The organism is Novosphingobium malaysiense (assembly GCF_000802225.1).
In the GTDB taxonomy this organism is placed as follows: Bacteria; Pseudomonadota; Alphaproteobacteria; order Sphingomonadales; family Sphingomonadaceae; genus Novosphingobium; species Novosphingobium malaysiense.
Window position 1 is genome coordinate 286,742 of sequence record NZ_JTDI01000001.1, and the last position, 114,181, is coordinate 400,922.

Annotated in this window: 105 protein-coding genes, 3 tRNA genes and 1 pseudogene (2 of these 109 cut by a window edge); 50 read left to right on the forward strand and 59 right to left on the reverse strand. The window is 63.2% G+C overall.

Annotated elements, in window-relative coordinates:
* Positions 1-480, reverse strand: the 5' portion of a protein-coding gene (gene clpP, locus LK12_RS01185) for an ATP-dependent Clp endopeptidase proteolytic subunit ClpP (protein ID WP_039278341.1). 189 nt of this gene lie to the left of the window's left edge; 480 of the gene's 669 nt are visible here — the first part of the coding sequence; its start codon is at positions 478-480; the stop codon falls past the left edge of the window.
* A gap of 219 nt (positions 481-699) precedes the next feature.
* Between clpP and LK12_RS01190 the strand changes: the two genes are divergently transcribed.
* Positions 700-2,184, forward strand: coding sequence for an amidase (locus LK12_RS01190; protein WP_039278345.1), 1,485 nt, complete (start codon positions 700-702; stop codon positions 2,182-2,184).
* 78 nt (positions 2,185-2,262) lie between these two features.
* Positions 2,263-3,768, forward strand: a complete 1,506-nt coding sequence (locus LK12_RS01195) for a hypothetical protein (RefSeq protein ID WP_039278348.1) — start codon at positions 2,263-2,265, stop codon at positions 3,766-3,768.
* A 71-nt stretch (positions 3,769-3,839) separates the two neighbouring features.
* On the opposite strand, the gene tig is transcribed toward LK12_RS01195, so the two are convergent.
* Together tig and LK12_RS01205 are read right to left on the reverse strand one after the other, a co-directional pair.
* Positions 3,840-5,510 carry a trigger factor gene (tig, locus tag LK12_RS01200; RefSeq protein WP_039278351.1) on the reverse strand — a complete coding sequence of 557 codons (1,671 nt, stop codon included), beginning with the start codon at positions 5,508-5,510 and terminating at the stop codon, positions 3,840-3,842.
* A 75-nt stretch (positions 5,511-5,585) separates the two neighbouring features.
* Positions 5,586-5,670, reverse strand: a tRNA-Leu gene (locus tag LK12_RS01205).
* 150 nt (positions 5,671-5,820) lie between these two features.
* On the opposite strand from LK12_RS01205, the gene LK12_RS24830 reads away from it, so the two are divergent.
* Positions 5,821-5,982 carry a hypothetical protein gene (locus tag LK12_RS24830; RefSeq protein WP_197063427.1) on the forward strand — a complete coding sequence of 54 codons (162 nt, stop codon included), beginning with the start codon at positions 5,821-5,823 and terminating at the stop codon, positions 5,980-5,982.
* Between the two features lie 94 nt (positions 5,983-6,076).
* Here LK12_RS24830 and sppA read toward each other — a convergent pair whose 3' ends face one another.
* Positions 6,077-7,963, reverse strand: a complete 1,887-nt coding sequence (gene sppA, locus LK12_RS01210; RefSeq protein ID WP_039278354.1) for a signal peptide peptidase SppA — start codon at positions 7,961-7,963, stop codon at positions 6,077-6,079.
* Between the two features lie 110 nt (positions 7,964-8,073).
* Between sppA and LK12_RS01215 the strand changes: the two genes are divergently transcribed.
* On the forward strand, positions 8,074-9,054 hold the full coding sequence (locus tag LK12_RS01215) for an aspartate carbamoyltransferase catalytic subunit (protein ID WP_039278356.1): 981 nt from the start codon (positions 8,074-8,076) through the stop codon (positions 9,052-9,054).
* Positions 9,051-10,307, forward strand: a complete 1,257-nt coding sequence (locus LK12_RS01220) for a dihydroorotase (RefSeq protein ID WP_039278358.1) — start codon at positions 9,051-9,053, stop codon at positions 10,305-10,307. The genes LK12_RS01215 and LK12_RS01220 overlap by 4 nt, the downstream gene beginning before the upstream one ends.
* An 81-nt stretch (positions 10,308-10,388) precedes the next feature.
* On the opposite strand, the gene LK12_RS01225 is transcribed toward LK12_RS01220, so the two are convergent.
* From LK12_RS01225 to LK12_RS01235, 3 genes are read right to left on the reverse strand one after another with little or no spacing between them, the layout of a single operon-like run.
* On the reverse strand, positions 10,389-11,738 hold the full coding sequence (locus LK12_RS01225) for an SPOR domain-containing protein (RefSeq protein ID WP_039278362.1): 1,350 nt from the start codon (positions 11,736-11,738) through the stop codon (positions 10,389-10,391).
* Positions 11,739-11,777: 39 nt separating this feature from the next.
* Positions 11,778-12,419: a hypothetical protein gene (locus tag LK12_RS01230; protein WP_052223065.1), complete on the reverse strand. Its 642-nt coding sequence runs from the start codon at positions 12,417-12,419 to the stop codon at positions 11,778-11,780.
* A gap of 13 nt (positions 12,420-12,432) precedes the next feature.
* Positions 12,433-13,155 carry a ParA family protein gene (locus LK12_RS01235; RefSeq protein ID WP_039278366.1) on the reverse strand — a complete coding sequence of 241 codons (723 nt, stop codon included), beginning with the start codon at positions 13,153-13,155 and terminating at the stop codon, positions 12,433-12,435.
* 273 nt (positions 13,156-13,428) lie between these two features.
* On the opposite strand from LK12_RS01235, the gene LK12_RS01240 reads away from it, so the two are divergent.
* The 4 genes from LK12_RS01240 to bfr all read left to right on the forward strand — a co-directional run bounded on the left by LK12_RS01240 (position 13,429) and on the right by bfr (position 16,612).
* On the forward strand, positions 13,429-14,541 hold the full coding sequence (locus LK12_RS01240; protein WP_052223066.1) for an SPOR domain-containing protein: 1,113 nt from the start codon (positions 13,429-13,431) through the stop codon (positions 14,539-14,541).
* 14 nt (positions 14,542-14,555) lie between these two features.
* Positions 14,556-15,812 (forward strand): DUF418 domain-containing protein, encoded by a 1,257-nt coding sequence (locus LK12_RS01245; protein WP_052223067.1) that lies wholly within the window; start codon positions 14,556-14,558, stop codon positions 15,810-15,812.
* 68 nt (positions 15,813-15,880) lie between these two features.
* On the forward strand, positions 15,881-16,075 hold the full coding sequence (locus LK12_RS01250) for a (2Fe-2S)-binding protein (RefSeq protein WP_039278367.1): 195 nt from the start codon (positions 15,881-15,883) through the stop codon (positions 16,073-16,075).
* Positions 16,076-16,132: 57 nt separating this feature from the next.
* Entirely contained in the window at positions 16,133-16,612 is a 480-nt protein-coding gene (bfr, locus tag LK12_RS01255) for a bacterioferritin (protein ID WP_039278370.1), read from the forward strand.
* Between the two features lie 91 nt (positions 16,613-16,703).
* On the opposite strand, the gene LK12_RS01260 is transcribed toward bfr, so the two are convergent.
* The gene (locus LK12_RS01260; protein WP_039280026.1) at positions 16,704-18,800 is read right to left on the reverse strand and encodes an alpha/beta hydrolase family protein; all 2,097 of its coding nucleotides are present in this window, start codon (positions 18,798-18,800) and stop codon (positions 16,704-16,706) included.
* Positions 18,801-18,975: 175 nt separating this feature from the next.
* Between LK12_RS01260 and LK12_RS01265 the strand changes: the two genes are divergently transcribed.
* Positions 18,976-20,103: an AI-2E family transporter gene (locus LK12_RS01265; protein ID WP_039278373.1), complete on the forward strand. Its 1,128-nt coding sequence runs from the start codon at positions 18,976-18,978 to the stop codon at positions 20,101-20,103.
* 57 nt (positions 20,104-20,160) lie between these two features.
* On the opposite strand, the gene LK12_RS01270 is transcribed toward LK12_RS01265, so the two are convergent.
* Positions 20,161-20,907 (reverse strand): MBL fold metallo-hydrolase, encoded by a 747-nt coding sequence (locus LK12_RS01270; RefSeq protein ID WP_039278376.1) that lies wholly within the window; start codon positions 20,905-20,907, stop codon positions 20,161-20,163.
* A gap of 195 nt (positions 20,908-21,102) precedes the next feature.
* Here LK12_RS01270 and LK12_RS01275 point away from each other — a divergent pair, with 195 nt between their 5' ends.
* Positions 21,103-21,315 carry a hypothetical protein gene (locus tag LK12_RS01275; protein WP_039278380.1) on the forward strand — a complete coding sequence of 71 codons (213 nt, stop codon included), beginning with the start codon at positions 21,103-21,105 and terminating at the stop codon, positions 21,313-21,315.
* Positions 21,316-21,373: 58 nt separating this feature from the next.
* Here LK12_RS01275 and LK12_RS01280 read toward each other — a convergent pair whose 3' ends face one another.
* Together LK12_RS01280 and der are read right to left on the reverse strand one after the other, a co-directional pair.
* The gene (locus tag LK12_RS01280) at positions 21,374-22,000 is read right to left on the reverse strand and encodes a hypothetical protein (RefSeq protein WP_052223068.1); all 627 of its coding nucleotides are present in this window, start codon (positions 21,998-22,000) and stop codon (positions 21,374-21,376) included.
* A 150-nt stretch (positions 22,001-22,150) separates the two neighbouring features.
* On the reverse strand, positions 22,151-23,527 hold the full coding sequence (gene der / locus LK12_RS01285; protein WP_039278381.1) for a ribosome biogenesis GTPase Der: 1,377 nt from the start codon (positions 23,525-23,527) through the stop codon (positions 22,151-22,153).
* A gap of 124 nt (positions 23,528-23,651) precedes the next feature.
* Between der and LK12_RS01290 the strand changes: the two genes are divergently transcribed.
* Positions 23,652-24,296 (forward strand): CHAP domain-containing protein, encoded by a 645-nt coding sequence (locus LK12_RS01290; RefSeq protein ID WP_039278383.1) that lies wholly within the window; start codon positions 23,652-23,654, stop codon positions 24,294-24,296.
* 54 nt (positions 24,297-24,350) lie between these two features.
* Here the strand turns inward: LK12_RS01290 and LK12_RS01295 are convergent, their stop codons facing one another.
* Positions 24,351-24,665 (reverse strand): DUF3297 family protein, encoded by a 315-nt coding sequence (locus LK12_RS01295; RefSeq protein WP_039278386.1) that lies wholly within the window; start codon positions 24,663-24,665, stop codon positions 24,351-24,353.
* A 94-nt stretch (positions 24,666-24,759) separates the two neighbouring features.
* On the opposite strand from LK12_RS01295, the gene LK12_RS01300 reads away from it, so the two are divergent.
* Positions 24,760-24,834 (forward strand) — tRNA-Val (locus LK12_RS01300).
* 150 nt (positions 24,835-24,984) lie between these two features.
* On the opposite strand, the gene LK12_RS24835 is transcribed toward LK12_RS01300, so the two are convergent.
* The 5 genes from LK12_RS24835 to LK12_RS01325 form a co-directional block, all read right to left on the reverse strand.
* A complete protein-coding gene (locus tag LK12_RS24835; RefSeq protein ID WP_197063428.1) occupies positions 24,985-25,125 on the reverse strand; it encodes a hypothetical protein in 141 nt (46 codons plus the stop codon).
* A 63-nt stretch (positions 25,126-25,188) separates the two neighbouring features.
* Positions 25,189-25,425, reverse strand: a complete 237-nt coding sequence (locus LK12_RS01305) for a hypothetical protein (protein ID WP_039278388.1) — start codon at positions 25,423-25,425, stop codon at positions 25,189-25,191.
* A 42-nt stretch (positions 25,426-25,467) separates the two neighbouring features.
* Entirely contained in the window at positions 25,468-26,265 is a 798-nt protein-coding gene (locus LK12_RS23635) for an META domain-containing protein (RefSeq protein ID WP_052223069.1), read from the reverse strand.
* 198 nt (positions 26,266-26,463) lie between these two features.
* On the reverse strand, positions 26,464-27,117 hold the full coding sequence (locus tag LK12_RS23640; protein ID WP_052223070.1) for a hypothetical protein: 654 nt from the start codon (positions 27,115-27,117) through the stop codon (positions 26,464-26,466).
* 97 nt (positions 27,118-27,214) lie between these two features.
* Positions 27,215-28,000 carry a hypothetical protein gene (locus tag LK12_RS01325; RefSeq protein WP_039278391.1) on the reverse strand — a complete coding sequence of 262 codons (786 nt, stop codon included), beginning with the start codon at positions 27,998-28,000 and terminating at the stop codon, positions 27,215-27,217.
* Between the two features lie 201 nt (positions 28,001-28,201).
* On the opposite strand from LK12_RS01325, the gene LK12_RS01330 reads away from it, so the two are divergent.
* Entirely contained in the window at positions 28,202-29,641 is a 1,440-nt protein-coding gene (locus tag LK12_RS01330) for a helix-turn-helix transcriptional regulator (RefSeq protein WP_197063429.1), read from the forward strand.
* A 262-nt stretch (positions 29,642-29,903) separates the two neighbouring features.
* On the opposite strand, the gene LK12_RS01335 is transcribed toward LK12_RS01330, so the two are convergent.
* The 4 genes from LK12_RS01335 to LK12_RS23645 form a co-directional block, all read right to left on the reverse strand.
* On the reverse strand, positions 29,904-30,731 hold the full coding sequence (locus LK12_RS01335) for an SDR family NAD(P)-dependent oxidoreductase (RefSeq protein ID WP_039278396.1): 828 nt from the start codon (positions 30,729-30,731) through the stop codon (positions 29,904-29,906).
* Positions 30,732-30,765: 34 nt separating this feature from the next.
* Positions 30,766-31,260, reverse strand: a complete 495-nt coding sequence (locus LK12_RS01340) for a VOC family protein (protein WP_039278399.1) — start codon at positions 31,258-31,260, stop codon at positions 30,766-30,768.
* The gene (locus LK12_RS01345; protein ID WP_039278401.1) at positions 31,257-32,630 is read right to left on the reverse strand and encodes an aromatic ring-hydroxylating oxygenase subunit alpha; all 1,374 of its coding nucleotides are present in this window, start codon (positions 32,628-32,630) and stop codon (positions 31,257-31,259) included. The genes LK12_RS01340 and LK12_RS01345 overlap by 4 nt, the downstream gene beginning before the upstream one ends.
* 127 nt (positions 32,631-32,757) lie before the next feature.
* Complete coding sequence (locus LK12_RS23645; RefSeq protein ID WP_052223071.1) at positions 32,758-33,468, reverse strand: TetR/AcrR family transcriptional regulator; 711 nt, start codon at positions 33,466-33,468, stop codon at positions 32,758-32,760.
* 116 nt (positions 33,469-33,584) lie between these two features.
* Between LK12_RS23645 and LK12_RS01355 the strand changes: the two genes are divergently transcribed.
* The 4 genes from LK12_RS01355 (at position 33,585) to LK12_RS23650 (ending at position 38,853) form a co-directional block, all read left to right on the forward strand.
* Positions 33,585-34,460 carry an SMP-30/gluconolactonase/LRE family protein gene (locus tag LK12_RS01355; RefSeq protein ID WP_082010287.1) on the forward strand — a complete coding sequence of 292 codons (876 nt, stop codon included), beginning with the start codon at positions 33,585-33,587 and terminating at the stop codon, positions 34,458-34,460.
* Between the two features lie 654 nt (positions 34,461-35,114).
* A complete protein-coding gene (locus LK12_RS01360) occupies positions 35,115-36,959 on the forward strand; it encodes a DUF3604 domain-containing protein (RefSeq protein ID WP_231568174.1) in 1,845 nt (614 codons plus the stop codon).
* Positions 36,956-37,828 (forward strand): peptidyl-prolyl cis-trans isomerase, encoded by an 873-nt coding sequence (locus LK12_RS01365; RefSeq protein ID WP_039278405.1) that lies wholly within the window; start codon positions 36,956-36,958, stop codon positions 37,826-37,828. Before LK12_RS01360 ends, LK12_RS01365 begins: the two co-directional genes overlap by 4 nt.
* Entirely contained in the window at positions 37,825-38,853 is a 1,029-nt protein-coding gene (locus tag LK12_RS23650) for a HupE/UreJ family protein (protein WP_052223072.1), read from the forward strand. Before LK12_RS01365 ends, LK12_RS23650 begins: the two co-directional genes overlap by 4 nt.
* Before the next feature lie 18 nt (positions 38,854-38,871).
* Here the strand turns inward: LK12_RS23650 and LK12_RS23655 are convergent, their stop codons facing one another.
* The 7 genes from LK12_RS23655 to LK12_RS01400 form a co-directional block, all read right to left on the reverse strand.
* Entirely contained in the window at positions 38,872-39,513 is a 642-nt protein-coding gene (locus LK12_RS23655; protein ID WP_052223073.1) for a TetR/AcrR family transcriptional regulator, read from the reverse strand.
* A gap of 89 nt (positions 39,514-39,602) precedes the next feature.
* Positions 39,603-39,938 carry a DMT family transporter gene (locus tag LK12_RS01380; protein WP_039278408.1) on the reverse strand — a complete coding sequence of 112 codons (336 nt, stop codon included), beginning with the start codon at positions 39,936-39,938 and terminating at the stop codon, positions 39,603-39,605.
* 7 nt (positions 39,939-39,945) lie between these two features.
* Positions 39,946-40,707 carry an SDR family NAD(P)-dependent oxidoreductase gene (locus tag LK12_RS01385; protein WP_039278410.1) on the reverse strand — a complete coding sequence of 254 codons (762 nt, stop codon included), beginning with the start codon at positions 40,705-40,707 and terminating at the stop codon, positions 39,946-39,948.
* 125 nt (positions 40,708-40,832) lie between these two features.
* Positions 40,833-43,304 (reverse strand): TonB-dependent receptor, encoded by a 2,472-nt coding sequence (locus LK12_RS01390; RefSeq protein WP_039278412.1) that lies wholly within the window; start codon positions 43,302-43,304, stop codon positions 40,833-40,835.
* 120 nt (positions 43,305-43,424) lie between these two features.
* Positions 43,425-44,111 carry a TetR/AcrR family transcriptional regulator gene (locus LK12_RS01395; protein ID WP_039278414.1) on the reverse strand — a complete coding sequence of 229 codons (687 nt, stop codon included), beginning with the start codon at positions 44,109-44,111 and terminating at the stop codon, positions 43,425-43,427.
* 556 nt (positions 44,112-44,667) lie between these two features.
* Positions 44,668-44,817, reverse strand: a complete 150-nt coding sequence (locus LK12_RS24490; RefSeq protein ID WP_197063431.1) for a hypothetical protein — start codon at positions 44,815-44,817, stop codon at positions 44,668-44,670.
* Positions 44,818-44,841: 24 nt separating this feature from the next.
* Positions 44,842-45,642 carry an enoyl-CoA hydratase-related protein gene (locus LK12_RS01400; RefSeq protein WP_039280046.1) on the reverse strand — a complete coding sequence of 267 codons (801 nt, stop codon included), beginning with the start codon at positions 45,640-45,642 and terminating at the stop codon, positions 44,842-44,844.
* Between the two features lie 202 nt (positions 45,643-45,844).
* Here LK12_RS01400 and LK12_RS01405 point away from each other — a divergent pair, with 202 nt between their 5' ends.
* From LK12_RS01405 to LK12_RS01415, 3 genes are all read left to right on the forward strand, one after another.
* On the forward strand, positions 45,845-47,254 hold the full coding sequence (locus LK12_RS01405; protein ID WP_039278416.1) for a cytochrome P450: 1,410 nt from the start codon (positions 45,845-45,847) through the stop codon (positions 47,252-47,254).
* 5 nt (positions 47,255-47,259) lie between these two features.
* Positions 47,260-47,793: a MarR family winged helix-turn-helix transcriptional regulator gene (locus tag LK12_RS23660; protein WP_052223074.1), complete on the forward strand. Its 534-nt coding sequence runs from the start codon at positions 47,260-47,262 to the stop codon at positions 47,791-47,793.
* Between the two features lie 142 nt (positions 47,794-47,935).
* Positions 47,936-48,127 carry a YgaP family membrane protein gene (locus LK12_RS01415; RefSeq protein ID WP_039278420.1) on the forward strand — a complete coding sequence of 64 codons (192 nt, stop codon included), beginning with the start codon at positions 47,936-47,938 and terminating at the stop codon, positions 48,125-48,127.
* Positions 48,128-48,131: 4 nt separating this feature from the next.
* Here LK12_RS01415 and LK12_RS23665 read toward each other — a convergent pair whose 3' ends face one another.
* Positions 48,132-48,941, reverse strand: a complete 810-nt coding sequence (locus tag LK12_RS23665; RefSeq protein WP_052223075.1) for a CmcJ/NvfI family oxidoreductase — start codon at positions 48,939-48,941, stop codon at positions 48,132-48,134.
* A 106-nt stretch (positions 48,942-49,047) separates the two neighbouring features.
* Between LK12_RS23665 and serS the strand changes: the two genes are divergently transcribed.
* From serS to LK12_RS01440, 4 genes are all read left to right on the forward strand, one after another.
* Complete coding sequence (serS, locus tag LK12_RS01425) at positions 49,048-50,328, forward strand: serine--tRNA ligase (protein ID WP_039278423.1); 1,281 nt, start codon at positions 49,048-49,050, stop codon at positions 50,326-50,328.
* A 118-nt stretch (positions 50,329-50,446) separates the two neighbouring features.
* Positions 50,447-51,211 carry a 5'/3'-nucleotidase SurE gene (surE, locus tag LK12_RS01430; RefSeq protein ID WP_039278425.1) on the forward strand — a complete coding sequence of 255 codons (765 nt, stop codon included), beginning with the start codon at positions 50,447-50,449 and terminating at the stop codon, positions 51,209-51,211.
* The gene (locus LK12_RS01435) at positions 51,208-52,647 is read left to right on the forward strand and encodes a LysM peptidoglycan-binding domain-containing protein (RefSeq protein WP_082010289.1); all 1,440 of its coding nucleotides are present in this window, start codon (positions 51,208-51,210) and stop codon (positions 52,645-52,647) included. Before surE ends, LK12_RS01435 begins: the two co-directional genes overlap by 4 nt.
* Positions 52,648-52,657: 10 nt before the next feature.
* Positions 52,658-53,692, forward strand: a complete 1,035-nt coding sequence (locus LK12_RS01440; protein ID WP_039278426.1) for a potassium channel family protein — start codon at positions 52,658-52,660, stop codon at positions 53,690-53,692.
* Here the strand turns inward: LK12_RS01440 and LK12_RS01445 are convergent.
* A complete protein-coding gene (locus LK12_RS01445) occupies positions 53,684-54,076 on the reverse strand; it encodes a DUF1761 domain-containing protein (protein ID WP_039278428.1) in 393 nt (130 codons plus the stop codon). The genes LK12_RS01440 and LK12_RS01445 overlap by 9 nt on opposite strands.
* 169 nt (positions 54,077-54,245) lie before the next feature.
* Here LK12_RS01445 and rimO point away from each other — a divergent pair, with 169 nt between their 5' ends.
* The 4 genes from rimO (at position 54,246) to LK12_RS01465 (ending at position 58,832) form a co-directional block, all read left to right on the forward strand.
* Complete coding sequence (gene rimO, locus LK12_RS01450) at positions 54,246-55,628, forward strand: 30S ribosomal protein S12 methylthiotransferase RimO (protein WP_039278430.1); 1,383 nt, start codon at positions 54,246-54,248, stop codon at positions 55,626-55,628.
* A gap of 380 nt (positions 55,629-56,008) precedes the next feature.
* Entirely contained in the window at positions 56,009-57,511 is a 1,503-nt protein-coding gene (locus LK12_RS01455) for a flavin-containing monooxygenase (protein WP_039280057.1), read from the forward strand.
* Positions 57,512-57,520: 9 nt separating this feature from the next.
* Positions 57,521-58,282, forward strand: coding sequence for a competence/damage-inducible protein A (locus tag LK12_RS01460; protein WP_039278432.1), 762 nt, complete (start codon positions 57,521-57,523; stop codon positions 58,280-58,282).
* A 22-nt stretch (positions 58,283-58,304) separates the two neighbouring features.
* Positions 58,305-58,832: a hypothetical protein gene (locus LK12_RS01465; RefSeq protein ID WP_052223166.1), complete on the forward strand. Its 528-nt coding sequence runs from the start codon at positions 58,305-58,307 to the stop codon at positions 58,830-58,832.
* A 23-nt stretch (positions 58,833-58,855) separates the two neighbouring features.
* Here LK12_RS01465 and LK12_RS01470 read toward each other — a convergent pair whose 3' ends face one another.
* Both LK12_RS01470 and LK12_RS01475 read right to left on the reverse strand, forming a co-directional pair.
* Positions 58,856-59,704: a TauD/TfdA dioxygenase family protein gene (locus tag LK12_RS01470; protein WP_039278435.1), complete on the reverse strand. Its 849-nt coding sequence runs from the start codon at positions 59,702-59,704 to the stop codon at positions 58,856-58,858.
* A gap of 213 nt (positions 59,705-59,917) precedes the next feature.
* Positions 59,918-60,250, reverse strand: a complete 333-nt coding sequence (locus LK12_RS01475; RefSeq protein WP_052223076.1) for a UrcA family protein — start codon at positions 60,248-60,250, stop codon at positions 59,918-59,920.
* 397 nt (positions 60,251-60,647) lie between these two features.
* Between LK12_RS01475 and LK12_RS01480 the strand changes: the two genes are divergently transcribed.
* Positions 60,648-62,840: a winged helix-turn-helix domain-containing protein gene (locus tag LK12_RS01480; RefSeq protein ID WP_156135348.1), complete on the forward strand. Its 2,193-nt coding sequence runs from the start codon at positions 60,648-60,650 to the stop codon at positions 62,838-62,840.
* An 81-nt stretch (positions 62,841-62,921) separates the two neighbouring features.
* Here LK12_RS01480 and LK12_RS01485 read toward each other — a convergent pair whose 3' ends face one another.
* The 8 genes from LK12_RS01485 to LK12_RS01520 all read right to left on the reverse strand — a co-directional run bounded on the left by LK12_RS01485 (position 62,922) and on the right by LK12_RS01520 (position 70,450).
* A complete protein-coding gene (locus tag LK12_RS01485) occupies positions 62,922-65,000 on the reverse strand; it encodes a TonB-dependent receptor (protein WP_039278440.1) in 2,079 nt (692 codons plus the stop codon).
* Between the two features lie 250 nt (positions 65,001-65,250).
* Positions 65,251-65,952: a 50S ribosomal protein L1 gene (rplA, locus tag LK12_RS01490; RefSeq protein ID WP_039278443.1), complete on the reverse strand. Its 702-nt coding sequence runs from the start codon at positions 65,950-65,952 to the stop codon at positions 65,251-65,253.
* A gap of 4 nt (positions 65,953-65,956) precedes the next feature.
* On the reverse strand, positions 65,957-66,388 hold the full coding sequence (gene rplK, locus LK12_RS01495) for a 50S ribosomal protein L11 (RefSeq protein ID WP_039278447.1): 432 nt from the start codon (positions 66,386-66,388) through the stop codon (positions 65,957-65,959).
* A 196-nt stretch (positions 66,389-66,584) separates the two neighbouring features.
* Positions 66,585-67,670, reverse strand: a complete 1,086-nt coding sequence (locus LK12_RS01500; protein WP_052223077.1) for an acyltransferase family protein — start codon at positions 67,668-67,670, stop codon at positions 66,585-66,587.
* An 86-nt stretch (positions 67,671-67,756) separates the two neighbouring features.
* On the reverse strand, positions 67,757-68,293 hold the full coding sequence (nusG, locus tag LK12_RS01505) for a transcription termination/antitermination protein NusG (RefSeq protein WP_039278450.1): 537 nt from the start codon (positions 68,291-68,293) through the stop codon (positions 67,757-67,759).
* A gap of 31 nt (positions 68,294-68,324) precedes the next feature.
* On the reverse strand, positions 68,325-68,519 hold the full coding sequence (gene secE, locus LK12_RS01510; protein WP_039278453.1) for a preprotein translocase subunit SecE: 195 nt from the start codon (positions 68,517-68,519) through the stop codon (positions 68,325-68,327).
* 132 nt (positions 68,520-68,651) lie between these two features.
* Entirely contained in the window at positions 68,652-70,193 is a 1,542-nt protein-coding gene (locus LK12_RS01515; protein ID WP_039278455.1) for a hypothetical protein, read from the reverse strand.
* Positions 70,194-70,374: 181 nt separating this feature from the next.
* Positions 70,375-70,450: transfer RNA gene (locus tag LK12_RS01520), tRNA-Trp, on the reverse strand.
* Positions 70,451-70,584: 134 nt separating this feature from the next.
* Here LK12_RS01520 and aat point away from each other — a divergent pair.
* Positions 70,585-71,154, forward strand: a pseudogene (gene aat / locus LK12_RS25060) (leucyl/phenylalanyl-tRNA--protein transferase); the annotation flags it as partial.
* Positions 71,155-71,198: 44 nt separating this feature from the next.
* Here the strand turns inward: aat and LK12_RS01525 are convergent.
* Both LK12_RS01525 and LK12_RS01530 read right to left on the reverse strand, forming a co-directional pair.
* Entirely contained in the window at positions 71,199-71,798 is a 600-nt protein-coding gene (locus LK12_RS01525) for a DUF2155 domain-containing protein (protein WP_052223167.1), read from the reverse strand.
* 11 nt (positions 71,799-71,809) lie between these two features.
* Positions 71,810-72,211 (reverse strand): NADH:ubiquinone oxidoreductase subunit NDUFA12, encoded by a 402-nt coding sequence (locus tag LK12_RS01530; protein WP_039278460.1) that lies wholly within the window; start codon positions 72,209-72,211, stop codon positions 71,810-71,812.
* A 107-nt stretch (positions 72,212-72,318) separates the two neighbouring features.
* Between LK12_RS01530 and LK12_RS01535 the strand changes: the two genes are divergently transcribed.
* Positions 72,319-73,764 (forward strand): MFS transporter, encoded by a 1,446-nt coding sequence (locus LK12_RS01535; protein WP_039278462.1) that lies wholly within the window; start codon positions 72,319-72,321, stop codon positions 73,762-73,764.
* A gap of 6 nt (positions 73,765-73,770) precedes the next feature.
* Here the strand turns inward: LK12_RS01535 and LK12_RS01540 are convergent, their stop codons facing one another.
* Complete coding sequence (locus LK12_RS01540; protein ID WP_052223078.1) at positions 73,771-74,259, reverse strand: DUF192 domain-containing protein; 489 nt, start codon at positions 74,257-74,259, stop codon at positions 73,771-73,773.
* A complete protein-coding gene (locus tag LK12_RS01545) occupies positions 74,260-74,805 on the reverse strand; it encodes a regulatory protein RecX (RefSeq protein WP_039278466.1) in 546 nt (181 codons plus the stop codon). It lies immediately after the preceding gene.
* 148 nt (positions 74,806-74,953) lie between these two features.
* Between LK12_RS01545 and LK12_RS01550 the strand changes: the two genes are divergently transcribed.
* From LK12_RS01550 to LK12_RS24500, 3 genes are all read left to right on the forward strand, one after another.
* Positions 74,954-76,714, forward strand: a complete 1,761-nt coding sequence (locus LK12_RS01550) for a fatty acyl-AMP ligase (RefSeq protein WP_039278468.1) — start codon at positions 74,954-74,956, stop codon at positions 76,712-76,714.
* 176 nt (positions 76,715-76,890) lie between these two features.
* Positions 76,891-77,202 carry a hypothetical protein gene (locus tag LK12_RS24495; RefSeq protein WP_197063433.1) on the forward strand — a complete coding sequence of 104 codons (312 nt, stop codon included), beginning with the start codon at positions 76,891-76,893 and terminating at the stop codon, positions 77,200-77,202.
* Positions 77,192-77,368 carry a hypothetical protein gene (locus LK12_RS24500; protein WP_156135350.1) on the forward strand — a complete coding sequence of 59 codons (177 nt, stop codon included), beginning with the start codon at positions 77,192-77,194 and terminating at the stop codon, positions 77,366-77,368. The genes LK12_RS24495 and LK12_RS24500 overlap by 11 nt, the downstream gene beginning before the upstream one ends.
* A gap of 87 nt (positions 77,369-77,455) precedes the next feature.
* On the opposite strand, the gene LK12_RS01555 is transcribed toward LK12_RS24500, so the two are convergent.
* The 9 genes from LK12_RS01555 to LK12_RS01585 form a co-directional block, all read right to left on the reverse strand.
* Positions 77,456-79,063 (reverse strand): FAD-dependent oxidoreductase, encoded by a 1,608-nt coding sequence (locus LK12_RS01555; RefSeq protein WP_039278470.1) that lies wholly within the window; start codon positions 79,061-79,063, stop codon positions 77,456-77,458.
* Complete coding sequence (asnB, locus tag LK12_RS01560; protein WP_039278472.1) at positions 79,053-80,972, reverse strand: asparagine synthase (glutamine-hydrolyzing); 1,920 nt, start codon at positions 80,970-80,972, stop codon at positions 79,053-79,055. The genes LK12_RS01555 and asnB overlap by 11 nt, the downstream gene beginning before the upstream one ends.
* Before the next feature lie 56 nt (positions 80,973-81,028).
* Positions 81,029-81,514, reverse strand: a complete 486-nt coding sequence (locus LK12_RS25065; protein WP_231568178.1) for an MFS transporter — start codon at positions 81,512-81,514, stop codon at positions 81,029-81,031.
* Positions 81,515-81,521: 7 nt separating this feature from the next.
* Positions 81,522-81,647 (reverse strand): hypothetical protein, encoded by a 126-nt coding sequence (locus LK12_RS25260; protein WP_269430628.1) that lies wholly within the window; start codon positions 81,645-81,647, stop codon positions 81,522-81,524.
* A 6-nt stretch (positions 81,648-81,653) separates the two neighbouring features.
* Complete coding sequence (locus tag LK12_RS25070) at positions 81,654-81,998, reverse strand: MFS transporter (RefSeq protein ID WP_231568179.1); 345 nt, start codon at positions 81,996-81,998, stop codon at positions 81,654-81,656.
* Positions 81,999-82,091: 93 nt separating this feature from the next.
* Positions 82,092-82,532: a DUF2721 domain-containing protein gene (locus LK12_RS01570; protein ID WP_039278474.1), complete on the reverse strand. Its 441-nt coding sequence runs from the start codon at positions 82,530-82,532 to the stop codon at positions 82,092-82,094.
* A 23-nt stretch (positions 82,533-82,555) separates the two neighbouring features.
* Complete coding sequence (locus tag LK12_RS01575) at positions 82,556-83,371, reverse strand: class I mannose-6-phosphate isomerase (protein ID WP_156135397.1); 816 nt, start codon at positions 83,369-83,371, stop codon at positions 82,556-82,558.
* 10 nt (positions 83,372-83,381) lie between these two features.
* Positions 83,382-84,425, reverse strand: a complete 1,044-nt coding sequence (locus LK12_RS01580) for a mannose-1-phosphate guanylyltransferase (RefSeq protein WP_039278478.1) — start codon at positions 84,423-84,425, stop codon at positions 83,382-83,384.
* Between the two features lie 147 nt (positions 84,426-84,572).
* The gene (locus LK12_RS01585; RefSeq protein ID WP_039278480.1) at positions 84,573-85,307 is read right to left on the reverse strand and encodes a TonB family protein; all 735 of its coding nucleotides are present in this window, start codon (positions 85,305-85,307) and stop codon (positions 84,573-84,575) included.
* A 122-nt stretch (positions 85,308-85,429) separates the two neighbouring features.
* Between LK12_RS01585 and LK12_RS01590 the strand changes: the two genes are divergently transcribed.
* Together LK12_RS01590 and LK12_RS01595 are read left to right on the forward strand one after the other, a co-directional pair.
* Positions 85,430-86,146, forward strand: a complete 717-nt coding sequence (locus LK12_RS01590) for a dienelactone hydrolase family protein (RefSeq protein ID WP_039278483.1) — start codon at positions 85,430-85,432, stop codon at positions 86,144-86,146.
* Positions 86,147-86,505: 359 nt separating this feature from the next.
* Complete coding sequence (locus tag LK12_RS01595) at positions 86,506-89,007, forward strand: TonB-dependent receptor (RefSeq protein WP_231568181.1); 2,502 nt, start codon at positions 86,506-86,508, stop codon at positions 89,005-89,007.
* Positions 89,008-89,113: 106 nt separating this feature from the next.
* On the opposite strand, the gene LK12_RS01600 is transcribed toward LK12_RS01595, so the two are convergent.
* Positions 89,114-90,184 (reverse strand): aminoglycoside phosphotransferase family protein, encoded by a 1,071-nt coding sequence (locus LK12_RS01600; RefSeq protein WP_039278490.1) that lies wholly within the window; start codon positions 90,182-90,184, stop codon positions 89,114-89,116.
* A gap of 193 nt (positions 90,185-90,377) precedes the next feature.
* On the opposite strand from LK12_RS01600, the gene LK12_RS01605 reads away from it, so the two are divergent.
* From LK12_RS01605 to LK12_RS01635, 7 genes are all read left to right on the forward strand, one after another.
* Complete coding sequence (locus LK12_RS01605) at positions 90,378-91,592, forward strand: CaiB/BaiF CoA transferase family protein (protein ID WP_039278493.1); 1,215 nt, start codon at positions 90,378-90,380, stop codon at positions 91,590-91,592.
* Positions 91,592-92,020: a Zn-ribbon domain-containing OB-fold protein gene (locus LK12_RS01610; protein WP_039278497.1), complete on the forward strand. Its 429-nt coding sequence runs from the start codon at positions 91,592-91,594 to the stop codon at positions 92,018-92,020. Before LK12_RS01605 ends, LK12_RS01610 begins: the two co-directional genes overlap by 1 nt.
* The gene (locus tag LK12_RS01615; RefSeq protein WP_039278500.1) at positions 92,017-93,201 is read left to right on the forward strand and encodes a thiolase family protein; all 1,185 of its coding nucleotides are present in this window, start codon (positions 92,017-92,019) and stop codon (positions 93,199-93,201) included. The genes LK12_RS01610 and LK12_RS01615 overlap by 4 nt, the downstream gene beginning before the upstream one ends.
* A gap of 114 nt (positions 93,202-93,315) precedes the next feature.
* Positions 93,316-94,515, forward strand: coding sequence for an amidohydrolase family protein (locus LK12_RS01620; RefSeq protein WP_039278502.1), 1,200 nt, complete (start codon positions 93,316-93,318; stop codon positions 94,513-94,515).
* 49 nt (positions 94,516-94,564) lie between these two features.
* The gene (locus tag LK12_RS01625; RefSeq protein WP_197063434.1) at positions 94,565-96,139 is read left to right on the forward strand and encodes an MFS transporter; all 1,575 of its coding nucleotides are present in this window, start codon (positions 94,565-94,567) and stop codon (positions 96,137-96,139) included.
* A gap of 14 nt (positions 96,140-96,153) precedes the next feature.
* Positions 96,154-97,446 (forward strand): cytochrome P450, encoded by a 1,293-nt coding sequence (locus tag LK12_RS01630; protein WP_039278505.1) that lies wholly within the window; start codon positions 96,154-96,156, stop codon positions 97,444-97,446.
* A 126-nt stretch (positions 97,447-97,572) separates the two neighbouring features.
* On the forward strand, positions 97,573-98,112 hold the full coding sequence (locus LK12_RS01635) for a CDP-alcohol phosphatidyltransferase family protein (RefSeq protein ID WP_039278508.1): 540 nt from the start codon (positions 97,573-97,575) through the stop codon (positions 98,110-98,112).
* 15 nt (positions 98,113-98,127) lie between these two features.
* Here LK12_RS01635 and LK12_RS01640 read toward each other — a convergent pair whose 3' ends face one another.
* Together LK12_RS01640 and LK12_RS01645 are read right to left on the reverse strand one after the other, a co-directional pair.
* Positions 98,128-99,168 carry a phosphotransferase family protein gene (locus tag LK12_RS01640; RefSeq protein WP_231568247.1) on the reverse strand — a complete coding sequence of 347 codons (1,041 nt, stop codon included), beginning with the start codon at positions 99,166-99,168 and terminating at the stop codon, positions 98,128-98,130.
* A gap of 148 nt (positions 99,169-99,316) precedes the next feature.
* Complete coding sequence (locus tag LK12_RS01645; RefSeq protein ID WP_039278513.1) at positions 99,317-100,162, reverse strand: IclR family transcriptional regulator; 846 nt, start codon at positions 100,160-100,162, stop codon at positions 99,317-99,319.
* A gap of 270 nt (positions 100,163-100,432) precedes the next feature.
* On the opposite strand from LK12_RS01645, the gene LK12_RS01650 reads away from it, so the two are divergent.
* Complete coding sequence (locus tag LK12_RS01650) at positions 100,433-102,631, forward strand: putative bifunctional diguanylate cyclase/phosphodiesterase (protein ID WP_231568183.1); 2,199 nt, start codon at positions 100,433-100,435, stop codon at positions 102,629-102,631.
* Positions 102,632-102,669: 38 nt separating this feature from the next.
* On the opposite strand, the gene LK12_RS01655 is transcribed toward LK12_RS01650, so the two are convergent.
* Together LK12_RS01655 and LK12_RS01660 are read right to left on the reverse strand one after the other, a co-directional pair.
* On the reverse strand, positions 102,670-104,229 hold the full coding sequence (locus LK12_RS01655; RefSeq protein ID WP_039278515.1) for a class I adenylate-forming enzyme family protein: 1,560 nt from the start codon (positions 104,227-104,229) through the stop codon (positions 102,670-102,672).
* Positions 104,230-104,416: 187 nt separating this feature from the next.
* Complete coding sequence (locus LK12_RS01660; RefSeq protein WP_039278518.1) at positions 104,417-105,814, reverse strand: helix-turn-helix domain-containing protein; 1,398 nt, start codon at positions 105,812-105,814, stop codon at positions 104,417-104,419.
* Positions 105,815-105,964: 150 nt separating this feature from the next.
* On the opposite strand from LK12_RS01660, the gene LK12_RS01665 reads away from it, so the two are divergent.
* From LK12_RS01665 to LK12_RS01675, 4 genes are all read left to right on the forward strand, one after another.
* On the forward strand, positions 105,965-107,557 hold the full coding sequence (locus LK12_RS01665; RefSeq protein WP_039278521.1) for an isocitrate lyase: 1,593 nt from the start codon (positions 105,965-105,967) through the stop codon (positions 107,555-107,557).
* 116 nt (positions 107,558-107,673) lie between these two features.
* Entirely contained in the window at positions 107,674-107,844 is a 171-nt protein-coding gene (locus tag LK12_RS24840; RefSeq protein ID WP_197063435.1) for a hypothetical protein, read from the forward strand.
* A gap of 180 nt (positions 107,845-108,024) precedes the next feature.
* Positions 108,025-110,529, forward strand: a complete 2,505-nt coding sequence (locus LK12_RS01670; RefSeq protein WP_082010294.1) for a putative bifunctional diguanylate cyclase/phosphodiesterase — start codon at positions 108,025-108,027, stop codon at positions 110,527-110,529.
* A 147-nt stretch (positions 110,530-110,676) separates the two neighbouring features.
* Positions 110,677-112,692: a putative bifunctional diguanylate cyclase/phosphodiesterase gene (locus LK12_RS01675; protein WP_231568185.1), complete on the forward strand. Its 2,016-nt coding sequence runs from the start codon at positions 110,677-110,679 to the stop codon at positions 112,690-112,692.
* 7 nt (positions 112,693-112,699) lie between these two features.
* Here the strand turns inward: LK12_RS01675 and LK12_RS01680 are convergent, their stop codons facing one another.
* Positions 112,700-113,530: a TauD/TfdA dioxygenase family protein gene (locus LK12_RS01680; protein WP_039278525.1), complete on the reverse strand. Its 831-nt coding sequence runs from the start codon at positions 113,528-113,530 to the stop codon at positions 112,700-112,702.
* Positions 113,531-113,627: 97 nt separating this feature from the next.
* On the opposite strand from LK12_RS01680, the gene LK12_RS01685 reads away from it, so the two are divergent.
* Positions 113,628-114,181, forward strand: partial view of a 1-phosphofructokinase family hexose kinase gene (locus tag LK12_RS01685; protein ID WP_039278527.1) — the 5' portion only. It continues 376 nt past the right edge of the window; only the first 554 of its 930 coding nucleotides appear in the window; it begins with the start codon at positions 113,628-113,630; its stop codon lies off the right edge, out of view.

Here is a 114,181-nt window from a genome sequence, read left to right on the forward strand (position 1 = left end):
CGCCTGGATTTCGATGTCGGACGCCATGCCCTGGGCACCGCCCGAAGGCTGGTGGACCATGATCCGCGCATTGGGCAGCGCAATGCGCATTCCGGGCTCGCCGGCGGCCAGCAGGAAGCTGCCCATCGAGGCCGCCTGGCCGATGCACACGGTCGAAACGCGCGGCTTGATGTACTGCATGGTGTCGTGGATCGCCATGCCCGACGTGACCACGCCGCCCGGCGAGTTGATGTACATCGAAATGTCCTTCGACGGATTTTCCGATTCGAGGAACAGCAGCTGGGCCACGATCAGCGAGGCCATGTGGTCTTCAACCTGGCCGGTGACGAACACGATGCGCTCGCGCAGCAGGCGCGAGTAGATGTCGAAGCTGCGTTCGCCGCGGCTGGTCTGCTCGACAACCATCGGCACAAGGGCGCCAGTCACGGGATCGGTGGTAAACTTTCCTTGGGCGCCCGAAGCGCCAAACAGGTCGAGCATGGGAGTCCTCTTCTGAATTGGACCGCCTATGTCGCGCGCCAAACCGCGATGTTCAAGGGCATTAACCGTTCAATCGGTGTAGCGTTTGCGACAATCGATATGATGCGCGTCCCAAATCGCGCCGAATCACCGCCTGCCGCCGGTTTTTCACCAGTTGCAGATGATCGCGCGAGCGCGCACTTTCCCGCATCGGTACAGGCAAGGGGGTAATGGGCGTCTATGGGATTTCCGCGATTCAAACTGGTTGGCCTGGCATCGGCTCTGCTGGCGCTGCTCCCGGGGCCGCTCGCGACGGCACAGGAGAGTCCGGAAACATACCTCGCACGTATCGCGGCCATCGACGACTCCGGACCGCAGCTGGATGCGGTTATCGCGACCGCTCCCCAGGACGCGATCGCGGCGGCGCAAAGGCAAGCGGGTTCGAGCGCTCCGCTGGCCGGCCATGTCGTCCTCATAAAGGACAACATCGAGACACGCGACATGCCGACCACCGCCGGCAGCCTTGCGCTCAAGGACAACGCGGCCGGGCGTGACGCGCCTTTGGTCGCCCGGCTGCGCAAGGCCGGCGCGATAATTCTCGGCAAGACCAATCTCTCCGAATGGGCGAACTTCCGGGGAGACCACTCCTCCAGCGGCTGGAGCGGCGTGGGCGGGCAGACGCGCAATCCCTATGCTACGGACCGCAGCCCGTGCGGTTCCTCGGCCGGCAGCGGCGCGGCCGTCGCCGCCGGACTGGCCTGGGCGGCGGTGGGCACCGAGACGGACGGTTCGATCACCTGCCCGGCCTCGGTCAATGGCGTGGTCGGCTTCAAGCCCACCGTCGGCCTCGTCAGCCGCACCCACATCATTCCCATCAGCGCCAGCCAGGACACGGCGGGACCGATGGCCACCAGCGTCGCCGATGCCGCGCTGCTGCTCAATGCCATGGCCGGCAGCGACCCTGCCGATACGGCCACGGCGGAGGCGGACAAGCACGTCGTCGACTTTACGCGAGGTCTTGTGGACGCAAACCTTAAGGGCGTGCGCATCGGCGTGTTACGCAAACAGGCGGGCAAGCTGCCCGGCGTCCTCTCGCTGTTCGACCGGGCCATTGCCGACATGAAGCGCGCCGGCGCAGAAATCGTCGAAATCGACTACGAACCCGACGATGCCATGGGCCGCGACGAATACACGGTGCTGCTCTACGAGTTTCGCGAGGGCATCGACGCCTACCTTGCCGGCTTGCCCGGCGATCCGCCTATCCGCGACCTTGCCGGCCTGATCGCCTTCGACGAGGCCCACGCGGCCGAAGAACTGCGCTGGTACGGGCAGGAAACCTTCAAGGAAGCGCTGGAAGCGACCGACGCCGAGGCATACGAAAAGGCTCGCGAAAATTCGCGCAGGCTCGCGGGGGCCGAAGGAATCGACAAGCTGATGCGCGACCACCGCGTGGATGTTCTGATCGCACCGACCGCGGGGCCAGCCTGGCCCATCGACCTCGTCAACGGCGACCACTTCATGGACGTCGGCGCCGGGTCGCTGGCGGCCATCGCCGGCTACCCGCACCTGAGCGTGCCGATGGGGCAGGTAGAGCGCCTGCCGGTCGGGCTGTCGTTCATGGCAGGCCAATGGCAGGACGCACGGGTACTGCGCATCGGGGCAGCCTACGAACGAGCACGCAGCGCCCCCCTGCCGCCCCCGTCATTTCGCGACTGGCACGAGTAGCCGATCGCAAATCGGCTGCTTCACCAAATCTTTTCCTCGCAAGGCTAAGGCGGCCGCTTGACCGATCGGGAGCTTAGAATGGCCAGCCAGGACGATGCCGCTCGCACCGCGCCGCGCGCGGCTGTCGTCGTGGCGGCGCTGCTGGCGCTGGCCATCGCACTGGTCTGGACCTCGCTCACGCGGGGGCCCTGGTACGACGAGTTCTACACCCAGTACGTCACGCGGCCTGACATCGGCTGGCTGGATGCGCTCAGGACAAGCTGGCTGGCAGACAACCACCCGCCGGTCTTCTACATGCTGATGCGTGCCACGGCATGGGCCGGCGACATCGAGCATCACCGGCTGGTCAACATCGCCGTCGCAGCCGTGACGGCGGCAGGCGGCTGGATCGTCGCTCGCGGCGAGCCGCGCCTTCGCGGCGCGGCCGCCTTGCTGGTGCTGCTGCTGGCGAGCAACGAATGGACGCTCCACGCGGGCAGCGAACTGCGTTCCTACTTCATCTCGCTGTGCGCCGGTGCCCTGCTCTCGCTTGCGCTGGCGAGCGTCTGGATGGCGCCGGCACAGTGCGGGCGCGGGCGTCGGATCGTCTATGCCGTCACGGTCTTCGTGGCCTTCAACACCCACATCATAACTACGCTGTTTTCAGGATTGCTGCTGGCACCGTTCCTCGCCACGGCCCTGCTATGCCGGGACAGCGCGCGCCTGCGCGCACTGCTTCCCCCGCCCTTCGCGGCGGGGCTGGTGTTTCTGGCGGTGACCGCCTTCCAGCTCCCCTACTGGACGCGCAACACGCAGGTCTTCTGGATCGAAGGCGGCCTGGAGGCAGCCTGGCATGCCGTACGCTACCTTTCGCTGCGGACCGTGGAAGCCAACCTGCCGATCCTGCTCGGCAGTGCCGCTGGCGGCTTCCTTCTGATCCGCGATGCCATACGCGGCCGCGCTTTTCCCGACCTACTCAGCATCTGCCTGCTGACCGGGAGCGGCATCGTTCTCGGGCTGGCGGTGCTCGTCGGAATTCACCTCGTCCGACCGATCCTGATCGAGAAGTACCTCGTGGTCATGGGCGGCGCGCTGGCCTTCGTCATGGCCGCCGCCTGCGCCCGGATCCTGGCCGCCGTGCCGCGACGAGTCGAGGTGCTGCTGCTGATCGCCGCGCTCCTATGGACAGGATTTGCGCTCGCCCGGAATGCCCAGACGATCGCGGCTCGCAACAGCTGGCTTGGGACCGGGCGGCTGATCGCCCGCACGGTTGCCGCATGCCCCGAAACGACAGTCCACACCGATGCCTTCTGGAATGCGGACGTGATGGCCATGTCTCCGGCCGACAACCGCCGCGTGCCGCCCTGGGCCTATCGCCGCGTAGCGCAGCGGCTCGGCTTCCGCATCGCGCCCGCCGCCTCCCGCGAACTTTCGCAGACCTGCCCGAACCTGTTCTGGGCCGAGCACCAGACCCAGCGCCGCTTCGATGCCGATGCCATCACTCGGCATCTGCGGGAGAGTGGGTTTCCAGTCTCCTCGGTCACGCTCTACCGCGTCGGCGCGGGCTGGGTCGCGAGCGACCGCCCCTTGCCGGAGACGCCCTGACACCCGGAATCAGAAAGACCCGGAGCGTTCGACGCCCCGGGCCCTTGCTGTAGGACCGTATCCGGTAAGGATCAGTCTTCGGTCTTGGCAGCTGCCTTCTTGGCCGGAGCCTTCTTCGCAGCAGGCTTCTTGGCGGCGGGCTTGGCTTCGCCCTCGGCGGCCTCGGCCTTCTTAGCGGGAGCCTTCTTCGCCGGAGCCTTCTTGGCAGCAGGCTTCTTCGCAGCCGGCTTCTCCTCGGCAGCGTCATCAGCCGCTTCGGCCTTCTTGGCGGGAGCCTTCTTCGCCGGCGCCTTCTTGGCGGCGGGCTTCTTTTCTGCCTCACCATCCTCGGCCTTGTCGGCGGCAGCCTTCTTGGCCGGGGCCTTCTTAGCGGCGGGCTTCTTCGCTGCCGGTTTCTTGGCCTCGGTGGTCTCGCCGTCGGTGTCGGCCTCGATCGCGGCCTGCAGCTCGTCGCGGGTCACTTCGCGCTCGGTAACGTCGGCCTTCTCGATAAGGAAGTCGACGACCTTGTCCTCATAAAGCGGTGCGCGCAGCTGGGCGGCCATCATCGGATCGTTGGCGACGTATTCCATGAAGCGCTGACGGTCTTCCGGGCGGTACTGCTGCGCCGCCTGCGAAACCAGCATCGACATTTCCTGCTGGCTCACTTCCACGCCGTTGGCCTGGCCGATTTCCGAAAGCAGCAGGCCCAGACGCACGCGGCGCTCGGCGATCTTGCGGTAATCGTCCTTCTCGGCCTCGATTTCCTTCAGCGCGGCCTCGGGATCTTCCTCGTGACCAGCTTCATGGGTGAGCTGCTGCCAGATCTGCGAGAATTCAGCCTCGACCATCGTCGGCGGCACGTCGAAGTCGTGGCCGGCGGCAAGCTGGTCGAGCAGCGAGCGCTTCATGGCGGTGCGGGTCATGCCGGCAGTTTCCTGCTCGAGCTGGCCCTTGAGCAGGTCGCGGAGCTGTTCAAGGCCCTCGAGGCCCAGTTCCTTGGCGAAGTCGTCGTCGATCTTCGATTCCGCCGGCGCCTTGATCTCGTGGACGACGATGTCGAAGGTGACTTCCTTGCCCTTGAGATTGTCGGCAGGATAATCCTCGGGGAAGGTCACGGTAATGGTGCGCTCGTCACCGGCCTTCATGCCGACGAGTTGCTCCTCGAAGCCCGGGATCAGACGGCCCGAACCGATCACGATCGGCTGCTTCTCGGCCTTGCCGCCTTCGAATTCTTCGCCGTCGAGCTTGCCGGTGAAGTCGCAGATCACCTGGTCGCCGTCTTCAGCAGCGCCGTCCTTGGTTTCGAAACGCTGCTGCTGCGAGGCGATGCGCTCCAGAGCTTCCTGGATCTGATCTTCCGCCACCGGAACGGTCAGCTTTTCGAGCTTGAGGCCATCGGTCGAGGGGGCCTCGATCACGGGAAGCACTTCCAGGCTGACGGTCAGTTCGGCGTCCTTGCCTTCCTCGTAGCCTTCGCCCAGCGAGACGTCCGGATTCATCGCCGGGCGCAGCGCGTTATCGGCGACCAGCTTGTCCATCGCTTCGCGGATCGTGGTGTTCAGCGCTTCCTGGTGGATCGCGGCGCCGTGCATCTTCTTGACGAGATTGGCAGGCACCTTGCCGGGGCGGAAACCGGGCATGCGCACCTGCGGAGCAATCTTCTTGATTTCGCCCTCGACGCGCTCGGTGATGGTCTGGGCGGGGATGGTCACCGTGTAGGCGCGCTTCAGGCCCTCGTTGGTGGTTTCGACGATCTGCATTTCGATGCCTTCCTGTGCAATTCTCGGGGCCTTTTCGGCCGATTTTCTTGGCTCCCCCTCCCACAGGCGGCGGACTGGTGCGGGCGAAGGGACTCGAACCCCCACATCTTTCGATACTGGTACCTAAAACCAGCGCGTCTACCAGTTCCGCCACGCCCGCATGGAAGAAGCCTGAAACTCAAGGGACGGGCCCTTAGATTGTCACGCGGAAAAGGGCAAGCGCCGCGACGGTTGACACGCCTTCATGCCCCCTTGCGGGACGGATGGATCGGGCCCACGTAGGACCAAACGCTTTGCAGGAAAGACTAACATGGCAACCCAGCCCGATGACAACCCCGGCGGAACGCCAGCCGAAGTGCCCGTGCAGCCCGCCGAACCCGGCGAACCGATGACGCCGCCCGAGACCCAGCCCGACGTGCCCGATTTCGACCAGCCGGACGAAGCCCCCGTGGAAATGCCTCCGCCGGATTGAGGCCACCTGGCAAGCGAAACAGCCGTCTTCCGCACCGCGCCATCCCAGCGAATGCCGGGATCGTTCTCAAACGGGCGCCACGCTGCCGGCCAACCTACTTGACCAACCGCGCCAAGGTCTGGACCAGCGTCAGGTCCTTAGCCTTAGCCTTAGCCTTAGCCTTAGCCTTGCCCCCCGGAAGTGGCGGACATTCCATGCAATAGGCCTGCACGCCGCGCGCACCCAGCAATCCTTCAAGCTGGGACAGTGCCCTGCCCGCCTGCTCCTGCTGGCGCATGGCGATCATGCCGGCAAAGTCGTGCGCGACGGCATTGTCCTGCGGTTCGGCCTCCAGACCCTGGAAGAAGCTCGTGAAGGCATCGGGCTTTTCATGCAGGAATTCCGCGTGCCACTTGGCATTGCCGACGCCCCCCAGCCTTGCCGCGTAGGCAATCGCGGCATCGAGATCGCCCATCTCGTCCACCAGCCCGATCTTGCGGGCTTGCGCTCCCGGCCACACGCGCCCTTGGGCCACCGCGTCGATCTCCTGCGGCGTGCGGCCGCGTGCCTTGGCGACCAAGGTGATGAACTTGCCATAGGCGTCCTCGACCGTGGACTGGAGCAAGTCATTGAGTTCAGGCGTGAAGCCGCCGAGGATGTCGGGCTGGCCGGATAGCGGGGTCGTGCGCACGCCGTCGCTGTTGACACCGAATTCGGCCAGGGTCTTCTCGAAAGTCGGGACGACGGCAAAGACGCCGATCGAGCCGGTTATCGTGGCCGGCTCGGCAAAGATCTTCTGCCCCGCCGTGGACACCCAGTAACCGCCGCTGGCGGCCATGTTCCCCATCGAAACGACGACGGGGATCTTGGCATCGCGCCAGCGCTGCACGGCGCGGCGGATCCGCTCTGCCGCCGTTGCCGAGCCGCCGGGCGAATCGACGCGCACCACAAGCGCCTTGAAGCCCTCGTCGATATTGTCGTCGAGCAACCGGGCGATCCGGTCACCCCCAGCCTCGCCGGGCCCAGCATCGCCATCGACGATATTGCCGGCAACCGTCACCACCGCGATCGCCTTGCCGGGAGTCTTCGGCGGGTTCGCGGCAAGCCAGGTGGAAAGCCCGGTATGGGCATAGGGCAGGTCGTCGCCGCTCGACTTGCCGGCCAGTTCGGTGACCCGCTGGTCGAACTCGGTCTTGTCTCCCAGCTTGTCGACCAGGCCGACCGCCTTGGCCGCCTGCGCGAAGTCGCCGCTGGCGGACTTGAGCGTGGCGACCGGGGCCGAAGCCAGTGCGTCGATTCGTGCCTGCGGGCGGGCAGCCTTCACGTCCGCCTTCCACGCGGCCCACAGGGCGCCGTAGATGTTCTGGTAGTCCTCGCGCGCTTCGGGCGACATGTTCGAACGCATGTAGGGCTCGACGTAACTCTTGTAGGTACCGACACGATAGACGTGGGCGTTGACATTGAAGCGGTCGATCAGGCCCTTGAAATACTGGGTTTCACCGCCCGGCCCCGCGACCAGCGCCTCTCCCATCGGATCCATCCACACTTCGCTGGAATGGGCCGCGATCTGCACGGAATCGTCGATGTAGATGTTGGCGAAGGTCAGGACCGGCTTTCCCGCCTTGCGCACTTCGTCCATGGCCGCGCCGATCTCCTTGAGATGGACGAAGCGACCGCCCATGAAGCGCGACAGATCGAAGACCACGACCTTGATCCTGTCATCCTTGGCGGCGAGATGCAGTGCGCGCTCGATGTCTCGGGCCTGATATTCACGGGTCGGCGCTTCGCCAGCGAGCAGCACGTCGAGAGGATCGACCCGGCTTTTCTCCTCGACCACGACGCCATTGAGGTCGAGCAGAAGCGCCCCCTTCTCGACATGACCGACGGACGGGCGCGCAGACAGAGCCGCATAGAGTAGCCCGAAGAAGAGGGCCAGGAACACCAGGGCAAGGGCGTCCTTGATCCCAACCAGCAACTTCCAGACCTTGCTCGCGAACTTCATCTATGCACCTGCCTTTCAAGCGGCTGCATACCCATAGCTGCGAGCGGTTGAAAGCCGCATCGCGAATTGGCTTGAGCCGCGCGGCCAGCATGCCTAAGGCATCATCTTCAATGACATCTCCAGAATACACCTATCCGGAAGGCGGCGCCGCTTTCCCGCATCGCAGCCTCGTGGGCATCGCCGGGCTCGCGCCGCACGAGATCTGGTTTCTGCTCGACGAGGCGGAACAGTGGGTCCAGCTCAACCGCAATGCCCAGAAGCACCGCGAGGTGCTCTCCGGCCTGACGATCATCAACGCCTTCTTCGAAAACTCGACGCGCACGCTGCTCAGTTTCGAGATTGCAGGCAAGCGGCTCGGCGCCGACGTGGTTAACATGGCGGTCGCGACGTCGAGCGTGAAGAAGGGCGAGACGCTCATCGACACTGCCATGACGCTCAATGCCATGCGCGCCGATGCCATCGTCATCCGCCATGCGAGTTCGGGCGCAGTGCAGCTCATTGCCGACAAGGTGGACTGCCCGGTGCTCAACGCCGGCGACGGACAGCACGAGCATCCCACCCAGGCGCTGCTCGACGCCTTGACCATCCGCCATGCCAAGCGCGCATTCAACGGGCTGCGCGTGACCATCTGCGGCGATATCCTGCACAGCCGCGTCGCCCGCTCGAACATCCTGTGCCTCTCATCGCTGGGTGCCGAAGTGCGCGTCTGCGCGCCGCCGGCGCTGATGCCGGCCGATATCGAGCGGATGAACGTCAAGGTCTTCCATGATTTCGACGCGGCGTTGCAGGGCACCGACGTGGTCATGATGCTGCGCTTGCAGCTCGAACGCATGCAGGGCCAGTTCATCCCCTCTCCGCGCGAATACCGGCATCTCTATGGGCTTTCGCTGGACCGGCTGGCGAAAGCCGAAACCGATGCCCTCGTAATGCACCCGGGGCCAATGAACCGCGGGATAGAGATCGACTCGGACGTGGCCGACCTGGTCGGACGGTCGCAGATCACCACGCAGGTGGAGATGGGCGTCGCCCTGCGCATGGCCTGCCTCGACGTCCTCACCCGAAGGGCACGCAAGCTGGAGGGCTGGTCATGAGCTTTCACGCTCCCCTCACCATCACCGGCGGCCGCCTGCTGCTTCCCGGCGGCGCGATCGAGGCGGGCGCGGTCCGCTGCGAAGGCGGCTTCATCACCGCCGTCGGGTCCGATGTCAGCGCGCAGCCCGGCGATACGGTCCACGATGCCGCCGGCAAGCTGGTCGCTCCCGGCCTTGTCGACATCGGTGTTTTCGAGATCGACAAACCGGCCTTCCACTTCGGCGGCATCACCCGCGCCGCGCTCATGCCGGACCAGAACCCGCCGCTCGACGTGCCCGCCCGCGTGCGCTTCGCGGCGCAGTCGGGAAAACCCGATTTCTGGGTTCATCCGCTGGCGGGCGCCACGAAGGACCTGAACGGCGAATCGTTGGCCGAGATAGCGCTCATGCGCGAGGCCGGCGCCCTCGCCATTGCCACCGGCCGCAAGTGGATCGGCGATTCGGGCACGATGCTGCGGTTGCTGCAATATGCCGGCATGCTCGGCATGGTCGTGATCGCCCACGCCGAAGACGCGGGGCTGGTCGGCAAGGCCGTGGCAACCGCAGGCGAAATGGCAACGCGGCTGGGTCTGCCCAGCGCCCCTTCGCAAGCCGAAGTCCTGGCGATCGCGCGCGACATCGCTCTGGCCGAACTCGCCGGCGCGGCGATCCATTTCCGCAAGGTGACGACAGCGGCCGGCCTCGATCTCGTACGCCGCGCAAAGGATCGCGGGGCGAAGGTCACGGCCGGCGTCTCGCCCGCCTACTTCATGCTTTCCGACCTCGCCGTGGCGGATTTCCGGACCTTCGCACACCTTTCCCCGCCGCTGCGCGCAGAAGCCGATCGGCAGGCCGTGCTCGCCGCGGTCGCAGACGGGACGATCGACGTGATCACGTCGAGCCACGACCCGCGCGGGCCGGAAGACAAGCGCCTTCCCTTCGCCGATTCCGCTCCGGGCATGGCCGGCGCGGAAACCCTGCTGCCGCTCACGCTCAACCTGGTGCGCGACGGAGTCATCAGCATGGGCCGCGCTTTTGAGCTGCTCGCCGAGAACCCTGCGAGGCTGCTCGGCGTCAAGGCCGGACGCCTGGCCATCGGTGCCGAGGCCGACATCGCCGTGGTCGATCCGGAACGCCCGTGGATCGTCGATTCGAACAAGATGGCCGCCAGCGCGGGCAACACCCCGTTCGACAAGCAGCCGGTCCAGGGACGCGTGCTCGCCCTGTTCAAGGGCGGCATCGCGGTACGCACGCCAAAGACCAAGCCTGCCTGAAAAGCGGCGCAAAATACCGAAAAAAAGGCCTCCGTCCCGAAGGGCGGAGGCCTGTGAGGTTCACATGGAACTGTTTGAACTTCAGAGGCTTGCCAGCATGGCCTCGCTCATCGACTTGCCCGGGACGGTGCCGGGCAGCGTGTGCGTCTTGGCATAGGCGAAGCAGCCGCCGCCGCGCTGGCGAACGCTGGAGCAGAGATTCTGTGCCGATCCACGGTCGAACCCTTCAGCCGCAACGCGGTAATAGCGCCGGCCATGCACGTCAGCTTCGGTGATGCGCAGGGCGTGATCCTTAAGCGCCGGGTTGCGGGCGACGTAGATGTCCCAGGCCCGCTTGGCTCTCTCGAGCGAACTGAACGAACCCAGCTGGACTAGGTGCGTTGAATGCACCGGCGTATCGACATAGGCGCTGGACGCCTTGCGGACCGACTGGACTTTGGGCTGCGAGACGAACTTGACACCCCTCGAATTTACCGGCTCGTCGGCGCTTGTCGCCAGCGACACAGAGACGGGAGCATGGGCCGGCTCGGCCGGCTGCTGCATCTTGAAGGCTTCCTCGAAGTCCTTGCCGGCACTCTCGTTGTTGCCGGAATTCACGGCTAGTTCGCGAGTGACGACCGGCGGCAATTCGTCCTCGGTCGCGGGAACGGGCGCGATCGGCTGCGGCGCCGGAACATCGGCCTTGGCCATCTGCGGCGCATCGTTGTCGCCATTACCGTTGAGAGCGAGTGCGGCGGGCTGGCCGGCATCGGTGCGCACGGGCGCACCGAGCAGCGTCGCCACGCGAACCTGGAACTGCTCCGGGCGCGCACTGACTGCCCATTCGCTCATGCGCGCGTCGATCTGGTCGGCAGGCACGTCCTGCGATGCGATCACCCGCGCTTCGGCCCAGCGGCCGTCGAGCGCGTAGGCATAGGCGAGGTTCTGGCGAGCCTTGGCATTATCCTGGTCGGTGCGAACGGCGTCGGAAAGCAGCGTCACAGCCTGGGCCGGCTGGCCCGCAAGCGCAACGGCGAGACCGAGATCGCTCACCGGGATTTTAGCCTGGTTGCGGGTAAGAAGCGACATCGCTTCGGCATTGCGGCCCGAGCCGATGTAGGAAAGCGCCAGTCCAAGCGCGATGCGCGAATCGTTCTCGCCCAGGCTCACGGCGTCCTGGAAAGTGGTGGTAGCCGATTCGAAGCGACCGGCAGCCAGGTAGGCTTGTGCCAGGTCCACGCGGGCAGACGCATTGCGCGGCGACTTGGCAACACGCTTTTCCGCCTTGGCGATCTCGCGGTCCATCTGCGCGTCGGCGGTCTCGCCCGAAATCGCGGGATTGCCGGAACTGGCAAGCGGAGCATGAGCGGAACAGCCGACCAGCAGAACCGCTGCCATTGCACTGCAGGTGGCGAGACCCGCGACCCTGGCCTGGAATTTGAAGCGTTGCATCGGACTAGGTTCCCCCTGGATCACTTTACAAGTCGAAGTTCAGCGCAGCTTGCCGTTGAGGCCCTGCGCGTGAGCGACTTCGGGAATTTCGGACAAGTACTTGTCGAGTGCCTCGGTCACGAGCACCTGCGAACTGCGGTTGAGAACGACGCTCGCCATCTTGAGGCGGAAATGACGCTCGGCATCGAGACGCAGCGTAAAGGCAGCGCGACGCCCTTCGGACCTGGACGTTCCGGCAGGCGGCATGGTGCGGTTGATGCGCCACGCGATCTGTTCGATTTGCCGCAGAACCTCCGGAATCTCGCCATCGGCGAGATCCTGCTCGGCATGCTCGGCCTGCACCGGGTCGATTTTCGCGGCGGCGGCCTTGACCGGCTTGATCTCGGTCACGGTGCTGCGAACCTTTGGCTCGGCGGGCCGGACTTCACCGCCGTTCAGGTCGGTTGCGCTCTGCTCGGGCTGCGGCTGTTCGCAAGGAACCGGGTCAAGCCGGGGCTTGTCGTTCCGGACCTGCTCATGGGTATGACCCCAATCGTTCCAGCCAAGATCGTCGGCCTGCGCCATGGCACCGGCGCCATTGACGAACTTCGTGGCGTCCTGGCGGCGCATCGCCGGCTTGGCGGCGCCCTTGCGGGCCAGCAGGCTTGGCGAGAGCGAAGCGAAGGCGTGTTGCTCGCTCATGGGAAGTTCCTCCTCAGGATCCCGCCACGCGGCGGCCGAAGCCGCCGACCGGACGAACCGTATTGGGCATTACATGCTGCCCCGCAGTCGGAACCGAGAAGACCGTGCGGCGGAAATTCCGCTCCAGACGGTCCGCGATGTAATTCCACAAGGACGTGACTTCCTGGGCCGAGCGGCCGTTGGGGTCGACTTCCATCACGGTGCGGCCATCGATCATCGAGGCGGCAAAGTCGGTGCGCTGGTGCAGCGTGACCGGTGCAACGGTGCCGTGCTGAGAAAGCGCCACGGCTGCCTCGCCGGTGATGCGCGCCTTCGGGGTCGCGGCATTGACGACAAAGAGCAGCGGCTTGCCCGAACGTTCGCAGAGATCGACAGTGGCACCGACGGCGCGCAGGTCATGCGGGCTGGGACGAGTCGGCACGACGATGAGTTCGGCCACCGAGATCACGCTCTGGATCGCCATGGTGATCGCCGGCGGCGTGTCGATGACGGCAAGCTTGAAGCCCTGCTGGCGCAGTACCTGAAGGTCGCTGGCGAGGCGGGCCACGGTCGTCTGGGCAAAGGCGGGCAGTTCCGCTTCGCGCTCGTTCCACCAGTCGGCAAGCGACCCCTGCGGGTCGATGTCGATGAGGACGACCGGACCGGCGCCGGCGCGCTGCGCCTGGACAGCCAGATGGCCCGACAGGGTCGTCTTGCCCGACCCACCTTTTTGCGATGCCAAAGCTAGTACTCGCAAACCTAGTCCCCCAACAGTAATGCAACAGCCAAATTGAAACTCTCTGATGGGGAAATTCGCAGATCGTTCCTAATTTTGGGTTAATCCCCGCGACGTCGAATTTTTGGGAAATCCACGTTGAAATGCGGGCTTATCCGAAAGATGCTAAGCCGATATTCACCATTTCCGGTAACAAGGAAGAATACAGGCGGTTCTTAGGTTTCTTGCGGCAACGGTGGCGCGAGAGAGCCTTTTTCGCTTACCATACCATCCATCTGAGGGCACAATCGGGGCATGATCGACGTGAAGAACTTTCTGCCGATTTTCTGCGTCACCGGCGCGGCCCTGCTTGCGTGCGCCCTGCCCGCCGGTCCTGCCCGTGCAGATGTGAAGGCCGGAGTCGATGCGTGGTCCGACGGCGACTACGATGCCGCCGTGCGCGAATGGAAGCCTCTGGCCCGCAAGGGCGACCCCGACGCACAGTTTAATCTCGCGCAGGCCTACAAGATGGGCCGCGGGGTACCGATGGACGCCGAAAAGGCCAAGGAACTCTACGGCAAGGCCGCTGCGCACGGCCACCTGCAGGCCGCAGACATATACGGCCTCATGCTGTTCCAGCATGGCGAGCGGGAAAGGGCCATGCCGTATATCAAGGCCTCCGCAGAACGCGGAGACCCGCGGGCGCAGTACATTCTTGGCCTGGCCCATTTCAACGGAGACCTGGCCGAGAAGGACTGGGTGCGTGCCTATGCCCTGGTAAGCCTCGCCCGCGAGGCGGGGCTGCCGCAGGCCACGCGCGCCCTGCAGCAGATGGACACCTACATTCCGCTGGAGGATCGCCAGAAGAGCGTGATCCTCTCGACCCGTCTTGCCGCGGAAGCGCAGGCCACGCGCGAGCGTCTTTCCGCAACGGCGGAACTGGGCACGCCGGAAAACGGTCCTGCGGCAACCGCACCCAAGGTTGCAGCGGCCCCGGCCAAGTCGCCCGAGATCGTTTCGGCCGAGCGCGCGGTCGCAGAGGCGGCGCGCGTTGCCGGAAGCGACAGCCCTGCCACTGCAGGCGCCGACTATGCTCGGCCCAAAACGCCGCCCGCAGTTGCCAGCCGTCCGGCCACCAAACCGGCTCCCGCTGCCCCGGCGCCGCAACTCAAGCCGAAACCGTCGCCGGAAACCGCGTCGGGACCCTGGCGCGTTCAACTCGGTGCGTTCGGCGTTGCCGGCAATGCCGATGCCTTGTGGTCGAAAGTCCAAAATCGCCCCGAACTTGCCGGCCATGGCAAGCTGCTCGTGCCGGCGGGAAGGCTGACCAAGCTGCAAGCGGGCGGGTTCGCCTCGAAGGTAGCGGCCGATGCCGCTTGCGCGCACCTGTCGGCCGGCGGGTTCGCCTGCATTGCCGTGCGCGACTGACGCAGGCGGCATGATTGCCTGACACGCAGCCGGAAGACGATACCGCCGTCGCCGTGCCGCCGAGGCTGGCCACGCTGGATCTCATTCGCGGCGTGGCGGTGCTCGGCATCCTCGCTATCAACATAGCGGGCTTTGCCGGCCCCATGGCGTCATTGACGTCGCCGAACCTGCCGCACCCGGTCTCGGCGGCAGACGAAGCCGCCTACGCCTTCTCGTTCCTGTTCTTCGAAGGCAAGATGCGAGCTCTGTTCTCGCTGCTGTTCGGAGCCGGACTCGTCCTTTTCTGGGAGCGGACCGAAGCGGCAGGCCGCAACGGCGACGCCCTGCAAACCCGGCGCCTTTTCTGGCTGATGCTGCTGGGCGCGCTGCACTACCTGCTGTTGTGGTGGGGGGACATCCTGTTCCTCTATGCAGTTTGCGGTTTGGCAGCGCTGTTGCTGCGGCCTTTGAGCGACCGGGCGCTGCTGGCGATCGCGCTGGTCCTCTATTACGTCTGGCACATCTGGGGCGTGCTGGATGCAGCGGCCGCGATTGGCGCAGAAACCGCAGTGCGACACGGTACGGCCACCGCCGGCCAAGCCCACCTTGTCAAGGAGTGGCTCGAACCCGTGCGCGACTGGGCTACCCAGGAAATGCACGAAAGCACCTACGGGTTCTTCGATCTGGTGAAGGTGAAGCTGCAGGAGCGGCCGTTCTGGCAGATCGAGATGGTCTCGGGAAATTTCTCCGAGACCCTGCCGCTGATGCTGATCGGCATGGTCCTCTATCGCCGCGGGTTCTTCACCGGAACGCTGTCGCGCAGACGCCTGATGGCAGTAGGCATAGTCTGCACTGGCGCGGGATTGGTGCTGACAGCATTGTTCCTGGGCTGGGCCTGGCCGCGCCACTTCCCGGCCGTCACGATGCATGCGGCGCTGGTCTGGGGATTGGCGATGCCACACCTGCTGTGCGGCTGCGGTTATGCCGCGCTGCTCGTTATCGCCACCCCGCGTCTCGCACCGACCGCGCTGGGTCGCAAGCTGATCGCCGCCGGTCGCATGGCCTTCAGCAACTACGTCCTCAGCAGCCTGGTGATGACATTCGTCTTCTACGGGTGGGGCCTGGGACTGTTCGGCAAGATCGGGCCAGCAAGGCAGTGGCTCTTCGTTCTTGCTGGCTGGGGCCTCATGCTCGCCTGGAGCGAATCGTGGCTGCGCAAGTTCCGTCGCGGCCCGCTGGAATGGTTGTGGCGATCCTTGATCGAGCGCAAAGCCTTGGCGAACCACCTCTGATAACGATTCTCAAAAGCTATTGCGATCAGTTCGCAATTGACTATACTGGGGAGCAAGAGGATTCGCCTATGTATGTCTGCATCTGCAATGCCATCCGGGAAACCGAACTTCGCGACGCGGCCCGTCGCTGCAAGGGATCTGTCGAGGATATCTACATCGCTCTGGGGCGACCGCCGCAGTGCCGTCAGTGCTTGGAAGAAGCGGAAGAAATCATAGACGAAGAAAATTCCGGGTCCGGATTGGCGCTTTACGCCGCTGCCTGACTTGTATTGAGGCCATTGCCGCCGCATACTTCGCGTTCCCAACCACAGGAGCGCACGATGAAGGGCGACCAACAGGTCATCGACTTTCTCAACAAGGCCCTGCTCAACGAGCTGACCGCCATTAACCAGTACTGGCTGCACTATCGCATGCTGGACAACTGGGGGATCAAGCGCCTCGCCGAGTACGAGCGCCACGAGTCGATCGACGAGATGAAACATGCGGACACGCTCGCTGACCGCATCCTCTTCCTCGAGGGACTCCCCAACTTCCAGGCCCTGGGCAAGCTGAAGATTGGCGAAGGGGTCGAGGAAATCCTGAAATGCGATCTCGCGCTCGAGCACGAAGCGCTTCCGCTGCTGAAGGAAGCCATCGCGCATTGCGAGGCAGTACGTGACTACGTCAGCCGCGAGATCTTCGAACGGATCCTCGAAAGCGAGGAGGAACACATCGACTTCATCGAAAAGCAGTTCGACATGATCGCCCGCATGGGACTGGAGAACTACTGCCAGCTGCAGAGCAAGCCCGCCGAAGACTGATCGCGGCGACGGCAGAAACGGGAGGGGCGGGAAAGGCTCAAGCCTTTCCCGCCCCCTTTTTGTGCGTCCCCTCCGGACGGCAAACTCCCCGCTACTGGCCGGCAGCGGTGTCGCCGCTGGCGTCGGTCCGGTACTTGTCGAACCACGCCAGGATAGCCGAAGCCTTTGCCGCCGCCTGCGAAGGCCGCGCAGCAATTCCGCCATGGCTGGCGTCGGGCACCTTGACCATCGCGGTGGGCACGCCGCGGATCTGCAGTGCCGCATAGTACTGCTCGGACTCGCTGTCGGGCGTGCGGTAGTCGTCAGAACCGACAACCACCAGCGTCGGCGTCTCGACATTGCCGACCAGACTGAGCGGTGAGCGCCGCCAGTATTCCATCGGGTCTTCCCAAGGTTTCTTGTCGAACCAGTAGCGCGACGTGAACGGCGTCGCGTCCATGGTCAGCGCCTCGCTGGTCCAGTTGATCACCGGCTTTTGCGTGGCAGCAGCCTTGAAACGGTTGGTCTTGCCGACGATCCAGGCGGTCAGCACGCCGCCGCCCGACCCGCCCGTTACGAACAGGTTGTCCGGATCGGCCACCCCGTCTGCAATCGCGGCGTCGACGGCAGCCATCAGGTCTTCGTAGTCGGTCCCGGGATAGGCGCGGTCGATCAGGTTGGCGAATTCCTCGCCATAGGACGTGCTGCCACGCGGGTTGGTGTAGAGCACGGCGTAGCCATGGGCGGCATAGAGCTGGTCGTCGGTGGAGAACGAAGGGCCGTAGGCAGCGTTCGGGCCGCCATGGATTTCGAGGATAAGCGGTGCCTTCTCGCCGGGCTTGAGCCCTGGCGGAGTCACCAGCCACGCATCGATCGGCCTGCCGTCGGGCGCCGTGACCGGCAGCTTGCGCACCGGCGCCATGGCCTTGGCGTCGATCCAGTTGCCGTTGAGGTCGGTCAGGCGCTTGGCGCTGCCGCCGGACGTCACCCACAGGTCCGCCGGCTCGGTGGCAGTACCACTGGTGTAGGCGACTTTGCCGCCGTTCGAGACGCTGAACTCGCCGCCGGTATAGGGCCGGTCAAAGTGTGCGCCTGCCGTCAGCCCCTCGGCGACCGGCTTGATCGATCCGTTCAGGGTGACTCGTGCGACCTTGGTCGCACCCCGGTCGTCGTACTTGATGTAGATCGCATTGCTACCGGCCCATTCGAGCGAATCCACCGAACGGTCGAACCCGGACGTCAACAGCCGCGAACCGCTGCCGTCCGCACTCATCACGTAGAGGTCATTGTTTTCGTAGGAGCGATTGACGTCGTCGAAGCCGACATAGGCGATGTGCCGGCCATCCGGCGAGAGCTTTGCGAGGTTGTCTGGGCCCTGGCGGGTGGTCAGCGGCGTGATCGCGCTGGTGGCGACGTCCACGCTGTAGACTTCCGAGTTGTTGATATCCCGCTCCCAGTCCTCGTGCCGGTTGGCACTGAACACGATGCGCCGGCCATCGGGGCTCCAGGACAGCGGTCCGCCATCGTCGTAGTTGCCGAAGGTCACCTGGCGCGGAGCGCCGCCGTTGGCCGATACGACGAAGATGTGATCGAAGCCCGCCGGCAGATAGCCGGCTCCGTCGAAGCGGTAGATTACCCGGTCGATGATCTGCAGCGGTTCGGCCCACTTGGCCCCTTCGGGCTTGTCGTCCGGCGCGCCCCCCAGTTCCATCGCATCGCCGGGCACGCGCATTGTGTAGGCGATGCGGGTGCCGTCAGGCGACCAGGCCAGGCTGCCGGGGCTGTCGGGCAGTTCGGTCACCTTCACTTTCGCGCCGCTGGCCAGCCAGAGCACATAGAGCTGGGGCGAGCCGGAGCCGTCGCTGGAAACGTAGGCCAGCCGCTTGCCATCCGGCGACCAGGCCGGCGAGAAGTGGCTGCCGGGGCCGGCGACAAGAGGCCGCTGCCTACCGCTGCGGACGTCGGCCAGCCAGATCGACGGGACCACCTTGTCGGTCATGATGTCCGCGCTCGAACGGACATAGGCGATCTGCGAGCCGTCCGGCGAAATCTCCGGATCGGTTACGCCATCCAGCTTGAACAGGTCATCGGCCGTGAACGCGCGCACGGGTCCGTCGGCCTTGGCGGTCTCCTCGGCGGCAAAAGCGGCCGGTGCGGCGACATAGGCGGTTCCCGTCAGAACGATTGCTGCAAGACGGGCAAAACGAATACTCGGCAAGGATCGAACTCCTGCAAATTTCGGAATGGCCAATGTCTTGCCGGTTTCCAGGTCGAAATCCAGCCCGCCCCTCGGCGCTCGTCGATCCGGCTATTACGTTCATCGGCCAACGCTGGAAGCACGATAGGGCAGATTGCAAATGCCGATTTCGTGCTAAGGAGCGCGGATGAAGACACCGCGCAAGCGCACTTTCGAGGTTGAAGACGGCGGCTTCATCGCCCTTGTCATCCTCATTTCCCTCGCCTTCGCCTACCTGTTGGCCCCCTATTTCGGAGCGGTGCTGTGGGGCGTGGTCGCCGCAATCATGTTCCAACCGCAGACGGCAAGACTGGCCGAGAAGCTGGGCGGGCGGCGGAACCTGGCCGCGTCGCTCGTGCTGCTCTGCCTCGTGGCGCTTTTCGTGGTGCCCACGATCCTGCTCGGCATCAATCTCGTCAACGAGGCCAGCACCCTCTACGGCAAGCTCACGACCGGACAGCTGGACATCGGCAAGGTCGTGCACGATCTGCAGGAAGCCCTGCCCCTGAGCGTACGCCGCTTCATTGCCCAGTACGGGCTTACCGACATCGAGCGGGTGCGGGCCGAATTCGGATCGAGCATCACCACCGGCCTGCAGGCCGTGGCCGGGCGTCTGCTTTCGGTCGGCCAGGGCGCTCTCAGCTTCATCGCGGCACTGGGCGTCACCCTCTATCTCAGCTTCTTCCTGCTGCGCGATGGGGACCGCTATGGCCTGCTGGTGCGCGAATCGCTGCCGCTGAACCCGGAGACGCGCAATTCGCTGGTCGCCCACTTCCTGCTGGTAGTGCGCGCGACGATGCGCGGCACCGTGGTGGTAGCCGTGGTCCAGGGCGCGCTGGGCGGCGTGCTGTTCTCCGCCCTTGGAATCGAGGGCGCGCTGATCTGGGGCGTGCTGATGGGATTCTTCTCGCTGCTCCCGGCGGTCGGCTCGGGCATCATCTGGGTGCCCGTGGCGATTTACCTGTTCGCCGCCGGAGAGATGGGCAAGGCGGCCATCCTCGTCTTTTGCGGCGTGTTCATAATCGGCATGGTCGACAACGTGCTACGGCCGATCCTTGTCGGCCGCGACACGCGCATGCCAGACTTCGTGGTGCTCATCGCAACGCTCTCGGGCCTCGAGTTGTTCGGCCTCAACGGCTTCATCGTCGGCCCGGTGATCGCCGCGCTGTTCATCGCGGTCTGGAACCAGCAGCGCGACCGCAAGCTGGCCCTGCTCGAACAGGAAGCGGCTGACATGGCAAAGTCGCGAGAGGAAACGGCCGCGCACCCTTCCTAACTGGCCGGCATAAAAAAACCGAAAAGAACGGCTGCGGCGGAAATGCTCCCCGGCAACCTAGTCAATCCTGATGACCAGGCCATCCTCGGCTGACTCGAAATTGACGCGGTCAGGGTGGCCGAGCATGTCTTCGCTCATGTGGGTCAGCACCAGCCGCTTGGGGGAGATCTCGTCGAGGTGATCTTCGATCGCCCTGAGGTCGAGGTGGGTGGCCACCGCTCTGTCGCGAAAATAGGCTTCGGCTATGAACAGGTCGGCATGCCGCGCTGCTGGTATCAGTTCGGGCGTCCACTCCGTGTCGCCGGTGTAGGCTACCGTCCTGCCCTCGGCGGATATGCGCACAGCGTGATAGGGGCCGCACGGCGGTCCGTGAAGGGCCTGAAACGCGCGGATCGTCGCCGACCCGATGGTCGCCGTTTCACCTGCCGCGATCTCGACGAGGTCCAGAGCGAACTTGCGCGCGGCCTTTGACGACCCTGGAAAGGCAGTCTCCATCGCTCGCTCGTACCATTCCTCCAATCCTGTCGGGCCGACGATCGTCAACGGCTCGCGGCGCTTGCTGAAGAACTGGGCATCGAGCAGGAAGAACGGGATGCCGCCAAAGTGATCGGCATGAAAATGGGTCACGACTATGGTCGTAATGGCGTTGCGGTCGATGCCGATCTGCTTCATCGCGACGAGGGACGAAGCGCCGCAGTCGATCAGCAGGTTCGTCTGCTTCCCTACCAGGTGAAAACAGGTGTTGAAGCGGCCACCCGAACCAAAGGCGTCGCCACATCCTATGAACCGGAGCGATAGTGCCATACCAATCCCCCTTCGTCCGGCCACTGGAATAGCGCCCTTCCACTCCCCCCACAAAGCGACAATTTCATGCCCGCCTGGGCGATGGTGAAGTAGTCGATCCCTATTCCGGTACTAGTGAACACTTATGCACACTTGTGTTTAAGATTCGACACAAGAAGTATTGTCCTATATTGAGACAGTGAAGGAGTCGCACTGATGGACAATGTGCTTTCCACCTATCGCCTCAGGTTCGCCAACGACGCGGCCGGCGTGGGGAAAACCATAGAGTTTCGAGCACCGGATGCGTCCGAGGCGCTTCTCATCGCGAAAAACGAAGCGGCCGACCGCGATGTCGAATTGTGGCAGGGCACCAAGCTGCTGTGCCACCTGCGCCGCTCCAGGGAAGAGGTCTGGCTGATCCAGCCCTGACGACTGGCCGCCTTGCCCGCGAATGTATCGCACCTGCCGATACGATCCGAACTCCCCCTCACATGTGCTGCTCTACCGTCCTCAGCAATTCGCGGCGTTTCGACTTGCGGGTAATCTGCTCGGCGGCGGCGGTAAGCGGCTGGACCTTAACACCACCGCCGCTGTCGGGAACGAAGTGAAAGCGGCGGGTGGCCCCGACGGGAAGGTGTTCCCACCCGTAAAACGCGACCACCGCGAGGTCGAAGCATTCGACGTCCCCCACTTCTATTTCGGTCTCCTTGTTGGCCTCCAGCATCAGATCCACCAGGGTGTCGAAGCGACCGATATCGAGATACTGACCGGTATTAAGGCTGCCTTGCGCCATCCGCGAGCGGGGATCGTTGCCCAGGTCGCCGGGAAGGTCCTGCAAATCGGTGAGGGCAAGCTCGATATCGCGCCCGCCGATATGAAGGGTGCCGATCAGGCTCGTTACATAGACCGGCTGGCTGCTCATGTTGGTAATCAGGCAGCGACTGCGCATGTGCCGCCCCGCAGCCCTGGTAATAAGTATCCGCGTTTGCCGCGCAGAGCGGAACTGGAGGTAGATGAGTTGCAGGTAGGTCATCCAGACCACCAGCATCAGGAAACTCAAGCAAACGCCGATCACATCGCTATGCGCGGAAAGCCACTGGAAGGCGGTACTCATTGCTGCCTGCCGATCTGAACGGGTGGGCGGAATCAAAAGGTTAGGCCTTGCTCGGCCTTTCCAATCCAATTCCCCCAACCGCCATTGGTTCCGGTTCGACGGCCGCAGTGAGACCGGGCCGGGCGGAACCAGCAATCGAACGGCGGTGCGTCAGCCCTTGCCGAACGGATTCTTCGGCGAGCGCAGATTGAGCCGGATCGGCACCGCCTCGAAGCCCAGTTCGCGCCGGATGCTGTTGACCAGATAGCGCTTGTAGCTTTCCGGCAGCATGTCGAGCCGGGTGCCGAACAGGACGAAGCCCGGCGGGCGCGTCTTGGCCTGGGTGATGTAGCGCAGCTTGATGCGCTTGCCGCCGGGCGCCGGCGGCGGGTTTGCGGCCAGAGCATCGTCGAACCAGCGATTGAGCGCCGAAGTCGGTACACGGCGGCTCCACGCCTCGCGGATCGAGAAGGCGGCCGCGATCATGTCGTCCAGCCCCTTGCCGGTTCGCGCCGAAACCGCCAGCAGCGGCACACCGCGCACCTGGGCCAGTCCCTCGTCGAGTGCGGCCCGAATGCCGTTGAACAGCTTGCTCGCATCTTCGGCCACGTCCCACTTGTTGATCGCGATCATCAGGGCACGACCCTCTTCGAGGACCATCGAGGCGATCTTGAGATCCTGGTGCTCCAGCCCGCGCGTCGCATCGAGCAGCAACACGACCACTTCGGCGAAATCGATCGCGTGACGCGCATCGGCCACCGCCATGCGTTCGAGCTTTTCCGTGACCTGCGCCTTCTTGCGCATTCCCGCCGTGTCGATCAGCCGCACCTCGCGTTGGTCATCGGTCTTCGGGTCCGTCCAAAGCCAGTCGACCGCGATGGAATCGCGCGTGATGCCCGCCTCGGGCCCGGTCAGAAGCCGGTCCTCTTGCAGCAGCTTGTTGATCAGCGTGGACTTGCCCGCGTTCGGCCGCCCGACAATGGCGAGCTTGAGCACCGCCTTGGGGTCGAACTCCCAGTCATCCTCGTTCGCGTCCTCTTCGGGCGGCTGAAGCGGTTCCAGATGCGGACGCAGTTCGTCGAAGAGGTCGGCCATGCCTTCGCCGTGTTCAGCGGAGATCGCGACCGGATCGCCGAGCCCCAGCGAATAGGCCTCGAGCAGGCCGCCCTCGCCTGCGCGGCCTTCCGCCTTGTTGGCAAGCACGATCACCGGCACCGGCGAGGAGCGGAGCCAGTTGGCGATCTCCTCGTCGAGAGGGGTCAGGCCCGCCCGTGCATCGATCACGAAGAGCGCGACATCGGCAGTCGCTAGCGAGGCCTCGGTCTGCTTGCGCATCCGGCCCGGCAGCGTCTCAGCCTCGTCGTCTTCCCAGCCTGCGGTGTCGACGATCTGGAACTTCAGCCCCAGCAGGTCGGCATCGCCGAATCGACGGTCGCGGGTGACGCCGGGCTGGTCGTCCACCAGCGCCAGCCTCTTGCCGACGAGTCGGTTGAACAGCGTGGACTTGCCGACGTTGGGCCGGCCAATGATGATAACCTGAGGAAGCATGTTCTGGCCGTGGGGATTTTGCAGGCGTTTGGCAAGCGTCCGGCACTCAGGCGGAAGATCCTTGCCGCTCCGTTAACCTATCTTTGCAGGAGGCCCCTAACCTTACCGCCATAGAAACGGTGGCATGACGGGATTCAAAAAGACAATCTTTCTCGCAGTTTGCGCGGTAGCCATTTCACCGGCAGCGGCCAGTTCGCCGATCGACACCATCGTCTCGAGCGACGAGGACACCGGCGGCAGTTCCGTTACCGCGAGCAATTCGTCCTCCGGCATTCTCCAGTGCGTGCCCTACGCACGCCAGCTCTCGGGTATCGAGATCTACGGCGACGCGCATACCTGGTGGAAGCAGGCGAAGGGCCGATATGCCCGTGGTCACACCCCCAGGGTCGGCGCGGTGATGGCGGTTCGCCCTTTCCGTAACTCGCATCTCGGCCATGTCGCGATGGTCAGCCGGGTCGTCGATTCGCGAACCATCCTGCTGAGCCACGCCAACTGGTCCTATCCCGGCAAGATCGAGAAGAACGTCACTGCCCTCGACGTATCCCCCGACAACGACTGGAGCCAGGTGCGTATCTGGTACGGGCCCAGTCACAACCTGGGAGCCGCCCACTGGCCGGTCGCGGGCTTTATCTACAACGCCGAACCCGGCAGCATCCCCGATCTCGGCAGCGAGCGTCTAGCCCAGGTCGCCACTGCCCCCCGGACGAACAGCAAGGACAAGCGCCGGCACAGCGATCCGATCGGCGACATCATCGCCGGCACATACTGAAAGACGGCCACCGCCCGCGGATCTTAAGGCCCGCGGTGCAAAAAGACGGCGTTCCTAGTCCTTCCTTGCCACCGGCGGGTCTTCGCCGAGGTCCTCGTACCAGGCCTCGACCGGGCCGGTCAGCTTGATCGTCAGCGGATTGCCCTTGCGATCCAGCGTCTTGCCGGCCTGAACGCGCACCCATCCCTCGGAAATGCAATATTCCTCGATGTTGTTGCGCACCGTGCCCTTGAACCGGATGCCGATGCCGCGCTGCAGCTTCTCGGCATCGAAGAACGGGCTGCGCGGATTGATGGCAAGGTGATCGGGCGGCACGTCGGCGCCAGATTGTTGCGGGGTCTGCTCGGGCGTGCTGGTCTCTTCGGTCATGTCTGCGCGCTCTAGTGTCCAATCGGGGCTTGTCAATTCAGCGCTTGTCAACGCGCCCCGAGTTGTCTAGGGGCGCGCTTCCGCAAGTGGTAGCGGGCGCGTAGCTCAGCGGTAGAGCACACCCTTCACACGGGTGGGGTCACAGGTTCAATCCCTGTCGCGCCCACCATCTTTTCAATGAGCTAGAAAAGATGGTGCTGCTTTCCATGAAAAAAACATGAAAAGCAGCGGTGAACAATGGTGCACATCGGCGGCCTTCACCAAGACCCAACCATGATTTGAAGCGCCCAGTTCGCCTCCGGGGCTAATCTGCGCTTCACTAGACAAATCCGCAGGCGGAAAGTCCTTTTTCACCTTTCATCGGCAATGGTCCGGGGAAGGCGATCAACAGGCCGACGATCGAGAACTGCTCGACATTGCCAGCAACGCCGCCGACGATCACAGCGATCAGACACCCCATATCAGATCTCCGCTCGTTACGTCGATGCGGATGGATGCATTGGCCGCGGCGGCATTGCCTGTCTCATCGCTTCCATAGCCAGAAGAAGATGACGGCATTTATCATCGGCGCCAGCAGACCGGCCGCCAGGCCCGGCATACCCAACCGGTCCGCCAGCAGGTTCCACGGCAGTCCCAGCGGCATGAGGAAGACGCCGGAGAGTGGGTCCCGGTCCTCTCCGAACCATCCAAAGGTGCCGACAAGGAAAAGAAACAGTGCCCCGGCATAAAGCGCCATGAATGTCCAGAACGCCCACTTCATCTTCGCGGCCCCTCCCGCTTTCCGGCTGCGGTTCGGCAATCCTCATCCCCCGGTAACGAACGCATCGACGATGACGTAGCTTTCCGGGCCGAACCGGATCACGCTCTCGTCACCGCGCCGCGCGACGGAAAAATTCCAGCCAGCGGATCCGTCGGCCTGAGCACTGTCAGCGCCATAGGGCGTCGTACCATTAAAGAAGAGCGCGCGGCGGGAGCCATCGGGCTTGGTGACTTCGACCAGAATGGTGCCGTCTTCGCCCCAGTTGCGCTTTACGCCGGCAAAGCAACGGCTGTCCGGTTCGGCTCCGTGCATCCCGCAAGGCACTTGGGCCGTAGCGTGGTAGTCCGTGCCCGGCACCAGCGCGTCTTCGCCGGTCGCCGCGAAGTCAGTGGAAACGAACACGAAGGCGGCGCGGTCGGTCACAATCGTCAACCCCTTACCGCCGGGCAGCAAAGTATACCCCCTGGCCGATGGCAGGTCTGCGGCCAATTCCTCACCGAAGCTAGGCGCCGGGCACAGAGCTCTCGTCGATGCTACTGGGCCGATTGAAAGCGCGCCATTTCCAGCCTCTATCGGTCCTGCCGACCAGTCGGCGAACCCCCTGTTGCAGTCGAGCGTGAGGCTCATCTTGCCATCATCGTTAAATGTCATCACGTGCCGCGTCCGCTGCTGCGGCGTAAGTGCCTTTCGCTGCCCGTTGCCGTAATCGACAGAAACGAGCTGCCAGTGGGTTTCGGCGAGCGCCTGTTCACGTGGCCGTTGCAGGCTGGGCGCCGTCGTGCATCCTACCACGAGGACACTGCCCAAAGCCGCCAGCATGTTTTCAGCATACCGCTTCATCGCGAAATCTCCTTTTGCAGGAACGCGTTTCTGCGCATCACCTTACATCGCGTAACGTTCCATGGACCTCGCGCATGCCTCCCCGTTTCCGGCCAAAACGCCTCGGCCGGGCGCAACGCCTGCCACGGTGTCGGCCAGCAACCCCGCCGCGAGGGAGCCGATGCGAACTCGCGCCCTGCCCCTGGTCCAGGCCGTCCTTCACAGGGCGCCTTCGTCGCCTCCGTAGAAAACCTCACCGATCTCGCCGTCCCTGCTACCGAAGCACTGCCATGGGGCCTGTGCCCCCTCGACGTTGACGTAGATCATGACGCCCGATTCGGCCTCGTCGATGCGGCGCGAGCCGATGACCTTGCCGCCCGTCAACTCGTTCACGCGGGCCAGGCATTTGGTTTCCATACCTCCCGGCGAGCGGATCGGGTCCTTGAGGGTCTTGGCCGCCGCCTTCGGCACCGGCGTCTGCATTGCTGCGTTCTCGCCCATCCCCTGGTTGGCATCGCCCAAGGGCACCGAAACGATCGTTACTGGCCCGATCGATCCCGCAATCCTTCCCTCTAGCGCATCCGCGTCAGCCTTGCCGGGGCAACCGACAAGGATCGCGCTGTCGTCCAGCCAGTTGGACGTGGCAGGGCTCTCCCCAAGCTGCCGGCAAGGATCGCCGCTATCGGGGTATCCGTCGCCGATCACGATCAGACTGTCGGGGAAGACGACTGCGGCTTCGGCAACCGAGTCAGTCGTCGGCGCAGCGGTTTCCGCCGCGTTTATCTGCGCGTCTTCAGCTGACCCGCAGGCCGTCAGGGACAGCGACATGCTCGCGAGCGAAGCTCGAAGGACAGGCTGTTTCATGATGCTCATGGGATTTTCCGCAAATGGCTGGAAAGTTGGAAGATCGCCCATGCCCGGCAGCGCTCGGTGGGCATACGATGCAGGGCATGGGCCCCGGTTACTGCCCTCAGCGGCACCGGGGATGCGTATGGATGTCGCGAATGTCGTCAATGCGCCCGTTGGCGACGATCGCCTGCAGGCACTGGTGCGACTGCCGCCGCCACTGAATGCTGTATCGCGCATTACCCGATGTGAAGTTGTCGACCTGGGTGAAACCGCGACGATTCAGCTCGTCCATGGCGCCGGCAGCGCGCGCGCCCTGAAGGTCCTTGTACTGGGCGACCTCGGCGTAGCCGCCGCGGTTGTGGTGATGGCTCAGGTTTGCATTGCGTTCGTCCACGCCGACCTCGTACCCGTGCGAATAGGCGTCGGAACGGCCGTAGTTGTGGTAACTCGCGTTGTAGAGGCCGTCCTTGTAGCCCCGATCGAACTCGGCCTCTTCCTGCTGGTTGTAGTTTTTGTCACCCTTGTGGTGTGACTTGCTGGCCAGGACAGCGCCAAGCAGGGCCAGGCCCGCTACGGCACCGACCGCTGCAGCAGTGTTGCCACCCGACTTGCCGCAATCGCTGTCTTTCGCGTCGATGATGGACTCGACCGTGTCATTGTAGACTTCGACGCGGATGCAGTTGTCGTCGTCCTTGTCCCACCAGTAACTATTGACGTAGCCGCGGGTATTCTTGTGGCTGCTGACATGCTTGAAGCCCCTCTCCTTCAGCGCCTGCTCGGCACCCCAGGCATCCTTGCCGTTGATCGAAGACAGATGGCTGGCTTTCTCCGCAAGGGCGGGGCTGGCCCCCATCAATGACGATGAAATCAAGGCCGAAGCGACGGTGTACGATAGCAACTTCTTCATTTCAGTGCCTCCTCCATTCCCCTAGTCGGTTGAAGGCAGCCGTCTGCGACCAGCCACGGGCCAATCGCGGAATGTCGGGTCATCTTTAGGGAATTCGGCTTGGCGCCTGGCGACGATCAGATGGCGATCGCAAATGCCCCCCGAAAGCTATTCCGGACACAACTCCTTGCAACACGATCCTCACCACATCCGGTTTGCAGAATGCAGAAGGTTTATCGGGGCATCTATCGCCAAATCTTGACTCGTCCTGTGCAAATGGTGACAGTAAAACTCCTGCCATCGCCGGCCTCCAGCTTGATGCAGGATACAAAATTCATGCGGAGAACTTGCAGGGTATTGAATACCCAATTTTTTCTCTGCGTACTTTGGATTGACCTGTCACGGGTGCATCGACACCTGCATGACAATATTTGCCAGGTGTTCGCGATGAATGTTCAAGCGCGGTCCCCAAGGGTTGTATCGATCTTCGACCGCGCCAGTCGGGCCGAAGGCCGGCATTCGCCATTTCACCAAGACGCCAGCCGGGCGATCGAACACCTGGGTACTGCTGCGAGCGTCCTTGTTGCTACCGGGGTCTGGCTTCACCTTGGCCAATGGCTCGACTGGCCGGCATGGTTGAGCGAAGGCACCTCGCAGGAGGCGGGCCCGCAACTGCCGCCCTCCATATCCGTTGCCGACGACCTGCTCATAACTGCAAATGTTCTCGCCGGGCTCGGTGCAGAAGAGGCGCTTCGTCGCGTGATCGAACACCCCCGGCCCGCGCTCGGCCCGCGGGCCGCACTGCTCTATGTGAGCGCACCCAATCTGGGCGAAGCGCTCACAGGACTGTGCCTGGCCAGTAACCTGAACCACCCCTACATGGAACTGGCAGTCGAACGGGATAACGACTTCCTGGAGCTTGTGGCCCTGCCAAAGATAAACCTGGGCCGTCTCTCGGAATTTCTGATGCCGCTCGCCGCCCTTACGCTTTACAAGGTTGTGCAGGCGATCGCTGCCGAAAAACGCGCGTCGGTGACTTTTCGAACGACACTTTGCGAAAGCCAGGTCCCGGCGAATACCCTGTCGGACATGGGCTGCATTATAGCGACGGCATCCGCGGTAAATGGACTAAAAGTTCCCGTTGCCCTGGCCAGCCTGCCTAATCCCGAATCCGATCCGACAGTATGGCTGCTCGCCCAGGAAAACTTCCGTCACCAGGCACAGATCCGCCAGTCCACGCCAAGCAGTATTCGTATCCGCGAACGTATCGTGCAGCTTTTGACCGAGGAAGGCCAATCCCCGCGCCTCAAGCAGATCGCCGCGGAAGAAGGCCTGTCGACGCGAACGGTTATCCGTATGCTCGCGGCAGAAGGTACGACGTTCTTCGAACTCGTCGAGCAGGAACGGCGCAAGCGCGCAGTCGAATTGATCAACAATCCGGCGCTTGGCCTGGATAGCGTCGCGGCGCAATTGGGGTTTAGCGACAGGTCGAGCTTTGGCCGTTCCTTCCGCAAGTGGTTCGGCATGGCCCCTGGGGAGATGCGCAGGAATCTCTTTGCGAAAGTAGGTGACCTGTCGATCTCTGCCATGAGCTGCGGGCTCTTCTTCCCTCTTCATAACCCACCGGTCGGACTTCTTTCCGCTGCGGCGGCCATTGGTTGAGACAAGGCCTGCGGAACGGCAGAGTGTTTGACATTGCTGCCGTTCCCACATCACCCGTCAAACGGCAGGGCTCGCCAATAGCCGACGTCAGTCCGTGTGGCTCTGAATGGCCTTGATCTCGGACGAAACGGAACGGTTCCGTTTGGGTCGATCGACCAATGTGGGCGTTCGTACAAGGTCGCTAATCGGCGGGCTATCAGCGACAGTCATGGGAGGCTTGAGTTATCTTTTGCAAATGGCCCAGCACCCATCATTAGTCGCTTCAGTATTTGACGTTGCGGGTAAAGCCCCCGTCCACAGTCAAGTTCACGCCCGTGATCCATGAGGCCCGGGCGGAGGCAAGGAAGAGCACGGCATCGGCGATCTCTTCGGGACGGCCGAAGCGCCCTGCAGGGTGCCTGGTGCGGTTGGCTTCGTAATATTCGGGCAGCTCTTTCTCCAGGAACCCCCAGCTGCCGTCGTCGATCAGAACCGGTCCGGGACATACGCAATTACAGCGGATTCCGTCCTTCATGTAGTCGACCGAAAGCTGGTGCGTATAGTTGATCAGCGCGGCCTTGAGGGCACCATAGCTCAGCCCGGATTCGCCGAACGCATGATTTTCGATGGCGGTGATCGTGGACATCTGCACGAAAGCACCGCCACCTGCCGCCTTCAGATGGGGCAGCGCGGTATCGAACATCGCGACCGCGGACATGACATCGACATTGTAGTTGATGTCCCAGCCCTTGCGACTGCGCGGCGTACCGCCCAATGCGCTGGCGTTCGACACGACGATGTCGATACCGCCCATGTCGGACGCTGCCTTTTCCACCCAGGCGGTCACCTGATCGAAATATCCGCAATCGACCACGCTACCGTAAACCTGGCCTCGCGCAGACAGGGCCTCCACAGCATCGTCGACCCCGTCACCATGAAGCTGGTTGGAATAGACGCTGTCGTCGCTGGGATTGGGCTCTTCGGCACGGGCGCGCCGTCCGCATAATGAAACGATCGCGCCTTCGTCGAGGAACCCCTCCACGATCTTACGCCCGATTCCGCGCGTCGCCGCGCTGACGATCACCTTCTTGCCTCTGAGTTCAAGATCCACTGTGCTCTCCCTCTTTTTCTGGTTTCGGCGGCTGTCAGAGCGGCGGAATGCTGTCGTTCGGATGTATCTCCATGATCTCGAAGAGATTGCCGAAGAAATCCCGGCCGTAGGTCGCGGCATGGCCGCGCTTGCCGCCATTTTCATCTGTGCTGATCACTGTCAGATCGGGCGGCGTATTGAAGGTGAGCCCGGCCTCGACCATCCTCTCGTAGACCGCCTGGATATCGTCGACCTGAAAGCCGATGTGCGTGTAGCCATTGAGGTTCACTGGCCGCGTCGGGTCCTGTGGCGGCGATTTCGGCGAGGTATATTCGAAAACCTCGATATGGATGTTCTTGAGCCGCGCCATGAAGGATTTGGCCGCCGATCCCTCCAGCCCGACGATCGCATCGATCCAGGCATTGCCGGGTTCCCACTGGCCTGTGAAGACTTCCTCGGCGCCGAGCAGATCGATGTAGAAACGCCGTGCGACCGCGATATCGGGGACCGAAACGGAAACGTGATGAACGCCTTCGAGGTGCTGCCTCATTTCGATACCTCCAGATACTTGTCGAGCGTATCGTGCAGATGCCGAATGCGGGCTTCCTGATAGATCGAGAGCGTCTCCGTACCCTTACCGCTGGTGTACATGCCCTCGCGCTGCCAACGCATTATATCGGTATCCTGATCGAGCACGCTGGCAAGGAACGGGTCCATGCTTTCAACGCTGGCGAAGGTATCGTCCTCGCCGATGACCTCCACCTCGGCGACTTCGTAGTTGCCGTCACGCGGCTTCGGATGAAGCACGTACTGGTCGAACGTCGAGCGGTCCCGGTCGTGCCCGTCCGGTCGGAATTGCTGCACCAGGCAGAGGCCCGGCGCCGGGTAGACAAGCAGGTTCGGAAAGACGTGATACTTCAAGGAGTCGATCATCTCGGGCACGGAATGGTCCGCGTAGTCGAGCCCATGCTTGTCGCGCATTTGCGCCCGCAGCTGTTCGGCCATCACCCAGCGCGCGGTCTTGCCGTCAGGTACTTTGGTGCGCTCACCGACCATGGCGCCGTCGCCCACCAACATGCTGTCGAGTAGTTCCTGTTCGGTCATCTTCCGCTCGGACGTCGGGCTCGGGGAAGCCATCGCGCACAGGTCCCGGCTTATGTGGTCCGAGAAGATATCGTGCTGCATGTTGTGATCGCCGACCACATTGGTCATTTCGGGATGGACGTAGGGCGTGTGGTAGGCCTCCATGAAGGCTTCCATCGACAGCTTCCAGTTGCCCGGCAGGTGCTTGCGGACATGTGTGGCGACGTACCAGCCGGTCAGGTCCCAGTTCGTGAAGTGCTCGGGCAGGACTTCGAGATATTCCAGCAGTGGTCGCGCTTCAGGGTCGAAGTTCACGAAGACCATGCCGTTCCAGCTGGCGACCTGTACTTCTGCCAGCCCAGCCCTGGCGCGATCGAGCTGCGGAAATTCGAAGTCGCAGGGAATCGCCTTCAGCGACCCGTCGAGGTTCCACTGCCAGTTGTGGAACGGGCAGGTTATCCCGGCCGACCACCCGCAGGACCCTGATGCCTTGAGCTTGGTGCCGCGATGGAGGCACGAATTGTAATAGGCCTTCAGACCGCTCTCGCTGCGCACGATGAGCACGGAAAGACGCCCGATATCGTAAACGAAGAAATCGCCGACCTCCGCAAGATACTCCTCGCGGCAGGCGAACTGCCACACGCGCTTCCACATGCGGTCCATCTCGCGGTCGAAGAAGTCCTGATCGGTGTAGCGCGCGAAGGAGATGTCACGCAGGTCCTGCTCGGGATTTGCCTGACGGGCCAGCACGTCGGGCAGCGGCCCGTCGCGCCGCGCGACGTCGGCCCAGGTATTTCCGGGATAGCGATCCCGCATGATCTGCTGGATTTCATTCATCGGACGTGTCCTCTCCCACTGATGAAATGAATATGAATTCATATTCTGTTTTGGGGAGCCTGCTCGCCTCGGCGGACAGGGTCAACACGACAAAAGGATAGGCACGCCTGACGCGCTGCCCGTGGCGCTAATCGTCGATCCCGAGATAGCGCAGGGCCATTTTCAGTGCCTCCGACGCAAAGGCGGTATCCGTGACCTTCAGGCCGTGACCGAGTTCTCCGCCCCTCGGCAGCACGGACCAAACCACGGCGCCGCGGATGATGGAATGGGCATAGTGCACCTGACGGCGCAATTCATCGGGATCGCGGTCCGGCAGCTTCTCGACGAGACGGTCCGCGATCAGGCCCGCTACGATGTCGTTGGCCATGCTCTGGTCGCGGTGCACGTGCACGTCTTCCAGCCGCTTGCGCTCGATCAGGCGCAGCAGGCCGGCATCGCCGCTGAATGCGCTGAATACAATGTCGAGGTGAAGTTCGACGAGTTGCCTGGGACTGGCTGCCATCGCCTCGGAAGAGGTGCAAAGCTTTTCGATCTCGAGCATCCGACAAGCACGGTACCCCGCCACGATTGCAGCCAGCAGCGCCTCCTTGTCGGCGAAGTGCTGGTAAACGGTACCGACAGGAACGCAGGCATCCTTTGCGATATCGGATACGCGCGTGGCATCGAAGCCGTCGCGGGAAAACAAAGCAACCGCGCTGGTAACGATACGCTTCAGCGAATCCCGGCTGCGCTGCTGCTGCGGCCGGGTAAAGGTCTCGCTGCCTTCCATCCAGCGCACCGGGTCCTGCTCGAAAGAAATCGAGCCGAGAGGCGCATGGGGGACCTGGTGCAGTTTCACACAACGCCCCTAGCCGCCTGATACCGAGATGACCACTACCTCCCCGCCGCACCTGACACATTGACGATGTGCAAGGACCCGACGCGTTCGAGATAAGGGATTCAGGGAGAGCACATATGCAAACAGTACCGGCAACCAATTTCGAGATCATCGCGCAAGGTTATGACTTTATCGAAGCACCGCGCATTTCGCCGGAAGGCGATGTCTGGTTCTCGGATCTGACCGGCAAGGGCGTCTACCGCAAGCGCGCCAGACGCGATGTCGAGACCATGCTGCCGGACAGGCAATGGGTCGGTGGCATGGTGTTCGACGAGTCCGGCGATGTGATCTGTGGCGGACGTGACGGCATCGTCGCCCTGGATCCGCACACAGGAGAAACCCGAAGCATTCTCACCGAAGTCGATGGCAAGCCGGTCATTGCCGTCAACGACATGGAAGCCGATGGTCGCGGCGGGTTCTTCGCAGGCACTATCGACTTCGTCTCGATCATGGAAAAGGGCGAGCCTCCTGCACCCGGTGCGTTCTTTCACATGTCTGCCGAAGGTGACGTCACCGTTCTGAGACGCGACGTCTTCGCGTCCAACGGTATCGCTTTTAGCCCGTGCGGCAAGTGGCTCTACCATTCGGAAACGTCGCGCGGAATCTGGCGCTATCCGCTGGCAGACAACGGCCTTCCGGGCGCGGGCGACCTGTTGGTGAGCGAGGAAGACGGGGACGGCCTCGCTGTCGATCGCGAAGGCAATCTCTGGTTGGCCTGCTGGAGCACCGGCAGGCTGATGCACTATTCGCCGGAAGGCGCCGCCTTGCAGGCGCTGTCATTTCCCTATCCGCACATCGTGAGCATCGCATTCGGTGCCAGTGATCCGACGAGCCTCTACATTGCCACCGGCGGCAACGAAGACGTCCGGAAAGCCGGCGCCGTCCTGCGCATGAAGGTCGAGGTCGCCGGTTTGGCGGGCGCGCGGTCCAGCCTGCGCGCGATGGTCAAGTGAGCCTGCCTCGGACATCTTCCCTTGCGACCTGTACGTCCAGATCAATACTGATCATCTCACTCTACCTTGCTGTGCAGGTCAACTGAATGACAGCCATTCGAGCCCGCTCTTGATCTGATGAATAAACGCCGCTTTCAGAAAGATGACTTCGTTAGTGCTGCGACAGCTCTATTTACCTCGCGATCGAGCAGTCGCGTTCGGAAAAACCTAGCTCGCCCTAATTGAAGTGCTAGCTGGTTTAAAACACGTGTTTTGCAGTATTTCGTCATGGTGAAGACCGGGGTTCCGACGGACATTCGGACCACTGAGCCCACGTGACAAAAAGCAAAGGCTCAAATCTGTCGGGGAGAGGCTGATGTGGGATCGCAAGGCGAAATGTGTTCGCATCTTGCCGCTGCCAATTCCTGACCTCGCTTCGCTTTCCAAGTTTAACACATCTGGTTCGTCACTCACGTTCGTTCACGCGCCTAGTACACAGCTTGGCGATGAGGCCGCATTCCGTGCCGAAACGCCATTTCGCAACGTCGGGCCCCCTTTCGTGCTGGGCAACACGGCCACTCTCAATCCGCGAGGAAGATCATGAAGATTAAAAGATACAATGCCCTAGCATTCGCGGGTGGAGCGGTTTGCGTGGCTGGCGTTCTTGCTATGGCCATGGCGCCTCGGATCAACGCCAGTGAACGGGACGCGCCATTGTCAGCCCCGCTCACGAAAACGGAAACTGCTGCCGGCAAGGCTTATTCTCCCACTATGCGCAATCCGGTGGAGAACAATCTCTATTGGGGAGACCTGCATCTCCACACCAACCAGTCTCCCGATGCCTTTCTCAACGGCACGCGGGCGGTCAGCCCTGAAGAGGCATTCCGCTTCGTGCGCGGTGGTGCAGTCAAGGCGGACAATGGGATGACGGTGCGCCTCAAGCGGCCCTACGACTTCGTGGCGATTACCGATCATTCCGAATACATGGGCGTGTTTCCCCGCCTTCTTGCGCACGACAAGGTGCTCGATGGCTGGGGGCTTGCAGGCAATTGGGGCGCGTTGCTCGAAGCGGGGAACCGCAAGGGGCTGGGTGTTGCATTCTCCAACGCCATTCAGTCTTCCGACCCTGCCCTTCGCACTCCGGCGCCGCTGGTTCGCACTGTTTGGGACGAAGTGGCCGACCGGGCCGACCGTTACAACGACCCGGGACGCTTTACCGCATTGATCGCCTATGAATGGACGTCGATGATCAACGGGGACAACCTCCATCGCAACGTCATCTTCCGCGGCAATGCTGCCGATGCCCGCAAGGTCCTCCCATTTACGGCGCAGGACAGCACGGACCCCGAGGACCTGTGGAACGCCTTGTCGCGCTATGACGCGAAAGGCGTGAAGGTCCTGGCGATTGCCCACAACGGCAACGTCTCCAACGGCCGCATGTTCGCACCCAACCGGATCAACGGCCAGCCGCTGAATGCCCGCTATGCCGAGATGCGCAGTCGCTGGGAGCCGGTCTATGAAGTGACCCAGGTCAAGGGGGACGGCGAGGCCCATCCCGCCCTGTCTCCGGAAGACGAATTTGCGGATTTCGAAACTTGGGACCAGGGCAATATTTCTTTGACCGCAGCGAAGCAGCCGTGGATGCTTCAATACGAATATGCCCGCTCCGCCTTGAAGAATGGGCTGGCGTTCGAACGAAAGCTGGGCACCAATCCCTTCAAGTTCGGCATGATCGGAAGCACGGATTCGCATACCGGGCTTTCCACTGCGGACGAGGCAAATTTTTTCGGAAAATTCCTGGAATCCGAGCCTTCGCCCGACCGCTGGAAACAGAAGATGGCCGGTTTGCTTGAGGAAAGCTGGGAATTGGGTGCCTCCGGTCTCGCTGCAGTCTGGGCTCCGGAAAACACGCGCGCGGCGATCTTCGATGCGCTGACGCGTCGCGAAGTCTACGGCACGACCGGCTCACGTATCGCCCTGCGTTTCTTCGGGGGTTGGGATTTCGCCAAGGTCGACATCGACCGCCCCGACTATGCACGCTATGGATACAAGCACGGCGTTCCGATGGGCGGAGACCTCGGCCGGGCCGACACTGCGAGCCCCCCATCCTTCCTGGTCCACGCCGTGCGCGATCCAGATGGCGCCAATCTCGACCGGGCGCAGGTGGTGAAGGGCTGGCTCGACAGCGACGGCAAGACCCATGAGAAGATCTACAACGTGGCATTGTCGGACGGCCGCAAGAACGATGCGAACGGCAAGGCTCCGTCCGTAGGCAGTACCGTCGACCTGAAAAATGCCAGCTTCACCAATTCGATCGGTGCGCCCGAGTTGGCCACTTGGTGGCAGGACCCCGACTTCGACGCCAGCCAACCGGCCTTCTACTATGTACGCGTGATCGAGATCCCGCGTCCGCGCTGGACCGCTTACGACGAGAAGTTCTTCGGCATCAAGATGCCCGATGAGGTGCGGCGGATCGTGCAGGACCGTGCCTACAGCTCGCCGATCTGGTATCATCCGTGAGGCTCGCTCGGATCGATCCGCTGTTCCAGTTCCTGGGCGCAGGTGCGGTGCTCTTTACCCTTTCCGCCCTGGTCCGCCCCTATGGGAGCGATGACCAGACAATTCACGTGTCCCGCGCGGTGCTGGAGCAGTACCTGGCATCAGGCGGCGGCGAGACGCTGGCCTCGGTAGCACGCACGCACGGAGGCACGCCGAGCCTCGCGGCACTGTCCGATGGGGAAAGGCGTGAACTGGTCAGGAAATATGTCCAGGAACAGGCGCTCTATCGCGAAGCCCGCGAATGGGGGATGGACGAAAACGACCTCGTGATCCGGCGCAGGTTGGGGCAATCGCTTCGCTTTGCGCTGCGCCCTGCGGCCGAAGCCGATCCCGGCGATGCAGTGCTGCGCAAGTTCTACGTGCGGCACAGGGAAAACTATCGCAGCCGGGCCGAGACCAGCTTCGATCATATCTTTTTCAGTGTAGCAAAGCGCGGCAAGATCGGCGCGCTTTCGGCGGCCCGACGAGCGGGCAGCAGTCCCGTCGCCGATTGGCGGGCGGAAGGGGATCGCTTTGCCTACCAACGCTCGTATGTGGATGCAGGACCCGGCATGATCCAGTCGCAGCTGGGCGATGGCTTCGAGGCAAAGCTTCGAAAGCTGCCGGTGGCGGCCGATCGTTGGCAGGGGCCGATCGCATCGGCGAGTGGTTTTCATCTCGTCCGCATCAACCGCCGTCTGCCGGCAAAGACCTCCTCCTTCGAGGAGGTGAGGCTTGCCGTTCTCGATGACTGGCGGCGCGCGATACAGGACAGCGAACTCGATCAGGCGGTGAACGCGATCGTGGACCAGTACGATGTGGATGAAGCCTCGGACGTGGGCGACCTATGACTGCTTCCGCTGCACCTCCGCTCCACAAGACGATGCGCGGATGGCTGGAACGCCTTGTCCTCCTGATGCTGGCGGGACTGGCATCGGGCGGTTGGTCCCCGGCGGAAGCCCACGAGAACCTGCCCCTGGTGGTGACGCTCAAGGAGACGGCATCCGGGCAGTACGCACTCACCTTGAGGCTGCCGGGCAATATCGATCCCGCGCAACGGCCGCGGTTCGAAGTCGCAAACCCCTGCCGGGTCCATATCCGCAGTGCCTCGACCACGCTCTTCGATTGCCCCAACGCGGCACGCCCCGATCGAATCGGGCTCGCATGGCCGGGCGGCGTGCCGTCATCGGCAATACTGTTCCGCACGCAATTTCGAGACGGCGAAGCCAACAGCAAGGTCTTTGCGCCCGGCGCAGCACAACTGGACCTGCCACGGTTGCAGACGCCGCTTCAGGTTATAGGAAGCTATCTGCGGATAGGGACTGAACACATCATTCTGGGACTAGACCACCTGCTGTTCCTGACCTGCCTGATCATGATCGCTACTACGCCCCGGCGCATCGCTACGACAGTGACGGGCTTTACGCTGGGCCATGCCGTCACGATCAGCTTGGCCTCGCTGGGAATCGTCACGTTAGACGGAGCGTTGGTGGAGGCGCTGATCGCGCTGAGCATCGTTTTCGTCGCGACCGAACTGGTGCGGCGGGACAGGAACACGCTGTTCCTTCGCTACCCTGCCGCTGTCGCAGCAGGCTTCGGCACACTGCACGGGCTCGGTTTCGCCGGCGCTCTCGCAAAGATCGGACTGGCGCCGAGTTCTGTCACGTGGTCGCTCGTCGGCTTCAACCTCGGCGTGGAGATCGGACAACTGGTATTCGTGGTGGCCGTGATGGCTCTCGTCTGGCTTGGAGGCAGGCTTCCGCCGCTGGCCGACAGGACGCGCCTGAACGCTCGCGCCAGGTTCGCAACCGTGACCGGCATCGGCGTGATCGCCTCGTTCTGGTTCTGGGAGCGCAGTATTCTGCTATTCGCCTGAGCGCACACCCGCAGCCGATCAGATTGTTGCGAGCAGTGCCGCGCTCGCCATCTCGAGCGCTTGTTCAAAACGCCCCCGGAAGGCATCCGGATCTCGCCTCGGTAGTCCCTCGCTGTCACAAAAAACGATGGTGTTCATGACGAGCAGATAGGCAATGACAACTCTGTAGTCGCTCACCTGATCGGGATCGATCTGGAGCTGTTCGAACAGTTTTGCCTGGATGAAATTCAGGTTCTCGCTCAGTTCGGGGCGGGTATCCGAAGCATGCATGACGCCGGCGGGACGGCCATACATGAGGTACTGGCTCATGAATCCGGCATAGCTGTGACGGCCTTCTTCATCGGTCAGGTCCAGGATCGGTTCGCACAGGAGCCGCATCAGAAATCGGGTGTCGAGCGGTCGCCCCTGCGCCTCGGCCTCGGCTAGCACCGCCCTGCGCGGAGCTTCCATCTGCGCCACACGCCATGCGAATATCGACTGGACCAGCTTGTCACGGTTGCCGAAGTGGTACTGCACGGCATTCGTGTTTCGGTGGCCCGCCCGCAGGCCGATTTCCCGAAAGGAAACGCTCTCTATCGCCCTGCGCGCGTAGAGGGACTCCGCCGACTGCAGGATCTTGATCTTGGTTTCATCTGAAAATGCTTCCGGCAAGCCTTCCATGACGCTTTGCCTACACGAACCTGTCCGCAAATCCAGATGGATGCATTCGTCCGTGGATAGGCTTTCTCTGCAATATCGCGGAATGTCGATCACGCCAGGCTGGCGAGCCCCACGACAACACAAGACAGGCTCAGGAGCGCAATGCGCGGCCAGGACGCCGGTTCACCGAGCACCACGAGCGCCATGGCAATCGAGCCCAGTGGAACCACCGCAGCCAGAAGTGGCATCATCAGGCTCAGCGGCGCGCCTTCCTTGAGCAAGGTGGCGAGCGAGAAAAGCGACACCGCATAGACCGATGCGCATAGAACCGACCATCCCGGACGCGTGAAACCGGCCGTGTAGCCCAGCAGCACGCTGCCGCCTATCTGGCCGCAAACGACGACGAGGAACAGCGCCATGGAGCGCAAGGTCGGGCCGGCCATCATGGCCCCATCATTGCGCAGTCAGGCCGCCATCGACGACGAATTCGCCGCCGGTGACGTATTTGGCCCGTTCCGAAAGCAGGAAGGCAATCATGTTCCCGATGTCCTCGGGGTCACCCATCCGCTTCATCGGGATAGAGGCGTTGATGGCATCGTACTGGTCAGGATTGTCCTCGATCGCGACCTTCTGCATGTCGGTCCAGATTACGCCGGGGCAGACCGCATTTACGCGAATGCCCTTGGCAGCGACTTCCATCGCGACCGCCTTGGTATAGAGGCGAACGCCGCCCTTGCTTGCCGCATAGGCGGAAGCGCCCGGGATTCCGACAAGGCCAGCAACCGAAGACAGGTTCACGATGGCGCCACTTCCCTGCCTTTCCATAATCGGCAGGACGGCCCGGCAGCCGAGATAAGCGCTCTTGAGGTTGACGTCGATCTGGCGGTCCCAGCTTGCCGGATCGAGGTCCGCAGTCCAGCTTAGAACGGCAATGCCGGCATTGTTGACGAGGCCGTCGATCCGTCCGGTCTTCTCGGTGACGTGTTCGACCAGCGCCTTCCAGGCTGCTTCGTCGGTCACATCCTGGGCAAGTCCAGTGGCGTCCAGCCCTTCGGTGCGCAGCTCGTCCGCCCGGGCAGCGGCACCTGCCGCGTCGATATCGGTCAAATAGACCTTGTGTCCTTCGCGGGCCAGCAAGAGGGCGGTTGCGAAGCCGAGGCCGGCCGCCGAGGCCGCGCCGGTGACGATCATAGTTTTTGTCGGGCTATCGGTCATCGGTTTCTTCTCGGGATTGGCAGCATGCTTTGCCGCAAGGCGACGGACATTGCGCGGCAGTGAAGCTCAAAAAAATGCCAGGGCGAACCGTTGGTAAGCCCTGGCAGGTGGATTGATCGGGAGGATCAAAAACGCTTTGTGAGTTCCACTTGAACGGTGCGCGGAATGTTGCCGAAACCGAGCTGGTCGGCGGGCACGCCGCTCGCTGTGCCTGTACCCGAACCGGTGAACGGTCCGTCGACGACGCCGGTCACATAGAACTGGTTGGTCAGGTTCTTGCCGATGAGCGCGATCTGCCAGTTGTCGTCCGCTGCGCCGAAGCGCACGCCCGCATCCAGAGTGACATAGGAACCCTGCTTCGACAGCGGGTTGCCAAAGCCCGAGACGAGATAGCTGTCCGAGTACCGCGCATCGACGTTGAAGCCAAAGCGGTAGTCGTTGCCCACGTAGCGGGTAAAGCCGACCCCGAAGTTACCCGTCCAGTCGGGAGAAACGGACAGCGAGGCGCCGGTCAGGTTCTGGCGAGCGGCGATCGGACTGATCTGGACGCACCCTTGGGCAATGGTCTGGCCCGCATAGCACGGAGCTTCGGGGAAGCTGGTGTAGTAGGCATCGGTGTAGTTGATCGACCCGTGTATATCCAGTCCTTCGACCGCATGCGGTGCATACTGGAATTCGACCTCGATACCACGCGAGCGCGAATCCGCCGTAAGCGTCTGAAACGCGAAGATCGGCGAGTTGAAGAAGTCCACCTGGAGGTTCTTGTAGTCGTATGTGAATGCCGTCAGGTTGAGGCGGAGCTGGTTGTCGAGAATGGTCGACTTGATGCCGATCTCGAAGCCCTCGGCAGTTTCGGGATCGAAGGTCAGATCGCCCTTCGGATCGCTCGAGAACTTCGAGTTGATGCCGCCGTTGGAAAACCCGCCCGACTTGTAGGCCGTTTTGTATGCGCCGTAGATCATGAGATCCGGCATCGGCTTCCAGGTCAGGGTTGCCTCGGGAGAGATGTCGTCGAAGTTCTGGTTGGCGGTCACGTAGCCCAGCGGGTCGGTGGCCGGACGGAAAACCGCTGACAGGCCCGGATTGACGTAGGGCTGGTAGAAATAGCTGTCCTTGCTTTCCGCCGTGTATCGCGCACCGCCGGCAAGTTCGAGCGTCGGGGTGATCTTATAGGTTAGCTGACCGAATACCGCGAAGGTCTCGCCCTTGGTCTGGCTGAACTTCTGGTTGCCCAGATAGACCAACTCGGGCGAAGGCGCTGCGCTGTTATAGAGGTTCGCCTGCGCGGCCTGCTGGTTAAAGTCGCGCGTCGTCTTCTGATAGAGGCCGCCAATCATGAAATTGAGCGGACCATCGAACGTGGACAGGAAGCGCAATTCTTCGGACCATGCCTTCCAGGTCGAATTCTCCGTCGCCCACACGCTCGTCGGGGTCGACTGGAAATCGCAGGCACAAGTCCAGCGATTGTTGACCCACTGGTAGTTGGTCACCGAGGTGATCTGGAGCTGATCGGTCTCGTAAACGGAATTCAGCGTACCCGATGCCGACTCGTACCGGTTGTAGAGCGAGCCATCCTCACGCGACCAGGGCAGATTGCCGGCAAGGTCGGTGGGAAGGTTGTTCTGGTAGGTCACGAAATCGCGCTGACAGGGCTGACCCGTCTGCTGCGAGAGGCCGTCGGCCCGTCCGCAGGCATAGGCGACGTAGTTCCAGGAAGAGTTATTGACCGTATTCCAGTCGTAGTTGCCCTTGAGCGTGAAGGTTAGGTTGTCGGTCGGCTGGAACTTGATGGTCGCGCGACCGAGAAACTCCTCCTCGCCCGGCTCGTGGCGAGGAGCCGGCGATGCCGTCGAGGTCATGGGATTGCCGTCGCCACCTGCCAGAATGTCGGCGATGTCACGCGTGGTGTACTCGAACGGCTCTGCCAGGTTCGTGTAGTAGCCGCCCTCCATCTTGGAATAACGCGCGGCCAGCCGGACGCCCAGGGTATCGCTTACCGGCATCGAACCGATGAGCTCGAGCTTGTATTGCTTGGCCTTGAACTCGTACCCGGCGCGCGCGATGAATTCCCGTTCCGGACCGGGGTCCGCGGTGGTGATCGAGATCACACCGGCCGTCGCGTTCTTGCCGAAGAACAGCGCCTGCGGCCCCTTCAGGACCTCGACCCGCCCCAGGTCGAAGAACCCTTCGTTGATGACGCGGCCCTGCCCATAGTAGGCGCCATCCACCACAACTGCGACCGACTGCTCGATACCGATCGAGGTCGAGGACGAGCCGATGCCGCGCAGGGTCAGCTGGGCGCCGGATCCGTTCGATGCACGGCCGACATTGAAGCCTGGAGCAATGGCTGCGATCTTCTCCACGCTGGTGACGTCACGATTTTGGATCATCTCGGCAGAGAGCGCGGTCACCGCCACCGGGACATCCTGAACGCTTTCCTGACGTTTTCGGGCCGTGACAACGATTTCTTCGAGGCCGCCCGTCTTCACGCCGGTGTCGGCGCTGTCCTGCGCGAATGCCGGCACCGCAGTGCAGACGGAGGTAAACACGGTGGCCAAAAGTGCGGCGCGCGCGGCGCGTCCGGTCGATGCAGACATACAAGCTCCTTTCCCCTGAAACCGGGCGGGCCTGTTTTCGAATGGAGTGCCCCCCGGTGTCCGACTTTGGACGAGGAGCAAACTGGCACTAAGTAAGACTGCAGTTGACTGCAATTTTGGCTAGGTTTGAAACTTGTGCTCACGGCCGGTCAGCATGGAGAGGCAACGACGCGCCTCTTGCTGGGCCCATTCGGCAAGCGCGCCGCGCACGTGTGGCAGGAGAACTTGGCAGACCGCCAAGCGCATGTGCACTTCCAGGTTATCGTCGGCGATGGTGTGACTGGCCCATAGGTTCACCGCTGAAACCATCCGCATTGTGAACAGGGAGGTGAGTACCTCGACATCCTCCTCGTCCAGCGCGTCCTGATCGACGAGAGCGGCCAGCGCCCGGCCGACGTAACGTCGATAGATTTCGTTCAGGCCCACGAGGTCGGCATGGTTGATGAGAACCGGAGCTAGTGCCCTGGCTACCTCCGGCTCTTCGATCGTAATGCGGGCCAGGGTTTCCGATAGCGACAGGAAGAACCCGATTCCCTCGTCCGAGGCGAGGTTCCAGGCTTCCTCGATGATGCCCTTGGCGCGTTCGTGCGTGCTCGTAGCGATGAGAGCATCTTTGGATGAGTAGATATTGAACAGTGTGCGCTCTGCGACCCCAGCTGCCTCGGCGATCATCTTCATCGACAGGGCATCATAGCCATGTTGCGCCAACAGGGCGTAAGTAGCGCTGGTGATGCGTTGCCGCCGTTCTCGCTGCCTCGCTGAAAGGCGACGCGGACGACTGTCGGTATCCGGTTTCGGTACACTCATCAGGCGTGATTAGAAAGGCAAAGGGTATTTGTGCAATCGTACATTTGATAGGGATGTCCTTCTCTTTCGGCCCTGAGCTTTGTTGCGGTTGGAGCGCCACGGGAGAGGGCGAGCGCCTTGCAGCCGAATCTTTTCATCCGTAATAAACCGGTGAGTGAAAAATGTTTTCGTCATGGGGTGCTCGCCTCGTCGATACTGTCCGGGTGTCCTTGGCACTCCACCTGTCAGTCAATCCCGACCTTTCGCCGCATAAAGCTCTACGTCCGAGATTGGGGCGCTTTGCAGACTGTCCGCCTCGCGATGCCTCATCCGCCGCTTCTGTTTGGAGCCGACGTTCACGGTAACTGATCTGAGCGCCCCGCTCTTGTCGAACAAGGACATTCAACGGACAATTTTGGATCCAGGCGGCGGACCTTGCCATAACCGCTCTCAGTTCCACCGTCATGTCGACTTTGTGGGACGAACCGAAAATTTGCCTTCCGGTCACCGATTGGCCGAAGCCGCCGTACGCTCACGTCGGCTGTAGCCATTGAAGACATTGTTCACGTGTCAGTATTTATAGGATTGGCCACCATCGATCGGACATGCCGAAGAACACGCCGTCGAGGTTAATCGAGACAACGCGGTGGAACTCTTCCTCTCCGAAATCCTCGGTAAGGCTTCGGTCTGCCTTCGATGCCAGCGATGTTGAAGAACCCGTTTCCATGTCGCACCTCTCCTTTGCCTGGATCTAGCGCCCCTCGAAGACTGCCTTCCTCTTTTCCAACATGGCCCGCCCGCCTTCGGCCGCATCGTGCGTGGCGAAAGTGCAGGGCTGCAACCGTTCTTCCTGATCGAGTTGCTCCTCGTAGGAACGGGACCAGCTCTCCCAGAACAACTGTCGCGTGATGCCTAGGGCTACCGTAGGCCCTTCGGCCAGTTCACGGGCGACGCGCATGGCCTCATCCATGAAGACGTCGTCATCGAACACTCGATTGACGAGACCCCAATCCAAGGCGTCCGCCGCCGAAAGCCGGTTTCCCATCACCATCAGTTCCTTGGCCCGCGCCCAGCCCACGATCCGCGGCAGCATCCAGCTGAGGCCGCCATCCGGGGAGACGCCGATGCGCCGGAACGCGGACAGGAAAAACGATGAACGGGCGGCGACCACCATGTCTCCGGCGAGCGCATAGGAGAAGCCGAGGCCGGCCGCCGGACCATTCACGGCGGTGACGATAGGAATGGGCAGGCTCCTGAGTGCTTTCAGGACATAGTGATGGTGCGTTCCCAGGGTAACACCGTGGTCCGTTCGCGAGCCTGCGTCGCCTTCCTGCCGCGCGCTGTCCATCCATGCGACGCTGCCACCGGAACAGAAGCCTTTGCCCGCCCCGGTGATGAGCAGGCAGCGAAACCCGTTCTGCGGATCGGCGACAGATTTTACGGCATCACGAACCTCGTTCGCCATTTGCGCATCCATCGCATTGAGCGTGCCCGGATCGTTGAAGGTCAACCGCACTACCGAGCCTTCGGTGTCGATAAGCACTTTATCCATCTGCGGCTTGCCAACCTTCATCACACCCTCTTTCAAGACTCCCACACGCCAGGCTGCGCTGACTTTCCCGAAGCCTGCACGTCTTGCAGCACTCGACTGGCCGGCATCCTACCACCTTGACCTAGAACGAACAATATGGAACACGATGTTCCAACATTGCCTTATTCCATCCATAAGCGGGATGGGCAGGAGAGAACGCCTCATGGCCACGCTGGCAGCGCCAAGCCCACTCACGCCGACACCCGGTCACATTCCCGATGGCGCGGTCTTCGATTTCGACATGTTCGGCGATCCGGGCCTGAAAGAAGACCCGCACGCCCGCATCTTGGAACTTACGCGAGAAGCGCCCGCAGTGTTCTGGACTCCGCGCAACGGCGGGCACTGGGTATTCCTCGGCAAGGAAGCGGTGTTTGACGGCGCGCGCGATGCAGCTTCGTTTTCCAGCGAGCCCATGCCCCACGAGCAGATGCTGGCGATGCTCTCGATGATGCCAAAGGGATCGCCGCATGTCCCGGTTCCCTATCCGATCCTGCTCGATCCGCCGCTGCACGAAAAGTACCGCCAACCGCTGCAGCATGTTTTCTCGCCGAAGACCGTCTCCGGCCTCAGGGGCAAGATCCGCGATCTCGCCGTCGACCTGATCGATCCTATCGTCGGTCAGGGGCATTGCGAGTTCATGTCTGCCGTGGCGGAACCGCTGCCGGTCCAGATCTTCCTGAAGATGCTGGGCCTCCCACTGGAAATGATGCCGGAATACCGGGAACTGGTGAAGGAGAACTTCGCCGCGCAGGCATCCGACAACAACCCGGCCGCGACACAGCACATGATGAAGGCCGCCGGGATCATGAGCCGGATCGAGAAGGTTCTCGGCAAGGTGGGGCTGTCGCTGCAAATGATGCCGCCGTACCGGGCGATGCTGAACCGTCGGCTTTCCGCGCAAGGGCCGGATGGCAACATGGCCGCGATGCAGCGCCTGATGAAAGTCGCGGCGATCATGCGGGACGAGATCCTCGACCGGCGCGACAATCCGCGCGACGACATCCTCTCCATGCTCTGGAATGTCGAGATCGACGGCAAGCCGATGACGCTGGACGACATGGAGAACTACGGCGTTCTTCTGTTCATCGCCGGTCTGGACACGGTGATGAACGCAATGGGCTATGCCGTCAGGCACCTCGCCGAAAACTCCGAACTGCAGGACAGTCTTCGCGCGGATCCATCTCTGGTCCCCAAGGCGGCCGAGGAAATGCTGCGGCTGTACAGCTTCGTGGTACCGGTGCGCCGTGTTTCGCGCGATCTCGAGTTCAAGGGCTTGCAGATGAAAGCGAACGAGCGGGTGATGCTGTACCTGCCCGGTGCAAGTCTCGACCCGGCAGCCTATACCGATCCCGGAACCTACGATCTCGATCGCGACAACAAGTCGCACATCGCGTTCAACGCCGGTCCACACCGGTGCCTGGGTGCGCATCTCGCCCGGCTCGAACTGCAGACCCTTTACGAGGAACTGCTGAAACGCATGCCGCGCTTTCGGCTCGATCCGGACAAGCAGACTAAATACCTGTGCAGCCACATCCTCGGTATCGACAAGCTCTACCTCGTCTGGGATGTCTGATCGCCATGGGCGGACAAGTCACCTCGAATCCCTTCCTGGCGGTCATCGACGAGATCCTACGATTGCAAAGCTGCTTCGAGGATCTTTTCGCAGAACTCTCCGATGCGTCAAACATGTCGACATTGCAGAAACTGGTTCTTTTCGCCGTGTTCGAGGCGCCGGTCCCGCCGACGGTTCCTCAGATAGGCCGTGACCTGGGCCATCCGCGCCAGGTCATTCAGAGAATAGCGAATGAGCTGGTTGACCAGGACCTTCTCGAAAGGGCGCCGAACCCGCACCACAAGCGCGCGCTTCTGCTGCTGCCTACCGAAAAGGCGCAAGACATGAAACGTCAGGCCGAAACGCGGGCCTTCGAAACAGCCGACGCCTTTCTGAGCAATTTCAGCGTAGAGCGATGTGACGATCTGGCCGGAGAGCTGGGCGCACTTAGACACGCGTTGGAATGGTACATCGATCGCAAGGGGCTAGCCGTGAAAATCAGGGGCGAACCGGCCACGAAGACGGCTGCAACGCTAGCCTTGCTGGAGAGGTTTGCCTGAAACAAGGTTTCCGCACACCAGCCCTTCAACAGGGATGCCCTTTGCCCCACACCTCCCGTTTGCTGCAGCCGGTTGACCGCAATCAATGTGGGCACGACTCGATCGGTGCATTTCCTGTCCATTGAGGACTGGGAGACCGGGAATGTTCAAAGTCAATGTGGGCACCGTCGATCGCGCGATGCGGATTATCCTTGGCATAGTGCTGCTGGCACTGGTCTTCGTGGGGCCGAAAACCCCGTGGGGCCTGATCGGCATTATTCCGCTCGTCACCGGCCTGTTTCGGACCTGTCCGCTCTACAGCCTGTTCGGAATCCGGACCTGCAAGGCTTCGTAGGCGCTCAGGATTCGAAGAAGGCGATGTAGCGCAGTTCCGCGCTGGCCCGCGGCACGGCGTGGGCTGGCGCGTGCGGGTTGCGGAAGGCGCCGTGCAGGCATCCGAACGGCACCGACGGATCGCTGTCCCACGCCTTGAACACGAGCGCATCGTCGGGTGTCAGGCCGGAGAACCAGTTCCAGCGCTGACCTGGATTGAAGACCGTCGTCACGTAAGGGACGCCTTCGGGCATCATCGGCTCGACGGTCTTGCCTTCCACCCAGTCTGCCGGATCGATCGTGCGCTGGTCGCAGATCGCCAGCGGCATGTCGTGCGGCGGCGGCGTGAGTGCGCGCCAGACGTTGTAGATGCGCACGTGCGGATAGCGGGCTCGGGTATCTTCCGGCGCGGAGCGTTCGATGAACGGCAGGGCCGAAGTGCGGCTGTGGTCGAGATGGACGAATTCGGCCGCGGTGGGCTGCGCAGGATCGCCGGTATCGCGGATCAGCGCCATGTGCCCGTGAAAGGGCGCGATATGGGCAGCGCCCGTGCGTTCGTGAATGTATTCCATCGTCCGCGGACTGCCGATGGTCTCGACCCATTCGGGATTGCGCCAGTCGGCTCCAGAAAAAGCCAGTCGGTGCCACTCGAAGCCCTCGCGTTCGAGTGAGGGCGGCTCGGCCACGGACGAGCAGTCCCGCAAGGGGATACTCTGCGCCTTGAGCGGCTGCGTAATCAACGACTTGTCGAGATTGCTCCAGATGCCACCCTCGTCGCGGCTGGCTGCGAAGTTGATTTGCGCCTGCGTATCGCCGAGCGTTTCCGCTGCCGTCATGATCGCTCTCCCATCGATCGCTGGCCGCAAGTCTCACTCAAAACCCTGAAAAGCACAAGCGAGCCGACTTGCGACGGCCCTCTCAAGACGGCATAGGCGCGGGACCATGCATGACATCCGCCAGATCCGCGAAAACCCGGAAAGCTTCGATGCGGGCCTCGCCCGCCGCGGGGTAGAACCCGCCGCCCAGACCATCCTCGCCATCGACGAGCAGCGCCGCTCGGTCGCCACGCGCATGCAGGAAGGCCAGAGCCGCCGCAACGAGGCCTCCAAGGCCATCGGCAAGGCCATGGGACAGGGCGACACCGAAACCGCCGAAGCGCTGAAGGCCGAAGTCGCCCAGCTCAAGGAAACGCTCCCGGCGCTCGAAGCCGAGGAAAAGGAGCTGACGGCGAAGCTGCAGGACGAACTGGCGCGCCTGCCCAATATCCCGGTCGATGAAGTGCCGGACGGCGAGGACGAGAGCGAGAACGTCGAAGTCAGCAAGTGGGGCACGCCCGGCACTTTCGCGTTCACGCCCAAGGAACACGCCGATCTCGGCCCTGCCCTCGGCCTCGATTTCGAGACCGGCGCGCTGATCTCGGGCGCGCGCTTCACGTTCCTCAAGGGCCAGATGGCGCGCCTGCACCGCGCGCTGGCGCAGTTCATGCTCGATACGCAGACGGCGACCAACGGCTACATGGAATGCAATGTGCCGCTGCTGGTGAAGGACGATGCGGTGTTCGGCACCGGCCAGCTTCCCAAGTTTTCCGAGGACCTGTTCCAGACCACCGACGGGCGCTGGATGATCCCCACCGCCGAAGTCAGCCTGACCAATGCCGTGCGCGAGCAGATCCTCGATCCCGAAGCGCTGCCGCTGCGCATGACCGCCCTCACCCCCTGCTTCCGCTCCGAAGCGGGCGCGGCGGGGCGCGATACGCGCGGGTTCATCCGCCAGCACCAGTTCGAGAAGGTCGAACTCGTCACCGTCTGCAAGCCGGAGGAAAGCGAGGCCGAGCACGAGCGCATGGTGGTCGCCGCCGAAGGCATTCTGCAGGCGCTGGAACTGCCCTATCGCAAGGTGCTGCTCTGCGCCGGCGACATGGGCGCCACGGCGCGCAAGACCTTCGACCTCGAAGTCTGGCTGCCGGGCCAGAGCGCCTATCGCGAGATAAGCTCGATCTCGAACTGCGGCGACTATCAGGCCCGCCGCATGAACGCGCGCTTCAAGCCGGAAGGCTCTAAGAAGACCGAGTTCGTCCACACGCTCAATGGCTCCGGCCTTGCCGTGGGCCGCACGCTCGTGGCGGTGCTGGAGAACTACCAGCAGGAGGACGGCTCGGTCCTCGTACCCGAAGTGCTCAAGCCGTGGATGGGCGGGATCGAGAAGCTGGTGCCGCTCAGCTAACAAGCCCAGAACCGTTCGTGTCGAGCGAAGTCGAGACACGCAAGACCGGCGCTATCGTGTCTCGACTTCGCTCGACACGAACGGCCCGGACAGATTTTTGAACGAGAGGCCACAACCAATGCGCATCCTCCTCACCAACGACGACGGCATCAACGCACCGGGCCTCTACGTTCTGGAAAAGATCGCCGCGCAGCTTTCGGACGATATCTGGATCTGCGCGCCGAGCGAGGAACAGTCGGGCGCAGGCCACTCGCTCACGCTCACCCGGCCGGTGCGGATGCGCCAGCATGCCGAGCGGCGCTTCTCGGTCAGCGGTACGCCGACCGACTCCGTGACGATGGCCCTGAAGAAGATCCTGCCCGGGCCGCCGGACCTGATCCTCTCGGGCGTCAATCGCGGGGCGAACCTGGGCGACGACGTCACGTATTCGGGGACCGTCTCTGCGGCATTCGAGGGCGCGCTGGCGGGCATTCGCGCGGTGGCCCTCAGCCAGGTCTATTCGAAGGAAGGCGTCGGCAACGACGTGGATTTCTCCGCAGCCGAACAATGGGGTGCAAAGGTGCTCAGACCGCTGCTCGATGCGCCCTTCGCGCCGCGTACGCTTATCAATGTCAATTTTCCGCCTGTGGCCGGAGATCAAGTCGCGGGCATTCGCGTGGTCCGCCAGGGGTTCCACGATTATGCACGCGGATCGGTTGTGGAAGGAACAGATCCGCGCGGTTTCCCCTATTACTGGTTCGGGTTACATGGCATAGAACACACTTTAGGAAGCGATACAGATCTTGAAGCGATTGCCGGGGCCTTTGTTTCTGTGACACCGCTGCAGATTGACTTGACTCACCAGGACTCGCTTGACCCGTTGACGGAGATTTATCGGACATGAGAGGCGCGCGTCTTCTCGCCGGAGTGGCTCTTGCTCTGGTGCCTGTAACCATGGCGACATCGGCACTGGCACTCTCTCCGGCAGAAGAAGCTGTCCACGTGGTGGAATCCGGCGAAACCCTCAACGGCATCGCTAACCGCGCCGGCGTTTCGGCCGAGGCGATCGCCAAGGCCAATGGACTGGAGCCGCCCTATGTCGTTCGGATCGGTGAAAAGCTCGCCATCCCGCGAGACAATGTCGGCTCGGAAAGCCGCGCCCGGGCATCGGCGACAGCCGGGGTCCACGTCGTCGCACCCGGAGAAACCCTGAACGGTATTGCCAATCGGGCGGGAGTGTCGTCTGCCGCGCTTGCCGAAGCAAATGGTCTCAAGCCGCCCTTCCCGCTCCGCGTCGGACAGAAGCTGACACTTCCCGGGCAGGCGGCACCCGTCACCACCCCTACGGCAAGCAGACAGGACAGGGCAGGCTTTCACATCGTCGAGCCGGGCGAGACGCTGAGCGGCATCGCCAACCGTACAGGCGTGGCTTCCGCCACGCTGGCCGAAGCCAACGGCATCGAGCCGCCATACATCATCAGGGCTGGGCAGAAGCTCGCCATTCCGGGCGAGAATGCGCCGCGGACGGCCTCGCGCGTCATTGAGACACGGCAGCCCGCAGCGACGGCCGCTAGCGGCTCCCCGGAAACCGAAAGCGTCCATGTCGTCGAAGCGGGCGAGACGCTCGGCGGTATTGCCGCGCGCGCCAAGGTGCCCCGCGTCCTGATTGCAGAGGCAAACGGACTGCAACCGCCCTTCATTGTCAGGGTCGGCCAGAAGCTGCAGATCCCGCGCACCCGGCGTTACACGGTCGCCAGCGGCGACACCGGCTTCTCGATTGCGATGAAATACGGGATGCCGTGGGAACAGATCGCGCTTGCCAACGGCATGGAGGCAGACGCGCCGGTGAAGGCGGGGCAGGACCTGCTGATTCCCACGTTGCTCAACCCACCCCAGACGGGCGCCTCCAAGTTCAATCCCTCGCCGGTTCCGAAAGCTGCCCAGGCCCCCGCCCCTGCGAAGATGCCACGTTTCGGCTGGCCGGTCAGCGGACCGATCCGGCGCGGCTATGCCACGGGCAGCGACTATCACGACGGGCTGGACATCCAGGCGGCGAAGGGCACCATGGTCCGTGCCGCCGCCACCGGCACGGTTAAGTTCGCCGGCAAGGAAAAGGAACAGTTCGGCAACCTCGTCGTGATCGATCATGGCGACGGCTGGTACACCGCCTATGGCTTCCTCAGCCGGATCACCGTGAAGGAAGGCGCCAAGGTTGCCGCCGGCGAGCGGATCGGCCTGGTCGGCGACACCGGGCTTGCCAAGGGTAACGAACTGCATTTCGAAGTGCGCCAGGACGGCAAGCCCGTCGATCCGCTGGACGAGTTGCCCAAGGCCCCCTAGGTCTTTCCCGATGTCGAGAAAGCGGCCACCGCCTTCCCTTTTCAAGCCGCTGCGCCGCGCTCTTTCGGTGCCCGTGTGGGCCGATGTGGCGCTCCGCCTGGGTGCGGCTCTCGCGCTCGTATTCATCGTCGTCATGGTCCACTGGATGGACCGGGACGGGCTCAACGACACTCACGACGGCGTCGTCAGCTTCCTCGACGTCGTCTATTTCACGATGATCTCGATCACCACCACGGGCTTCGGCGATATCGCGCCGGTCAGCGACCAGTCGCGGCTCGTCGAGGCGGTTATCGTCACGCCGATCCGACTGGCGGTGATCTACCTTTTCGTCGGCACCGCCTACAACTTCATCATCAAGCGCAGTTGGGAGACCTGGCGAATGAAGCGTATCCAGGAACACCTCTCGGATCACATCGTGGTCCTCGGCTATGGCGTCAGCGGCTCCGAATCGGTCGCCGAACTCATTGCACGGGGAACCGATCCGTCGTGCATCGTGGTGATCGACCCCAGCCCCCAGCGCCTTGCCCTTGCCGAGCAGGCGGGGTGCAACGTCATGGAGGGCGACGCCACGCGCGATGACACGCTGCAGGCAGTGCGGATCCAGGCCGCGCGCACCGTGCTCGTATCGGCAGGCCGCGACGACACCACGATCCTCATCATTCTGACCGCCCGCCATGTCGCTCCAAACGTACCCATTACCGCGGTGGTGCGCGCGGACGACAACGAGTTGCTGGCGCGGCAGGCCGGGGCGAACAACGTCATCAATCCAGTGCGCTTTACCGGGCTGCTGCTCGCCGGTTCGGCAGAAGGGCAGCATATTTCCGAATACCTGGCCGACCTCGCCTCCGTGACGGGGCGCGTTCAGCTCATCGAGCGCAACGTCCTGCCGGAAGAGGTGGGAAGGCCTCTCGAACAGATCGGCACGGGAAAGGGGCTTAGGATATATCGCAGCGGCCGCGAGATCGGCTTCTGGGAGCCGGACGCACACGTGTTGCAGGAAGGCGACGTGATCGTGGAGATCGCCGCCAGCCTTCCGTCAGGCTAGGGCCCAGAACACGAGGCCCATCGCAAGATAGGCGACGAGCCAGAACGCACAATCGATAATCCGCCGCATCGGCTCGGTGCGGTTGCGCAAGTGCGTAAGCCAGACCGCCGGGATCACGAAGGCAATGGCGATGCCCCCGGTCTGCATGAAATAGAGCCAGGGTTTGACAGCCAGCGTCTCGGCACCGATCCGCGCAAAATTGTGGCCCAGCATGATTGCGCTCAACAGGAACACCGCGCCGACCAGGGCGTAGTTCCCACCCCGCTCCGAATTGCCGGGAAGCAACTGCCGTCCAGTCCGGAAGAGTGGCCCGTTCCATACCAGTCCGACCGCCAGAGCGAGTGCCGCGGCCAGGAATACGGCCAGCCAGTTTACAGGACCCATTGCTTCTCCCCTTTATGTCTCTTCCTGTTGCGCGGCCCCACGGGGCTTGTCCAATGCCGACGGCAGCGCTTGCGCATGCTCTCGACGACGCTGCTTTTCGTGGTCGATGCGCTCTGTTCGCGTTTTTCGTGACTCTCGAGCTCTTTCAGCGTATCGGGCGCGCCATCCCATGGCCATAGAAATTCCCTCCCCGCCCAAGGTCGGCATGGTCAGCCTCGGCTGCCCCAAGGCGCTTGTCGACTCCGAACGCATCCTCACCCGCCTGCGTGCGGACGGCTACAGCATGAGCCCGGACTATGCCGGCGCCGATGTCGTGCTCGTCAATACCTGCGGCTTTCTCGATTCCGCCAAGGAAGAAAGCCTTGCCGCCATCGGCGAAGCGATGGCCGAGAACGGCCGCGTCATCGTGACCGGCTGCATGGGCAACGAAGCCGACGCGATCCGCGCCAAGTTTCCGCAGGTCCTCGCCGTCACCGGTGCCCACCAGTACGAAGCCGTCGTGGAAGCCGTGCATGATGCCGCTCCGCCAGACCTCAGCCCCTACGTGGATCTGATTCCACAGGCCTACGATGAAGCCGGGGTGAAGCTGACTCCGCGTCACTACAGCTATCTGAAGATTTCGGAGGGATGCAACCACGCATGCTCGTTCTGCATAATCCCATCGCTACGCGGAAAGCTGGCGAGCCGCCGGATCGACGCCGTCCTGCGCGAGGCGGAAAAGCTGGTTCAGGCAGGCACCCGCGAACTGCTCGTTATCAGCCAGGACACCTCGGCCTACGGCGTCGACGTGAAGCACGAGGAGCGCATGTGGAAGGATCATCCGGTCCGCACCCACATGACCGATCTGGCGCGCGAACTCGGCCAGTTGACCGATGCGCAGGGCCGCCGCCCTTGGGTGCGGCTGCACTACGTCTACCCCTACCCGCATGTCGATGCGGTGATCCCGCTGATGGCCGAAGGGCTGCTGACGCCGTACCTGGATATTCCCTTCCAGCACGCCGCGCCATCGGTGCTGAAGTCCATGAAGCGACCGGCCAACGAAGCCAAGGTGCTCGAGCGGCTCCGCAATTGGCGCGAGATCTGCCCCGATATTGCCATCCGGTCCAGCTTCGTGGTCGGCTTTCCCGGCGAGACCGAAGCGGACTTCCAGTATCTGCTCGACTGGCTGGACGAAGCGCAACTCGATCGCGTCGGAGCATTCCGCTTCGAACCGGTCGACGGTGCCGCCGCCAATGATCTGCCAGGTGCCGTACCGGAAGAGATCAAGGAAGAGCGCTACGCCCGGATCATGGAAAGGACCGCCGCGATCAGCGCCGCGAAGCTGGCTGCGAAAGTTGGCCGCACTCTGCCCGTAATCATCGACGAAGTCGGCGAACCGGACGAGGAAGGCGACATCGGCGCAACCGGCCGCTCACAGGCGGATGCTCCGGAAATCGACGGAAACGTCTTTCTTCGGGAGGTCGGTGGCGATCTGCAAGTCGGTGATATTGTTGATGTTATCATCGAAGACGCGGACGAGCACGACCTCTTCGGCGTAATCTCGGCGCGGTAGTCGCTATCGGAGCTACGATATATAGTTGCAAATCATGCAACTGCAGCAAAGGTTTTCTCATTTGCGCGAACCGGAGCCCATGAGCATATCGGAAGGGCCTTTCAGGCATCCTCTCCCAAAAAACTTCCATAGGGCTGGTCCTCGGACCGGCCCTTTTTTTTCGTCATGCCGCTGGCGACACAGGGCCAGGTGTTCGTGCGCTTCAAAGTTGCACGTTTTGCAACTTGTTTGAACCTTTTCGCATTTGCAGCATGGGTGGCGATCGAGCATAAGGATCGGGCCTTTCAGGCATCCTCTCCCAAAAAACTTCCATGGGCTGGTCCTCGGACCGGCCCTTTCTTTTTTCATGCTTTGCCGGGAGCCTGCGCTATGACGCCTGTGTGCAAAGTCAGGACGAGCCTCCTCTAGACCTCCTTATCATCGGGGCCGGCATTTCCGGCATCGGCATGGCCGCGCATCTCGTTCGCCGATTGCCGGGAAAGCGGTTCGCCATTCTTGAACGTCGCGAACGGCTTGGCGGCACCTGGGACCTGTTCCGATACCCGGGTGTCCGGTCTGACAGCGACATGTACACGCTGGGCTTCGAGTTCGCGCCTTGGACCGGAGACCGTGCTGTCGCCAGAGGCGAGGAGATCCTGAGCTATCTACATGACGTCGCGCGCGATCACGGAGTGCTCGATGCGATCCGCTATCGCCGCACGGTTCGCCGTGCCGATTGGGACAGTACCTCCCGGCTGTGGACGGTCCGAGCGGACACCCCGGACGGACCGCAAGACTATCGTGCCCGCTTCGTCTTTGCCGGCTCGGGGTACTACGACTACGACACTCCGCATGACCCGGCGATCCCTGGAATCGCCCAGTTCCGCGGCGAGATGCTGCATCCGCAATTCTGGCCGCAGGACTTCGATCCCTCCGGAAAGCGCATTGCAGTCGTCGGCTCGGGAGCTACCGCGGTCACCCTCGTGCCCGCCCTCGCGGAGGCCGGCGCGCGGGTCACGATGGTCCAGCGCACGCCGAGTTGGTATTATGCCGAACCGGGCCGTGACCGGCTGGCTCTGCTCCTACGCCGATTCCTGCCGTCGCGTTGGGCCTACGCCCTGATCAGGCTGCGCAACAACCTTCTGCAATACTGGCTCTTCAGGCAATCGCGCCGCAATCCGCAGGATGTATCGCAGTATCTGCTGAATCGCGTGAAGAAGGAGATGGGACCGAAGTTTGCCGACCGGGACTTCGCGCCACCCTATGGCCCATGGGAACAGCGCCTTTGCTTCGTGCCCGATGGCGACCTTTTCACTGCCCTTCGTGAAGGCCATGCCCGCATCGTCACCGGTACCATCGACAGTGTCACCGACGGCGGTCTGCACATGGACGACGGGGAATTCGTCGAGGCCGATGTCATCGTGACGGCAACCGGTCTGAAGCTGGCCACGCTGGGCAAGATGACGGTTTCGCTGGACGGTACGCCGGTCGATTTCAGCCAGCACTGGTATTATCGCAACTGCATGTTTTCGAACGTGCCGAACTTCGCGGCGCTGTTCGGTTACCTCAACGCCGCCTGGACGGCCCGCGTCGATACCGTGGCGACATGGTTGTGCCGGTTGCTGGCCCAGATGGACACCTGGGACGCAGACACCGTCACGCCTCACCTTCCGGCGGATCACGGGCTGACGGAGGCGGATCCGCTCGACGGCTTCAGTTCCGGCTACCTCAATCGCGGACGCGGCCTTATCCCAAAAAGCGCCGCCGACGGCCCATGGCGGCTGAGCCATGATTGGCTGGGGGATCGCCGGGCCCTCAGGGAGGCCCCGATCGATGACGGAAACCTGCGTTTTGGCAGGACACCCCGTCGCGAACCTCTGGCCCCGGCGGCGCAATTGCCCTAGCGAGTCGCCATGGCCAGTGCTCCGCGAATCTATTCTGCCGCCCTTGTCGTGATCGGCGACGAAATTCTCTCCGGCCGCACCCACGACAAGAATATCGCCCAGGTCGCGACCTGGCTCCAGGTCCAGGGCATCCGCCTCAAGGAAGTACGGGTCGTCGCAGACGAGGTGGACGCGATCGTCGAAGCCGTGAACACGCTGCGCGCCCGCAACGATTATCTCTTCACCACCGGCGGCATCGGCCCCACGCATGACGACATCACGGTCGATGCTATCGCCGAAGCGCTCGGCGTGCCGGTGATCGTCCATCCGGAAGCACGGGCCATCCTCGAAGGGTATTACGATACCCGTGGTGGGTTGAGCGATGCCCGCCTGCGCATGGCGCGTACGCCGGAGGGCGCAACGCTGATCCCGAACCGCTATACCGGAGCCCCCGGTATCCGCTGCGAGAACGTATTCATCATGGCTGGCGTGCCCAGCATCACGGCCGGTATGCTCGATGCGCTTTCAGGTCAGCTGGAAGGCGGAGCCCCGCTGCTTTCGGAGACGATCGGATGCTGGGTCGGCGAAAGCGAGGTGGCGGACCTGCTGCGCGAAACCGAGAAGGAGTTCGATACCTGCCAGATCGGCTCCTATCCGTTCTGGGCCGAGGGCAAGACCGGCGCGAACTTCGTGATCCGATCGGTGAATGCCGCGGACCTGGCCGCATGCACCCGGGCGCTTGTGCGCGGGCTCGAAGCGCTAAACAAGCCTGCGATCGCCGGGGGTATCTGATTTGCTCGTGCCGATCGTAGCGATGGCAGCCCCCGCAATGGAACACCCCGCCCAACCGACCATAGAGGCCTTCGAGGCCGTGCTGCGGCGCCACGACAGTGCCACGCTCGCGCTTGAGGAGTGGTGCAATACGCGCGGCTTTGCCGATCCGGCGCAGGTCACCGCCCATGGCAGCAAGGCGCGCGTGGGAGAACCGCCCGCTGCAGTCGTCTCGCATCTGGAACTGCGCGAAGGCGAGTCCGTTGCCATGCGCAACGTCAAGCTGACATGCGGGCAGACCGTGCTGTCGGTTGCATGGAACTGGTATGTGCCCGCACGCCTTACGCCGGAAATGAACGCGGCCCTCGATGCCAGCGACGCCCCGTTCGGCAAGGTCGTCGCGCCTCTGGGCTTTCGCCGGCAGCCTCTTGAAAACGTGCGCGGCCAGGCGGAGGGTTGCCCCGAAGGCACAATTTCCACGCACCGCGCAGTGCTGATTCTGCCCGACGGTCGTCCGCTGGCCTACCTCATCGAGTGCTATACGGCCGCAAACCTAGCCGACAGCCTCTAGACGAAGCCGCCGGCAGGTCGGAATCAGGCGGCAACCGCCTCAGCGCCGGCGATCGAAGTGCGGTGCATCATGCGGCCGGTCGACTTGTCGTAGGGGATTGCCCGGTGCATCGCGCCGGTGTTGTCCCAGATCACGAAATCGCCCTTCTTCCATTTATGGCGCAGCGAGTAGGCCGGCTGGGCAGCCCATTCCTGCAAGCGCATCAGCATTGCGCGGCCGGCAGGAATATCCATGCCGACGATGTGGTCGGCGGTCGTGCCGATGACCATCGACTTGCGTCCGTCGTCGTGCGTCCAGACAAGCGGATGTTCCTTGACGAGACCGATACCCAGCACGCGCTCGCGGTGCTTTTCGGGAATCGCATCGGCAATCGGAGAGAGACTGGCCCTGACCGAGTGCACTGCCTTGAGACCCTCCAGCGCCTGCTTCTCGTCCTCGGGCAGGCCGGCGTAGGCGGCGTAGGTGCTGGCGAACTCCGTCTCGCCGCCCTTGTCCGGCGCGATGCGGCAGGAAAGCAGCGTCGCGAAGGGCGGCGGCATGTCCACCGTGATGCCGTCCATATGCCAGAAGAAAGTGCCCAGCACGTATTCGGGCTGCGGATTGATCTTCTCGTCCAGAGTGACCTGGTAGACGTCCTCGTCGTTAGACTGGACATTCGTGGTGTTGGTCAGCCGCATCTTCGGGCCGATCGCATTAGTAATCGCCAGTTGTTCCTCGTCGGTGAGGTTCAGTTCTGGAAACACCAGCACGGTGCGCTCGGCCACCTTCTCGCGAATCGCCTTTGCAGCTTCGGGCGCAAAGAGGTCGCTGCGGTCATCCCACGAGACCCGCGAACCGATATGTTCCTTAATGTTTTCAAAGTGGATAGCCATGACAGGCGCTTTCTCCCAGAGGCATGCTGAACAGGTGTACAGCATGTCGATACATGGGAATCGTTCGCAGGTAAACGGGGAACGCAAGCGCCGGCGCGGATAGGTGATCACAGGAAACCGGGCAGGCACGCCACAAGGACGGGCGGCACGTGGCCGCCCGCAAGATCCGGATGGTGAGACCATCCGAGGGACACACCTGCCTGGGACGATCGGCTATTGCCCGCGCACCGCGATGCGCTTCGCACTGGCGTCGTTGCGATGGGCGAGCGCGAATTCCCGCTGATCTTTCGCCGAGGCCCACGCCTCGTCCTTGCAGCGGCGCATATCGCGCACCTGGCCGAGGTCGCGGATGTTCACCTGGCCGCAGACAGCCGCAACAGCGCGATGCAACCGGTAGTCGAGCGCTGCCACGCCCTGATCGCTATTCAGGTTCAGGTCACCATACTCCACCGTGTAGGTGGCCTCTTCGCGCATTTGTGCCTGCGCAGGGACGCACGTGGTGAACGCGGCCACTGCCGAAACCATTGTAATTGCAAGCTTGTTCATGATCCGTCCTCCGAATAGGTCCTGAGATCCGCAGTTGCGGAAGTACGGTCCGCAAGTGCTGTCGAATTCCGAACTTCGGCGACCTCGTGTTTCGAATCGGAACGATGGACATGATCCGCCATCGCGGCCCAAAGCGTCACCAAGGCGGACTGATTTGAACCTTATGAAATGCTTATGATCTTCTGATCTTTGATAGATTGTTTGTTAATTCTCTTAGGAAACGACATCTCCTGACTTATGCTGCCGCAAAAGGGGAGAGACGTTGACTTGGGATTCGATCGACACGGCTCCTGACAAAACCGCCGATCCACAAGGCCCATGCCGTGGAGCGATCGATCTTGCCCATGCCAGCGCATTCGAACTCGGCAACCTCCATGTAGAACCGGCCCTGAGGCGCATGTCCGGGCCGCTTGGAACGCAGTCGGTCGAACCCAAGGTCATGCAGGTTTTCCTGGCATTTGCACAGCAACCAGGCACGATCCTGTCGCGTGACGACCTGATGGCCACGTGCTGGAACGGCCGGATCGTGGGCGATGCATCGATAAACCGGATCCTGTCCCTTCTGCGCGCGACACTGCGCGAAGTGGCAGGCGAGGTCCCCTGGATCGAAACCATCCCCAAGGTCGGCTACCGGCTGCTGACGACGGGGGAAGACGCCGAGGACGAAACACAGGCGCCTGCGACAGTGAACGAAATGCCGGAATCGTCCTCGCGCCTCTCCGGCAAGGATAGGCCTTTCCCCGCATGGACGAGATCGTTGTTCGCCGCCGCAGTGTTGGCGGTCGCGGCCGTTACCCTCACCGCGTGGCTGGCGCGGGGGCGCGATGCCGCGAACACGGATACACTGCTCATCGCCCCCATGACCGAACGCAGCGACGGCTTCTTTGCACGCGGCTTCGAAGAGGAGATGCGCAGGGAACTTGCGCACTGCACCGGCATTCGGATCATCGGAAATCGCGGCATGGAAGATCCTAAGGATAATACATCCTCCTTGCTCGAGCTCGGACGCCGGCTTGGCGCCGGCTTCGTGATGCGCGGCCAACTCGTTCGTACGGGCTCGCGTATCTACCTGGACGGCAGCGTGACCAATGCGGCCTCCGGCGAGCAGGTCTGGAAGGCGCGCGTTGCCACCTCGCAATCGCTCGTCGACGACCTGCCCCGGCGGGTTGCCAATGAAATATGTTCTGCATTGGGAGGCGGCGCGCCACCTGCCCCGGCAGGAAAGCGGCAGGGGATCGATAAATCCACCTACTCGCTCTACCTGAGCGCGCTCGGCATGATCCGCAGCCGGGATCCTGACCGCATGGAAGATGCCCGGCATGTCCTTCAAACGATCGTCGCTCGGCAACAGACCTTCTCAGAAGGATGGAGCGCACTTGCCAAGGCGGAATTCCTCTTGGCGTCCTGCAACGCGGTCGACGATGATCGCAAGATGCGACTGGAGGCTGCGGAACATGCCCGGCACGCGATCACCCTCGATGCCGGCAATGCCGAAGCCCACGCGGTTCTGGGCTCCCTCGACAGGACCCCGCAGCTGCGGCTGCAACACCTGCGAAGGGCGACCGAGCTGGCCCCCGACAACGCGGAAGCATGGCTGTGGCTCGCCAACGAGCTGTCCCAACAGGGCCGGTTCAAGCAAGGGCTCGACGCGATCATTCAGTCACACAACGTGGACCCGACATGGAGACGCTCGGCGCAGGCGTCGACTGCCGCGGATTCCCTGGGCATGATCGACCTTGCCGATCGTATCGACCAGGAAACGATCCAGGCGTCCACCGACCCGGCCCAGCAGAACATGGCGCAAGCATGGATGGCCTTGCGGCATGGGAATTGGACGGGTTTTGTTCGGGCCGCCGATCAGGCGGCGATCGACGGGACGCAAGGGGAGATGTTCGAGCGCAATCGATACAGCCTTGTTGCCCGGGCCTACCTCGGCCTCCTGCCTCGTCCCAAGGCCCCGCCGGCATCGCCCGCCGGGATGACCCGCTATATTCTCGCGGGCCAAGCGCCAACACGCGAGGATCTAAAGCGGTCGGGAATATCACCGAGCGAATTCTGGTGTTATTACCTCGGCATCGGCATCACCCCGATAATCTACCTGAACGAACGCCGAGGCGCGGAAATGCTGTCGCTTTGGCGGAACACCTTCGCCACGCCGCAGGAATTTCGGGACAAGGCACATGCATGCAACGGCGACCCGCTCATTTTCGTCCACATGGCACCATACCTGATGCTCGCATCGCGCGAAATGCAGGATCCGCTCTTTGCGAACCTCGTGCAGACGGAAGCGGTCAAGATCGTCTCCTCCACCCAGAACCAGACGCACGTTCCGGCAGGCTTCCTTGTCGATCAGGCCCGCTTGGCAGCCGTGTCCGGAGACAGGAAAACGGCAATAGAGAAACTGGAGAGCGGCATACGCCAGGGCTGGCCGCAAGTGGACATGATAACGCAGGCCCCGTTCATTGGAACTCTGTTCGACGACCCGGCCTTCTCGGCCATTGCAAACGATCCGCGCTTCCGGGGCCTGGCATTGAAACTCGCCACCGATCGGGAGCGCGCACGCGCAAGCCTGAGCGCGCCTCTGCAGTAGCGATAGACATCCGCTCTGTTTCGCGGTGACGCCCACCGCAGGAAAGGCAGAGCCATTCCTGCGGTGGGCTGCCCCTTTGGGTCAGAATTTCACCCGGGCCGTGAAGCGCGCGTTGATCGGCGCGCCCGGGGTGATGTTGTTGTTGTTGTGCGCGGCGGCGAAATAGGTCTCGTCGAGAGCATTCTCGACATTGATCTGCAGCTCCAACGCTTCGTTCACGGTGTAGAACATGGCCGCGTCGATCCGGGTGAAGCCCGGGAGGCGCGTGGTTGTCGCGGAGGTACGGTTGGCCGCGAACTGGCTCGACTGGTGGACAATGCCCAGCCCGACGCCGACGGAGCGGTTGAAATCGTACCTGTTCCACAGCGCGAACTGGTGTTCGGGCACCTGGCCGAGGCGGACGAAATCGTTCCCGCGCAGCTTGGCGTCCTGATACGTGTATCCACCACTTACCTGCCAACCGGGCAGCACCTGACCGGCCAGTGCAAGCTCGACGCCGCGGGTGCGGGTCTTGCCGGCGACGATGCTCGTTGCCGGATCGGCCGGGTTGGGGGTGGTGGCATTGGTCTGGTCGAGTTGGAACGCGGCCACCGTCAGATTGAGATCCGGGCGAATGTTCCACTTCGCGCCGACCTCGTAATTGGTGAACTTTTCCGGCGCCAAATCCTCGTCGCTGGTCGACAGGGACAGGAACTGGTCGCCCGACCGCGGCTGGAACGACTGGCTGTAGCTGCCGTAGATGGAAATGTTTTCCCGCGGCTTCACGATCAGGCCGACGCGTGGCGACCACTTCTCGTCGGTGCGGCCAAAGACGCGATTGTTGTCCTGGAAGTCGGTGCCGTTGATCTCGAAGCGATCATAGCGAATGCCGACGACGAGATCGACATGGTCGCCGAAGCTGATCTGGTCTTGCGCATAGGCGGAAAGGAACTCGACGTTCGAGGCGCGATTGCGGCTCAGCGCGGGGAACGTCACCGTCGGGTAGACGATGTTCGAAAGGTCGAGCGTGTCGCTCGACAACTCCGCGTTGCGCCGCTGGTTGGTCGAGTCCTGATCGCCGTATTCGAGGCCCAGCAGGATCTGGTTGGCGATACCGCCTAGATTGACGTCGGCGACCAGGTTGGTCTGGGCAATGAAGTTCTCGCGCGTGGTCGGATCGGTGTAGCCACGAAGGGACACGGTGCCGTCCACCGCCGTTGCCGCGCTGTTGGCATAGACGTTGGTGTAGTACTTGTCGTAGTCGCCATAAAGGACGGTGGTCGACCAGTTCAGGCGCTCGGTCAGTTCACCGTCGAGACGAGCCTTGACGATGTGAGCCTCGATCCCGGTCCGGTTGACGCCGGGCACGCCGAAGAACGTGTCGCGATGCCCCGGCAGCGGCCCCGGTGTGCAGGGCTGGGCACAGGCCAGCGCGGGAACGCCGCGGTCGGTGACCCGGTCGTCATGGACGTATTCGTAGGAAAGGCCGGCCTTCCACCCCGGCGCGAATTCGAACGCGACGTAGGGATTCACCGCGTAGCGATCGCCTTCGTAGAAGTCCCGGTTGCTGTCGAGTTCCTCGTAGAATGCATTGAGCCGGAATGCGGCGCCTTCTGCGACCGGCATGTTGACGTCGGTGGATGCGGTCCAGGCGCCGAACGTGTTGATGCTGGCCTCGCCGGCCACGAACATGCGCTCCGCCGATGGAGTCTTCTGGACACGGTTGACGATGCCGCCGCCACCGCCGCGGCCGAAGATCAGGGCATAGGGCCCCTTCAGCACCTCGACGCGCTGGATATTGTAGAGATTGCGGAAATACTGGACGTCGTCGCGCACCCCATCAAGGAAGAAGTCTGCAGTCGTGTTCTGGCCGCGAAGCGTGATCTGGTCGCGGTTGCCTTCGCCCTGCCCGATGGTGACCCCGGGCACATAGCGCAGCACATCGGCGAGGCTGCGGTGCGCCTGATCCTCGATCTGCTCGCGAGTGACGGCATTGATCGTCTGCGGAACGTCGATCAGCGGCGTGTCGGTCTTCGTGGCCGTCGCCGAGTCGATCGTGACGTACCCCTCAGACTCGCCGGTCACCAGGATGGTGGGCTCATTCTCGCCCGCCGCTTCGTCGGCGAGCGCGGTTCCCGGAAGCGCGAGCGCCGCAGCCGTCATCAATAGCTTGTGTTTCATGAATCCCCCTCATCTGCCTAATTTTCGATGCGGGGCCGCGCTTAACGCTATTGCAAATGCCTTGCAATAGTGAAACATTTTGTTACAATCGGAACTCGCCTCCGCAGCAATTTCGCGATGCAAGGCCGGCTTCGAAACAGCCGACTCCCCGGTCGGTCAGCGGATTCCGCCAGGCGCCGCCAAGGACAAAAGAAAAGGGCCGGAAGGTTTCCCTTCCGGCCTCTTTCTTGTTCGCTCGGTGCTCTGAAAATCAGGCGCCGGCGACTTCCGTCGTATCGATCTTCAGGCCGGGGCCCATCGACGAGGACAGCGCGATCTTCTTCACGTACTTGCCCTTGGCGCCCGACGGCTTGGCCTTGACGATGGCATCGACGAACGCGTCGAAGTTCTTCTTCAGATCGTCGTCCGAGAACGACATCTTGCCGATGCCGGCGTGGATGATGCCCTGCTTCTCGACGCGGAACTCGATCTGGCCGCCCTTGGCGTCCTTCACGGCCTGTTCCACGTTCGGGGTGACAGTGCCCAGCTTGGGGTTCGGCATCAGGCCCTTGGGACCCAGCAGCTTACCGAGACGGCCAACGACGCCCATCATGTCCGGGGTGGCAATGACGCGGTCGTAGTCGAGGTTGCCGGCCTGCATGTCTTCCATGAGGTCCTCGGCACCCACCTTGTCGGCACCAGCCGCGGTTGCGGCTTCGGCCTTGTCGCCCTTGGCGAACACGGCGACGCGAACCGTCTTGCCGGTACCGGCCGGGAGCGAAACCATGCCGCGGACCATCTGGTCGGCGTGGCGCGGATCGACGCCCAGGTTCATCGCGACTTCAACGGTCTCATCGAACTTGGTGGTCTTGAGGTCACGCAGGGTCTGAAGCGCTTCGCCAACGGCGTAGAGCTTCATGTTGTCGCCCAGCTTCTCGTTCAGCGACTTCTGCTTCTTGGTCAGCTTTGCCATGTGATCAGCCCTCCGTCACTTCGAGGCCCATCGCACGGGCCGAACCTTCGATGATCTTGGTCGCAGCCTCGATATCGTTGGCGTTGAGATCCTTCATCTTCATCTCGGCAATTTCGCTCAGCTTCGAGCGAGCGATCTTGCCGGCCGACACCTTGCCGGGCTCCTTCGAGCCGGACTTGAGGTTGGCGGCCTTCTTGATGAGGAACGAAGCCGGGGGCGTCTTGGTGACGAACGTGAAGCTGCGATCCGCATAGACCGTGATGATGGTCGGGATCGGCATGCCCTTTTCCATCTCCTGCGTGGCGGCATTGAACGCCTTGCAGAATTCCATGATGTTCACACCGCGCTGACCCAGGGCGGGGCCGATCGGCGGCGAGGGGTTGGCGGCGCCGGCAGGCACCTGCAGCTTGATGTAGCCTTCAATTTTCTTGGCCACGAGAGGCCTCCTTTCACACTATCGCTCCTGCGCACGAACATGGTCCGAGGCAAAAGCTCATGTTAAGCGGTCGAACAGACGCCTGAGCGCCCTCCCGCACGAGAATCGCTTCGGCCCCGGGAAATCCGCAGGCCGCCGCGAAGTGGGCGCCCCTAACCGAATTCGGAACAAAAGGAAAGAGGCGTATTCGGATCTGTCAGGCGGGGCTGGCCGGGTGAGCCTTAACGGCTCCCCGATGCCGGGCCCATGCATCGCGGATCATCCGGCGCGAAGGCACCTCGATCACTCGATAGCTGATGTCCGCCACCGCCAGGACGGCCAACGCGAAAGCGGCGGTCACCGCCCAGACGGTGCCGATCCCGCCGCCCAACGGCCCCCACCAACGCTCGACCAGTTCCAGCATCGGAAAGTGCACGAGATAGATGGCATAGCTGCGATCGCCAAGCCAGCGCATCGGCGCACTCCCCATCCACTGTACACGGCTTGCCAGCAGCAGCAGCGAGGGCCAGGCATAGAGGGCAAGGGGCAGCAGCGAGCTTCGCTGCCCCATGTCGAGGGCGAGCCCGAACACGAACAGGCAGGCGAGCATCATTTTCGGTGCATCGGCGAGTCGGTGGCGCAAGTGCCAGATCATCTGCCCCAGGAAGAACCCGAGCAGGCCGCGCGGCAGGCCGTCGCCCACCCATGGGCCGCCCGGCCGCCCCGCCAGCACGAAGTGCGCGATGGATCCGAAAATGGCGATCAGCGTTACCCAGCGCAGCGTCCGTCGGCCACCGACGGCAGCAAGCGCGAAGAGGACATAGCAGACAGCCTCGATGGATATCGACCAGCTGGGTCCGTTGAACGTCTGCGCCACCGGCTGAACGAAGGCCTGGAGCATGAACAGATGCGCCAGGAAGGCTAAGCCGGTGTTGGCGGGATCGGCGAAAAAGAACACCGCGCAGAACAGCAGGGTCAACAGGTGCAGCGGATAGAGGCGAGCCACGCGGGCGACCGCGAAGCTGGCGAGCCGATCGCGTGAGAGCGCTCCGTCCTGAAGATAGACGTGCGCGAATATGTAGCCGGAAATCAGGAAAAACAGGTCGACCAGCGTCCAGCCCCAGGTCTGGAACCAGAGCAAGGGACGCGGCGCACCGGCCAGCGCTTCGGAGGTAAAGAGCGACTGGGGATGATAGAGAAAGGCCAAACCACAAGCGGCGAGCCCACGCAGGCCGTCAAGCTGCGGCAACCGCGTGCATGCACCCGTGCCAACCGGCAGTGCGTCTGTATCCGTCCCCGACATGACAGGACAGGTAGGCAGACATGGTAATTATCAGGTTAATTCGCCCCGGCCTGCGCCCGATCGGCGCGTGCCGGAACGAGAAAGGATCACTTGCTGAGTTCGACGTGCTCGAAATCGAGTTCCACCGGCGTCGCGCGACCGAAGATCGACACCGAAACCTTGACGCGGTTCTTGTCGAAATCGAGTTCCTCGACCACGCCGTTGAAGCTGGCGAACGGACCGTCGAGAACCTTGACCGAATCGCCGATCTCGTAGTCGATGCTGACCTGCTGGCGCGGTGCGGCAGCGGCGGCTTCGGCGGCGCCGAAATAACGCGCGGCCTCGGATTCGCTGATCGCCTGCGGCTTGCCGCTGGCACCGAGGAACCCGGTCACCTTCGGCGTGTTCTTCACAAGGTGGTATATGTCGTCGTTCAGCGTCAGCTTGGCGAGCACGTAGCCGGGCATGGTCTTGCGGTCGACCTGGACCTTCTTGCCGCGTTTCACTTCGGTCACGGTTTCCGAGGGCACCTGGATGTCCTCGACGAGCTGCGAGAGCCCCATCCGTTCAGCTTCGGCGAGGATCGCTTCCTTCACCTTGTTCTCGAAGCCGGAATAGGCGTGGATGATGTACCAGCGGGCCATGATTCTCTCTATCTAGTCGGTTTTCAGGCGATCACAGCAGCGACAGCAGCGAGCTGACGACCCAGCCGAAGAGCGCGTCGATACCCAGGAAGAAGGTGGCGAGCAGCACCGTCATGATGCCCACGAAGATCGCCGTCGTCACCGTCTCCTGGCGCGAGGGCCAGTAGATCTTGCGTCCTTCCGACTGGACCTGACGCATGAATTCGCCGGGATTGATCTTGGCCATGTCAGTTGCCTTCGTATCTCTTGCCTGATGCCTGAGCAAAAATTCTCGTCGCTTCCGGCTAGGGGCCATCGCCGCCCCGGTCGGGACCGGGAGGGGCAGATTGCTGTTCCTATGTCGGAAGGAATTGGGGACTTAGCTTCCGTCTGCCGGATTTGCAAGGTCCACCGCGTCCGGCATGCGCGCCAGGAACGAATTGGGTGTGCTGTAGATGATATGGGCCCCGTCGGGCACCGCCACCGGATGCACGTCGCCGATGAACCAAAGGTAGTCCGCGTGGCGCGCCGGCTTGAACTTCCTGAGGTCGATGCGCTGGTTGGGCGAAAAGAGAATGCGCTGGGTGGGATCGTTGAAACGATACCTGGTCTCGCGCATGGCCAGCATATGCACATCGGGCAGAGCGAAGTTGGAATTCTCCATGGCGCTGCGCCGGACCACGGCATAGCTGCCGAAGTGCTCGAACGGACCGAAGCGCCACTGCATCCGCGGAATGGCAACGGCCGTGGCGACCTTGGCGCCTTCGGGCACGTGATCGAGTGCGCCGATCATCTGCTTGGCGGTCTGGGCATCGTGATACCAGACCATCGTCGTCACGGCGGTCCGCGACGTGAACAAAAGGCCCGCGAGAGCCAGTCCCCAGCGCGAAACCGGCCAGTCGATCGCCAGACATGCGACCAGCAGCGCAGCGGTGCTGAGTCGGTAATCGGCATAGTCGCCGCCGAAGATCTGGCGCGGCACGATCAACGTCAGGATGAACAGCAACAGCGCAGCCCAGCCGGCGCGGCCGTCGATCCGTTTGGTGAACAGCGCGAAGGCCAGGACCGCCAGAACCAGGCACAGGCTGGCAATGTCGAACACCTGATCGTAGCTACGCATCGCCTTGTAGAGGATGGCCCACTTGTATTCGAGCACGCCCCAGCGCCCGTAGGACACCTGCGAATTGGCTCCCATCCCCGCGAGCATCGGCACCAGCGGGAAGATCAGCGGCCAGGGCTTTGCGAACGGGCGCCAATCGCGCCAGTCGCGGCGCTTGGTCCATTCGTATCCGAACACCAGCACGCCCATGATTCCCCAACCGGATACATGGCATAGCCACACGGCAAACGAGATCGGAACGAAGACGATGTGCCGCCAGGCCGAGCCCTCCATGCGCACCCACAACGCGAAGGCGAACAGCGCCATCGCCAGCGAAAGCGAATAGTTGAGAAAGCCCATCAGCAGCGACGGCGACCAGATCATCGCGAAAGCCAGGATCGCGCCCACGCCGATATTCTTGCGCAGGCTCCAGGCCACCGCCATGATCGAAAGGCCGGTGAGGAACGGGATCATGGCGACGATCAGCCGCCCGGCCTGCTCCAGCCCGAAGATCGGCGCGAGCGGCACCATCAGCAGCTCCGCACCGAGATTGCCGGTCCATTCCCAGTCGAACAGGAAGTAATAGGTGAGCCACGGATCGGATCCGTGATCGAGCAGAACCTTGTATCCCGCAAGGTGCGAAGGATAGTCGGTCATCTGCGGCGCCCAGGCCACGACTGCGGGAAGCGAGGCCAGGAAGGAAAGCGCCAGCCCCAGCCAGAAGGCGGCATCGCGCTTCCTGCGATAGACGACGTCGCCTGCGTCGGTGCTTTCGTTCGCGCTGGCTCCCTCGCTCGCCTCAGGCTTCGCCGTTCCGTGCATGTGCGACTGTATCTTTCCCCGCAACGTCGACACCCGAGCGGGCCGTTCTCAAGAAACGACTCGCCGGAAACGCCGCCGTCCTAAATGCCCCCGTCCCGTAGGCAAAGCCCAAGCAGGCTATACGCGATCACGCCTCGTCGCAAATTCCACGTGGCTTGCTGTACGGGCTTTCGGGGAAGGCTGGCAGGAGTGGCAGGATTCGAACCCGCGGCCCTCGGTTTTGGAGACCGATGCTCTACCAACTGAGCTACACTCCTGCAGGCGCCGGGAGCCTCTAGAGGCAGACGGGGAGGATTACAAGGGCGGATTGCGCGCCCGTGAACGCACGAAGATTTCCCTTCATGCCGGGATACGATATTCGCAGCCCGCCCCTTTTGCTATGATGCCGCCGATGCATGCCCCCCGCGCCGCCGACCTGATCGAACCCGACCTGCTCCTGCTGGCTTACCGGAGCGGGATTTTTCCCATGGCGGACAGCCGCGACGACCCGGAGATTTTCTGGGTCGAGCCGCGCCTGAGAGCAATCCTGCCTCTGGACAAGTTTCACCTCTCGCGATCGCTGGCCCGCACGTTGCGACGGGAGCGCTTCACAGTGACGTGCAACTCCGCGTTTTCGGCCGTGATGGATGCCTGCGCTGCCCCGCGCGAACCTGCCGGCGAGGAGGATGACGGTCGAAGCTGGATCAGCCATCGCATCCAGGCCAGCTATGAACACCTGCACGAGCTGGGCCACGCCCATTCTGTCGAGTGCTGGCAGAACGGTCCGGACGGCAGCAGGCAACTCGTCGGGGGGCTCTATGGCGTGGGATTTGATGGCGTCTTCTGCGGCGAAAGCATGTTCAGTCTGGTCCGCGATGCATCCAAGGTCGCCCTGGCCTGGCTGGTCGCCGCCATGCGACGCGCCCATGCGAGCCTGCTCGATTGCCAGTTCATCACGCCGCACCTCGCCTCGCTCGGCGCCGTCGAGATCAGCCAGAAGCGCTACATCACGCTGCTGAACTCGGCTCAGTCGGCGCCGGCACCGCTTGGGGGCGGAGACGTGCTTGAGCTGCCCGAAGCGTTTGCCGCGCTTCGCGAGGATGCAGCTGGCGCGGGACCGGCGTCCACGCCCGGGAAGTTCATCGCGCAATCCTTGACCCAGACATCGTAGACCGGGTGTTCCACGACGTTGAGGCCGGGTGAGTTCTTGAAAAGCCAGCCCGAAAAGACCTTGTGCCAGGCCAGCTTTTCCTTCGCCGTCGCGCGCTCCTCCACGAAGACCTGCACGAAAGCGCCTTCTTCCTCGGGATGCTCCCAGGGCAGCGTCTTTTCGCAGGTCGCCACTTTCACGACGAGATTGCCGAGACGCTTCGAATCGCCCGGCTTCATCACTAGGTCCTGGGTGAGATTGTTGCGCTTGTTGAGCACGCCGAGGGTGACGACGCGGTCCTTGTTCGGTGTCCCGAGTCGCTGGCCCTTTTCGGCCTGTGCCGGGCCGGCCTGCATCCCGGCGATGGCGTCGGGCACCGCGGTTTCCTCGGCGTCGGGGCCGGGCTCACCGCCCCCACATGCCGCAAGCAGCGACAGCGAAGCGATCAGCGCAAGACTGGCGGAGGCCCGCTTCACGAGCAAAATCTTCAGGCGTCCGGCGACCAGGCTTCGTAGTCCCCCGTCGCCGCTGCCCGGCGTCCACCGCGCTCGAGCGCGCCCTGCGGACGGTAGGCGGCCATCGTGCCGGTCGCATTGGGCGTATAGTCGACTTCCCAGATGCGCGGCGGCGGCAGATGGCTTTCGGGAACCTCGTCATAGGAGTGGTGCAGCCATCCGTGCCATTCGGACGGCACGTTGCTGGCATCGTTGGAACCGGCGTAGATCACCCAGCGCTTCTCGTAGCCCTCGGGCGTTTTCGCCTTCTTCGCCCGATAGTACTTGTTGCCCTGCGCGTCGGTGCCGACATGCTCGCCGTGGCGTGCGCTCCAGATCGAGGTGCCGATGGTGGCGCCGTCCCACCAGGTGAAGATCTTGCCGAGGATTCCCATGAGCCGCGCGTTACCTTTCCCCCTGCGCCAAGGCAAGCGTGTTGAGCCCAGCCGCGACGTGGCGCCCGCATTTGCGCCTCCGCCGGGCTGCGGATAGGCTATCGGCGATGAATCATGAGCCGCATCCCGCGCGGATCGTCGAGACCGACGTCCCCGCGCGCCTCGATCGTCTGCCCTGGGCGGGCTTTCACTGGCTCGTTGTCGTCGCTCTGGGAATCACCTGGATCCTCGACGGGCTGGAAGTCACGCTGGCCGGGTCCGTGGCCCCCGCCCTGCGCGAAAGCCCGACCTTGCAGTTTACCGCCAGCGACGTCGGCCTGGCCAACAGCGCCTATCTGGCAGGCGCCGTGCTGGGCGCATTGTTCTTCGGCTGGCTGACGGACCGGATGGGACGCAAGAAGCTCTTCACCGTAACCCTGCTGCTCTATCTCTCGGCGACTGCCGGCACGGCCTTTACGTGGGACCTGCCGAGCTTCGCGCTGATGCGGTTTCTCACAGGCGCCGGGATCGGCGGCGAATACAGCGCCATCAATTCGGCGATCCAGGAACTCATTCCCGCCCGGCACCGGGGCTGGACCGATCTTGTCATCAACGGCAGCTACTGGATCGGCGCCGCGGTAGCCGGCAGCGTCGCCGTCATCGTGCTGGATCCGGAAGTGCTGCACGTGGACCTGGGCTGGCGCTTCGCGTTCATGTTCGGCGCAGTGACCGGCCTGGCCATCATCTTCCTGCGCCGCCACCTGCCCGAAAGCCCGCGTTGGCTGATCACCCACGGCCATGCCGACAAGGCAGAGGCCATCGTCGGCGATATCGAACACCGGGTCTCGGCGAGCGGGCACGAGCTCGATCCGGTCGACCAGAAGGTACGCCTCAGGGCCCGCCGCTTCACGCCGCTGCGCGAAGTCTTCACCACACTCCTGCACACCTACCCGCACCGTGCCGCGCTGGGCCTGCTGCTGATGGCCTCGCAGGCGTTCCTCTACAACGCCATCTTCTTCACCTACGCCCTGATGCTCAGCGATTTCTACGGCGTGCCCTCTGCGGACGTCGGCTGGTACGTGCTTCCCTTCGCCGCCGGCAACGTGCTCGGCCCGCTCATTCTCGGGCGGCTGTTCGACACCGTTGGCCGGCGCCAGATGATCGGGATGACCTATGGCGTCTCCGGCCTGCTTCTCGCGGCGACGGGAATGCTGTTTGCCGCCGACATGCTGGATGCGACGACCCAGACCCTGTGCTGGAGCCTTACCTTCTTCTTTGCCTCGGCCGCAGCCTCTTCGGCCTATCTCACCGTCGCCGAGAGCTTCCCCCTGGAAATCCGCGCCCTCGCGATCGCGGTGTTCTATGCACTGGGCACGGGCATAGGCGGGGTCCTTGCCCCCTGGGTCTTCGGTCTGCTCATCGAGAGCGGATCGCGCCTGCAAGTGCTGGGCGGCTATGTCTTCGCCGCCGCCCTGATGATCCTGGCTGCGGCAGCGGCGTGGCGCTTCGGCATGGACAGCGCCCGCAAGCCGCTTGAGCACGTGGCCCGCCCGCTGTCCTGGCACGACGACTGAGGCGTCCTACCACTCCACCTTGTCACCGGGCTTGATGCCCAGTTCGGCGGCGCGTCCCCCATTGAGTTCCAGAACCCCGGCCGCGACGCCCGTGGAGGGCAGCGGCGTCTCGTCATAGGGCACGGCATTGGCGGCGATATTGAGTATCCGGTGATCGGTGCCGATAAAGATGATGTCCAGCGGGATCACCGTGTTGCGCATCCAGAAGGCGGCACGGCGCGGCGGGTCCTCGGGGAAGATCATGCCTTCATCGGAGCCCATCTCGGTGCGGAACATCAGGCCCTTGGCCTGTTCGGCCTCGGTCCTGGCGACCTCGACCTGGAAAGTGTGGGCCTTGCCGTCGGAGGTGACGGTCAGCGGCACGACCGGCAAGCCCGATACCGGATGCACGGCGGTCTGCTGCGTGGCCGCACTGGCAGCTGCTTCGGGGCCGCCTTGCGAACAGGCAGCCAGGGACAGCAGAAAAACGGCGGCAATAGGTATGGTCAGGCGCACTCATTCATCTCCGCAAGCCGACTCGGCCCACTCCTCGGCCTCGTCGGGATCGGTGGCATCGACGATCCTGCGGGCAATGTCGAGCGGGTGACCGGCCCGCAGCATCGCGGCGAGCTGCTTTTCCCGTACAGGCCTGTCGATCGGCTGCACCGCGTACGGCCCGAACCGCCGCCGCCTTGCCATGACGAGCGCTGCGCGCCGCTGCTCGGCTTCGGGCGGACGCATGTCCTCGCGCACATCCTCCTCGATGCCCGCGTGTCCCAGCGCTTCGGCCACGCGCCGCGTCCCATAGCCGCGCCGCAGCAAGCTGCCCGCCTTCATCCGCGCCCAGGCTTCGTCGTCCACGTAGCCCAGCTCGGCATAGCGGTTCACCAGGTTCTCGATCGGCGGCGGGCCCTCGTCCTCCCAGCCCCGTTCGCGCACCTTGCGCTGGAGATAACCGCGCAACTTCGCTTGCGTCGTCGCAAAGCGCGCGACATAGGCGAGCGCCAGCTCTTCCAGACGGGCGGACGTAAGGGGACGGGGATTGCGACGCTTGACGGACATCTTGCCCTATTCGTGCCACACTCGGCTCAGATTGGGGAGTGCGCGTGGTGGCAAGCGGGAGAAGTCAGCTATCTCCGGTTCAGAAAGTACCGGCTAGAAGCGCGGCTCTTTGCAGAATTAAATGTATAACAACAACGGGTTAGACGACATGGCCGACACCATCAGCATGGTGCCGAATTTGAATCAGGCACTTGCAGCGACGCCGAACGACGACGCCCTGCCGCGTCGACTGGCGGATTTCGACACCTTTTGCGACGCGCTCGATTACGCGGCGAAGGGCAAGCGCGGCTTCAATTTCCACGATCCGCGCGGCACGCTGAAGCAGGTTTATCCTTTCAGCCAATTGCGTGAAGATTCCATTACCGTCGCCTATGCCCTCGTGGCCCGCGGCGTGAAACCGGGCGACCGCGTCGCCCTGATCGCGGAAACCGGGCCGGATTTTGCCGCTCTGTTCTGTGGCGCCGTCTATGCCGGTGCCTGGCCCGTGCCGCTGCCGCTGCCAACCAGCTTCGGCGGCAAGGACAACTACATCGAGCAGCTCGCCGTCCAGCTTTCCAGCGCCGACCCGACGATGCTCGTGGGGCCGGACGAGATTTCCACCCTGACCTCGGCGGCCGCCGAGCGCCAGGGCTGCGGCCATGCCACCTGGGCGGACTTCGCTGCCAAGGACGCGGCGCCATGCGAGCTGCCGAGCCCCAGCCCGGACGACATCTGCTACCTGCAGTACTCCAGCGGCTCGACCCGTTTCCCGCACGGTGTGGCGGTTACGCATCGTTCGCTGATGTCGAACCTTGCCGCGCACAGCCATGGCATGCAGGTGACCGAAGGCGACCGCTGTATCTCCTGGCTGCCCTGGTACCATGACATGGGCCTGGTCGGCTGTTTCCTCTCGCTGATCGCGAACCAGGTCTCGGGCGACTACCTCAAGACCGAGGACTTCGCCCGCCGCCCGCTGGCATGGCTGGACCTGATCACCCGCAACCAGGGCACCTCGATCTCGTATTCTCCGACTTTCGGCTACGACATTTGCGCCCGCCGCATCTCCACGCAGACCGCGGTTTCCGAGCGCTTCGACCTGTCCCGCTGGCGGCTCGCCGGCAACGGCGCCGACATGATCCGTCCGGACGTCATGCAGAACTTCGTCAACGCCTTTGCCGATGCCGGCTTCAAGGCATCCGCGTTCCTGCCCAGTTACGGCCTCGCGGAAGCGACTCTCGCGGTCACCATCATGCCCCCGGGCGAAGGCATCTGCGTCGAACTGGTCGAGGAAGAGCGCCTGTCCGGCAGCCCACGCGACCTTTCGCGCCCGGCGCGCTACCGCGCCATCGTCAATTGCGGAAAGCCGGTGAAGGACATGGAAGTCGTGATCCGCGGCGAAAAGGGCCAGTCGCTGGCCGACCACAAGATCGGCAAGGTCTGGTGCCGCGGCACCAGCGTCATGCACTCCTACTTCCGCGATCCCGAAGCGACCGCGGAATGCATGGTCGACGGCTGGCTGGACACCGGCGACATGGGCTACATGGCCGATGGCTACCTGTTCATCGTCGGCCGCGCCAAGGACATGATCATCATCAACGGCAAGAACCACTGGCCGCAGGACATCGAGTGGGCCGTTGAGCAGCTTCCCGGCTTCAACCACGGCGACATCGCCGCATTCTCGGTGGAGACCGAAAACGGTGAGGAAGCCCCCGCCGTGCTGGTCCACTGCCGCGTTTCCGATCCGGACAAGCGCCTCGAACTGCGCGAGCAGATCCGCGACAAGGTCCGCTCGATCACCGGCATGAACTGCGTGGTCGAACTGGTCCCGCCCAAGAGCCTGCCGCGCACCAGTTCGGGCAAGCTCAGCCGCGCCAAGGCCAAGAAGCTGTACCTCTCGGGCGAGATCGAGCCCTTCAAGCTCGCCGCCTGAGCGGCATCAAGAGGTGACGAAAGGCGGGCTGGAAAGCGCAGGCTTTCCGGCCCGTTTTTCTTGGCTGATACTGCAATCACCTTCCAACCAGATTAAGTGGTCTAACCGGAGGTGAGCAAGCTTCTCAAGCGACTCATAAAATTGACTTTTCCCGCAATCTTCTGCTTACTAACTGAATGAGTAGGTACGTCTTCCAGCGCATAGTTAGGGACTATGCATCAGCGCTATTGCTGATGGGTGCGATGGGCGCATTTGGCACAGCTGCTATTGACGCCAGTTCCCCAGAGCAATGCCAAGTTGAATCCGGGACAAAAATTTGCCGAGATAACATTGATGGTGATGCTATCGAATGGGCTGGCTGGGGATTTATTGCAAGTGCAGGATTAGCGGGAATAAACCTTGCTCCCGCTAAAAATGGCACCCCCTCCCCTCAACCTATCAATGAGATGATTCGCAATCGCCGAGAAAGTGAAGACAATGAGCACTGACGGCATCCAGCATCGTTTATTAACGCGGGTGATTGGTCTGCTCGGCATCGCAAGCTTGGGCTTGGCGGCAACTTTGCTTCTGGATGCCCCATTTACAATGATCATTTTTGTTGGGCTGATAGCCGGGATTATCTTATTTAACTCAACAAGAGAGCCTCCCCAGTAACTTCCATGCGGCATCCATCCGACAAAGCATTTCGGAATGAACACTCATTGAAATAGCTTGGGCTGGTTCCCTGATATCGACTTCAACTCACCCCGCCTTCAATTCCCCATCCAGCCGCTCCGCCAGCCGCAGCGCCAGCGCGACCAGCGTAAAGGTCGGGTTCGCCCAGCCTGCGGTCGGGAAGACCGAGCTGCCCGCCACGTGCAGGTTCGCAAGCCCATGCACCCGGCAATGCGCATCGACGACGCCCGCCTTGGGATCGTCGCTCATGCGGGTGCCGCCCATGTGGTGGTAGCCGGCGATGGGGTGGTTGCCGACGGTAGGGTCGACCGGCCAGTCGTTGCCCGCCTCCGTGATCCACTCGGTCGGCGTCACGTGCCCCTGCCCCATGCGCTGCAATTCCTCGCCGAAGACGCGGGCGAAGACGCGGGCGGTATGCTTGTCGAGGTCGTCGAGCTGCCAGTCGAGATCCGCCTGCCGCTCGCCCAAAGCATTGCGCTTCGACGAGAGGACGATGCGGCTGTCCGGGTTGGGCGCCTGCTCCCCGCGAATGATCATGTAGAGGCCGGTCATGCCGGTATTGGCCATGGCGGCCTCCACCTTCTCGCGCACGGCCTTGTGAAACCAGGCCCGCACGCCGCGGTAGATGTGGTCGAGCCGGCGGCCGGTGCGGTTCGGGTTCAGTGAGTGCTTGATCGTGCCGTAGAGCTTGTTGCCCAGCGCCACGCCCTTTTCCGGCGGGCGCTGCAGCTTGAAGGTGACGATCGAGTTCATCGCCCCTTCCGCTTCCTGCACCGCGTCGGACAGGCGCAGCACCGGCGCCAGCGGCGGGCCGGACTTCATGAAGCGCTTCTGGTAGGCGGCCCACAGATCGAACGGGCGCGATGTCTCGACCTTGCCGATGCGGCCGGTGGGATGCTCCATGAAGAAGCGGCCGAGCTGGTCTTGCGCGTTGCCGAGGCCGCCCGAGATCACATCGTCGGAGGCCATCATCAGGCGCACGTTCTCGATGGCCCCGCAAGCCAGCACATAGTGCTTCGCCTTCAGCCGCGCCGACTGGCCGGTGAGCGCCTTGACCTCGACATGCTCGATCTCGGCGCCGTTGACGCTCGCCTGAACCTGCGTGGCATTGGCGTGGAGCACGATGGTGAGGTTGAGCGCGTCGATCAGGTCTTTCGCGCGGGCCTGCGCGAAGCGTTCGGTCGCCTCATCGAAACGCCAGAGGTCGGTCGCGAGCTTTTCCGGGTCGAAGCCCTGATCGGGAATGCCGCAGAGCCGGTAGGCATCGTCCCATTCGAACGGGCCGATCTCGAAGATGTCCTGCGCCTTGCGCCAGTAGGGCATCACGTCGTCGCGCGTGATCGGCCAGCCCGAATGCGGCACCCACGAACGCCTGGCGAAGTCGATCTTGTCGAGGATCGCGCAGCGCCCGCCCCAGATCGATACCGTGCCGCCGAAGAAGCGCAGGCGCGATTCCTCCAGCGGGTAGTAGTCGTGGCCGATGTTGGTGCCACCGTAGAGCGCCTGCGTCTTCTCCTCGAAGTCCATGCCGCCGCTCTCGGCAAGGCACACCTGATGGCCCGCGCGCATCAATTCGCGCGCGAGCGTCACCCCCGCCGCACCCGCGCCGATCACGCAAACGTCGAACTGCCTGTCGGCAAACGCTTCGGGGTTTTTCTGAAGATCAACGAGCATCGAAAGTCTGGTCCCACCAGCAGGAGAACATGGCGATCGCGTAGAGGATACGACCGTGATTGGCGAGGCCGGCGGCATGTTCGGCGAACAGCTTCTCGACCGCGTCCTGCCGCAGGTAGCCGCTCTTCGAGGCGCCGCTGGAGGTCCAGGCCTCCTGCGCGAAGGAGGCAAAGCCGCCGCTGAACCATTCGGCGAAGGGAAGCTGGAAGCCCAGCTTTCGCTCGTCCAGCGCGCCGGGGAAGAGCCAGGGCTCCACCGCCTTGCGCAGCGCATATTTGCCGACTTTACCGCGTAACTTCATGTCGCGCGGCATCGTCAGCGCCCAGTCCACCAGCTTGTGGCTGAGGAAGGGCACGCGCGCTTCGAGCGAATGCGCCATCGAGCCGCGATCGGTGCGATTGAGCAGCGAGGCGGGCATGTGGACAGTGAGGTCCGCCAGCATGAACTGCGCCAGCGGATCGAGATCGCGCGCGCCGGGTTCACCGAAATACTCGCGCTCGAGATCCGCAAAGGGGTGATCGCTCACTTGCCGGTCGTGGAAGCCGGATTCGTACAACTCATCGCGCACCCAGGGCGTGGAGATCTGCGTGCCCTGGAAGAAGCGCTGGTAGTTATTTTCCAGCATGGCCGACTGGCGAAAGCGCCGCGCGTTCTGGCGCAGGTAGTTGAGCCGCTTGCTGCCCATGCCGGGCACATGGTCGATGGCGGCCAGCACCGGTTCGAGCATGCGCAGGAATGGTGCTGTGCGCGCGGCGGCGAGCGCGGTGCGCTGGCGCTTGTACCCGGCGAAGATCTCGTCCGAACCCTCGCCGCAGAGCACGACCTTCACATGCTCGGCCGCTAGTTTCGAGAGATGCCAGACGGGCACTGCCGCCGTGGCCGCGCAGGGCTCATCGTGGCTGCGCTGGACTTCGGGCAGCATAATCCCGGCATCCTGCGGTTCGAGCGGCAAGGTGATGTGCTCGCAGCCAAGGTGCATGGCAATGCGCGCGGCAGCCTCGGTCTCGTCGATCGAGGTGCCGGGAAAGCCCATGGTGAAGGCCTTGACCGGCGCCGTGGCGTGGCGGGCCATCGACGCGACAATGGCGCTGGAATCCACACCGCCCGACAGGAACGCGCCGACCGTGACGTCGGCCAGCATGTGCCGTTTCGTCGTTTCCGAGACCCATTCCTGCGTCTGCTCGATCCACTCTGCCTCGGACAAGCCCTCTGTCACCTTGAACGCGGGGCGCCAAAATTGGCGGATGTCGGGTTCGCCCGCGGGGCCGATGTGGAGCACGTGGCCAGGCGGCAGTGTGTTCACCTCGTTCCAGATCGAGCGCGGCTTCTGCACGTGCCCGAACATGAAGAAGTCATGCACCCCGCGCTCGCAGACGGTGAAGTCGAGCGCACCGCCATCGGCGGAATACATCGCCCGCAAGGTGCGGATTTCCGAACCGAAGGCCAGGCCGCCCTGCTGCAGCGTGTAATAGACCGGCTTGATCCCCAGCGGGTCACGCGCGAGCACCAGCCGGCGCTCCTTCGCATCCCAGATGGCAAGGCCGTACATGCCTTCCAGCTTCGGCCAGGCTTCGTCCCCCCAGCGCACATAGGCGGCGAGGATCGTCTCGGTGTCGCCGTGGGTGGAGAATTGCCAGCCCCAGGCCTCCAGTTCGTCGCGCAGGTCGGGGAAGTTGTAGACCTCGCCGTTAAAGACGATCGCCCAGCGCCCGTCAGCGGAAAACATAGGCTGGTGGCCGCCTTCCAGATCGACGATCGACAGGCGACGGTGGCCCAGCCCGATATCGCCGTCGATGTGGATCCCGCTATCGTCGGGGCCGCGATGGACGATCGTGTCGCAAGCTCGCGCGATGGCGTCGCGCGGCACCGGCCTGCCGCCGCGTCTGTACCAGCCGGTTATACCGCACATGGGCCCCTCGCATCCGCCGCCATGAACATGACCGTTCCGTTACAGGCGGCATGGTGTCAGGAAAAGGCCTCGGCCTCCTTCTCGTCCTTCCACCGTGGATAAGGGGGTAGCAGGAACAGCAGCGCCCCGCCCACCGTACAGCCGACCACGCCGAACCACAGGAAGGGGCCGTACCCGCCCATGGTGTCGTAGATATATCCGGCCACGAACGGACCCAGCCCCGAGGCCAGGGCGACCAGCGCGGACATCAGGCCATAGATCGCCCCGAAATTCCGCATGCCCGCGTATCCCACGGTCAGGAAAGCGCAGATCTGCATCTTGGTCCCGGCGGCATAACCGTTGATCACCACGGCCACGATCACCGCGAAGGTCGATTCGATGAAACGGTCGAGCATGAAGAACGTCACTGCGGTCACGCCCATTGTCAGGCCGCCGATCCAGTTCGGGCGGAAGCGATCGAGCAGGAACTCCGTCGTCAGCTTGCCCACGACCCCGGCAATACCGCCCAGCGACATGATCCAGGCGGCCGTTTCGCGCGGCATCCCGCTTTCAGTGAGGATCGTAGAGGAACAGCCAGCACAGCAGCAGCGTCAATGTCCCCCAGCCCACGCCGAGCCAGAAGAACGCCCCGCGCCATCCGGTCGTGGCGATCAGCCAGTTGCCCAGCGGCGGCACCACGGTCTAGGCAATGGCGGTGCCGGCGACGACAATGCCGAGCGCCAGCCCGAACATCGCGGTGCCGGCCATGGTGATGACGATCCCGGGCAGCGCGAGCCGGCGGGAACCGAGACGATCGATCAGCGCCCCGTAAAAAGGGGAAAACAGCGCCGTGACGCCGGTCGCAATGGCAGGCCCCGCCGACAGCAGCGACTTGTCCCAGCCGAATTCCCGGTTCAACGGCCCCATGAACAGGCCCACTGCCGAAAGCAGGACCGAGAAGAACGAAAAGCCTACCGCCGATGCCAGCACCAGCGTCCAGCCCTGCGACCACTCCTCGGCCTGGGTATGTGGTCTTGCTTGCGTCACGATGGCTCCTCCCTGGGTCCGGCAGCCTAGAGGCGAAGGAGAATTAGGCAATCGCACTGCGGCAAGCCGCCGCCGCAGCGATGTTCCGGCCGCTCAGATCTGGCGGTCGAGTTCCAGAAAGTCGCGCGGAATACGGAGGGACGCGGCCGCGACCTGCGTTTCGCGGAGGAACAGTACCAGTCCAACCATGAGCAAGGACAAGGCCGCAATGAACGTCCCGGCCGCAATGACGCGCACCTCGGCACCCAACAGTTCCTCCAGAAACAGCAGAAACACGGTAATACCGATGAACAAGCCGCTCAGCACCAGCAGACGCATGGCCTGCCCGATGAGCCGGATGCGCCGGTCGACCGTGCGGATTTCCAGCACGACCATGTCATGCTCGGAGCCTTCGGTGCCGGCGTACTTCTCCTGAAGCGCCCTTGCCCTGTCGACCACGCGGCTGAGGCGAGCTGTCAGCAGATTGAGGATATTGCCGATCGCCACCAGCATGAACACCGGGGCAAGTGCGAGCTGGATGGTCTGGGCGATCATGACGCGCTTATCGCACCGTCGCGTCAGCCTGCACAGCCCCTTGCAAGCAAGCACACACCCCCGTCGTCGAAAGCAACCTCATCCAGCGTCCGCGCGAGCGCACAGCCGCCGGGAGCGATGGTTTCGCCTGAGACGACCACGTCGCCTTCGCGGGGAATGACCAGCAGAGAGCCGGGATAGCGCGCCGTCATCTCGTCTGAGGGTTTGCCCTCGACCTGATCGAGCAGGAAGAGAGGCCCGTCGACCAGGCCGTGCGTACCCCGGGGAGGAATCGATTTGCTCCAGGCCGCCAGATCGTAGGGTTCGCCCGAGGCTACAGCCATGCCCTCTTCCAAGTGCAGTTCTCGCGGCCGACCGTAATCGAACAGGCGGTAGGTGATGTCGGAGTTCTGCTGCACTTCGATCAGGCTCACGCCGGCACCGATGGCATGAACGGTGTTGGCCGGAATGTAGAAGAAGTCGCCGGGCTTCACCGCGTGCCAGGTCATCAGCCCTTCAATCGACCCGTCGCGGGCAGCAACACGCATCTCGTCTTCACCGAGTGTGGCGTCAAAACCGATGCCAAGCGTCGCTCCCGGCTCTGCCGCCACGATCAGCCAGCATTCTTCCTTGCCCTGACGGCCGATGCCCTTGGCCAGCGTTTGGGTGTCGGACGGATGGACCTGTACGGACAGTTTCTCGCTGGTGAAGATGTACTTGACCAGAAGCTCGGGCAGTTCCGGAGGCGGTTCGAACCAGATTTCGCCAATGCGCCTGCCTTGGGGAGCACAGAATGGCTCGGGCAGCACATCCTTGCCCCAGGGCTTTTCGACCTGGCGAATGGGCAGCGAGGCCATCAGGACGTCTCCCTTACTGATTGGCCGCTCCATCCAGCTTGCCGACCTTCTGCACACCGGCAACCGTGGTGACCATGATGTCGTCACCGTCCACGACCACGATGACGTCTTCAAGCCCGATGACGGAGACGCGCGGACCGTCACTGTCCACCAGAACATTGTGGCAGTCCACCAGTTCCGCCTTACCGGGACCCCGCACTGAGTTGCCGTCTGCGTCACGCTCCAGCGCCTCGTGCAGAGCGTGCCAGTTGCCGATGTCGGACCAGTTCATGTCCGCCGGGACCATCGCTGCGCGCTGCGTGTTCTCCATCACCGCGTAGTCAACCGAATCGCTTTCCACGCCGGCAAATGTCTCGGCGTCGGGATGAAAGCGGCGGCCGTCCTCACGACCCTTGGCTACGGCATCGGCCACGACTGCCGCGATCTGCGGCCGGTGGGCTGCGAGTTCTCCAAGGAAATCCTTCACGCGGAACGCGAAGATGCCGCCGTTCCAGGCATAAATGCCTTCCGCCAGAAAGCGCTTGGCGGTCTCGAGATCGGGCTTTTCGACGAACTGGGCGGTACGAAAGCCCTTGGCGCCGATCGCCTCGCCGCGCTTGAGATATCCGAAACCGGTCTCAGGTGCAGTGGCTTCGATACCGAACGAGACCAGCCAACCATCCTCGGCCAGTTCGGCGGCAGCGATCGCGGATTGCGCGAATGCCTTCGGATTGCCGATATGATGGTCGCTGGGACACACCAGCATCACGGCATCCTCGGGCAAGCGGCAGGCCGCAAGGGCAATGGCGGCGGCAGTGTTGCGCGCCATGGGCTCCACGATGATCTGCCCACCATCGCTCGATCCGAGTTGTTCTTCCACGTGATCGAGATGCTTGTGCCCCGTGACTACGACGGGCGGATCGAAGCCTTCCCCAACGGGACAACGTGCCAAGGCGGCCTCGAACAAGGTGCTGTCGCCTACCAGCGGCAGGAAAGGTTTCGGCTTGCTCGCGCGGCTGCGCGGCCAGAGGCGCGTTCCACTCCCCCCGCACAGGATCACCGGGACAATCTTGGACATAACCCTCATACTTTTCACGAATGTGCCTGATCGCGGCGATCATTCCAAACCAAGTGCTGCATTACAACGGCCGACCCTGTAATACCGTCCAGGGCTTCCATGCAACGTCAGAGCAGCACAAATGCCCCCAATTCCCAGCGCCCTACCTCAATAAAACCAACGCTGGCGCCAGCGGTATATGGCTTCGATCGGCTGCCCGGCACTATTCCGTGCAGGGCGGAAGCGAAACCGTTTGGTGGCCAGTTCGCAGGTGATCCGGTCGGCTGCAGGGTCGGGACTGGGCCGAACGACACGGCAAGCCTTGACCCGGCCGTCAGCCCCGACAGTCAGGTCGATCGTCACGGAAGACCCGACCCTGAGGTCCCGGCTGGCCCGCGGATAGTCCCTTGCCGAATTGATATCGCCGCTGATCTTCACGGTGGGGGCAGCCTGTCCGCCGCCGCCCTGTCCCGCCCCCCCGGTTCCCGCGCCTGTTCCCGCCCCGGCCCCGGACGCACCGGTGCCTTCGCCTGCTTCCCGCGCTCCCGATGCGTTCTCGTCCCCTTCGCCGGCCACGGGCGGAGCCTGCGTCGGCTTGATTGCCACTTTGGCCTGGGGGGCGGCCACCTCGCGTGGCTTGGCCTTCTTTGCCGGTGCGCCTGCGGCCCCTTCCTTTTTCGGTGGCGCCACGCTGGGTGCGGGAGAGGGCGAAGGCGCGGGCTCCGGCTCGGGTGGTTCGGATGTGACGGTGAACGCCTGGGTCATGGTTCGCACGACGGTGGCGGCGAAATCGGGCGTGAAGGCGCGGATAAGGGCCGCGACCAACACGACGTGAATCAGCAATACCGCACCGGCAACGGCCCACCGCTTGCGGCGATCCATACGGAGGTCGGCCTGCGTCATGCTCCGGCCATGCCATGGGCCGATGCTCTCTTGCAACGTCCACTTTGACAAACGCGAAAGCCCAATGCATTCACCTTTATGAATGATAATTCGCATTTGCGATGCAGCACGGGGAGAAGCTGATGGCCGAATTCGAACCGGTCAGGTGGATGCACGGCGACGTGACGCTGGAAGGCGCCATCGCAAGGCCGAAAGATCGGACCACTCGCGGAACGGTGATGATGTTTCCCGGTGCGACCGGCCCCGGCAGGAGCTTTCACGCCACAATGCGCGAACTGGCCAACGAGGGCTATCTGGCTGTCGGCATCGACATGTATGGTGTCGAAGCCGACATATCCACGCCGCAAGCGGCAGGTCAACATTTCACGCGAATGCTGGAACAGCCGGCACTGCTGCGCGAACGCGTCGTCGCCTGGTTCGAGACGGTATGCGGCATGAACGAGGTCGATGCGAAGCGCGTTGCCGCTATCGGCTACTGCTTTGGTGGCAAATGCGTGCTGGAATTGGCGCGTAGCGGTGCTGCAGTGGCCGCGGTTACGAGTTTTCACGGCCTGTTGACGACGCATGCACCGGCGCGCGCCGGCGAGGTGCGGGCGGACATCGCGGTTTGGGCAGGCGGCCGGGATCCCTATGCACCGGCAACCGATCTCGATGCCCTACGCGAAGAACTCGACGCAGCCGGAGCGCGGTATCAGGTCACGCTGTTTTCCTACGCCCAGCACTCCTTCACCGACCCGGACCACGACGCGGTCGCCGAGGGCATTGCATACGACCCCATGGCCCATCGCATCGCCTGGGCGGGAACCTTGGCAATGCTGGCCGAAACGCTTGGCGACTGATTGCTCCGAAAAGTGTCACCGATCAGCCACATATGCAGCCAAATATTCCATTTAATGACTTATGTTTCGCAATTTGGAAATGAAACGCGCTGCTTTCGCTTGCATCCGAACGCGAGTTCGATACTCTGCGGCGAACGAAACCGAAAGATGTCGGCAACAGACACGTCGGGTGAGAGGAGGCACGAAGGGAGAGCACATGGGGGATTTCCGGCGAGCCCGGACATCGTCTTTTCCGCAATCTCTACAAGCCAGCCAACTCCAACGGACCGGAATTCCGGCCGCCGACGGTACTGTACGCCTTTTGTGAGAACAGGGTTTCCGGAGGAGAAATGAATATGCTTGTCAGGAATTTCAAAAGCATGCTGTTGCTCGGCGTTGCCTTCTCGGGCACGTCGGTGGCGATGCCGGCACTTGCCCAGGAATCCGCCACGGCACCCGGCGAAATCATCGTGACGGCGCGGCGTGTCGAGGAACGCCTGCAGGACGTGCCGATCTCGATGACGGTGTACAACAGCGATCAGATCGAGAAGCGCAACATCGCCGTTGCGTCCGACCTCGCGCTCACCACACCGTCGCTGTCGGTCAATACGCGTTATGGCCCTGAAAAAGCGACATTCTCTCTGCGCGGGTTCAACCAGGATGCAGCGACCGCACCGACCGTGGGCGTGTACTTCGCCGACGTCGTCGGCGTTCGCGCCCAGGGCGGCACCGCTGGCGGCAACACGGTGGGTGCCGGCGCCTTTACCGATTTGCAGAACGTGCAGGTCCTCAAGGGTCCGCAGGGCACGCTCTTCGGCCGCAACACGACGGGCGGCGCCGTGTTGCTCGTTCCGAAGAAGCCGACCGACCTGCTGGAAGGCTCGATCGAGGGCACTGTCGGCAACTACGACCAGCGCCGCGTACAGGCCGCGATCAACATTCCGCTGGCCGACACGTTCAAGGTGCGTGTCGCCGTCGACCGCAACAAGCGCGACGGCTACATGAAGAATCTCTCGGGTGTCGGGCCCAGCGCCTACAACGACGTCGATTATTTCTATGGCCGTCTCAGCGTCGTCGCCGACCTGACGCCGAACCTCGAGAATTACTCGATCTTCCATTACAGCCGCTCGGACACGAACGGATATGCGACGCGCTATGAAGGCTGCGACCGCGATCCCACTTCGCCGCTGCTGGGCGGCAGCCTTACCCGGTACTACACTTCGCTGGCAGCCTGTGACCAGATCGACCGGCAAGCGGCGCGGGGTGATGGACCGCTCGACGTCGAAGTACGCAACCCCAATCCGCGCATCTACCTGCGTACCTGGCAGTTCATCAACACGACCACCTGGCAGGCCAGCGACACGATCACCCTCAAGAACATCGTGAGCTACGGCGAATATCGCGAACAGGCCGCATTCAGCCTCTATTCGGATAATCTGTACGTGCCCAACACGCCGGTAACGCAATTCTTTGCTGCACGCGGCGGCCCTCTGCCCGGCTCGCCGTTCAGCTACATTCGCCTCGATACCCAGCCGGGCCATGATGCCGCTGCGGAGTCGACCACCACGGAGGAACTGCAGATTCAGGGGCGCTCGCTCGACGGCAAGTTCGACTTCGTCCTTGGCGGCTATCTCGAGTTCAGCCGTCCGATCGGCTATAACCAGCAGCGCACAGGCGTTTATGGCAACTGCGCGTCACCCGGTACGCTGGACTGCGCCGGGGGCCTGCCGTTGGTACCGATTGCCCCGGGCGTGACCGTCCCGGGCGCCATTGTTTCGGAATCGCGTACCAGGCTGAATTTCGACAACCACGGCATCTTTGCCCAGGGGACTTACAACTTTACAGACCAACTTGCCTTGACCCTGGGCGGACGTTGGACCTTCGACAAGATCAACGGGTACTCCGAGAGCAACCGCTACATCTTTGCAGACATTCCAGGTGTGGGCACCATTCCCGTCAGCCGTTCATGCAACGACAGCTTGAACCACCCGGACGTCAATCTGCTGGCCAACGGGGGCGACACCTCGGCTTGCGGAACGACCATCATCAACAAGTCCAACAAACCGACCTGGCTTATCGATGTGGACTTCAAGCCGACACCGGATACCCTGCTTTACGCAAAGTATTCGCGCGGCTACCGTCAGGGCACGGTCAACTTCACCAATCCGGGCCTCGAGACGTCCCAGCCCGAAAAGCTGGACGCCTACGAAATCGGCGCGAAGCTGACTTTCCGTGGGGCCGTCCCCGGCTATTTCAACATTGCCGCCTTCTATAACGACTTTACCGACCAGCAGGTGTTCGGCGGCCTGATCGCGAAGGAAGGCAGCGGCATTGCCGGTGGCGCGGCGATCATCAATGCCGGTAAATCGACCATCAAGGGTATCGAGGTCGATTCCGGCGCCACGCTGTTCGATGTTCTGCACCTTAGCGCAGGCTATACTTATCTCGATACGAAGCTGAAGGAACTGGTTACGCCGACCCTCAGCCCCGACAGCCCCTTTGAAGCCATCATTCCGCGCGGTGTGATCGGCGGGCCATTGACCTATTCGCCGAAACACAAGTTGACGCTTTCGGCCGACGTCAACGTGCCGCTGGGTGATGGTGTCGGCGACCTCTCGCTGGGTGGCATCTTTTCGTACACATCTTCGCAGTACGTCGATGGCAACAGCAAGATCCCCGGTTACAGCATCGTCAACCTGAACGCGAGTTGGCGGGATGTCGGCGGATCGGGCTTCGATCTGGTCGCCTTCGCCACGAATGTGACCAACAAGCACTATCGCAACACTGCGGGCGGCGGTTACGAGAGCTCAGGGATCTACGACTTCATGTACGGCCAGCCGCGCATGTACGGTCTGCGTCTGAAGTATAATTTCGGCATGTAAACGCAAAAGCCCCCGCGCTTTCCGAGTGGCGCGGGGGTATTTCGGTCCTGACGGACCAGCCTCAAGCCACGCCCGTACGGGCGTGGCTTTTTCATTGGCCCTCGCCTCAGCAGACGCCCAGCAGGGCGAAGCTGTCGTGCCGCATAACCGCCTTGCCCAGACGGTCGGCAAACTGGTTGGTGATCGGCGGATCGACGCGGCGGGTGATCGACCAGAGGTAGAAGCCATAGGCCACCGCCTCGCGGTACTGGCTCCAGGCCTCGTCTTCCCCCGGCATGTCCATGCCGTGGTTGCGCATCATCGCCAGATATTCCCCGAGAAGGCGCCGCTCGTCGACTTCGGCGACCTCGGTCGGCAGCACGGCATTGAGATGATAAGCGACGTCGAGCGCCCAGCCCCCGCGTTGGAGAAGCTGCCAGTCGATCAGCCCCATGCCGTCGGGCGTGCGGAAGATGTTGCCCGCGTGGGCATCGCCATGGATCATGAATTGCGGACGCTCGGCATCGCGCGCCGCGAGTGCCTTCATTGCGGACGCCACGTTCTGCGCATTGCGCACCTTGGGAGACAGGTTGTCGCCGCGCGGTCCGTCGAGCAGCTCCTGCAGCATCTCAGGCGTAACGTAGGACATCTTCGCCAGTTCGGCGGCGCGCGGACGGATCCAGTCGGCACCTTCAAGAAACGCGCTCTTGGCGTGAAGGCGCGAGAGTTGTTCGAGGCTCTGCACCGCGTCATCCGCCGTGAAGGGATCGAGCGCGGAACAGAACGTTGCACCTTCGACGATGAGATCGCGCATGATCGTAACCGCCTGCTGCTTCTCACGGTCGATTACGGTGGCAACCGCTTCCGGCACGCGCACCTGGGTAACCGGGGCGACCTTGCCGTAGAAGTCGGCTTCCAGCACACACGTGGGGCCGCCGCGTGCGGTCATTTCATCGACATCGAGCAAGCCCTTGAGACAGAAGTTGCCCACCGCGCCATCGGCGAACGTGACAGCGAAACGCACCTTGGTGGCAACCGTGCGGATCACTTCCACCTGCTCGACTCCGGTCACGGCCTTGCCGCCCGCTGCACCGGCCAGGGCCTCGCCCAGCCATGCCGGGTTCAGCGCCTCCTCCAGCGTAGCCGGAACCCGCGTATCGGGCTGCGCGGGAACGCGGCTCGTGTGTGCCTGAGACATTCTTCTCCCTTTCCTTATCTGGTTCTCCGACGGATACGGCAAACGCCCCATCCATACGCTTGACTATGCCTTGACCTAATTCGCCATTTCGGTCCATCCTTCGCAATAGAGAATTTATCCGGTCATGCGATGGTCGTCTCGGGCTGTCGGAAAGTGGCGGGAAAGCGAAAAACACGGGAGAGGCCGGAGCGCCATGGGCAAGCCGCTGGAAGGAATCAAAGTCGTCGAAGTCGCCATGTGGGCTTTCGTGCCCGCCTGCGGGGGCATGCTGGCGGATCTCGGCGCGGACGTGATCAAGATCGAACCGCCAAGCGGCGATCCGCTACGCGGGCTCCAGATCGGCGGGCTCAACGAGGAAGGCCGCCGCATCGACTATTCTTGGGAAAGCTACAACCGCGGCAAGCGCTCGATCACGCTCGATCTCAAACAGCAGGCAGGACGCGATGTTCTCTATAAGCTGCTCGAAGACGCGGACGTGTTCCTCACCAACCTGCTTCCCCCCGCCCGCCGGTCGATGCAGATCGATGCCGATACGATCCGTGGCCGGTTCCCGAACATCATCTATGCAAGCGGCAGTGCCGTGGGCCCGACCGGCCCCGAAAGCGAGAAAGGCGGCTACGATGCCATCACCTTCTGGGCGCGCGGCGGCATATCCTCCTCGCTGACCGAGGATGGCGCCGAACTGCCCGTCGGTCCGCCGGGTCCGGCTTTCGGCGATACGCTGTCCGGCTCGATGCTCTCGGGCGCGATCTGCGCCGCCATCGCCAAGCGCGCGCTTACCGGCGAGGCATCGACAGTGGACGTCTCGCTGCTCGGCACCGCCATGTGGTCGATGCAGCGCTATATCTGTCAGGCCACGGCGGACGGCGTGCAGAAATTCCCAAAGCCGCCGGCGAACAAACCGCACAACGTACTGGTCAGCAACTATCGCACGTCCGACGGGCGATTCCTCGCGCTGTGCATGCTGCAGGCGGATAAATACTGGGCGCCGTTCTGCGAAGTGGCAGGACGCCCCGATCTCGCGTCAGACCCGCGCTTTGCCGATGCGAAGGCCCGGCGCGAGAACATCGACGCCTGTTACGGCGAAGTGAAAGCGCTTTTTGCCAGCAAGACCCTGGCCGAGTGGAAGGACATCCTCTCGCGCCAGCAGGGCCAGTGGGACGTCGTGCAGGACGTCGGTGAAATGAAGGACGACGTGCAGGCGCAGGCCAACGGTTACCTCAAGCGCGTGGACTATGGCGACGGCACCGAGATCCCGATGGTCGGCCTGCCCATGCTGTTTGACGGCCACGCGATGAACTCCACCCGCTCGCCCGAGCTTGGCGCCGATAGCGACGGGGTGCTGGAAAGCCTCGGCTACAGCGAGGACGAGATCATCGACCTCAAGGTGCAGGGAGTGGTGTTCTGATGAGCGAGGCGAAACCGCCTGCCCGCAAGCTGCCCGCGCTCGAGCCCGACACCGCATTTTTCTGGACCAGCGGCGCCGACGGCGTGCTGCGCATCCAGCGCTGCGGGGACTGCGGCACCTGGCAGCATCCCCCCTTCCCCCGCTGCTCGTCCTGCGGGAGCGAGGCCGTTGCGCCCGAGCCGGTGTCCGGCAAGGGCCGCATCGCCAGCTACACGATCAACCGCGAACCCTGGGTGCCCGGGCTGGAGGTTCCTTTCCTCTACGCGGCGGTCGAACTGGCCGAGCAGAAGGAACTCTACGTCTTTACCAATCTGCTGGCGCCCATCGATGCCGCACGCGTCGACATGCCGGTGAGCGTGACGTTCGAACAGCACGAGGACGTCTGGCTGCCGATGTTCCGTCCCGATGAAACGGGAGGCGCGGCATGACCCTGCATCCCGAAAAGCTCGCCTGCATCACGGGCGCGGCGCAGTCCGAAGTCGGACGTCCTTCCTCGCGCACCGCGTTGCAGCTCACCGCCGATGCCTGCCTTGCCGCGATTGCCGACGCCGGTCTCGAAGTTTCCGACATCGACGGCATTGCCTGCTATCCCGGCAAGTCGGCGGAAGGCGGGGGGATTGCCCCTGTCAGTCCATCAGAGGCGGCGGCCGTGCTCGGCATCGATCCCGACTGGATCCTCGCCTCGGCCGAAGGCTTCAGCCACATGGCGCCGATCTTCAACGCGATCACTGCCATCGCCTGCGGGCTGGCGCGCCATGTCGTCGTGTTCCGGTCGGTCGCACAGGCGACCGCGCGCATGGCCTCGCGGTCCTCGACGCTGATGTCCGGTTCCCGCAACCGCGTCGAAGGCAACAACGCCTGGACCGTACCGTTCAACGCGCTCTCGCCGATCAACACCTTCGCGCTCTACGCGCAGGCCTATTTCGAGAAATACGGCGCCAACGAAGAGCAGCTCGGCATGATCGCGGTGAACAACCGCCGCAATGCCGCGCACAACGAGAACGCCGTCTACCGCAAGCCGCTCAGCCTCGAGGACTATCTCGCCAGCCGCGTGATTTCCACGCCGCTGCGGCTGTTCGACTGCGACTCGCATATCGACGGCTCGACCGCGATTGTCGTCTCGCACAAGGATGCGGCCAAAGACCTCAAGAACCCGCCGCTGCACATCGAATCGATGGGCATGGGCGTCGGCGGTCTATGGGTCGGGCGCTACGAAGGCGACTTCACCTCCATGCCGGCGGCGCACAAGTGCGGCCAGATGCTGTGGTCGCGTACCGACCTCAAGCCCGCCGACATGGACTGTGCGCAGATCTACGACGGCTTCTCGATCCATGTCTGGATGTGGATGGAAGCGCTCGGGCTCGTACCGCCGGGCGAGGCATGCCGCTTTGTCGAAGGTGGCCAGCGCATCGCGCTCGATGGCGAACTGCCGCTCAACACCGGCGGCGGACAGCTCTCGGCCGGACGCTTCCATGGCTACGGGCACATCCACGAGGCGACTGTCCAGCTCTGGAACCGGGGCGGCGGGCGGCAGGTCGCCGACGCAAAGACCTGCATCATTTCCAACGGCGGCTACGGATACGGCGCGATGATCCTGCGGCGCGACTGACCGCTCCCCGAAGCGAGTCGCGACCTTGACAGAGTCGTTCATAATTGCGATACTTAGTTCACTATTTCGAATTACTAGAAATTGCCGGAAAACGGCAGGAGAGGAGACTGGAAGATGAGCGAGGCTGATCCAGCAATCCGGGACGGTCAGGTTACCGAGTGGCATTACGGCCCGATCTTCGATGCCGATGCCCACATCGATCCGCCGCACGACATGTGGAAGGACTACCTGCCCTCCCACCTCAAAGACCGCGCGCCCTACATCGAGCACGCGGAAGACGGCGACTACATCTGCTTCGAGGGCAATCGCCGCCCGTTCATGATGATCAACAACCAGGCCGGCCGCGAAGGCAAGAACTTCAAGATGAAGGGGCGTCTGGAAGACCAGCGCAAGGTCTGGGAACCCGCCACGCGCCTCGCCGACATGGATGCGGACGGCATGGACGCCGCGCTGCTGTTCGGCGGCGGCCCGCTCGGCACGACCGACGACGAGCTCTATCTCGCCAGCTACGAGGCCTATCAGAACTGGGTGCTCGACTTCTGCTCGGTCGCACCCGACCGGCTCTATCCCGTCGGCTATGTGCCGATGCGCGACATCGACGAGACCTGCGAGCACGTGAAGCGGCTCGCCCGCAAGGGCTTCCGCGCGATCAACCTGCCCGCCTTCCCGCAGAACAAGAAGGCATGGGATACCTCGTCGAACGTCAAGAACATGAAGTCCGGCCAGGTGGCCGCGCTCACGGGCGATCCGCATGGCGACCTGCAGTATTCGAACCCCGAATTCGACAAGCTGTGGAAGACGATCTGCGACGAAGGCGTGGTCGTCACCTTCCACCTCGGCGCCCGGGTCCCGCGTTTCGGTCAGGCCGAATTCTTCCTTCCCGACATGCCGATGAGCAAAATGGCCATGGCCGAGCCGCTCGGCATCTTCATCTTCAACTGCATCTTCGACCGCTTCCCCGACCTCAAGATCGGATCGATGGAAAGCGGCGTGGGCTGGTTCGCGTGGTACGCCGAATACATCACCCGCACCTGGGAAAAGCAGCGGTTCTGGACCAAGAGCGAACTCAAGGAACCGCCGACGTACTACATGGACCGCAACATCTACGGCTCGTTCATTCAGGATCGCACCGGCATTCTGTGCCGCGATCTGCCGGGCGGCAAGAACATCATGTGGTCTTCGGATTATCCGCACTCGGAAACGACCTTCCCCAAATCGCGCCAGATTATCCTGCGCGACTTCGAAGGCGTGCCCGAAGAGGACGTGAAGAAGATCATCAACGGCAATTGCCGCGAGCTGCTCGGCCTCGACTGAGGCCGGCCAGCCCTGTCAGCAAGAACGACAACAGCGCCGGGGAGAAGGCGTGGCGACAACATCTGGAACCCGGGCATCGGTGACGGCGGCAGCCGCATCGATCCCGGCCTCGGCCTATTTTGCCCTGGCCCTGCTCGCTTCGGCAAACCTGCTCAACTATCTCGACCGCTTCGTGGTCTCGATTCTGGCCGAAGCGATCAAGGCGGACTTGCGGCTCGACGATGCGCAGCTGGGCTTTCTGCTTGGGACCGCCTTCGCGATCTTCTATTCGATCGTCGGCGTGGCCATGGGCGGCATTTCGGATCGGCTCAGCCGCAAGAAGGTCATGGCCTTTGGTCTGGCGCTGTGGTCCGGCATGACGGCTCTGGGCGGCGCGGCAACCAACTTCATGACACTCGCCGCGGCCCGCATCGGCGTGGGCGTGGGAGAGGCCGCCGCCAATCCCTGCTCGCATTCGCTTCTTGCCGACATTTTTCCCCCGAAGAACCGCGCCCTCGCGCTCGGCGTCTATCTCGCCGGCACGTTCCTCGGCGGGGCTCTCGCGATGGCGGTGGGCGGTTACTTCCTCGAGCACTGGTCGACGAGCATGTGCACGGCGGTGCCCATTGCCGGGGCCTGCGATCTCGCGGCCTGGAAAGCGGCGCTGTTTGCCGTCGGTATCCCCGGCTTCCCGCTGGCCCTGCTGCTGCTCACCATCCGCGAGCCCGCGCGCAACGGCGGCAAGACGCAGCAGTCGACAGGCGTCATTGTTCGCGAGTTCTCGGCCGCATTGCCGCCCTTCACACTGATGACCGTGGCGCGCGAAGGCGGGCCGCTGGCGCTACGGCGCAATCTCGTCATTCTGGCAGCGATCAGCTTGGCCGCCGTGCTGCTTGTCGCCTGGACGGGAGACTACGCCCAGTGGATCGCCTTCGGCGTCGGCGCTTATGTCGTCGTGACCTGGGGGCAGATCCAGTCGCTGCGCGACCGCCCACTCTTCGCACTGACTTTCGGTGACCGCACATTCCTTTACGCCATGGCCGCCACCGCGCTGATCGCCTGCGTGGGCGGGGCCATCAATGTCTGGGCGGCCCCCTTCGCAATGCGCACTCACGCGATGAACCCCAGCGAACTGGGCCTGCGGCTCGGCGTGATCCACACCGTCGGCGCGGTCATCGGCGTGATCGCCGGCGGCTGGCTGGCAGACAAGTGGAAGCAGCGCGACCGTCGCGCGCCGCTGGGTATGGCCGCCATCTCGATCTGCGGCACCCTGCCCAGCGTGCTCGTCATGCTGCTGGTGGTGGAGGTGGACCTGTTCCTCATCGCCTACGCATCGGTCAGCGTGTTCGGCGCGATGTGGAGCGGAGCAACCGCTGCCCTCGTGCAGGATCTCGTGCTGCCGCGCATGCGCGGCTCCGCAGCGGCCTGCTATTCGCTGATCGCCATCGTCGTGGCCTCGGGCACCGGCCCTTACTGGGCCGGCAAGGTCAGCGCCGTCACCGGATCGCTGACTGCCGGTATGCTGAGCCTGCTGATCCTGGCGCCGATCGCGCTCGTGTTCCTCTGGCTCGCTGCGAAACGCCTTCCCCAGGAAACCCCCGAAGCCCGCCTCGCCCTGGCCACCGCTGCCGGCGAGCCGATCTAAACAGAGTAGCCCCGATGTCCGACGACGTCCTCACCGCCGACGACCCGCTCTACGAAGAGCTCTACGACGTGCGCCGCGAGGCGGAGTCGATGGGCAACTTCATCGACCGGGACGTCACGCCGGAAATTCATGAACTGCGCGCCAAGGGGTCCGTCCACAAGGGCAAGCTGCGCGAGATCCTGGGGCTGCCGGTCACCTACGAGCGCCACGTCAACGCAACCGGGCGCCAGCACTACACGGTTCTCACCTACGAGGCCTGCGAAACGGCGTTCCGCAATCCGGGGCTCTTCTCCAACACCGTGCAGATGGACCCGCGCGTGCCGGAAAAGGACAGGACCGGTCTGCTCGAGATCGATCCGCCCAAGCACCGCGCCTATCGCCGCACGATCCAGCCCAAGTTCCTGATGCCCGAGGCGATCGGCTGGTGGCGCAGCCGGACCATCGACAGCATCGTCGAGCGGCTGGTCGAACGCCTCTCGACGCGCGAGCGGGCCGATCTCAACATCGAGTACTGCGCCCGCATCCCGGTCTACACGATCACCACCGCCATCGGCCTGCACGGCAACGAGGCTCTGCGCTTCCGCCATGCCTACCTCAACAGCACCAGCGCCAGCCGCAAGATCTCACGCGAAGAGCGCATGCGCAATTTCCAGCTGGTGGAATCGCTGCTGATGGACCTCGTCGCCGCGCGCCGTGAGGAGCCGCAGGACGATCTGATCAGCTATCTCGTCGACAAGCCGCTGCAACTGCCCGGACAGGACCCGCGCCTGCTCACCGATGCGGAGATCATGACGCAGGCCAAACTGGTCATGGTGGCCGGTGGCGGCACCTCGTGGCGGCAGATGGGCATCACCCTCTTCGCGCTGCTGAGCAACCGCGACCAGCTCGAAGACGTGAAGATGAACCGCGAGCTGATGGACGATGCCATCGAGGAAAGCCTGCGCTGGGAACCGACTGCGCCCTATCACTACCGCCTCGTGATGGAGGACACCGAGTTCTACGGCCACCAGATCCCCGAAGGGTCGGTGCTCGAACTCGGCCTCGGCCCCGCCAACCGCGACCCTTCGCGCTGGGACCATCCCGACCTGTTCGACATCCACCGCCCGAAGCTCACCAACATGGCTTTCGGCCTTGGCACCCACCGCTGCCTCGGCATGAATGTCGCCAAGGTGGAGATGGCACGCGGGATCAATGCCCTGCTCGACGCCTTCCCGGATATGCGCTTCGATCCCGACGCGCCGACGCCCTTCATGACCGGTGGCCTCGAGCAGCGCGGTCCCTCCGCCCTGCCCGTGCTGCTGCGCTAAGATCCTGGCACGCTAAGGTATTGTCAGCAGTCTCTTTTCACTTGCCGCATGGGGCGTGCCTTGCCTAGATCGTCGCGCTGAACGCACAAGCGTCGCAAGGGCGAGGACAGGCACATCCCCAAATTCGTGACTCTGCTGACGATCTATCGTCTCGCCGCGGCGCCCATCGCGGCGGGCATGGCACTGGCGGGCCACCGGGACGCGTTCTTCATCCTTGTCATCGTCAGCCTGATCACCGACCTGATCGACGGGCCGCTCGCCCGTCGGCTCGGGCAGGTCACCGAACTCGGCGCAAAGCTGGATACGATTGCCGATTCCTGCACGGTGATAGCAGGCATATTCGGCCTCTACCTTCTGGACAGAGCCGTGTTCCGCCCGGAACTGCCGGCGCTCTACGTGTTCCTCGTAAGCTACGCCGCAGCCGCGCTGGCATGCCTCGTGAAGTTCCGGGCGCTACCGGCCTACCACCTCTACACGTCGAAGCTGGCGGCCTTCTGGTCCGGCGTCTTCTTCATCTGGCTCTATGCCTTCGGGTACTCGCCGGCGTTCTTCGTCTCGCTGCTGGCTCTGGGCGTGCTGGCAAACGTGGAATCGCTGCTGTCGACCTGGCGCCTCAAGCGCTTTCAGACCGACATCGGCAGCCTTTTCCGGATCCGCGACACCTGACGCGCCGCGTCCGTCTCAATCCACTTTCAGACGCTTGCGCATCATGGCTTCGTCCATCATCGGCGTGCCGCGCAGCTGCCCCAGACGCACGCCGGTGCAGGTCATCTTGAAGTGGGTGAATTCCTCGTACCATTCGAGGCCTTCCGCCGACTTGCCGCAGGTCTCTTCCCACAGCGCGATCGTCTCCTCGCGCGTGCCCATCCCTTCCAGATAAGCTCCATGCACCGCGCTGCGCCCGTGCATCGTTTCCGCTAGCGTGCAGAACCAGGCGAGATCGTGCAGTGCGCCTCCGAGCGAAGGCTGTTCCCAGTCCATCACCGCCACGACATCGAAGTTCTCGTCGAACATCATGTTGCCGATTCGCGCATCGCCCCAGACAAGGCCGGCCGGGTCCTGGTGGGGCCACGACGACTTGAGGCGCTCCAGCGCCGCGCGCAGGATCGGTTGCGGCGCGACCTCTTCCAGCCATGTGGTGAAGCGTACGTACTTGTCCCATTCCTGCGCCAGTCCCTGCTCGGCCCCAGCCGGCCCCTTGAGGAAGCCGAAGCGGTCGGTCGGCACGCACTGGATCGTGGCAAGCTGGATGACGGCGTTCGTCCAGAGGGTGCGGCGCTGCTCGGGCGTCGCTTCGCTCAGCCAGCCTTCGCGGGCGTAAGGCGGGATCGAGACAGGGACACGCCCCTGCTTCTTTTCCATCACGAAGAACGGGTTGCCGAGAAGCTCGGGATCTTCCTCGAACCACAGCGGCCGGGCCACGCGGACGCGTCCGTCCTCGGCCAGCAACTTCATGACCTGGTACTGTTCATCGAACAGGTTGTCCGGAAAGACAGTGAACGATCGCGGTTTGATCCGTACCACGCAGCCCTGCTCATGCTCGCGGCCGCCTTCGCTCCAACGCGCATCGAAAAGCACGGTTTCATGGCTTTGGCCGGCCCCGCGCGGGTAGGCGAGATTGCCGATGGCAATGCCTGTTGCCTTCGGCATCTGCCCGGACAACCAGCCTGCCAGCTTGCCGGCCAGTTCCTCTAGATCCCGCGTTTCCGGTGCAACGATCACGTCCGACAAGGCCACTCTCCCGCTCGTGGCGACGCCGACCCATTAGTTCGACATCGCGAATTTATTTTCGCTTATTTGATAATGAGACAGCGAATGCCGGTCAAGCGAGCAACGCCCCGCCTGCACGAAGTCTTTCGAACGCAGGAGATCAGTCGACCGGTGCGCTTCGGCCCGAAAGGAAGCCGGAAATGCGCCCACAGGCCTCCGCCAATTGGCGTCCTGCCTGCTCGATGGCAGCACCCGTCATCGTGGCGTGAAAGCCGGCCATGACCAGCGAGATCGTCACCCGGTTCCGATTGTCGTAGATCGGCGCCATGATAGCCATGAGCGGATAGGTCCGCTCCTTCTCAAGCGAGAGTTGCGGAAGCACGGGGGGATCGTCCGTCGCGGCGCGAATGCCGGGCTCCGATGCTTCCAGGTTTGCTCCCCCGCGGCGGACAAGCGCGATGAAGCCGTTTTCGCGAACGAAATCGAGCCCGGCGTGAAATTCGTCGACCTGTTCGGGCGACATGTCCGCATCGGTCCGGGCAAGCCAACTCTCCGCTTCGCGCGGCGATCGGGCATAGAACGACATCGCTTGCACCGCACGCATCGGCATGCGCGTCCCCAGCGGGACGGGATATCCCACGTGGCTGAGCGAGGCGGCGCGCTCGCGCAAGTGAATGGTATCACCTTCGAGGAAATAGGCGCCGCACACGACGTCGAATTCGTCGGCCAGTCTGCGCATTTCCGGCTGCGCGACCTGCAGCGGCGAAAAATGCTCCGCCGCCGTGCGCCCGATCGCCGCGAGGGCGGGGCCTAGCACATAGGTCTTGTCCGTGGTCCGATAGAGATAGCCCACGTCGACCAGACCAGTAAGCAGCGCATGGCATGTCGCGCGGCTGAGCTTGAGCGCGCGGACAAGGTCGGTCAGCGCAAAGGCCTGTCCGGGGTGATCGGCGATGAAATTCAGGATGGCGGCCACGCGGGCGACACCGGGGGAGGAACGCGACATGAGATCTTTCGCTATTTCGAATTTTTACGCCTATGGGGAAACGCCGGCGTTCGTCAATAGACGCGGGTATTCATTGGTGGGAACTTTCCCGATCCCGTTCGCCGCAGATACAGGTCCGATCGGCGAGGCAGCCGCGCGGTCCGATCCGGATCCATGAGGCGGGCGCCACCTGCTCGACCGAGGCACGCCTGCTTGCGACGAAAAGCAGATATTAACTAAACGACGGTACCGATACCCACAAAAGCGTTAACACTCGACAGGATGCCAGCTGTGGCTGTCAGAAACATTTTTTCCGGATTCGGACAGGCGACCACGCTGGGGAGATCCTCGAAATCCGTCGACAGGCCTGGATCCATCCCGGCCGCTGACCGTCTTTCCCTTCTCGATGAATTCGAAGACCTCGGGATCGGCTGGTTCTGGGCCACCAATGCCGAGGGTAACCTAATCTATATTTCGCCCAGGCTGCTCGACCTCATATCGGCCGATGCCGCAAGCGTGCTTGGCCAACCCCTTGGCAACCTGTTCGAGGCCGACCCCGAAAACCTCGACGAGAAATCGAGCCGCCCCCTCAATTTCCTCCTGGGCACCCGGCACAAGATTCCCGAATTGACGGTCCGCCCCAAAGGGGGGAACGTCAATCCCCTGTGGCTGCTGCTGTCCGGCCGGCCGAAGTTCGACGATGCGAACAACTTCCAGGGATACCGCGGCGGTTTCAGGGACATCACCGAGCAGTATCAGCGTGAACTCGAAGAGACGCGCCAGGCCACGTCGGATGCACTGACCGGCCTCGCCAACCGCCACCGGCACAACGCCCAGCTCGATGCCTACCTGCGGGCCTTCAAGAGCGCGAAGCGCAGCTGTGCGTTGATGCTGCTCGACCTCGATCGCTTCAAGCAGGTCAACGATACGATGGGGCACCCCGCCGGCGACGAACTGCTCCGTCAGGTGGCCGACAGGCTTCGCAACATCGTCGGCGACCACGGCGAAATCGGGCGCCTCGGCGGGGACGAATTCGCGATTATCTGTCCCGACATGGACGATTGCGGCAAGCTTGGCGACCTCGCCGAGAAGATCATCCAGATCGTTTCCCAACCTTATCCGATCGACGACAAGCGAGCGGTCATCGGCACATCCATCGGCATCGCGATCGCCCCACACGACGGCCTCGAACCGGAACAGCTCACCAAGAGCGCAGACCTCGCGCTCTATGCTGCCAAGAAAGGCGGACGTGGCCAGTTCCGCTTCTTCTCCGCCGACCTCAAGGACGAGAAGGAAGAGCGCCAGCTGCTTCTAGACGACCTGCGGCAGGCCCTGGAGCAGGACGAGCTGGAACTGCACTATCAACCCGTCGTGAGGGCAGAGGACGACGCTGTCGTCGGCTTCGAGGCCCTCATGCGCTGGGAACACTCTGAGCGTGGGCACGTGAGCCCGGGAATCTTCATCCCGATCGCCGAAGAATCGGGACTGATCATCCAGCTTGGCGAATGGGCGCTTCGCAGGGCCTGTATGGAGGCCATGAACTGGCCCGAAGACGTGCGCGTTGCCGTCAACGTCTCGGCCGTCCAGTTCGCCAATGCCGGCCTCATCTCGGCGGTCACCTCCGCCCTCGCGCAGAGCGGGATTGCGCCAGACCGGCTGGAACTGGAGCTGACCGAAAGCATCTTCCTGGGAGACAGCGAGGCGGCGGACCAGACGTTCAAGACGCTCAAGAGCCTGGGAGTGCGCCTGGTCCTGGACGATTTCGGCACCGGGTTCTCATCGCTGAGCTACCTGCGTTCAGCGCCTTTCGACAAGATCAAGGTCGACAAGAGCTTCGTCGAAACCTGTACGCTCAAGAAACAGAACAGCTCGACGATCATCGCCGCCATCGTCGGCCTTGCCGATGCCATCGGAATGGAAACGACCGTGGAAGGCGTCGAGGCCTTCGACCAACTCGAGCTGGTCCGTTCGAAGGGCGCACGCTTCATCCAGGGCTGGCTCTATTCCAAGGCCCTGACGCCGGCACAGATCGCCGAACAGGTCGGGCCCGAGCAATTCAAGATCAAGCCTTCCGGTCCCGATCGGCATCGGCCCGACCGCCGGACGGTTTTCCGGCGTATCGGCGTCATCCACGACGACCACCGCTACGATGTGGTCATGCGCAGCGTCTCGAAGTCCGGCGCTCTTATCGAGGGCCTGATGGGCGTGCCTTGCGGAACCGACCTCGTGCTGGATCTTGGCGGCGGACAACTTGCCTATTGCACGGTCATCAGATCGGAAGACGCGCAGATCGGCGTCCAGTTCGAAACGCCGCTCGTCAGCGACGGCGCCGGCGGCCTGTGCACGCGCCATCGCGTCTCGCCCTACGCCCTCGCGGCAGCCGGCATGCCGCTGGCAGCGCTGCCACCCGGAAACTATCCGTTGGCCATGTTGGCCGATGGCCCAGCCAACCCGCCGCGGTTCATGCAGGTCAGCGTAAGCAAGCCCTGACGGGAGGCGTCCCTCCGGCTCGGCTTTCGCGTGCCGCGTCAGGCGTCGACCCGGCCCAGCCGTTCGGCCATCATCCGCGCAATCTCGCGGCGGGCGACCTTGTTGGAGTGGAGCAGCGGCACATCCTCACGTTCCAGCCGGAAATAGGCCCGCGGCACCTTGTAGCTCGACAGGCGTTTGCGCATCTCGCCTTCGATCGCATCCAGATCGAGATCGGCGCCATCGCGCGGGACGACAGCGGCGACCAGCAGGTTGCCGCGCTCCTTGTCCGGCACGCCGACGACATAGGCGCTGTGTACGCCTTCGAGTGACTGCAGTTCCATTTCCACTTCGGCGGGCGAGACATTGGAGCTGGCCACCTTGATCATGTCACCGTTGCGACCGACGAAATGGATGCGGCGGCCCTGCGGACGATCCTCGACGAGACATAGGTCCCCGGTGCGGTAGTAGCCGTCGGGCGTGTAGTGCTCGGCCCGCTCGATCTTGTGCAGCCCGGCGGCGATCGGGTAGCCGCGCACCTGCATTTCCCCGGTCTCGCCGTCCCCGACCGGGCGGTTCTCCTCGTCGGCGATGCGAATTTCGTAACCCGGCGCGAAGTGGTCCATCGGCGCGCAGACCGGGCGGCCCGGCGCGCGGAAATCGTCGCCCCAGGAATAGGGGCCAAGCGACTCGCTCATGCCAAGGCCCCACCAGGGCTTGGGTCCACGGATCATCTCGAGATCTTCGTCCGCCAATACGCTGCCCATGGCGAAGCGGCTGTTGCTGAGCGTGCGTTCGGTGCAGACGACGACCGCCCCCGCTTCGAGCCCCGGCACGAGGTACATCATCAACCCGCCGACCCAGAACATCGGCAACATGCAGTTCACGCGCTTGCCGGCAAAGTGCTCCATCATCTCGCGCATGGTATGGCTGCGGAACAGCACGGGGCCGTGGTTGTGCTTGACGCCCTTGGGCAGTGCCATCGATCCCGAGGTGTAGATCTCGATCATCTGGTCTGCCGTATGGACTTCGGATTCCACCTCGCGCAGCAGGTCCTCGTCCACCGAGGCGGCGGCATCGGTCAGGAAACTCATCGGCGCGACACAGGACGGCAAATCGTCGCCCGTCGTCACGATCCAGCGCAGGTACGGCGCCTGTCTGACCCGCAGCGCCCCGCTTTCCTGTCCTGCGAGATCGGGCAAGGCATCGACGATGCGCTCCACGTAATCCTTGCCGAGCATCGTGCGGTTCATCACCACGCCCTGCACGTCCGACTGGCGCATGACGCGCACCAGTTCGTTGGCGCGGATCATCGTGCTGATCGGCACCGCGATGGCTCCGATCCGGCTGATGGCGGCCAGCATCACGGCAAAACCGGGCCCGTTGCCGAAGATGAAGCCGACGCGCGCGCCCTTGCCGATACCACGCGCCAGAAGGCCGCGGGCAATCTCCGCCGAGCGTTCGTCGAGTTCGCGATAGGAAACTGAATCGACGACATCGTCGCCATCCTCGAGAACCACCGCCGGGGCTTCGCCGTAGGCTGCTGCCGCGGCGCGGATCAGTTGCGGGAACGTCTTGGCCGAACCCGGTGTGTTCTGCCCATCCGTGTCAGTGTTCACTATGCGTCATCCTCTCGCTGGACCCTGCCTTGGAGAAGGTCGGTCCGTTCTCCCCACAATCCTGCAACCTGCGAAACCACAAGACAAGTGTCTAGCCCCGGCATCGCCCGACCGAGACCGTTCGAAATTGCAAATCTTTAGTCGATATTACGGAAACTTGTCCGAATGACAAGGCTGCGTGGCGCGGTCAGCTTTCGGCGAAGGCATAAGGTTGCGCGGTTCGCAGATAGTCGTCGGCGAGCACGTCGCGCCCGATCGGCGGCACGGCCCGCGCCGTGCAGGCGCTGCGGTGGCACAGGCGACAGGTCACGCCTATCGGGGTGGTCGGGGCATGGTCGAAATCGACGTCGCCGGCATAAACGAGCCGGCCCGCTTCCTCCGCCGCGCAGGCCAGCGCAACCGCACGCAGGACGCTCGGCTTGCCATAGCCCCTTCCTCCGCCGCGCACAGTACGCGCGATCGAGAAGAAGCGCTCGCCGCCGGGCAGTTCGAGCCACTGGGTCGCAATCTCGCCCGGCTGGCGGAAGACCTGGTGAACGCTCCACAAGGGGCAACCACCGCCATGCGCGGCAAAGGGGAAGCCCGCGCCATCGAGACGCTTGGACACATTGCCCGCCTCATCGAGCCTGATGAAGAAGAAGCCGACGCGCTCCTCCCCCGGGCGCTGCAAAGTGGTGAGCCGGTGCGCAACTTGTTCGAAGCTGGCGCCGAACAGGCTGCACAGAGCATCGATGTCGTAGCGCCGCTGCTCTGCCGCGCGAGCGAAGCGGGCATAGGGCATGCGGATGGCCGCGGCGCAGTATCCGGCAAGCGCGCGCAGCAGCAGCGCGGCCGTCGCGCGGCTGGAGAACGTCTGTTCGCGCAGGGTCTGCTTGATCTCCGTGCGCATCGCGGTGTGGGCGATGTGGGTGGCGATCTGGAAATCGCGGCTGGCAGCATCGAGCGTATCGGCGATCAGCAATTGCTGGTTGTGCCGGTCGAAACGGCGCAGCGAATCCATCAGCACATCCGGCGGCAGGAAGCGGACCCTCACGCCCTTCGCCCCGAGCCACTTTTCCGCGCCGCCCTTCTGGTCGATCTCGCCTGCGAGTTCCTCCGCCCTCTGATCCAGAGCGTGGAAGTAGTTGCGGTGGCTGGCGAGGAAGGCCTGCGCCTCGCGCACCGGATCGCCGGCTTCGCTGCCCGGCCCGGCGGCGCGCTGCTCGGCCAGGGCCTGCTGCTCGCGGGTATAGGCGCCGTGCAGGCGCAGCAGCGCTTCGGACACGCCGGGAAAGCTCATGGCGATGTCCGCCACTTCGAGCGCAGGCAGATCGATGTCGGCAAAGATCGGGTCGCGCAGCACGTCGGTCAGCCGCCGCGTGTACTCCTCGCCGTCGTCACCGGCGAGATCGGCGATGTCGAGTCGATAGGTCCGCGCCAGCCGCAAGAGCATGTCCGCGGTGACCGGACGCTGGTTGCGTTCGAGCAGAGCCACGTAGCTCGGCGAAATCTCCAGATCATCCGCCATCGCCTGCTGGGTCAGGCCCAGTTCGCGGCGCAGGCGGCGCAGCCGCGGGCCGAGGTACAAAGGACGGTTTTCTGCCATATCCCCACCCTCCTGTCACATCCACACAACTTTACAAGGAAAATTTGTAAAGTTTGACAAAGACACCTCACGGGGCATTTCGAGCGGCGAAATTTATGCCTAGGTGCAGCGCATCGAACAGCAACATTCTTCCGCAAGGGATACCGAATCGTGACTTACCAGAGCCAGATCATCGAAGCCGGAACTGCCATCGGCACCGAGCCCAACTGGAACGGCATCGAACCGGAATCGGTCGCCCGCATGCGTCTGCAGAACCGGTTCCGCACCGGTCTCGACATAGCCCGCTACACGGCGAAGATCATGCGTCAGGACATGGCCGCCTACGATGCCGACCCCGCCAACTACACCCAGTCGCTGGGCTGCTGGCACGGCTTCATCGGCCAGCAGAAGATGATCAGCATCAAGAAGCACTTCGGCTCGACGAAGGGCCGTTACCTCTACCTCTCGGGCTGGATGGTCGCCGCGCTGCGCAGCGAGTTCGGTCCCCTGCCCGACCAGTCGATGCACGAGAAGACCTCGGTCCCGGCGCTGGTGGAAGAACTCTACACCTTCCTCAAGCAGGCCGACGCGCGCGAACTCGGCATGATGTTCCGCGATCTCGACAAGGCCCGCGAAGCCGGCGACGAGATGGAAGCCAAGCGCATCGAAACCGCGATCGACAACTACGAAACGCATGTCGTTCCGATCATCGCGGACATCGACGCCGGTTTCGGCAATGCCGAGGCGACCTACCTGCTCGCCAAGAAGTTCATCGAAGCCGGCGCCTGCTGCCTGCAGATCGAGAACCAGGTTTCGGACGAAAAGCAGTGCGGCCATCAGGACGGCAAGGTTACCGTTCCGCACGAGGACTTCATCGCGAAGATCCGCGCGATCCGCTACGCCTTCATGGAAATGGGCGTCGAGGACGGCCTGATCGTGGCCCGCACCGACTCGCTCGGCGCCGGCCTCACCAAGCAGATCGCCTTCACCCGTACAGCCGGCGACATCGGCGACCAGTACAACAGCTTCCTGGACTGCGAGGAAGTCGAGGCCGGCAACGTCGGCCACGGCGAAGTCCTGATCAGCCGCGACGGCAAGCTGATGAAGCCCAAGCGTCTGCCCAGCAACCTCTACCAGTTCCGCCCCGGAACCGGTGAGGACCGCTGCGTGCTCGACTGCATCCACGCCCTCCAGAACGGCGCGGACCTGCTTTGGATCGAGACCGAGAAGCCGCACATCGGCCAGATCGGCGGCATGGTGAACCGCATCCGCGAAGTCATGCCCAACGCCAAGCTGGTCTACAATAACTCGCCCAGCTTCAATTGGACGCTCAACTTCCGCCAGCAGGTGTTCGACGCCTGGACCGAAGAAGGCCGCGACATGTCGGCATACGACCGGGCGAAACTGATGAGCATCGACTACGACGGCACAGAGCTGGCGGCGGAGGCCGACGAGCGCATCCGCACCTTCCAGAAGGACGCGGCGCGCGAGGCGGGCATCTTCCATCACCTGATCACCCTGCCGACGTACCACACCGCGGCGCTGAGCACCGACAACCTCGCCAAGGAGTACTTCGGCGAACAGGGCATGCTCGGCTACGTCAAGGGCGTCCAGCGCGAGGAAATCCGCCAGGGCATCGCCTGCGTGAAGCACCAAAACATGGCCGGCTCCGACATCGGCGACGACCACAAGGAATACTTCGCCGGCGAAGCCGCCCTCAAGGCGGGCGGCGAGCACAACACGATGAACCAGTTCGCGGCGTGAGCGCCACGGGCGACCATCTGAGATTGCCGAGCGGAGCCTCGCTACCCCTCGTTCCGCTCGGCGAACAACCCGCTCACGGGATCAAACCACGCGAGCAAAGGAAAGGAGACGTGAAAATGACGAATGCCACGATCGAACCGACCCGCGCGCGCGCGGTACTCTCGAACGAAGACTTCAAGTTGCTGCAGGAAGCGGTTCGCTTCTACCTGCAGGCCCACCAGGACGACCCGATCTCTTCCAAGTATTCCAACCTCTACCACCGCCTCGGATCGGCCGTCCGCCGCTGAGGTTAAGCACAAGTTTTCCTGGGGAGGAAAGCTTGGCCCGTCGCACACCGGTGCGACGGGCCATTTTGCGTTGTTCGCAATTCTTACCAACGACTTAAGCGCCGCGTCTTCACTACTCGGGGAAATTGCGCAGACGGTGCTTATGGTAAATGCAATTGCCAGTCCTCTAGGCCCGCATCCATGGGGGACTTCCACGTCAATCCAATTGCCAGTCTGTACCTGGGCGTCAGGGACCTGCACCGACCTGAAATGGTCATGCTGGCCCTGGCTGCGGCAACCTTGCTGGTGGGGTCGGCGATGGTCCTTGCTTTTAGTCATGCTCGCGGCGAAGGCATCGCCATGCGCTGCGCACGCGCCGGATTCACGGGGCTTTCGCTCGCTGCAGGCGGCTGGGCCGCACATGCCATGGTGCTGCTGCCCGGACGTTCGCCTGCGAACATCACAGCGTGGATTCCGTCGGCAACCCTGGGGCTTGCCGTCGTCGGCCTGCTTCTCTCGTTCGCAGCGTGCCGTTTCCGCACCGCAATGGATCGCAGCGACCTGCAATTTTCCATCCTGGTCAAGAACACGTCCGACTATGCGATCTGCATGCTCGATCGCGACGGCCGCATCTCGCAGTGGAATGCCGGCGTGCAGGCCCTGACCGGATATCGCGAACAGGACGTCATCGGCATGCCGATCGCACGGCTGTTCACCGTGAAGGACAGCTCCGGCGGATTGCCGGATCGCATCCTGAACCGGGCTAGACAAACCGGCATCTGCAAGGGCTTTTGGGTGTGCCGCCGCTACGATGGCACCGAATTCTGGGCGGAGAGCACGCTCGAAAAGGTGTGCGATGCCAAAGGCAAGCATCTCGGCTTCTCGCTGATCACGCATGACGTGACCAAGATCAAGGAGACGCAGCAGTTCGCGTCCGAAGCTTCAGCACGCCTCGATACGGCTCTAGAAAACATGCACGAGGGCCTTTGCCTTTTCGATGCCGACGAGCGTATCGTCCTGTGCAACCGGCGTTTTCGCGAATTCTGGCAACTCGAGGAAGCGGACACCCTTCCCGGCACCCCGCTAGGCCGCCTGATCGTTGCCGGCTTCATGAACCCGGACGGGACTGACAAGGCAGCGGAGCACCTCTGGGCCTTTCGGCAAATGCGCGACGAAGCGCTTTTCGAGGGAACCAGCCACCCGCTTGCGGCGCAGTTGGGCAAGCACCGCGTCGTCTCCATCGCCAACCGGGGGCTGCCCGACGGAGGCTGGGTGACGACCTGCACGGACATCACCGAACAGCGTCGCTCCGAAGCCAAGATCGAGCACATGGCGCTGCATGATCCGCTAACCGGATTGCCCAATCGCATTCGCTATGCACGACGCCTCGACACCGAGTTGGAGCAGGCCGCGGAAGCTGGGCTTCGCGTTGCCGTGATTTCCATCGACATCGACCGTTTCAAGGAAATCAACGATGCACACGGCCATGCCTTCGGCGACGGCCTGTTGCAGGTGATGGCGAATCGTCTGTCGGCCAGCTGCCGCGACGGCGAACTCGTGGCACGCCTCGGCGGTGACGAATTCGCGGCTGCCAAGTCCTATGCCGACCGGGCCGAGCTAGATGATTTCATAGCCCGCCTTCGCAGTGAGCTGATCGCGCCGGTGAAGATCGGGGAACAGACCGTGAGCGTGGCGGTGGGCATAGGTATCGCGAACTTCCCCGATGACGGAAAGAAACGGGAGACGCTGCTCAACAACGCGGATCTGGCAAGACGACGGGCGAAGGCGTCCGTCGGCCAGACCGTGTGTTTCTTCGAAGCGGGTATGGACGAAACGGCAAGAAAACGCCGCGAACTGGCCATGGATCTGCGTCTTGCCGAAGAACGGGGGGAATTCGAGCTGCACTACCAGCCGCAAGTTTCGCTCAAGACGGGAGAACTCAGCGGCTACGAAGCACTGCTGCGCTGGCGCCATCCCAGGCTCGGCCTGGTCCCGCCTTCCGAATTCATTCCGCTGGCCGAACAGACCGGCGATATCATCGCCATTGGCGAATGGGTGCTGCGGCAGGCCTGCCTGGAAGCACGCAACTGGCCGTCGCCGCAAAAGGTGGCGGTCAACCTGTCTCCAGTGCAGTTCCTGCAGCCGGGCCTGGTCGACCGTGTTCGCGCGATCCTGGTCGAATGCGGCCATTCTCCGCGGCAACTGGAACTGGAAATCACCGAGACGGCCATCATCACCGACAAACTGCGAGCCCTGCATTGCCTCCGCCAGTTCAAGGCCATGGGCGTGAAAATCGCTCTCGACGATTTCGGCACCGGCTATTCGTCGCTCGATACGCTTCATTCCTTTCCGTTCGACAAGATCAAGATCGACAAGTCCTTCCTGTCTCGGTCGGAAAACAACCCTCAGGCGCTCGCGATCATCCGCACCGTGCTCGCGCTCGGCAGCAGCCTGCAGATACCTGTCCTCGCCGAGGGGGTGGAGAATGAAAGTCAGCTCCGGATGCTTGAATGCGAAGGCTGCGATGAAGCCCAGGGCTTCTATTTCGGCTGGCCCGCCCCTGCACCCGGCCTAGACGCACATGAGGCAGCTATCCTGTTGCCGAAACGGGGGACTGCCGGCATGCCGGCAGGTACCATCGACGCGTTCGCACCTGCACTACCCGCCATTGCCAGAACGGACCAAGCTACTGCAAAAAAGATGTAAATCCTTATTCGCATTAGCAAGAATATTAACCCCTGCCGGCATAGTATCTCGGCCTGAAGAAGCGGGGTTACGGTGCATCGGCGGTTTTCTGAGGATCAGTCCGGTTTAGAAAGACGCGGACAACCGGTTCAGTCGCTCGATCATGCGTTGGAGGCTGCCTCCCGTGCGGAAAAGCGTCTTCGCGAAGCGATCGAGGCACTACCGCAGGGCATCGTCTTCCTGGACGAGAACGACCGCTACATCCTCTGGAACAAGCGCTATTCCGAAATCTACGAAAGGTCCGCCGATCTGCTCGCCCCGGGCGTGAGGCTGGCCGATACCCTTCGCGTGGGGGTGGAGCGGGGCGACTATCCCGAGGCGATCGGCCGTGAGGAATCATGGATCGCCGATCGCATGAAGCGTCTCCACCAGCCGGGCGTGCGGCATGAACAGTGGCTAGCCAATGGCCGTTGCATCATGATCGAGGAGCGCAAGGTCGACGGGTGCGGCACTATTGGTATTCGCGTCGACATCACCGACCTCAAGCACAAGGAAGAAAACTTCCGCCTGCTGTTCGAGCGCAATCCGCTGCCGATGCTGGTCTATGACGTGGAAACGGGCCAGATCCGCTCCGCCAACGAATCCGCCTGCGCGTTCTTCGGCTATGCTCGCGAGGAAATGGCGGACATGTCCGCCCACGCCCTCTTCCCCCGCGACGTCAGGGCCCGCGCTTCGGCGATGCTCGGAAGCGATTATTCCAATTCCAACGACTGCTGGCAGATGCTGCGGAGCGACGGATCGAGTGTGGAAGCCGTGATTGCCACCCGGCTTTCCCAGCTCGAAGGCTATTCCGCCACGATCGTCTCGATCTTCGATGTCACCGAACGCCGCCGCATCGAACAGCGCATGACGCATATGGCCCGCCACGACGAGTTGACGGGACTGGCGAACCGTGCCCATTGCCGGGAACACTTGTGCGAGGCGCTGAACCAGTCGGCCCCGAACGAGACGGTCACCATCGCACTGGTCGATCTCGATCACTTCAAAGCCGTCAACGACACCTACGGCCACATGTTCGGCGATGCCGTGCTCACCGAAGCGGCCCGGCGCATGTTGAAGCTGATTCCGCCGGATGCGCTGTTGTGCCGGATCGGGGGCGACGAGTTCGCGATCATCTTTCGCCGCTCCAGCCTGGCGCAGGCGGAACTGGTGGCAAAATCGGTCATCACCACGCTTTCAGAGCCGTTCTTCGTGCACGGACATCTTATCCACATCGGTGCGACGGTGGGCTTCGCATGCTCTCCTCATGACAGTCGCGATCCCGAGACGCTGCTGCGGTATGCCGATCTTGCGCTCTATGCCGCCAAGGAAGAGCAGCGCGGCATTTGTCGCCCCTTCGAAACCAGCATGGACGAGGCGGCTCAGCAGAAGAGCCAACTCGAGAAGGACTTCCGCATCGCGGTGCGCGCCGGCGACCTGGAAGTGCATTACCAGCCCTTGGTCAACCTCGCGACGGGCGAGGTCGAATGTTACGAGTCCCTGTTGCGCTGGAATCATCCCGAACGTGGCCTCGTGCCGCCGGAAACCTTCGTGCAGTTGGCCGAGGATATGGGTCTCATCGACCATCTCGGCCGTTTCGTGCTGGACCAGGCCTGCAAGGAAGCCGTAAACTGGCCCGAGCATGTGAAGGTGGCCGTCAACGTATCGCCGTTGCAGTTCCGCAACGGCAACCTGATCAGCACGGTCATCAATGCCCTGTCTGCGTCGGGGCTTGCCGCCGGCCGGCTGGAACTGGAAATCACCGAGGCGGTGATGATGGAAAAGGGCCCGCGCCCCGGTGCAATCATCCGCAATCTGCGCGCTTTCGGCATCGGCATTTCGCTCGACGACTTCGGCACCGGCTATTCCTCGCTCAGCTACCTGCTCGATTACCCCTTTACCAAGATCAAGATCGACAAGGCCTTCATCCTCAACCTGCACCAGGAAGCCAAGTCGCGCGCCGTGATCCGCTCGATTATCGGACTGGGCAGGAATCTCGGCCTCACTGTCGCCGCCGAAGGCATCGAGAGCGAGATCCAACGCGCCTACCTGCGCGAGGAAGGCTGCGTACAGGGCCAGGGATACCTGTTCGGCAAGCCGGAACCTGCCGCCACGCTGCGCCATGCCGTCAGCCGCGTGGCCTGAATCGCTATCAGGCGCCCGCCCGCGCCTGCTCCTGCGCACGCGCCCGTTCCACCAGTTCGTCCAGCGTCGCCTCGGCCAGAGCCACGCGCTGCAAAGCCCTTTCCCCCGCGATTGGATCGGCCTGGGCCGTGCGCGCGTGCTGGAGCGCGATGTTGTCTATCATCAGCAGGTCGTGAAGCTGCCAGACATGCTCGTATCGCGCGCTATGGGCATAGAGGTGGGCAAAGAGCCGGTCGAGTACACGGCGGCTTTGCTCCTCGTCGAGTTCCAGGATCCGATCCGCGTGGTATTCGGTCACGAACAGCACCGGCCGCCCCGTGCGCGGGTGCGGCAGCACCGTGGGATGTTCGGCGATGAATACCGGCCAGTCGTAGCCGCTGGCGAACATGTCCAGCTTGTGACGCAGAGTCGTACCTGAAACGAGCGCCTTCAGATCGTCCGTTAAGCTGCGCCAGCCGGCCGCGCCGCTCACGAAGGTCGTCGACGTCGGCCCCTGCGGGAGCGCGATGGCATGCAGGCAGATGCCGCGAATGGGATGATCGGTATAGGTCAGGTCCGAATGGAACGGCAGCGCGACCGACCCTGCAGCATCGTCGTTGTGCAACACGGTGACGAAGTCGCCCTTCCCGGTGTTGTCGACCGGCGGCGGCGGACCGAACCATGCGGCGATTTCGAGCTGCCTTTCCGGCGACAGCGCCCCGCCGCCGCGGAACAGGAGCAGGCCATGTTCCTCCCAGGCGGACCTCAGGGCAGAGATCTCTGCGCCCGTTCCGCCCGATCGGGTATCGAAATCGAGAACCTCCACGCCGAAATCGCAATGCAGCGGCCGGAACTTCATCGGCCCTCTCCCCTTGCACTCTTGTTAGCCGAGTGCATGAAAGGTGCCCGATAATCGCCGAGGATTCCAGCCAAGACATCGTTCCGGAGCCTGCCAGATGAAAAGCATCGCCACTTTGACGATGAATCCGACCATCGATGTATCCTACGACATCGCCAGGATGCAGCACACGCACAAGATGCGCACCGACAACGAATGGTACGCACCGGGCGGCGGCGGCATCAACGTGGCGCGGGTTTTCGTTCGGCTGGGCGGCAATGCCCGCTGCTACTACCTCTCCGGCGGGGCAACCGGGCCAGCGCTCGACGGGCTGATCGACCTGCACCAGCTGGTGCGAACGCGCATACCCATCGCCGGCCCAACCCGCGTGGCTTCGGCCGTATTCGAGCAGGAAAGCGGCAAGGAATACCGCTTCGTTCCCCGGGGCCCGAAGATCGCCGAACACGAATGGCGGGATTGCCTTGAGCGCCTGGGCGCAGCCGATTGCGGGACGATGGTTATGAGCGGTTCGTTGCCACCCGGCGTGCCTTCCGATTTCTACGCCCGCGTAACGGAGTTGCTGCGTCCGCGCGGCATCGAGCTCGTGCTGGACAGTTCGGGAACGGGTCTGGCGCATGGTATCGATGCGGGTTCGCTCCTGCTCGTCAAACC

Excerpts from the sequence above, each read along its gene's own strand:
- LK12_RS01680 (WP_039278525.1), bottom strand. The coding sequence starts at position 113,530 with ATGAAGTTCCGGCCGCTGCATTGCGATTTCGGCGTGGAGGTTCTCGAT.
- LK12_RS01620 (WP_039278502.1), top strand. The coding sequence starts at position 93,316 with ATGAGCGAGGCTGATCCAGCAATCCGGGACGGTCAGGTTACCGAGTGG.
- LK12_RS01580 (WP_039278478.1), bottom strand. The coding sequence starts at position 84,425 with ATGTCCAAGATTGTCCCGGTGATCCTGTGCGGGGGGAGTGGAACGCGC.
- LK12_RS01480 (WP_156135348.1), top strand. The coding sequence starts at position 60,648 with ATGTCCGGGCCGCTTGGAACGCAGTCGGTCGAACCCAAGGTCATGCAG.
- LK12_RS01395 (WP_039278414.1), bottom strand. The coding sequence starts at position 44,111 with ATGAGTGTACCGAAACCGGATACCGACAGTCGTCCGCGTCGCCTTTCA.
- LK12_RS01600 (WP_039278490.1), bottom strand. The coding sequence starts at position 90,184 with ATGTCTCAGGCACACACGAGCCGCGTTCCCGCGCAGCCCGATACGCGG.
- LK12_RS24490 (WP_197063431.1), bottom strand. The coding sequence starts at position 44,817 with ATGGAAACGGGTTCTTCAACATCGCTGGCATCGAAGGCAGACCGAAGC.
- serS (WP_039278423.1), top strand. The coding sequence starts at position 49,048 with ATGCATGACATCCGCCAGATCCGCGAAAACCCGGAAAGCTTCGATGCG.
- LK12_RS01295 (WP_039278386.1), bottom strand. The coding sequence starts at position 24,665 with ATGACCGAAGAGACCAGCACGCCCGAGCAGACCCCGCAACAATCTGGC.
- LK12_RS23635 (WP_052223069.1), bottom strand. The coding sequence starts at position 26,265 with ATGAAGCGGTATGCTGAAAACATGCTGGCGGCTTTGGGCAGTGTCCTC.
- LK12_RS01190 (WP_039278345.1), top strand. The coding sequence starts at position 700 with ATGGGATTTCCGCGATTCAAACTGGTTGGCCTGGCATCGGCTCTGCTG.
- LK12_RS01405 (WP_039278416.1), top strand. The coding sequence starts at position 45,845 with ATGGCCACGCTGGCAGCGCCAAGCCCACTCACGCCGACACCCGGTCAC.
- LK12_RS01555 (WP_039278470.1), bottom strand. The coding sequence starts at position 79,063 with ATGCTCGTTGATCTTCAGAAAAACCCCGAAGCGTTTGCCGACAGGCAG.
- LK12_RS01515 (WP_039278455.1), bottom strand. The coding sequence starts at position 70,193 with ATGCACGGAACGGCGAAGCCTGAGGCGAGCGAGGGAGCCAGCGCGAAC.
- LK12_RS01670 (WP_082010294.1), top strand. The coding sequence starts at position 108,025 with ATGGGGGACTTCCACGTCAATCCAATTGCCAGTCTGTACCTGGGCGTC.
- LK12_RS24500 (WP_156135350.1), top strand. The coding sequence starts at position 77,192 with ATGAGCACTGACGGCATCCAGCATCGTTTATTAACGCGGGTGATTGGT.
- LK12_RS01230 (WP_052223065.1), bottom strand. The coding sequence starts at position 12,419 with ATGAGCGAGCAACACGCCTTCGCTTCGCTCTCGCCAAGCCTGCTGGCC.
- LK12_RS01440 (WP_039278426.1), top strand. The coding sequence starts at position 52,658 with ATGTCGAGAAAGCGGCCACCGCCTTCCCTTTTCAAGCCGCTGCGCCGC.
- LK12_RS23640 (WP_052223070.1), bottom strand. The coding sequence starts at position 27,117 with ATGAGCATCATGAAACAGCCTGTCCTTCGAGCTTCGCTCGCGAGCATG.
- LK12_RS01615 (WP_039278500.1), top strand. The coding sequence starts at position 92,017 with ATGACCCTGCATCCCGAAAAGCTCGCCTGCATCACGGGCGCGGCGCAG.
- LK12_RS01630 (WP_039278505.1), top strand. The coding sequence starts at position 96,154 with ATGTCCGACGACGTCCTCACCGCCGACGACCCGCTCTACGAAGAGCTC.
- LK12_RS01550 (WP_039278468.1), top strand. The coding sequence starts at position 74,954 with ATGGCCGACACCATCAGCATGGTGCCGAATTTGAATCAGGCACTTGCA.
- LK12_RS01195 (WP_039278348.1), top strand. The coding sequence starts at position 2,263 with ATGGCCAGCCAGGACGATGCCGCTCGCACCGCGCCGCGCGCGGCTGTC.
- LK12_RS01545 (WP_039278466.1), bottom strand. The coding sequence starts at position 74,805 with ATGTCCGTCAAGCGTCGCAATCCCCGTCCCCTTACGTCCGCCCGTCTG.
- LK12_RS01220 (WP_039278358.1), top strand. The coding sequence starts at position 9,051 with ATGAGCTTTCACGCTCCCCTCACCATCACCGGCGGCCGCCTGCTGCTT.
- LK12_RS01535 (WP_039278462.1), top strand. The coding sequence starts at position 72,319 with ATGAATCATGAGCCGCATCCCGCGCGGATCGTCGAGACCGACGTCCCC.
- rplA (WP_039278443.1), bottom strand. The coding sequence starts at position 65,952 with ATGGCAAAGCTGACCAAGAAGCAGAAGTCGCTGAACGAGAAGCTGGGC.
- LK12_RS01595 (WP_231568181.1), top strand. The coding sequence starts at position 86,506 with ATGCTGTTGCTCGGCGTTGCCTTCTCGGGCACGTCGGTGGCGATGCCG.
- LK12_RS01305 (WP_039278388.1), bottom strand. The coding sequence starts at position 25,425 with ATGAAGTGGGCGTTCTGGACATTCATGGCGCTTTATGCCGGGGCACTG.
- LK12_RS01250 (WP_039278367.1), top strand. The coding sequence starts at position 15,881 with ATGTATGTCTGCATCTGCAATGCCATCCGGGAAACCGAACTTCGCGAC.
- LK12_RS01275 (WP_039278380.1), top strand. The coding sequence starts at position 21,103 with ATGGACAATGTGCTTTCCACCTATCGCCTCAGGTTCGCCAACGACGCG.
- LK12_RS01590 (WP_039278483.1), top strand. The coding sequence starts at position 85,430 with ATGGCCGAATTCGAACCGGTCAGGTGGATGCACGGCGACGTGACGCTG.
- LK12_RS25065 (WP_231568178.1), bottom strand. The coding sequence starts at position 81,514 with ATGCCGCGCGAAACGGCCGCCTGGATCATGTCGCTGGGCGGTATTGCC.
- LK12_RS01270 (WP_039278376.1), bottom strand. The coding sequence starts at position 20,907 with ATGGCACTATCGCTCCGGTTCATAGGATGTGGCGACGCCTTTGGTTCG.
- LK12_RS23650 (WP_052223072.1), top strand. The coding sequence starts at position 37,825 with ATGACTGCTTCCGCTGCACCTCCGCTCCACAAGACGATGCGCGGATGG.
- LK12_RS01240 (WP_052223066.1), top strand. The coding sequence starts at position 13,429 with ATGATCGACGTGAAGAACTTTCTGCCGATTTTCTGCGTCACCGGCGCG.
- LK12_RS23665 (WP_052223075.1), bottom strand. The coding sequence starts at position 48,941 with ATGACGGCAGCGGAAACGCTCGGCGATACGCAGGCGCAAATCAACTTC.
- LK12_RS01380 (WP_039278408.1), bottom strand. The coding sequence starts at position 39,938 with ATGATGGCCGGCCCGACCTTGCGCTCCATGGCGCTGTTCCTCGTCGTC.
- LK12_RS24830 (WP_197063427.1), top strand. The coding sequence starts at position 5,821 with ATGGCAACCCAGCCCGATGACAACCCCGGCGGAACGCCAGCCGAAGTG.
- LK12_RS01415 (WP_039278420.1), top strand. The coding sequence starts at position 47,936 with ATGTTCAAAGTCAATGTGGGCACCGTCGATCGCGCGATGCGGATTATC.
- LK12_RS01345 (WP_039278401.1), bottom strand. The coding sequence starts at position 32,630 with ATGAATGAAATCCAGCAGATCATGCGGGATCGCTATCCCGGAAATACC.
- LK12_RS01225 (WP_039278362.1), bottom strand. The coding sequence starts at position 11,738 with ATGCAACGCTTCAAATTCCAGGCCAGGGTCGCGGGTCTCGCCACCTGC.
- LK12_RS01355 (WP_082010287.1), top strand. The coding sequence starts at position 33,585 with ATGCAAACAGTACCGGCAACCAATTTCGAGATCATCGCGCAAGGTTAT.
- LK12_RS01280 (WP_052223068.1), bottom strand. The coding sequence starts at position 22,000 with ATGAGTACCGCCTTCCAGTGGCTTTCCGCGCATAGCGATGTGATCGGC.
- surE (WP_039278425.1), top strand. The coding sequence starts at position 50,447 with ATGCGCATCCTCCTCACCAACGACGACGGCATCAACGCACCGGGCCTC.
- nusG (WP_039278450.1), bottom strand. The coding sequence starts at position 68,293 with ATGGCCCGCTGGTACATCATCCACGCCTATTCCGGCTTCGAGAACAAG.
- LK12_RS01530 (WP_039278460.1), bottom strand. The coding sequence starts at position 72,211 with ATGGGAATCCTCGGCAAGATCTTCACCTGGTGGGACGGCGCCACCATC.
- LK12_RS01475 (WP_052223076.1), bottom strand. The coding sequence starts at position 60,250 with ATGAACAAGCTTGCAATTACAATGGTTTCGGCAGTGGCCGCGTTCACC.
- LK12_RS01290 (WP_039278383.1), top strand. The coding sequence starts at position 23,652 with ATGACGGGATTCAAAAAGACAATCTTTCTCGCAGTTTGCGCGGTAGCC.
- LK12_RS01265 (WP_039278373.1), top strand. The coding sequence starts at position 18,976 with ATGAAGACACCGCGCAAGCGCACTTTCGAGGTTGAAGACGGCGGCTTC.
- LK12_RS01660 (WP_039278518.1), bottom strand. The coding sequence starts at position 105,814 with ATGGCAGAAAACCGTCCTTTGTACCTCGGCCCGCGGCTGCGCCGCCTG.
- LK12_RS01400 (WP_039280046.1), bottom strand. The coding sequence starts at position 45,642 with ATGGATAAAGTGCTTATCGACACCGAAGGCTCGGTAGTGCGGTTGACC.
- LK12_RS01360 (WP_231568174.1), top strand. The coding sequence starts at position 35,115 with ATGGCGCCTCGGATCAACGCCAGTGAACGGGACGCGCCATTGTCAGCC.
- LK12_RS01215 (WP_039278356.1), top strand. The coding sequence starts at position 8,074 with ATGACATCTCCAGAATACACCTATCCGGAAGGCGGCGCCGCTTTCCCG.
- LK12_RS01645 (WP_039278513.1), bottom strand. The coding sequence starts at position 100,162 with ATGTCGCGTTCCTCCCCCGGTGTCGCCCGCGTGGCCGCCATCCTGAAT.
- LK12_RS01470 (WP_039278435.1), bottom strand. The coding sequence starts at position 59,704 with ATGGCTATCCACTTTGAAAACATTAAGGAACATATCGGTTCGCGGGTC.
- LK12_RS01610 (WP_039278497.1), top strand. The coding sequence starts at position 91,592 with ATGAGCGAGGCGAAACCGCCTGCCCGCAAGCTGCCCGCGCTCGAGCCC.
- LK12_RS01605 (WP_039278493.1), top strand. The coding sequence starts at position 90,378 with ATGGGCAAGCCGCTGGAAGGAATCAAAGTCGTCGAAGTCGCCATGTGG.
- LK12_RS01500 (WP_052223077.1), bottom strand. The coding sequence starts at position 67,670 with ATGTCGGGGACGGATACAGACGCACTGCCGGTTGGCACGGGTGCATGC.
- bfr (WP_039278370.1), top strand. The coding sequence starts at position 16,133 with ATGAAGGGCGACCAACAGGTCATCGACTTTCTCAACAAGGCCCTGCTC.
- LK12_RS01585 (WP_039278480.1), bottom strand. The coding sequence starts at position 85,307 with ATGACGCAGGCCGACCTCCGTATGGATCGCCGCAAGCGGTGGGCCGTT.
- LK12_RS01390 (WP_039278412.1), bottom strand. The coding sequence starts at position 43,304 with ATGTCTGCATCGACCGGACGCGCCGCGCGCGCCGCACTTTTGGCCACC.
- der (WP_039278381.1), bottom strand. The coding sequence starts at position 23,527 with ATGCTTCCTCAGGTTATCATCATTGGCCGGCCCAACGTCGGCAAGTCC.
- asnB (WP_039278472.1), bottom strand. The coding sequence starts at position 80,972 with ATGTGCGGTATAACCGGCTGGTACAGACGCGGCGGCAGGCCGGTGCCG.
- LK12_RS01325 (WP_039278391.1), bottom strand. The coding sequence starts at position 28,000 with ATGAAGAAGTTGCTATCGTACACCGTCGCTTCGGCCTTGATTTCATCG.
- LK12_RS01570 (WP_039278474.1), bottom strand. The coding sequence starts at position 82,532 with ATGATCGCCCAGACCATCCAGCTCGCACTTGCCCCGGTGTTCATGCTG.
- LK12_RS01465 (WP_052223166.1), top strand. The coding sequence starts at position 58,305 with ATGGCAGCCCCCGCAATGGAACACCCCGCCCAACCGACCATAGAGGCC.
- LK12_RS01385 (WP_039278410.1), bottom strand. The coding sequence starts at position 40,707 with ATGACCGATAGCCCGACAAAAACTATGATCGTCACCGGCGCGGCCTCG.
- LK12_RS23660 (WP_052223074.1), top strand. The coding sequence starts at position 47,260 with ATGGGCGGACAAGTCACCTCGAATCCCTTCCTGGCGGTCATCGACGAG.
- LK12_RS01340 (WP_039278399.1), bottom strand. The coding sequence starts at position 31,260 with ATGAGGCAGCACCTCGAAGGCGTTCATCACGTTTCCGTTTCGGTCCCC.
- LK12_RS24835 (WP_197063428.1), bottom strand. The coding sequence starts at position 25,125 with ATGGGGTGTCTGATCGCTGTGATCGTCGGCGGCGTTGCTGGCAATGTC.
- secE (WP_039278453.1), bottom strand. The coding sequence starts at position 68,519 with ATGGCCAAGATCAATCCCGGCGAATTCATGCGTCAGGTCCAGTCGGAA.
- LK12_RS01485 (WP_039278440.1), bottom strand. The coding sequence starts at position 65,000 with ATGAAACACAAGCTATTGATGACGGCTGCGGCGCTCGCGCTTCCGGGA.
- LK12_RS23655 (WP_052223073.1), bottom strand. The coding sequence starts at position 39,513 with ATGGAAGGCTTGCCGGAAGCATTTTCAGATGAAACCAAGATCAAGATC.
- LK12_RS01435 (WP_082010289.1), top strand. The coding sequence starts at position 51,208 with ATGAGAGGCGCGCGTCTTCTCGCCGGAGTGGCTCTTGCTCTGGTGCCT.
- LK12_RS01460 (WP_039278432.1), top strand. The coding sequence starts at position 57,521 with ATGGCCAGTGCTCCGCGAATCTATTCTGCCGCCCTTGTCGTGATCGGC.
- LK12_RS01445 (WP_039278428.1), bottom strand. The coding sequence starts at position 54,076 with ATGGGTCCTGTAAACTGGCTGGCCGTATTCCTGGCCGCGGCACTCGCT.
- sppA (WP_039278354.1), bottom strand. The coding sequence starts at position 7,963 with ATGAAGTTCGCGAGCAAGGTCTGGAAGTTGCTGGTTGGGATCAAGGAC.
- tig (WP_039278351.1), bottom strand. The coding sequence starts at position 5,510 with ATGCAGATCGTCGAAACCACCAACGAGGGCCTGAAGCGCGCCTACACG.
- rimO (WP_039278430.1), top strand. The coding sequence starts at position 54,246 with ATGGCCATAGAAATTCCCTCCCCGCCCAAGGTCGGCATGGTCAGCCTC.
- LK12_RS24495 (WP_197063433.1), top strand. The coding sequence starts at position 76,891 with ATGAGTAGGTACGTCTTCCAGCGCATAGTTAGGGACTATGCATCAGCG.
- LK12_RS24840 (WP_197063435.1), top strand. The coding sequence starts at position 107,674 with ATGACGAATGCCACGATCGAACCGACCCGCGCGCGCGCGGTACTCTCG.
- LK12_RS01330 (WP_197063429.1), top strand. The coding sequence starts at position 28,202 with ATGCAGAAGGTTTATCGGGGCATCTATCGCCAAATCTTGACTCGTCCT.